Here is a 114,712-nt window from a genome sequence, read left to right on the forward strand (position 1 = left end):
GCGACGGCACGGCGGGCGGCGACGATATTCTCTGCGGTGGTGCTTGTCCCCGCCTGAAGGCGTTCAGTCACGCGAAGTAGCTGCGAGAGGGGGTGAACGTATGGTCGACAGAACACTTCGATAGAGGTGTGTGTCCAGAATTATAATGTGTGTCTATATATTTTGAATTATTGGTATGAGTTTTAAATTTATGTTGTTTCAGGACGGCCCTCGATCGTCGAGTTGCTTCGTGACGCCTACTGATCACGGACGACTGTGTGCATGTCGAGACTCGGCCTCTCCCCGGATCACGACCGCTCGGTGTCGGGTATCCAGTCCGAGATCGTCTCGTGGAACAGTGCAACGCCGGATTCGTCGGTCGTGTGTGCACGCCACCGGATGGAACCGCCCCCGGCCGGCACCGATAGCTCGAAGGTCGCCCACCGACAGCACCGGGACTCCTTCAAGGTGAGCGTCGAGAGCGCCTGATACACCTCCTCCGTCCGGTCGAACACTGCGGTGAACTATGCCGAGTGAGCGTCGAACGCATGTCTGCGGACTACCGCGCCAGACCTATCGCGTGGACACCACCCGCAACATCCCAGGTGCTCTCATTCCGAGTAGCCTTCCTGCAGGAACGTTCCCTCTGTCTCGTACATCGAGAGCAGTTCCTCGATGAGTTCCTCGTACGTTTCCCCCTCGTCGAGGTGTGTCTCCAGTCGTTCCCTGAGATCGTCGCTGATTTCGAGCGTGTGTGTCATGGTATCACTATCCGGGTGGTATACGTGATGGCACAAGAACACAAATACTATCCGGTTGTTCCAGCAGGTAGTTTCGAGTTACTGGGGACTGCGTAGTCGGGGCGACAGTACTACATCGGTCGGATTCGAGATGGCAGTATGGCACGGTCCGAACGCATCGCGATCCTGGGTGGAACGTTCACGCCGATCCACAACGGGCACCGGGCGCTGCTCCACAGCGCGTTCCAGACTGCGAGTCACGACGGGCCCGGGGACGGACACGTCATCGTCGGTCTCACCGGGAGTGACCTGGCGAGGGAGACACGGAGCGATCCAGCCCACGCGGAGATGCTCGGCCGATTCGACGAGCGCCGTGAGGCGCTTGCCGCGGAACTCGAACAGATCGCCAAGGCGTATACGAGTTCCTACGAGATCATCGAACTCGAAACGCCACACGGCCCGGCGGCCACACGTGACGACGTCGACGCGCTGGTCGTCTCCCCCGAAGCGAAGGCCCAGCGCCGTGCGTACGAACTCAACGAACAGCGGATCGAAGACGGACTCGGCCCACTGGAGATACACACACCGCCGTTCATCATCGCCGAAGACGGGACTCGGATCAGTAGTACGCGGGTCCGGAACGGCGAGATCGACGTCCACGGGCGCGTCCTCTCGGAGTGAACGGTCCGCGGTGCACGAACCAGACGTCACCGGGGAGTCCCACGGTCTCGACCAGGGTGGAGGTACCCCAGAACCGGTCGGTTACTCGACGCCGATACCGCCCTTCATCCCGAGCGCGAAGTGTGGTTCACAGTGGTAGAGTGCGATGCCCTCGGTATCCATCGTTCGGGTGTACTGTACCCCTGAGCCGCCCATTGCTTCGCCAGAACTGAACTCGTAGTCGGATTCACCGAGCTGTTCCTCGGGGAGCGCTTCGACGTTGTGTGGATTCCCCTCGCCCGTCCAGTTCCAGCGGATCTCCGTCCCGGTGGAGACGACGACTGCTGACGGACCGTACGCGAAGTTCCCGCCGTTCCCTTCTGACCCGACATCGATCGTGACAGTATCTGTGCCGCGTTCGTCGGCGAACGTTCCGTCGTATGACTCGTCAGCACCACCGAGTTCCGTTTCGGTGAGCCATTCGTCGATGGTGGGGTACTCGTCCGGACCCGGTCCACCGCCCCCGTCACCGCCGGATCCGCCGTCACCGCCACAGCCGGCCAGTGCACCGACGACACCGGTCGTGAGGGCGAGATAACCGCGCCTGGTCTTGGAGAGATGTCCCATACGTCTCCAGAACGGAACGTGAATGGTTAGTTAGCCGCGCCTTTCGGTGAATCGCACACGGGAATTGAGTGGTACGTTCCCCTCATGGCAGTATATAGGCCACATAGCAACGAACAACTCCGCCTCCCGAGGACTGAGAGATAGGATCGTCGACACCAGTCCAGAGTCGTTGGGCTGTCGACAGTATCCACCCCTGCCCCCCCATGCCACGCACAAATCAGCGCCGGACCGAGACTGCGTTAGAGATTCTCGATCGAGAAATCGAGTTTGTCAGTCGAGAGCGAACGGCTTTCCGACGGTTCACATCGCGGATCGAGAACCTGGCACCGGAGCGACCGGCGACTCGCCCGGGCAGTTCCGGCGGTGGGGTGATTGCACTCACTGGAGCGACCGAGGAGTCGACGGGGTCGATCCAGCTCCAGACAGTACGCAAAGCGTACACGGAGACGGTCATGTCGGTGCCACACTACGAGCGCGAGTACGGCGAATCACTCCAGGCCAACATGGCGGCCGAACTCGGTACGGAGGTGGCGAGACAGGTCGTGGACGGCCAGCAGTTGACCCCGATGCTCTACGAGACGCTCGTTGCCGCGAGCGAACGTGGCGTGACCGAACGGAAAGAGTTCGTGGAATTACTCCGCGAGGAGCAGCGCTCGCTGACGACGGTACAGTCCAAGCTCGACGAAGTCGAATCGCAGGCGGCCGAGATCAGGGGGGCTATTGAGGACGGCACACGCGAGGCGTCACTGAGCGACTGCGACGACGAACTGACCGCCCTGGAGGCGACCTGTAGCGACCTCGCCGAGGACCGACAGCAACTCCTCCACCGTCGCTCGGCAGCACGACTGTCGGGTATCGACGGCGAGAGTCTCGTTCGCTTCCTCTATACCGACTGCGAGGCGACCTGTCCCGCGCTGGCGGACATCACCGACTGCATCGAGACCATCCGCGCACACCGCAAACGTTGTCTCCGATGAGCAGCGACTGAGAACACGACTGGGGAGATCGTGCGACCGAAAACCGTCGGGCTGCTCTGTGTGGTACTCGCGGCAGCAGCGGGCTGTACCGGACTCCTGGCACCGAGTCAATCTGCCAGTCCGGTCACCCCTGCGCCGGTCCCACAGACCCCCACGCCCGTCGCACCGGGGATACCAGGGTCGACGAACGGTGAGCTTGCGGGAACCGTCGTCGATGCGGACACCCTTCGTCGTGCGGACACTGCACACCTCGATGGCCGACACTACGCAGTGACACAGACAGCGGTCCTCACCAGCGGGAACGGGTCGTTACGGATCCAGTGGACTCGCTACAGCGCACCCGATGGCCGGGTGCGCCAGACGTTCAACGCGATCGGCACGGGTACGCTTACACCGACGGTGCGGCGGAGCGACCTCTGGACGAACGGCTCACGGTACTGGGTCCGGTCGGAACTGGCAGGCGGGCGGGTCACACTCGGTACGCAACCCAGCCCACCGGCCATCCATCAGTTCAGCGTCCAGCGACCGGGTGCGCTCCTGACGACTGCGGACTACCAGGTTCGGGAACGGACCGATACGGGCGTCCGGCTGGTCTCGAGCGGACAGGTACGCCTGCCCGGTCAGATGGTCCCCGTGGCGACCGGCCCACCGTCGAACGCCACCGTTCGGCTGACCGTCCAGCAGGACGGCCTCGTCCGTCAGTCGGTCGTGTCCTACGATGCTCGAAACGGGGCGGAGACGATCCGTGTCACGATCGAGCAACGCGTCGACAACGTCGGGGTCCCACGTGTCCAGCCCCCGACCTGGCTCGCGAACGCGACGGCAGACGGCGAACGCGGGTTCGTCTGACCCTTCGGTCCGGGCGCTGTGGTCAGTTCTCTGTGAGCAGGCCGACGAGTTTGTCTCGGTTCTGCGCTGCGGTCTCCGTGTTCAATGGGACGTAGCCCACGTCACTGACGAGCTCGGTATCCACCCTGTCGAGGTAGTACTCGACGAACGTCCGAACGGCCGGCCGTTCGAGCGCAGCCGCTGCCACGTAGATGTAGAGCGGGCGTGAGAGTGGCGCATAGGCTCCGCTTTCGGCGGTCGACAGCGATGGTCCCACACAACCGTCGGCAGTCTCGATGGCGAGTGCGTCGACGGTTTGACTGTTCTGGGTGTAGTACGCGAACCCGAGATAGCCGATGGCATCCCGTGACTGCCGGACGTGTTCGACGATAGTACTGTCCTGTTCTGTCCCCCGATAGTCCTCGCGGTGGTCGTCGACGCTCCCGATGATCTCTTCCGCGAAGTAATCGAAGGTCCCTGAATCCGAGGACGGGCCGTACAGTTCGAACGTCCGGTCTGGCCACGCAGGTCTGACGTCGGCCCACGTCGTCGCGCCGTCCGCACGCCACATCGTCGCGAGTTCGGCCGGCGTGATGCAGTCGACCCAGTCCACATCGTTGTTGACGATGACCGTCAACGCGTCTGTCGCGACCTGAAATCTGACGAAGTCGACACCGTTGTCCCGACACGTCGTCCGTTCGCTCGCGGCGATGGGCCTGCTGGCGTCGTTGATATCGGACTCGCCGACACAGAAGAAGTTCTCGAACCCACCGCCAGTCCCGGTCGAGGCTACGGAGACGGAGACAGCCGGATACTCTTGGGCGAACAGTTCGCTGATCCGGAGCGTCAGCGGATAGACGGTGCTGCTACCGGCCACCGAGATGCGTCCCGAGAGTGGCGTCGGCGACGCTGTCGTCGCCGGCGTGGAGTCGCCACTCCCCTCGAGACAGCCCGCAACCGAAGCGGTACCGGCGGCGGTCCCGCGAAGGAACGCACGTCGATCGAGGGTGGGAGGGTCTGCTGGCATCGTTCGTAGTTATCCCACCCTCGGTAAACACGTTGCTAGCAGCCATATATACCGATCACAGCAGTACATAGTGGTCACAATGCATCGGCCCCGTCGGTGGTCGCTTCGATACTCGAATAGTTCGTCTGTGCGACGGTTGGCCTGACGACGAACTCGAACCGAGCACCGTCGTCGTCGCGAGCACGGACGTGCCACTCGTGGGCCGCTGCGATCCGCTTGACGATCGTGAGTCCCAGGCCAATCCCACCAGAGCCATCGGAGACGCCAGGTTTGAACACGCTGTCCGGCTTCTCGACGTTGAATCCTGGTCCATCGTCGGCAACGTAGAACCCGTCCTCTGAGGCGCCGACGGTGACAGCCACGTCCTGGCCACCGTGTTCGATCGCGTTGCGAAAGAGGTTCTCGAACAGCTGGTCCAAGAGGTCGGGATCGGCCTGCACAGTCGCCTCTGCGACACGTAGCGAGGCCTCGAAGGTTTCGACGTGACTCCAGGCGGTCCGCGCACGCTCTGCCAGTTCGACCGTGTCGGTTGCCTCGAGCTGTGTCCCGCGTGCGAGGGTGAGTCCGTCGTCGACGATGCGTTGCATCCGGTCGAGCGCTTCGATCAGCGGGTCGACGTGTTCGGCGGTCGCCGGATCTTCGAGGAGTCGCGCGCGCCCGTAGGCGACGGTCAGCGGGTTCCGGAGGTCGTGAGAGATGATCGAGGTGAACGCCTCGAGTTCCTCGTTTTGCTGTTCGACGTCGTCCATCATCTCGTTGAACGCGATGGCGATCTGCTGCATCGACGGGTTGTCACTCTCTGGGTCGAGTCGGCGGTCGAGTTCCCCGTCGGCACAGGCAGCCATCACCTCACCGAAGGCCTCGGCCTCCCGTTCGAGCGTCTCGGTCAGTTGTTCGGACTCCTGGCGTGCCCGTTCGGCCCGTGCGATCTGTTCGCGGAGGGATCGACGCATCTCCTCGAAGGCCTCGTAGAGTTCACCGAACTCGTCGGTCCGATCGGTCGAGATCGGGTCGTCCAGTGACCCCGCCTGGAGCCCTCTGGCCTCGGTAGCCAGTTCACGGACGGGCTGGATCGTACTCCGTGTGAGCAAGAGGCCGATAGCCCCCAGTCCAGCGATCACGGTCAGGAGCATCCAGCCGAGGCTCTCGACGATCGCCGACCGGAGCGCGAACGCCTGCGTCGTCGGGAGCCACGCAGCGACCACCCAGTCGCGAGCGTCCATGCGAGCGTAGCCGACTGCGGCCTGTTCGCCGTCGTACCGAAGCTGGTCGAACCCGGTATCCCCTGCGGGCCGTCGGGAGAGGCCAGTCGGACCGAGTATCCGGCTGGCGTTCTCGGCCATCACGACGGCACCCTCGCTATCGACGACCTCGAACCGGGCTTGGGCGAGCTGGTGTGCTTGCGAGTCCGATAGCTGGCGGAGGTTGACGACCGTGACGAGTCGCCGATGGGGGCGGTCCGGGACCGCTGCGCTCAACAGGATCACCGGTGCACCACCCTCGTATGGCCTGAACGGTTCCGAGACGGTGACCCGATCATTGCCGCGTGCCCGGGTCGTAAAATCCCGTTGGCCGGCCGGACTGACGACGTCGGCCGCCGAGACGATCCGTGAGCTGCCCACACTGGAGACGACTGTCCCGTTGGCCGTATCGACGAAGTAGGCCGCCTCCGTGTCGTCGTCCCGCTCGACGATAGTCCAGAGATGCTGGACGATGACCGTCTCGTCGTGGCTCTCGAAGGCAGCAGCTTCGCCGGCTGTCCGGGTCTGGATCCGTTTCTGTTCGAACCATTCGTCCAGGGCTCTGGCCTCGATCTGTGCCGCCGATTCGAGCTCGGTCTGTGTCTCCTGTTCGAGCATCCTGTCGGACTGAGAGTAGAGACCGATGCCGGCAACGCCGATGAGAAGCGTCACGACGGCGAACCCAGCGACGAGCTTGGCAGGATAACTACTACTGACCCGTCCTGGAACGAGTGGGAGTCCCATCGCGTTACAAACTGCCCCCCAGTTCCACCGCCCCCTCGAACTGGACCGTGTCCTCGTCATCGGTGACCCCGATCAGTTCGTCGACCGGCCGGTCCACTCGCCCTGCCAGTTCGGCGAAGGCTCGCTGGGCTCGCGAATAGACACGCCGGTCCTCGCGTTCGGCCGGTGTCCAGAAGGACTGTGCCAGCGCGAGTTTCCGGCCGAGCCGGGCACAGCTACGATCGGTCCGGTCGTAGGTCTCGACTGTCAGTAGCCGCTCGACGCTCTCGGCGAACGCCGCCTGTGAGATCGGTTTGACGAGATAGTCGTCGAACGGAAGTGCCAGTGCCTCGGCCCCGGGCGACTTCGCTGTGACCATCGCGACCGGCGTCCGATCACCCTGTCGTCTGAGGGTCTCGAGTACCTCGTCTCCCGAGCGTCCGGGCATCTGCCGGTCGAGCATGACAGCGTCGACTCCGTCTCGAACCGCCGCGAGTGCCGCTACACCGTCTGTCGCCGACCGCACGTCGTACGCACCGTCCAGCCAGGCCACGTACAGCGAGGCCAGGCCAGGCTCGTCGTCGACGACGAGAACAGTCGGCTCAGTCACCCCGCCCACCCTCCCTGCCGCGTGAGATGGTGGTCCCCATTACACGGTTGCCTGGCCACCCCGGAATCTAAGCGGTTTATAATTGTCCCAAATAGAGGTATGTAGGGCTATGTTGCGGAATCACGTGGCTCGATGCAGGGTCAGCGCCACGTGCGGACGGAGGGGGATGGTCTCAGGAGCTCTCGATGGGGGCATCCAGTAGTATTCCCGAGTGTTCGCGCCTCTCGTATCTATAGTTCCAAATTCGGGGGCGATACGGTACGTAATCCTATATATGTGGCAGTTTTAAGGAGAGAGTTTGGAAAGCTGGGGATAGATGGTCAGCGCAGACGACGCCGTGCGACGCCTCGAGATCGCGCGGTACCTTCCGGACGCGGTCCGGCAACAGTTCGTCAGGAAGTTCGGTGTGGCACTCCTGGCAGCGATGCTGGTGGCCGGTGGCATCGGCGCGTTCTTCTACGCCGAGACGACGGCGACACTGGACGAGCAGGTCGAGTCGCGAGTCTTCTCGACCGCTGAGCTACAGGCCGACGGACTCGATAGCTGGGTGGCTGGCTTTCGTCGGCAGACACGAACACTGTCGTCAGTCAAGAAGTTCCAAAACGGGTTGCCTGGACCGATCCGTGACTATCTCCTGCTTGAGGCCAGCGATCTGACGTCGGCGTTCGTCGCCGTCCACTACGTACAGGCCGCCGACGGCACCGTCGAGGCGAGTACGGCCTCGGGCATCAGGGGAGAGAAACTGGGGTCGCTTGGAGTGCCCTGGGCCGAGGACACCGCTCACATCGACAACCAGACGGACAGGCCCGGAACAGTGTACATTCCAGAGCGGCCGTACGAATCGCCAGTCACGAACGATACCGTATTGGCGTTCATCAGTTCGCCGCCACAGAACACGGAGCACGTCGTAGTCGTGGAAGCGAGTCTCTCCGACCGATCCGGTGAATTCCGACAGGCGATGGCCGGCGGCGAGACGACCGTGATGGGCCCCGACGGTGGGGCGGTCCTGGGTGGGTCCCTCGCCGGAACCGGCGCGGCCGCGATTGCGGCGAACGGAACCACCGAGAACGGGAGCGGATTCCAGCAACACGGGGATGCCGTCCTGGGGTACGCCACGCTCCAGCAACTCGACTGGACCGTCGTCACGCAGGTGCCGGCCGCCAGCGCGTACGCCCTGCGAAACCAGATCGGGACGAGTCTCCTCCTGACTCTCCTGTCGGCGCTGCTGGTCCTCGGTGGTGTCTCCCTGGCAGTCGGCCACCGAGCTGCGGGATCGCTCTCTGCACTGTCGAGGAAGGCCGATCGGATGCGTGACGGGGACCTGGCGGTCACGCTCGATTCGGACCGCGTCGACGAGATCGGACAGCTGTACGACGGCTTCGACGAGATGCGCCGGTCGCTCCGACAGCAGATCGACGACGCAGAGCAGGCGAAAGAGCGTGCCGAGACCGCGCGAGAACAGGCCGAATCGGCGCGAGCCGAGGCCGACGACGCCCGGACAGCCGCAGAGGCCCTCACCGAACAGTTGGAGGCCCGGGCCACCGAATACAGCGAGGTCATGGCGGCCTGTGCGGCCGGTGATCTCACTCGGCGGATGGACACCGATACCGAGAACGAGGCGATGCGACAAATCGCGACGGCGTACAACGACGTCATGGCGGAGTGGGAGGAGACGATCCGTGAGGTTCGGGCCTTCGCTGGGGCCGTCGAGCGAGCCAGCGGGGACGTCTCAGAGAACGTCTCGAGCGTCCGCGAGCGGAGTCGGAACGTCGAGCGGTCGGCGACGGCGATGGCAGACGGGGCGACGCGACAGTCCGACCAGCTCCACTCGGTCTCGGGACAGCTCGACGACCTCTCGGCGACGGTCCAGGAGATGTCGGCCGCCGCCGACAGCGTCCGAACGCGCGCGGACGCTGCCCTCGAACGGAGCCAGCAGGGCCGACAGGCAGCGACCGGCGCCGCCGATGCCCTGGAGAACATCGAGGGGTCGACGCGTCGCGCCGTCGACGAGGTCGAGGAACTGGAATCGCTCACCGCCGAGATCGAGGCGGTGACCGACCTCATCTCCGACATCGCCGATCAGACGACGATGCTCGCGCTCAACGCGAACATCGAGGCGGCACGGGCCGACGCGGAGGGCGACGGGTTCGCCGTCGTCGCCGCCGAGGTCAAGCAGCTATCCGAGGAGACCGTCGAGGCCACTGCCGACATCGAATCCACGATCCAGCGGATGCGCCAGCAGGTCGAACAGACAGTCTCGGAGATGCACACCACACAGCGCCGGGTGTCGACTGGTGCAGATACCGTCAACGACGCGCTGGACGCCTTCGACGGGATCGTCACGGAGATCGACGAGGCCACCAGCGGGATGCGGGAGATCGACGCCGCGACGGACGAGCAGGCCGTGGCAACACAGGAGGTCGTCGAGATGGTCCAGACGGTCGGCGACATCAGCGAAGAGACGGCCAGCGAAGCTGGCGGCGTTGCCGACGCGACTGCCGCACAGGTCGCTGCGGTCGAGGATACCCAGTGCGAGGTCACGGAGCTCTCCGAGCGTGCCGCCGAGCTGGGCGACCTGCTGGAGACGTTCACCGTCTCGGGTGCGTCCGGCGACACCGACACGGCCGTCTACGATACCACTGGCGAAGACCAATTCTCGGAGCGCCCGGACGACAACGATGCACTGGTCTCCGCCGACGAACAGGACCCAGCGGAGAGGGAGACCGACGACCCAGAAACCGAGACCGACGACCCAGAGACGGACGGGATGCAGGACGGCGGCGGACTCGAACCGCCGATTGTCGGTGACGGATCGGGCGACGATTGACAGCTGGGAGAATCAGCCGTTCGAGACCTGGATCGAGCCGAGTTCGATGGTGGCGTTCGACAGTTCGGGACCTGCCGCCCCGTCCCGGACTGCGGTGGCCGCGACGGTCTGGGGCTGGTGGCCCTTCGGCAGCACCCAGACACCGGTGACGGTGCCGTCCTCGCCGGGCGAGAGATCGCCGGTCGTCGCCGACCCCTGGACTGTCTCGCCGTCACGGGTCTCGACGGCACCGAGGCGGAGTTCGTAGGCCGTGTCCGTCGGGTTCGAGACGTTCAGCGTCAGGAGGAACTGCCAGCCGTCCTCACCGGTGACGACGGCGGCCCGGTCGATCCGTTCGATCGGGGCCGTCTCCGTCAGTACCTCGTCACCGACGCTGGCCCCCTCGATGGTCTCGGTGGGGGTCGTGGCCGCCGCCTGGGTGTCACCGCCGCCACCAAGCAGCGAGTGTCCGACGAGGCTGCCGAAGGTCGCCACCTCGATGAGGATCGGGATGGCGATAGCCAGCACTATCAGCGTCTTCGCGAGTTGCGTCTGTTCGGGTCCGTCGACGTCGTCGAACATGTTCGGATATGAAGAGGGTGGAACTATCAGACCGGGATCGGCGGGCTCCCTGGCATGGTGATGCCGTCGGCGACCATGCTGGCCAGCGGCGGTCCGTAGGCGATGACGATCAGGACGAGCGCGATAGCGGTCCAGAGCTTGTAGTTATCGAGGATCCGGGGGCTGTGTTCGGGCCCCGAGAGCGGCTCCGGGATGGTGCTGTTGACCGAGAGCGTGCCGCCGCGGTGGGCCAGGAACGTCTCGGCCATCACCACGAGGAACAGCGCGGCGCCGACGAACAGCAGGAACCCGCCGATAGCGATCTGGATGCGCATCTCGCCGACCGTCCCGGCGACGCCCTCGAAGGCGAACTCGTCGTAGGTCGGCTCGGCGGTCCGGCGCGGGATGCCGGCCAGGCCGGCGCGGTGCATCGCGTTGGACATCAGCGTCATGCCGATGAACCAGACGTAGGGCTGTGCGATGGCGAGGGACTTGCGCTGGAGTTGTTTGCCGGTGAGCTGGGGCACCAGCCAGTAGCTGATGGCCATGGCCGTCAGCGCGAACGCGGTGCCGACGGTGAGGTGGAAGTGACCCGGCACCCACAGCGTGTTGTGGATGAGGTAGTTGATGTTCATCCCGGCGTTGATCATCCCGGAGAACCCGCCGGCCGCGAACATCAGCCCGGCCAGCGCACAGCCGGCGAACGCGGGGTTCCCCCACGGCAGGTTCCGGAGCCACGAGAAGTAGCCCGAACCGCCGCGCTGTCTGGCGCCGTGTTCCATCGATGCGACGACGGTGAACGCCGTCAGCAGCGACGGCAACAACAGGAACATCGTGTTCGTCATCGCGATGAACTTGAACCCTTCGGGGATACCTGGGTCGACGTACTGGTGGTGGAAGCCCACCGGCGTCGACAGCAGCAGGAACAGGACGAACACGACGCGTGCGAGCGGGTCACTGAACAGCCGGCCGCCCGCGAGTTTCGGCAGGACGGTGTACCAGACGAGGTACGCCGGCATGAGCCAGAAGTAGACGACCGGGTGGCCGAAGTACCAGAACAGCGTCCGGGTCAGCAGTGGGTCGACAGTCTCGATGAGGCCCAGCGACCACGGGATGAGGAAGACGACGACCTCGACGGCGACGCCGATGGTGGAGATGTACCACATCAGCATCGTCGTCACGACCATGAACGTCCGCAGGGGGATGCGGTCGTCGGGGTTCTCCGAGCGCCAGTCCCACAGCGACTTGAAGTAGGCTGCGCCGGCGATCCACGAGCCCACGATGATGAGCGCGGCCCCCAGGTAGAACGCCGGGTGGGCCTTCATGGGCGCGTAGAACGTGAACAGGACGTCGGCCTTCAGCGCGTGGCCCAGGATGCTCGGCGCACCGATGAGCCCGCCGATGATGGCGACCGCAGCCATCACGGTCCCGACGAGCATGAGCCAGAACGCACCCCACGCGAGCCGTGGTGGGAGTTCGCGGTCGAGGCTGTTCGAGACCGCCCAACCGAACAGCCCGGCGATGAAGAACGTCGTGAACACGAGCGCGAGCAGGACACCGTGGGCCGTCAGGAGCGTGTAGTAGTCGGCCGAACTGACAAATCCGCGGAAGACGCCCGTGCGGTGGAGCGCCTGGACGACGCCGAACAGGGCCCCGATACCAAGAGCCACGAACGCGACGATGAACTCGCTGCGGACGAGTTTCGCGGTCCTGGGGAACTCGTCGACGTAGACCATCAGCCGCTCACCTCCTGGGACTGCTGGCTCTCGTACTCTGCAGGCGGGACCACCTCGATGGAGCCACCCATCGTGTGGTGTGCGGCCCCGCAGTACTCGTGACAGACGAGCCCGTACGTGCCGGTCTCGTCGAACCGCGCCGTGACTTCCGCGACCTGTCCTGGGATGACCATAGTGTTGATGTTCGTCTCCGTAATCGAGAACCCGTGGACCACGTCCGCGCTGGTCACCTTGAACGTGATCCGCGCGTCAGCCGGGACGACGATGGGGTTGTCACCGCTCCCGGGGGCGAACTGGAACTGCCGGGCCACGACCCAGACGACGTACTGATCGTCGCTCTGTTTGACGACGCCGGGGTCGTCGAACCCGGTCCCCGTGTTACCGTTCTGGACTGCCTGTGCACTGATCGTTCCCCCGCTGTCGTCGACCATCGAGATCCCAGCGCCGACCGAGCCGTAGGCGATGGTGGCGATGAAGCCGACGATCAGGAGTATCGCTGCGCCGAGCCAGACTTTCTCGAAGTTGTGGACCTGCATGGTATCACCCGATCACCGAGACGCGGCCGAGGAACTCGACGAAGTACATGAACGCCCACAGCAGGGCGATCAACACGAAGTAGAACGCCACCAGGGCGGCCGTCCCCCAGGGGTCGTACTCCTCGTGGTCCAGTTCTCTGGCCAGTTCCGTCTGTGCTGCCTCCTGTACCACCGCCCGGCCGTCCTGGTCGGTCAGTTCGGGTGGGGCCTGCCGCTTGCGCCGGCGACTCACCGCCGCGTACAGCAGCGGCGTGAAGAAAGCGAGCATGATCGAACTGGTAAAGAGCCACCGAGGCCCGGACAGTTCGACGGTGGGGCCGCCCCCACCGCTGCCGCCGTCGCCCGGCGGCGCGCCGACGACGACGGCGCCTTTCATCCCCAGTGCCTCGTGGGGGACACAGACGTACGTGTAGATGCCCGTCTCCTCGAAGGTGTGACTGTAGGTCGTCCCGGCGTCAGAGACCGGGTCACCGGAGTTCAGCGGGCCGTCGCCGTCCGAGACGACGTTGTGCCCACCGCCCTCGCCGTTCCACGTCCAGACGACCTCCGTCCCCGGTGAGACGCGTACCGCTGGGGGATCGAACGCGTACGCGCCGCCGTTGCCCTGCGCACCGACGGTGATCTCGACGCTGTCTTCCCCCAGTCGGTCGACCGTCTCGCCGTCGAAGTTCGAGACGTCGTCGAAGAAGCCGCCGTAATCGGGGTTGGCTGGCGGTCCCGTCGGCTGGTCGCTGCCGCCGCCCGAGCCACCGGGGCGGACGGCGACGGCGCCTTTCATCCCCAGTGCCTCGTGGGGGACACAGACGTACTTGTAGATGCCCTCGCTCTCGAAGGTGTGGCTGTAGGTCGTCCCGGCGTCCGAGACCGGCGAGCCGGAATCGAGCGGGCCGTCGCCGTCCGAGACGACGTTGTGCCCGCCGCCCTCGCCGTTCCACGTCCAGACGACCTCGGTGCCGGGGCTGACCATCACCGCGGGTGGGTCGAACGCGAACGCCCCGTTGTTCCCCTGCGCACCGACGGTGATCTCGACGGTGTCCTGGCCCCGCTTGTCGACGGTGCCCTCGTAGTTCGAGACATCGTCGAACCAGCCGCCGTAGTCGGGCTCTTCCTGTGCCGTCGCCGTTCCGACTCCAGCCAGTGCAGCCGCCCCAGTGGCGGTCTGGACGAACTGGCGCCGGTTCAGCGACACTGCGACCCCTCCTGCAGTCGCGTGTGTCTCCTGACTCCTGCAATTCCTCGGCCCATACCCGGGTCGAATACGACCAGTATAAAAAAGCTGTTCCCCCCTTTTCACCGGATAGGAACGGGGGTACCGTTTTTATGTCCCCTCATTCATAGGGGCAACCATGTCCGCTTCCAACCCGCGACTCGTCACGGTGCTCGCTCTGCTCGGGCTCGCGCCCGTCGCGTACTATCTCCAGGGGACCGGTCGGACCATCGTCGCGCTCTCGCTCGTCAGCGTCGTCATCATCGCGGCGAGTCTCTTCCTGATGGCGTCGCCACACGAGGGACAGACCGCCTGAGATGGGTCCAGCGACGGCGGGCCTTTCGGCGAGTGAGACAGCCGGCCTGGCTGCGTTCGCCGGGCTCGGTCTCGTCGGCAGCGTCCACTGTCTGGGGATGTGTGGCCCGCTCGTGACGACGTACGCGGAACGACTGGACGACGGCGGGCCGGTCTCGACACACGAGATCAGACAGCAGGTGCTGTTCAACGTCGGCCGCGCGACGAGTTACACGGCCATCGGCGTCGCGCTCGGCGCCGCCGGCGGGCTCCTATTCGACGTCGCCGGGCTCGCGCGACTCGGGACCGCCGTCCGAGGGCTCGTCGGTGTGGCCGTCGGCCTGTTCATCCTCGGGGTCGGGCTGGGCTATTTGACTCGCGGCAGTGCCGTCGACGTCGCCGCGTCGCTCCCTGTCGTCGGCGGTGTCTTCCAGCGCGTCTCGACGACGCTCGTCGCCCGTGTCGACGACTGGGTCGACGGCCCGGGCATGCTCGCGCTGGGTGCGATGCACGGCCTGCTCCCGTGCCCGTTGCTGTACCCGGCGTTCCTCTACGCCTTCGCGACCGGCTCGGCCGTGACCGGCGGCCTCTCGCTCGCGGCGCTGGGCCTGGGAACTATCCCCCTCGTGTTCGCCTACGGGACCGCCTTCGGGTCGCTCTCGCCGTCCCGCAGGGCGGCCCTCCATCGGGTCCTCGGGGCCGTCTTCGTCGTCCTCGCGCTGGTACCACTGTCGAACGGGCTGGGCGTCTTCGGCGTCCCGCTCCCGAAACCACCCCTGCCGATGCCGTGGATGTGAGCGGATGACCGACTGTACCCTCTGTGGACTGCCGGCCGAGTCGCCCGTCACCGACAGCGACGTCGACGGTACGTTCTGCTGTCGGGGCTGTCTGGCGGTCGCTCGGACCCTCGACGAGCCGGCCACACAGGACATCGACGACGTCGAGACCGGCACCGACCCGGACGACGCCGAGGGCGAGACCGCCTTCCTCTCCGTGGACGGGATGCACTGTGCGACCTGCGAGACGTTCCTCGAAGCCCGTGCGACCGACCACGAGGGGGTCGCCGGGGCGGCTGCCAGCTACGCGACGGGGACGATGAAACTCACGTACGACCCGGACCACCTCGACGCCGACGAGCTCCCCGCTGTCGTCGGGGGCGGCGGCTACGAAGCCCGCCAGCCGGAAGCCGGTCGGGAGGACGAGCACGAACTGGCGGGACGGCTCGTCGTCGGCGGGTTCTTCGGGATGATGACGATGCTCTGGTACGCCCTGTTCCTCTACCCCGCGTACCTCGGCGTCGACGCGAGCCTGCTCTTGCTCGACCCGAACGGCCCGGCCGGCGCGTACCTCCTCTGGAACATGGCCGTGATGGCTGCCGTCGTCGTCGGCTACACCGGGTGGCCGATGCTCCGCGGGGCCGTGGTCAGTCTACGGACCGGTCATCCGAACATGGACCTGCTCGTGGCGATGGCGGCGACGACCGCCTTCGGCTACAGCGTCCTCGCGCTCCTGCTCGGGGAGACGGAGGTCTACTTCGACGTCGCGACGGTCATCGTCATGGCCGTCTCCGTCGGGAACTACTACGAGGACCGGATTCGGCGGGCGGCCGCCTCGCGGCTGACAGACCTCACCGCACAGCGCGCAGACAGCGCACAGCGTCGGACCGACGAGGGGACCGAATCCGTCCCCGTCGACGCACTGTCGGCCGGTGACGAGGTCGTCGTCAGGGCCGGCGACCGCGTCCCGGTCGACGGGACGGTGCTGGAGGGGACTGCGGCGGTCGACGAGTCGCTCGTGACGGGCGAGTCGCTTCCGGTCCGCAAGACAGTGGGCGACGACGTCGTCGGGGGCGGGATGGTCACCGAGGGCGGACTCGTCGTGACGGTCGGCCCCGACGCCCGGAGCACGGTCGACCGGCTCACCGACCTGCTCTGGGAGGTCCAGAGCGACCGCGGCGGCATCCAGCGCCTCGTCGACCGCATCGCCGCCGTCTTCGTCCCGCTGGTCGTGGTGCTGTCGGTGGTCGCGACCGGCGCGCACGTCGTGCTGGGTGCCGCGCCGACCGACGCACTCCTGACCGGTCTGGCCGTCCTCGTCGTCTCCTGTCCCTGCGCCCTCGGGCTGGCGACGCCGCTGGCCACCGCTGCGGGAATCCGCGCGGCGCTCGCCGACGGCATCGTCGTCACCGACGGGTCGGTGTTCGAGACGGCCACCGAGGCCGACGTCGTCGCCTTCGACAAGACCGGGACGCTGACGACCGGCGACGTGACCCTGCTGGAGCGAGCGGGGGACGAAGCGATGCGCCGGGCCGCCGCTGTCGAGCAGTTCTCCGACCATCCGATAGCAGCGGCGGTCACGGACGCCGTTACCGCCCCGCCGGCCGAGGTAGACGGCTTCGAGCGCCACCCCGGGCGTGGCGTCAGTGCGACCGTCGACGGCGAGCGGGTCGTCGTCGGCCGGCCGGACCTGCTTGCGAATCTCGGACTGTCGATTCCCGAATCGCTCCGGAGCCAGTACGACGAGGCTCGCAGGTCGGGCCACGTCCCCGCGCTCGTCGGCTGGGACGGGCAGGCCCGGGACATCGTGGTCGGTGGCGACCGACGGCGCGACACCTGGGAGTCGGTGGTGTCGTCGCTCGCCGTGGACCACGAGGTCGTGGTCATCACGGGCGACAGTCACGAGGCCGCCGAACCGTTCCGCCGCCACGACGCTATCGACGAGGTCTTCGCCGGAGTGCCTCCGGAAGCGAAAGCCGAGGTCGTCGAACGCCTCCAGTCCCGTGGAACCGTCGCGATGGTCGGCGACGGCACCAACGATGCCCCGGCGCTCGGGACCGCGGACCTCGGTATCGCGCTGGAATCGGGGACGAAACTCGCCGCCGAGGCCGCCGACGCCGTCGTCACCGACGACACTCTCGCGCGCGTGCCGACGGTGTTCGACCTGACCGCGGCGACCCGGTCGCGCATCCGACAGAATCTCGCGTGGGCGTTCTGTTACAACGCCGTGGCTCTGCCGCTGGCGCTGCTTGGCGTGCTCAACCCGCTGTTTGCGGCGCTGGCGATGACCGCCAGCAGTCTGCTCGTCGTCGGGAACTCGGCGCGCTCGCTCGGCGGGTCGGGTGGCTCCGCCGCGGAGCGACAGTCTCCGTCGACACCGGCACGGGCGACAGAAGCCGATTGACCGTGGAACCCGGGCCCGCTATCTGATCTCCCGCGAGAGCGACGTGGGCGCGGAGATGTAGAGCGAGCGCAACAGCAGCGCGAGTCCCACGAGGACGAACGTGCCCTGAACGAGGAGGATCTCGTCCGTCCGGACCGTGGTCGTGAGGGCGATCAGACCGCTGGCTGCGACGCCGGCGGTGATCACCCCGAAGCCGTAGCTGAACAGCCTGAGCGGTTCGGAACCGGTTCGTCGTGCCGCGCGGTGCGCCATGTACGCGATGCTGCCGCCGACGCAGATCGTCGCGGTCGTCACGACGACGAGCAGCACCGTCGAGGTGGTTGCTGGAATCATTGCCCTCTAGGGTGGATGGATCAGTTCATCGAGTATCGGCCCCGCCCCTCGGGACGTGCGAGCGCGGGGCCGACGGTGACGAGCGTGACATCTAGTACCAACTTTCGTGAGAGACGTCTTCAATCGGTTCCGTCGTTCTCATCCCCTGGGAACAGTCGGGAGCGGTCTTCTACCGCGTTCCCATCGTCTGGGAACTCCGCCCCTGTTATATCTCCCTTCAGGGTCAAGCCGTACATGTGAGGTGACAGGATGTCCTACCAAGCAGCGAACCCACTGGCCGAGGAGTTCCAGATGGAGTTCGATAGACCCTGGACGGCGTACTGGCTCGCGACCCTGCGGGTGCTGACCGGCTGGTGGTTCTTCCACGCCGGCGTGACGAAACTGATCGAGGACGGCCTGAACTTCGGGTACGGGGCAGCGTACATGCAGCAGATGACCGGCACGGCGCTGGGCCCGATCCCGGTCTGGATGGGGAACAACCTTGCGTGGTTGATCAAGCCCGGCGTGCCGCTGTTCGAGACGCTGATCGGGCTGGCGCTGATCGCGGGTGTGTTGACCAGGTTCGCCTCCTTCGGCGGGGTCATCTTCATGACCCTGTTCTGGGTGGGCAACGCCGGCTTCGGCCACGGCCTGGTCAACAGCGACTTCATGGGCCTGCTGCTGTTCATGACCATGATCGTCCTGGCGACCGGGCGCTACTACGGCCTGGACGCCATCATCGAGAAGACCGAATTCGTCCAACAGCGCCCCCGGCTGAAGTACCTACTCGGCTGACCAACACCACGAACACACCACAACCAAGGTGACCAACAATGAACGACATCGTCGACAAGGCGGCAATGGCACTGAGCGGCGGACTGATGCTGCTGGGCGTGGTCGGCCTGGGGATCGTGGAGATCCTCGCCGGCAAACCCTACGGGGCCGCACCACTGACCAACGAAGCGGGCGAAGTGATCGCGACCCCCATGATCGACCCGACGATCCGGACCGGGCTCGTCCTGGCCGGCATCGCCGTCCTGGGCGTCTACGCCCTCTACGCCATGGCGACGCCGTATCGTGAAGGGAGAATCGCCGGCCACGAAGTGACGGCGGATTGATCTCGAAAACACGGTTTTTCCGTACCCCGTGAAGGGGGAGGCGAGCTCGTTGAGGGATGCCGATGATCGCACGGAGCTCTGCGGGGTGAGAGACGCGAGGGAGGACGGCGTCGGAGAGTGACTTCGCTCCGTCCCGACAGGAGCGATACAGAGATCCCCACGTCGGCGATAAAGACTCCTGTCACTTTTATAACCGAGCTATCTGAGGACCATAAACTCCCTACAGGTCTGTAGCTACCTGTTTTGTCCACTCTCAAGAACTTTAGAAATATATTCTCTCGGTATTTGAGAATGCCCCAAACAAATATATGTTATTTCATCCATTATTTGAGTATGAGTACCAAACAGACTCTGCGGTCGGAGATGCTAGGGCGTAACGTCACGTTCGACTATTCGGAGACCTGGGTCGGATACTCCCTGTTCTTCATGCGCATCGTGATGGGCTGGACGCTGTTCCAGGGCGGTGTAACGAAGCTGGTGACCTACCTCGACGGGAACCCAGCCAACAACTGGACTGCAGCGGGCTTCCTGCAGAACGCGGTCCCGGCAGGGAACCCACTGGCTGGGTTCTTCGCTTCGATGGCCGGGATGCCGCTCATCGACTGGCTGAACATGCTGGGGCTGACGCTGACCGGCTTAGGGCTCCTGCTGGGCGCGTTCGTCCGGTTCAACGCCTTCTGGGGCGCAGTGATGATGCTCTTCTACTGGCTCGCGGCGCTCCAGGGCGGACTGCTGGCCGGTCTCCCGGTGGCTCACGGCTGGGTCGTCGACGATCACATCGTCTACGCCGTCCTGCTGTTCGGCCTCGGCGCGTTCGGTTCGGGCCGCATCCTCGGCCTCGACAGCTACATCGAAGACCTGTCGTTCGTGAAGAACAACAAGTGGCTGAAACTCCTCCTGGGCTGATTCCGGGAAGCGAAGCGGTACCGGCCGACGAATACAGCCGATTTTTGTGGACGACAGCCCCGGTTATCGCGTCCCGACCACTCAGGCGTAGATCCCGAGACTGACGAGGATCCCTAGAATGAGACCGTATGCACCCTGGAGGACGGGGATGACGAGCAGCGTGACGGCAGCCAGACGGCGCTCGGACCGGGCCGCGAGATAGTAGCCGCCGGCCAGAACCCCGACGAACCAGCAGAACATCCCCAGATCGTACAGCACCATCTCGGGACCCGTCAGCGGTCGGGGGAGTTCCATCGAGACGGCCTGGAGATAGACCAGCAGGACCGCGGCACCGGAAGCCAGGACCCCCCAGACGAGCGAGAACAGCGTCAGGACGGGTGGTGCGACACCACGGGCGTAGATAGCAACGAGCGTCGCGACGACCGGGCCGGCGACCAGGATCGGAACCGGACCGGCCCGGAAGTAGAGCAGTTGATCGACGCCGTGCGAGACCAGTCCGAGGGCGAACGCGATGGCTGCCGGGGCCAGCGACCGTCGCGGATCGAGTGTCTCGTTCATCGGTGGCTTATCGTGGCGTGATATCGACGGCGATGTCGTCGATATAGTGGGTCGCGTCGGCCTCCCAGACGACGCTGACGCCCGCGGCGACGTAGAGGGTCTCGGTCGAGAGCGGTGGCGTCGACCACTCGAAGCGGTAGGTGCGCCACCCCTCGGTGAGATGCAGCGGTTCCCGGAGGCCGCCGTAGGGCGGTTCCGCCAGCGCCGTCGTGTTCACGCCGGGGTCCGGGAAGTCCGACTCGCTCTCTGGGAGCTCGCGGCCGAGACGGACGACAGCATTGCGCAGCGTGTTGAACGACTCCGACTCGCTCCAGAACGACACCGTGACGGTCGCCCGGTGTCGGCCGTCGCCGGGGACCGGGACCGGGTGGACGACCCAGGCTGTCCCGTCGTCGTAGTCGCCCTCGGTGAATACCTCGAGACTTCGCTGACCGCTGGCGGCCTGGTCTGTGGTGACCGCGACCGACCACTCGAACTCCGAGACCTCGACCTCCGGACCGATGGCAGCCGCTGCCTCCCAGCCGTCGAGGCCGTCCTCGAATCCCTCTTCGAAGGAGGACGCGTTCGACTGACAGCCGGCGGCACCGGCGAGCGTGACAGCTCCAGCGGATCGGAGGAAAGCTCGTCTGTCCATCGGCTACTCCGAGGGATATCTGATCGACATGACGGGGGCCCGCGAGGTGCGGACGAGTTTCTCCGTGACGCTCCCCAGGAGGTAGCGGTCGACACCGCGTCTCCCGTGGGTACCCATCACGACGAGGTCGACCTCGAACTCGTCGACGTACGACAGCAGGGCCCGGTAGGGCGTTCCCTCCTCGACGGCGGTGCGAGTCCGTTCGACACCCGCCTTCGAGGCCGTCCGTGCGACCTCGTCGACGGCATCGTGAGCCTGTGACTTCAGTTCACCGAGCACGATATCCGGGCGGACGGTAGTGCCGACCGCACGCGTGTCGACGACCGAGACGGCGTGGAGGCGCGCTTCACAGAGGCGGGCCAGCCCGACTGCAGGTTCGACCGCGACCGACGCGCCCTCGGTGCCGTCGGTCGGGACGAGAATATCGTCGTAGGGGAACTGCACGCGGGCGTCGTCCCCCGAGCGGACGGTCAGCACTGGCTCCTCCGAGAGGCGGACGACCTTCTCGGTGACACTGCCGAGCACGTACCGCCGCACCCCCGTGCGGCCGTGGGTACCCATCACGACGAGACCGGCGTCGACCTCGTCGACGTAGCCGAGGATCTCCTCGTGTGGTACGCCGGACCTACCGGCTGTCGTCACGTCGACAGGTGTGGCGACCCCGTCGATGGTCGTCTCGATCCACTCGTCGGGCAGTCGGTCACGGTCGTCTCCCGCAGTGGTCTGGCTGTCGGGAGCGGACACAGCGAGGACGTGGACAGCGGCGTCGGCCCGCTCGGCCAACTGGACCGCGTGGGAGAACGCACGACGGGCGCCGGGGCTGCCGTCCGTCGGGACCAGGATGGTCTCGTACATCGTGCTAGTGCTTCGCATCCACACACAATAAATTCGCAGCCATCGATACGTGGGAGTCGGGCAGGGCCGGACCCGGAATCGGTTTCTCAACGGGCGAGAACCAACAGTGCTGCGACGAGCAACTGGCACACTGGCGAGAGTAGCAGCGCGACGACCGCGAGCGGGCCACGCTGTCTGGCGGCGACGGAAGCGGTCCCGACCGGGGCGAGGAGGAACCCGAGATAGAGGAGGACCGGAAAGAGACGCGCCAGCAGCCACGGGCGTGGCCCGGTCGGGGGAAACCCCAGGACCAACACGACAGTTCCCGCGAGGGCGAGGATCGAACTGACGAGCATCCACCCCGCCAGGAGAACCGACTGGAGTGGCGTGGCGTCTGGACGAGCATGTACATAGACCAGTGGGGCGACGAGAGCCGGAGTCCCGGCGTACACCACCGGATACCAGATCCCGTCGTCGAATCCGACACCGCTCTCGAGAGCCACCGCCAGGCCCAGTCCCAGGACCGCGAGTCCTGTCGCCGCACCAGCCAGTCGGCGTTCGTCGGCCATCTCCACCGTGAACTGACGGGCAGCGGAACCAAAAAAGATGACAGCGGTCGGAACGTCGACGGTTTCTGGGAGGCGAATAATTACGGTCCTGTTCGCCGAAGCATCCGGCCATGCTGGACCAGAGGTGCCCGCGGCCACATGAGTAGCGTCGGTCCACCCCCGCGACACCCGTTGACGCACGTCTACGATGCGGCCTACACGGGTGTCCCGAACTGGGACATCGGCCGGCCACAGCGGCCGTTCGTCTACCTCGTCGAGTCCGGATACGTCCAGAGTCCGGTTCTGGACGTGGGGTGTGGCACCGGCGAACTGACGATGTACGTCGCGCGGAAAGGGTACGACGTCCTGGGGATCGACCTCTCACAACTCGCGATCAGCCAGGCCAGAGAGAAAGCCCGCTGGCGCCAGATACCGGCTCGGTTTCTCGTGCTCGACGCACTGGCTCTGGACCGGCTCCGGGCTGCCGGGCTGACGTTCCGAACGGTCCTCGATTCGGCGATGTTCCACGTCCTCGGTGACCGCGAACGCGACCTGTTCGTCGGACAGCTCGAATCCGTCCTCCGGAGCGGGGGGCTCTACTGCGTGCTCGGGGACGTACGCTCGATGGACAGACCGGTCTACGGGCTGACTCCCGATGAGATACGCCGGCGGTTCGAGCGGACCGGCGGCTGGGAGGTCGAGTTCGCGATGGAGACCGCCTTCGAGCGCCGGTGGGGCGCCTCACCTGCGTATTTCGTCGGCGTCCGGCGACTGTAGTCCCGGCGTGCAGGAGACTGGTTCGGATGAATATAAGGTCGGCTTAGTGCGAACTAACGCCTCTATAGCAAAGAGTGCGGGCTCCCCTTTCTTGCGGGAATAGCTATGGGTATCGCACAGAAGTACGGCATCCTAGAGCGGGGCGAGATCGGGTTCGACATGTCGAAGATGACGTGGGCGCACTGGCTCGCGTGCGCACTGGCAGCGATCACAGGCGGCATCCATCTGCTGCTGTATCTGAACCAGGGGTTCCCCGGGTTCCTGTTCGCGACGGTGGTCTTCTTCGGGGCGATCGGCGCGCTCCTGTTGAACCTCTACCGGAGACTCCTGTACGTGCTCGGGATCCCCTTCACCGCCGGACAGATCGTCCTCTGGGCCGCCCAGGGGATGCCAGACATGAGCATCGCACTCGTCGACAAGCCCGTGCAGGTGCTGTTGATACTCCTGCTCGTGTACCTGTTCCTGAACGAGGACGCACTTGCGACCCAGTGACCCGGACTCCAGCGGGAGGAAAGGGGAGCCCTCAGAGGACCGACCGGCGTCAGTTCCTCCGGGCAGTAGGTACGCTGGCCGTGGGCAGCGCAGCGGTACTGGCCGGCTGTCAGGACGACCCCGACGACGACGGCGACGATACCTACGTCCCAAACGAACCGAACTATCAGGGCTGGTTCGAGAACGTCAGTAACTACCGTGGGACCGTGGAGGCCCGGGGTCAGAGCGACTACGAAATCCGGGTCGGCGTCCAGGGGGCCAACGGCTATTACTACTACGGCCCCGCTGCAGTCGCTGTCTCCCCTGGAACGACGGTCACGTGGGTCTGGACCGGTCGCGGTGGCACACACAACTGCGTCTCGACCAGTGGCGCGTTCACGAGCGGGCGACCCGTCGACGAAGCGGACCACACTTTCACGCATGCGTTCGAGAACCCGGGCGTCTACCGATACTTCTGTAGTCCCCACCAGTCACTCGGGATGAAGGCCATCGTTTTCGTGGCGCTCGGGCAACCGGGCGACCCTGCGTGATCTGAAAGTCGTCGTGATCCGTAGACACGCTCTCCCTGCACACTCTTGACACGCGGCGACGAACGGTTCGCCGTGTCATCCCAACCCCCCGAACCGTTCCGCTACGACGGCGAGGTGAGCCCCGGTGAGAAGCGGCATTTCAGATACGAGGTCGGCGAGACGTATCTCGGTGACCCGGTAGAGATACCGATAACCATCGTCAACGGCGAGTACGGCGGCCCGAACGTATTCCTGACCGCCTGTGTCCACGGCGACGAACTGAACGGCGTGAAAGTGCTTCAGGAGGTCTCGGCCCGATACGATCCCGGCGACCTGCATGGCACGCTCGTCTGTCTGCACGTGGTCAACGTGCCCGGCTACCTCTCCCAGCAACGCGACATCCCCATCTACGATCAGGACCTGAACCGCTCGTTCCCGGGGAAAGCGAGCAGTACGACGGCCGAGCGGATGGCCAATCAGGTGTACTCGCGGTTCCTCGGACAGTGTGATCTGGGTATCGACTTCCACACCTCGACCCGTAACCGGACGACGATGTTCCACACCAGGGCCGCGATGGCGGACCCACAGGTCGCTCGACTCGCACGGGCGTTCGGTGCGAACGTCACACTGGTCGGGGACGGTGACCCGGGGTCGATTCGGACGGTCGCAACAGCCGACGGTATCCCGACGATTACCGTCGAGATGGGGAAAGCCCACCGCTTCCAGCGGCCGCTCATCGACAAGGCCATCACTGGCGTCGAGAACGTCCTCGCGGAGTTCGACGTCCTCCCGGAGACCGAGTCAGTCGAACCGAACTGGCACAAGACGCTCGGCGGCGATCAGGAGAAACGCTGGCTTCGTGCCGACACGGGCGGACTCGTCGATATGGAATGGGGGCCGACACCACTCGTCCACGAGGACGAGACCATCTGCCGGATCACTGATCACTTCTCGCGGGAGGAACGGGTCGTCACCGCGCCGTTTACAGGGATTCTGGTGGGTGTCCTTGAGAACCCGATCGCGCTCCCTGGGCATCCACTCTGTCACATCGCCCGTATCGACACAGAGACACACAGCGAAATCGAGGCAGAGATCGAACGTGGCGAATTCGACGGTTATCGACAGCTCGGCTTGCGGTGGATGGGGGACGGTGAAGAAGCGGAGTAGTGTCGCCCCGCCCAGTTGGGGGAGAGACCGTCGAGCTCCGGCGAGTACGGCGGGATTATGTATCATTTGAAGAACCATTATTACGACGGCGGCCCTGTGAGCAGTCGATACACCAATGGGACCTCCAGCAACACTCCGAACGCGCGTGACACTGACACTGGTCGTCGGCATGCTCGTCGTCGGCCCGATTGGAACCGTCGTCGCTGGGTCTGCCGGCGCCGTGACACCGACCGACACGGCCGCGACGCTGCAGTCAAGCGGTGAGACGGTGCCGTACTCCGCGCTCGACGACCGGCTGTTCTGGCAGGGCCAGAACCTAGTCGTCAGCGGTCTGGATCCGAACAGCCGGTACGAACTCCGTGAGGTGACCGGGAGTACGTCGAGTTCGTTCGCGCTCGCGCGCGGCAGCGCCGCGAACGGCTCGCTGGCCGTCCCGACCGACCGGCTGGATGGACGCTACTTCATTCGGGGGCCGGGTATCTCAGACGAGCGTTCGCAGGTCTTCGAGGTCGTAGAGCAGGACCTCGACGCGAGCTGGTCCCGGCGGTCTGTGGGTGTCGGCCGGAGCGCAGAGTTCGAACTCCGCTCGAACCGCGGCGAGTTCGTGGTCGCGGTCTCTGCCGGCGGGCTGGACTTCGACGACCTCGAACGTATCTTCGACCAGCGTGACTTCGCCGACGACTACGACGTTCGCGCGGACGACGACGAGATTCTACTGGACATCCAGAACGACGAACCGCTCCCAGTCAGATTCAACAACGTCGACCCCGGCACATACACGTTCACTGCCGAGGTCGTCGACACGAACGTCACAGCCTCGGCTGCCGTATCGGTCGGCCTCAGCCGTGCCGACGTCGAGTTCGACCCGGCTGTCGTCACCGAGCAACAGGGTGACGTCGCCGTGATGAACGTCACGATCACGAACGCCAGGACCGCCTATCTGGTCGTCGGCGACCACGACAGCAACTTCCTCGACGTTGTCGAGGTGACCGACGGCAATGGCGATGGCCGTGTGAATGTCCGGATGAACACCCGATACATGGGGCTGGATCCACGGGACCCCGGCGTCCCAGACGACGTCCGACCGTACAGGGCCGGTTCGAGCAGGGACAGCGTCGATGCCCTCGAGGGATCGGACGACCTGGACAGCGGGAGCACGCTCGGGGAATTGCGATCCGGTATCGGCGTCAGTGGTGGCCTCTCGGCGCCGCTCGACGCGGCCGACTATCCGGTCGTCGCCGCGTCGTCGACGGACATCAGGCGCTCCGGAAACCGGCTTGACATCCGCGACCAGCGTGCCAGCGCTTCCCTCACGCTCGAAACGCCGCGGCTCAGGGGGATCGAGTCCCTGGCAGCGCCACGCGGGGCTGCGAGTAGCGCCGGGCTCGATACCTTCAGCGAACTACCGCGCGACGAGACCATCGCGCTCGGCGACCGAGTCGTCCTCGAAATCGACGTCTCCGGTGTGTACGGCCATCTGGAAGCCGAACACGACGACGAGATCGACGGTATCGTCGACAACGACGCAGAGGGCATCAATCTCACCGTCGAGCAGACCAGCGGGTCGACCAACAGGGACCCGATCGCACTCGACATGGACGACCGGGGGACGAGCCTGTTCGTCGACCAATCCGAGAACGTCCTCTACGTCGTCGTCGACACCCGGTCGGTCCAGACCACCCGCGAACTCGAACCCGGCCAGGCCTACGAGGCACGGTTCCAGCTAAACGGCATCACGGAATCCCGCGACGAGTACAGCGTCAAACGCACCCAGCCGTCACACACCGGCTACCCGTACTACGATCCTGGCGAAGAGCGTGCAGTCACCACGAGTTTCGAACTTGTCGAACCACGGGCGTCGTTCCGCGGTATCGACGACGGCCGACTGTCGGTGCCGCGGGAATCTGGTGTGGTACTGTCGGGTACGACGAACCTCGCACCGGGCTCGACGTTGCTGGTCCGCACCGAGACCACGACGGGTGAGACGATCAGGCAGACAACCTCGGCCGCGGTGTCGGCCAACGGTACCTGGCGCACCAGACACGACTTCTCCGGTGCGAGCGAGGGCCAGGAATTCACCGTTACGGTTCGAGATACCGACGACGTGCTTGCGACTGCGGACGGACGGGTGGTCGCGGCCGTGACGCCGACACCCACACCGACGCCGACGCCGGCAGAACCGACGGCGACGCCGACCGCCACGCCGACCGCGACGCCGACGCCGGCACCGACGACCGTTCCAACGACGGCGACGCCAACAGACGCGCCGACCACGACCACCGAGGCAGGCGGCCCCGGCTTCGGGGTCTTCGTGGCGGTCGTCGCGTTGCTTGCGACAGCGTTGCTGGTTCGCCGTCGCGGGTAGCGCTCGTCGGCGATCTCTGGGTGCGAAGTGGACAGTTTCCTGCAGGCCAGACTTTACGTGACAGCGGGTCACACGTGGGCGTATGGCACCCGTCCGCCGTCTCGTCCTGGACGTCCTCAAACCGCACGACCCGCCACTGCTCGCGTTCACCGAACACGTGACGGATATCGACGGGGTCGAGGGAGTCAACGCCTCGCTCATCGAACTCGATCAGGAGGTCCAGAACGTCAAGGTCACCTTCGAGGGGGGAGCGCTATCGCTGGGCCGTATCGAGGCTGCCATCGAGGAGTTCGGGGCGACCGTCCACTCGGTCGATCAGGTCGCCACGGGCGAGTACATCGTCGAGAACCGACAGACCCCACAGGACTGACATCCGTGTCGTCTATCGGAGGCCGACTTCGAGCACTGCTCGGGCAGGAGGACGTCCGTTCGATCTCCCGTCGCTACTTCATCTCCAACGGGTTCGACGGGACGCTGACGAGCATCGGCATCGTCGTCGGCGCCGTCCTCTCGGGTGTTCCGGACGGGACGACCGTGATCAAGATCGGCCTCGGCGCGGCCGTCGGGCTGGGGACGTCGGCCGTCTGGAGCGTCTGGGAGATCGAGCGGGCAGAGACGAAAGCGGACATCATCAGGATGGAGCGAGCGATGTTGGTCGACCTCGACGACACGAGGATCCAGCGACAGCACCGCGGGGCACGCGTGCTCCACGCGACGATGAGCGGCCTCGGACCGATACTGGGTATCGTCATCCCACTGCTCCCGTTCCTCTTCGAGGGCGACCTGTTCACGATGGGGGAGTCGGCCGTCGTCGCCGTCGCGCTCGGCGTCGGCGTCCTGGCGTCGTTCGGTGCCTACATGGGCTCGATCTCCAATCAGCGGTGGTACGTCGCGGCCTTCAGGATGGGGCTCGCGGGGCTGGTGGTGGCACTCATCAACCTGCTGTTACCTGGGTGAACGCGTTCCTCGACGCGGCGGCGTCAGCGTTCCCTGTCGGCTTCCGCGCGGCCGGTCTGTCGGTCCGGGACGAGGCGGACGAACTCGAAGTCGACGACCCGGAGTGGCTTCTCGAAGACGTCGACCAGCGGGATGTCGACACGCTCCAGCCCGGCGAGTGAGTCGGTGGCAGTCTCCTCGTCGGCGGTCGACTCCAGGGTGCCCTGCGCGATGACGCTTCTCCATCCCGCCTCGGTCTCGCCGTGGGTGACGAACGTGACCTGCCGCCCGACGAGGTCACCCTTCGAGCTGTCCGGCCCGACCGCGAGCCTGAAGTAGAAGACACCTTCGGCGTCGTCGTAGCCGTACGAGACCGGGACCGAGTGTGGTGGTTCTGATTCGTCGGTGGCGAACGATAGCACGCCGGTCCCACCCGCGCCGAGGAACGCGTCCTGGGCTTCCGGATCCATCTCCACTGGTGTCGTGTCGTCCATGCGACGAGATACGCCCCCACCGAGTATAAACCCGCCTGCGATGGCGCCGCCCGCCGTCAGTCCGGTGATGACGTCGTCCGTCACCGGTCGGGTGACGACAACGCTTTTCTACGGTGCCGACGTACAGTCAGATAACCGACACAAACCGGTGCGGACGTGTTCATCTCGGGGCACACATCGGACTCGGTACCTCGTTCACCCATGTACGATACGATCCTCATTCCGACGGACGGTAGCGATCCAGCCCGACGGGCGGCCGAACACGCGGTAGTCCTCCGCGATGCCTTCGACGCGACAGTCCACGTGGTCTCGGTCGTCGACATCGATGCGGCCGCAGGACCGATCAACGCCGGCGGCGTCGACCAGGCGTACGTCGACCGGCTGAAAGACCACGCCAGAGAAGATCTTACACACGTCGAGGAACTGTTCGACGGGGACGATATGGAAACTGCAGTCGTGGAGGGGGCCCCGTCGGACGCGATTCTCGCCTACGTCGACGACCACGACGTGGATCTGATCACGATGGGGACACACGGCAGAACCGGGGTCCGACGGTACGTGGCGGGAAGCGTCACCGAGGACGTCCTGCGCCGGTCGCCGGTGCCGGTTCTGACCGCGCGCGTGACCGACGCCAGTGTGCCAGACGGTGGGTACGACGACATACTGTTCTCGACCGACGGAAGCCAGCGCGCCAACGCTGCCCTCGATCACTGTCTCGCCGTCGCGGACGCGTTCGACGCGACTGTCCACGTGGTTACGGTGGTGAACATCGGCGCTGTCTCCGGCGATCCGGAGGGAGCAGTCCCGGTAGATGTGCTGGACTCGCTCCGAAAGCGCGGCCAGCAGACCGTCGACGCGGTCGCAGACGAGGTTCGGGCGACAGATCTGGCGGTCGAGACCGAGGTCGTCGACGGCTATCCCGCTCGGGACATTCTCGCGTACGCGGACGAGCATGACATCGACCTGATCACGATGGGGACCGCCGGACAGACGGGCCTCAGTCGGTTCCTGCTCGGGAGTACGACAGAACGGGTAATCCGGCACGCCGATATGCCGGTGCTCGCGGTCAACACCAGAGACCAGAGCGAGGACACCTGAGCGGCCTCTCCCTGCGAGTTCGAGTAGCAGTCTCCGCTCACAGCTCCGGTGCGAACCGCCTCACGCCGGTCGCGACCACCAGATACGCCGGGAGCGTGACGGCCATGACGACACCCAGGATGCCCCAGTCGCCCAGCGCGAGGGGGACCGTCCCGAAGTACTGTGCCAGGGGTGTGTAGAGGACCCCGAGCTGGAGCAGTAGCGAAGCACCGACCGCCAGCAGCAGCCAGCGGTTGGACAGCGTCGGCGTCTCGCGGAGCCACCGGATCGAGAAGAGCTTCGCGAACTCGATGAGGACGAACCCGGTGAACACCATCGTCATCGCGTACGGCGTCATGGCCTGGGCACCATCCAGCGAGTAGAAGAGTAGCCCGAGCATGACCACCGTCGACACTGCGCCAGTACCGCCCATCAACCCGAGCATCCCCCGCCCGACGATGCCACGGTCGGGGTCGCGCGGCGCGCGGTCCATCACGTTCCCGCTCTCGGGGTCCGTCCCCAGCGCGACCGCGGGGAGGCCGTCGGTGAGGAGGTTGATCCAGAGCAACTGGACCGCCGGGAGGACGAGGTAACCCGCCAGCGACGCCAGGAATACCAGCGCCACCTCGGCGACGTTGGCGCTGAGCAGGTAGGCGACGAACTTCCAGACGTTGTCGAAGATGGCGCGACCACGCCGAACCGCAGCCACGATGGTCGCGTAGTTGTCGTCGAGCAGGACGATATCGCTGGCCTGCTTGGCGACGTCCGTCCCTCTGACACCCATCGCGACACCGACGTCGGCGTTCTTCAGCGCTGGCGCGTCGTTGACGCCGTCACCGGTCATCGCGACGACGTGGCCGTTCGCCTTGAGGGCTCTGAGGATTCTGACCTTGTGTTCGGGCGAGGTCCGTGCGAAGACGTCGACGTCCTCGACGTGGTCGCCGAGTTCGTCGTCGCCCATCGCTTCGATCTCGCGTCCTTCGAGCACCGACTCACCCATATTCAGCGACGACGCGATCGCCGCTGCGGTCCTGACGTTGTCGCCGGTGATCATCTTGAGGTCGATCCCGGCTCTGGTCGTCGCTGCGACGGCGTCGGCGACCTCCGCCCGTGCCGGGTCGATCATCCCGACGAGTCCGACGAAGGTCAGCCCACCTTCGAGGTCCTGGCCTGACCTCGCCTCGGGGTCGTACGCGATCGCCAGGACCCGTAACGCGTCGTCGGCGAACGCAGCCACCTGCTCCTCGATCCGGTCGGCGCCCTCGTCCGTGAGCGAGACCGGCCCCTCGTCGGTCAGTATCGACGAGCAGTTCGAGACGACGACTCCCGGGGCGCCCTTGACGTAGCCACCGTCCTCGTGGACGGTCCCCATCCACTTGCGTTCCGAGGAGAACGGGACCTCGTCCGTCCGCGGTCGCTCCGACCGGAGGGCTTCGACGTCGATTCCGGCCTCGACTGCTGCCGTGACCAGGGCCTGTTCGGTCGGATCACCGTCGTCGGTGGTCGCGTCGTTACACAGCGCTGCCGCCTGGAGCAGGAGTTCGTACCTGTCGTCCGGGATCGAGATTCCTGTCTCGCCCGTCGACTCGATGTCGGCGGCCGATATGTCGTCGCTGTCGACCGTCGCGGCGTGGTCGCCGCTATCGACCGCGGCAGCTTCGTCGACGGTGGACGCGTGATCGACGGTGGACGCGTGGTCGATGGTCGTATCGTTCAGCCAGATTCGACTGACCGACATCTCACCTTCTGTCAGCGTTCCGGTCTTGTCCGTACAGATGACGTCGACCCCCCCGAGCGCTTCCACGGCCGGCAGTCGCCGAACGAGCGCGTTCTCGTCGGCCATCCGGCGCACGCCCAGTGCGAGTGTCAGCGTGACGACTGCAGGGAGTCCCTCGGGAACCGCCGCGACGGCCAGCGAGATCGCGGTCAACCCCGCCTGGACGATCGGCGTGCCCTGGAACAGCAGTATCGGGACGATGAGCGCCGTCAATCCCAGGACTCCGAGGCCGAGGAGCCGTCCCAGATGGTCGAGTTCGCCCTGCAAGGGCGTCTCTGTCTGCTCGGTGCCCGCGAGTTCCCGTGCGATGGCGCCGACCTCCGTCTCCATCCCGGTCCCAGTGACGACGGCGACCGCCCGCCCGCGCGTGACGTTCGTCCCCTTGTACACCATCGACCGCCGCTCCGCGAGTGGTGTGTCCTCGGGAACCGCGTCGGGGGCTTTCGAGACCGGCGCACTCTCGCCGGTCAGTGCAGCCTCGTCAACTTCCAGTGACGTCGTCTCGACGAGGCGACAGTCCGCCGGCACGACGTCACCCCCCGTCAACTCGACGATATCGCCGGGGACGAGATCCGTCGCTTCGATCTCGGCGGTCGTTCCGTCGCGGCGGACAGTTGCCGTCGGCGCCGTCAGTTCTCTGAGCGATTCAAGGCTCTGCTCGGCACGGTAATCCTGGACGAACCCGAAGATCCCGTTCGCGATCACGATGATCGCGATGAGGACCGCATCGACCGTGTGGCCGGCCCATATCGAGAGCCCGGCCGCTGCGAGCAGGACCCAGATCAGGACGCTGTCGAACTGCGCGACGAAGATATCGACCGCACTCCGTTCGTCCCCGCCCGCGACTTCGTTCGGGCCATGTTCGGCCAGTCGTCGCTCCGCCGTCGCCGGCGAGAGCCCATCGCTGTCGGTATCCAGGCTATCGAGGACCGCGTCGGGCGGGGTACTGTGGGACGGACCTGACACGTCAGGGATGTCACAGCCCTGGATTAAATGTATTTCCGGCGGTGGGACGACACGGACCGCGCGGGACGTATCGACAGCGACGAACGGCCGTTCCAACCGGCTCGACCAGGCGGTGTGGACACAACCGTTACTACCGATGGCGTCGAACTAGTTACTTGAACTATATGTACGACCACATCCTCGTCGCGACGGACGGCAGCGAACCGGCGGACAGAGCAGTCGACCACGCCGTGAGCCTGGCACGGGAACACGGGGCGACTGTGCATGCGATATCCGTCATCGACACAGGTAGATACGGCGAGCCAGCGCTCAGCAGCAGCGAACTCGTCATCGGCGAACTCGAAGACAGGGCGAACGAAGTGTTGGCCGCCATCCGGGACCGATGCGAAGCTGATGGGATCGAGGTCGTGACCAAATGTATGCACGGAAATCCAAACGACGAGATCGTCGCCTACAGTGACTCTATCGACGCCGATATCCTCGTCCTTGGAGCCCACGGCCTCTCTCATGCCGGACATCACATCGGAAGCGTCGCCGACAGGGTGGCGCGAGGGACCGACCGGCCGATCATGCTCACCTGAAAGTTCACCTGTCGGTCACCGTCGGGGCCGGTATTAACTATCGCCGGACCGAAGGAACGGTATGCGCGTTCTCGTGACTGGGGCGACCGGGTTCGTCGGGAGCCATCTGGTCCCGGCCCTCCTCGACAGTGGCCACGAGGTCGTCGCGATGACACGCGACTCCAGTCGATACGATTCTCCGACGGGAGTGGAGGTCGTCGAAGGGGACGTCCTCGATCCGGATCTCAGTCTGCCGTCGGTCGACGCAGCCTACTATCTCGTCCATTCGATGGCGGGGAGTGGCGACTTCTCTGAACTCGACCGGCGTGCGGCAGCGAACTTCGTGTCCGCTGCAGACGCGGCCGGAATCCCCCGAATTATCTATCTCGGTGGCCTCGGCGACGACGAGGCGGATCTCTCGAAACACCTCCGGTCCCGACGTGAAGTCGAGCGGATCCTCCAGACCGGTGCCGCGTCGGTGACGACACTCCGCGCGGCGATCATCATCGGCGACGGCTCTGCCAGTTTCACCGTCATCAGACAGTTGGCCGAACGACTGCCGGTGATGGTGACCCCGAGCTGGGTCCGGACCGACTGCCAGCCGATCTACATCGACGACGTGATCGCGTATCTGGTCGGCGTGCTCGAGACGCCCGAGACTGCCGGCCAGACCTTCGAGATTGGTGGTCCGGACGTGCTGACCTACCAGGAGATCATCGCCAGGACTGCCGCGCTCCACGTCGGGCGAAGGCCACTCATCATCCCCGTGCCAGTTCTGTCACCAGGTCTCTCTGCCCGGTGGCTTGGTCTCGTCACGGACGTCCCCGTCAGCGTCGCCAAACCGCTCGTCAACGGGCTGAAAAACAGGGTCGTGGTGACCGACGACAGTATCACGGAGTTCGTCGAGATCCCGCTGACGGATTTCGAGACAGCTGTCCGTCTAGCGTTGGGGAAACAGCAGGTCGATCAGACCGCTGTCCCAGCTGTCGAGTCGACGGAACGTCGGTCACGGAAATGATCCGGACTGCCACGAGTTCGGTCTTCTGGATCGATCGTCAGCCTTTCAGGGGCCAGATTCCCACACCGTTCGTACCGAGGATGATCTCTCCTCCCGAAAGTACTCTCCGGACTCTCGGTGGAGCCGAAGATATGAATCTCCGGAATTGACAGAAGCAGTAGGGTGGTGAACGCCCGCCTTAACCAACAGCTCGGGTGTATGGATGACTTTGTTGGTTAACGTCTTGGATAGAGAGACTCGATACCACTCTGACCGACTGGATCTCCCGGATCAAGCACAGTGCCTGATCCTGGGCTTTCGGGGTCGAATACTCCCAGTCGAGTCCGGAGTGGCGGAGACACCATAGTGTGATATCGAGAGAGCAGGTCGAGGTGAACGACGGTCGGACTCGTCGATTGCTCCGTGCGGATAGACACACCCCTCTATCGATGTGTTCCAGAGATATGTTGACCGTTCGGGAGTGGAGGGGGACACACCTCTATCGATGTGTTCCGTCCCAATTTCCAATCGAACCACACTTTCGATGTCGGAATCGGTAATGTGGCACCATAGCCTTTCGCTGATACAGGATCGAGTGTTTCAGCTTGATTTCCAGGCGTTATTTCGTGTGGAGATGTATCGAAATCACTCCGTCCAGGTTCGCTGGAAGTCACGAAAGGAACGAACCTCCGGAAGAGACACACCCCTCTATCGATGTGTTCCGGGGAGTGGTGTGCCGGTACCAAACACAGCCGGAATCGAGAACCGAATTCGGTAGGTACCGGGAACTCTGGGATCCGGAACAGGATCAGAGGGATAGAAGCGGTCTGAATCACGATTTCAGAATTATTGTACGAGAGGGAGCGGTCAGGAGAGCGCCCCTGACGACATCCGTACCGAGAGCTCACCGACGAATCGAGTGAGAAGTGGAGGGCAGAGTAACCGAGCGGCCGAACACATCGAACACTTCGATAGAGGTGGGTGTGTGTTGTGTTCTAGGACTAGAAAGCTAGAAAGAAGGAAGACGGACAAACGGCCGAGAGAGACACTCCTACCGGTACATTGGATCGTTCGATGTAATCTCAGCCCCGGTCGAAATAGGCCTCCAGACTCGCTTGTTCCTACGATTTCGGTCGACTAGCGCGACTCCACACACCACTCTCTCACCCCCCCACCCCTCCTCACCCGCGAACACATCGATAGAGGGGTGTGTGTCTCCCTACCCGTCTGCCGAACACATCGTCGGAACAGACGCCACTCCAGTCGAGTGGATTGGTGAAACGGGGGTAGACGACTATCCCACCGTGTTCAGAACCACGATCTCACATCGATAGGGGTGGGGAAGTTATTTATCGACGGCGTTGTTGGTGACTGACATGGATACGAACGACGCCGACGACTCCGTGGACGACAGTGAGGCGTCGGAGGAGTCCGATCCGGAACAAACAGATCTCTCTGCAGCCGTCTCCGAGTCTTCGGACGGGAGTGGCCCGTCGTCCGGGTCGAGTGACGTGACTCCCTCCGAATCTCCTGTGTCCGGTCCCGAGGATGGCGACCATCACTCGACAGTCGATACCGTCGACGGGGGCTCGCAACCGCTCGCGGACGACAGGGGATCACCGACGGTCGAAGACGACGGCGAATCACCGGCCGTCGAAGACGATGGTGAGTCCCAGTCTATCGAGGAGATGCTTCTGGAGTTCGACGAACAGGACGGATTGATCCGTGACCGGTCGCTGATCGATCCGAACCACGTCGTCGAGGAGGACCGCATCGTCGGCCGGGACCAGCAACTCCAGGAGGTCACGAAGATGCTTCGCGTCGCACTCGGTGACAACCGTCCGCCGAACCTCTTCCTGTATGGGCCCTCGGGAACCGGAAAATCACTCATCACCAAAGCGGTCTGCAAGAACATCAGCAGGATCTGTGAGTCGAGAGATATACGATTCGGGACAGTAGAGGTAAATTGCCAAGATATCGACACACTCGGTGTCGGTGTGTACGAACTTGCAAGCAGAGCTGCCGAAGAAGCTGGAGTCGAAGTAGAAGTCCCGAAACACGGTGTTGCGACGAAAGAGAAGTGGGACGAACTGTTCCGGATCGTCAACGAGAACTTCGATTCGGTGGTATTCGTTCTCGACGAGCTAGATATGCTCGTCGGCCGACGAGACAAACAAGAGCCCGCGTTCTCCCGCCTCCTCTATCAGCTCTCGCGAGCCGGTGCGAACGACGACCTGACCGCGTACCTCTCCGTGGTCGCGATCTCGAACGACACGAAGATGATGGAATCCGTCGGCAGTCGCGCACTGAGTTCGTTCACGCCGGAGGACGTGCATTTCGACGACTACGACGCCAACCAGTTGCAGGCTATCCTGCGCCGTCGTCGCGACGCGTTCCACGACGACGTGCTCGACGACGACGTCATCCCGCTTGCTGCGGCGTTCGCGGCACAGACACACGGTGACGCCAGGAAAGCGATCGATCTGATGCGTGTCGCCGGCGAACTCGCCGAACGGCAAGGTGACGACCGCGTCAGGGAGCAACACGTCCGTGCGGCCCAGGACAAAGTCGAGAAGAACCGTGTCCTGGAAGTCGTCCGCGGTATCAGCCAGCAGAAGAAGCTCTGCCTCTACGCGACTGCTGCTGTCGCCGATCAGACCGACGACGGGACGGCTCGAAGCACGACCGGATACAAGGTGTATCAGTTCCTCACCGACTCCATCGACGCGGACCAGTATCACCAGGAGACGTACGTGAACAAGATGAAAGAGATGACCACGTACTCGCTCGTCGATTTCGAGCGGCGGAGTCACGGTCCGAGTTCGGGGATGTTCCTGGAGTTCCAGTTCGGTGAGCGGCCAGCGACTATCCTGGAGACACTGCGTGAGGACTCCCGGATCGAGGTAGCGGCCTCCGAGGAGGTCCAGAGTGTGGTGACTGCTCAACTCCGCAACGAGACCTGAGGGGCGCTTCTCGAGAACGGTCGAAATCTCCACTGAGCTCTCGAAATTCGGATTGCGCCCCGACGATATCGGTCGCTGACCTGCTGCGGTGACACCCCTCTATCGAAGTGTTCTCTGCCCGTTCCAGTTGTGTGCGTTCCACGAGGTCCTTCTCCGATCACACACCTCTATCGAAGTGTTCCGGACCGGAAGGGGAGCACGGACTGGCGGGATACCCCTCTATCGAAGTGTTCGAATCGTCTGAACGGGTCCGGATTGGCTCCGTCGAGGACGACAATATACCGTCCTGGGGATGACGCCCGTCAGACATTCGGTCCCACGCCTCTATCGAAGTGTTCGATATATAGATCGACCGCAGATAGGATTCGAAATTCAGTAACTATCGATGGTTGTGTGAGTGTGTTCGCTTCTGATTAACCAACATACGTCTCCAGCACGTCCGATTGTTGGTTAATATAGACGATCCGTATCCACCGCTCCGGAATCTCGCGCGCACGTTTCGTGAGACTCGTTCACCTCGGTAGCCGGTCGAATCAGAGCCCTACAGAACATGTACACGGCTGGAAACTAGTGTCCGGGTGAGTCACAGATCGGCGGGCGGATCCGGATCAGGAGGGTGACTGGACCGTCACACGGTCGCCACGGAGTCCTGTTCGTTCGATCAGATACTCGGATATCGCGTAGACCATCCAGGCCTGACACCACCGCATGAGTGTGATTCGCCGCGTACGGAATCGGTTTTTCCGGAAGTAGAACCGACACGCACCGTCGTAGAGGTTGTCCAGGGTCCATTCGAGTATCTTGTTCGCGAACCGGAGATCGCCGGCGTAGCTGAAGACCAGAATCCCCTGTGCACAGGCGTGGATGTCGCGTGGGTAGGCCTGTCGTTCGTCGAAGTTCGGTGCTCCCTCGACAGTGAACAGGTCCGTCCGGTGGAAGTCGAGGGCGTCGGCGATGGCATCGTCGTACCGCGATTCGCCGGTGACCGCTCGGTACTGCAGGAGCGATTCGAGGATGAATCCGTTGTGATGCGTATCCATCGAGAGGTGGGACGCGGACGGGGGATCACGGTATTTCCACCCCCCGACAGGTTGCTGGCAGTCGACGATGTGGTCCAGCAGCTTTCGAGCGCGGTTCCGATACTCCGCCCGTGAATAGTACGCGTAGAGGTCGACGAGTAACCGAGCGCCCAGTGCGCCTGCATTGAGCGTGTAGTACGACCCAGGGTGGTTTTCGCTGTAGGTGATCCGTGCCGTCCCGTCGTCCAGTTCGGTGTAATCGAGCGCTCCATCGAACAGGTCAGCAGCGGTTGCGGCGATCTCGGCGTATCTGGAATCGAGCGTTGCGCCACGGAGTAGCGCTTTCACCGCATACGAGGTGACGACTGAATCCGGGGTGTTCTCCCCCGCGTACCCCTGGAGGTCCTGAACTGGATGTTGATGTCCGAGTCCGAACCCGCTGTAGTTCGGGTTGCTGCTCTGGACGAGCCAATCGAGCAGTCGCCGAGTCTCGCCGAGAAACGCCACGGTGGAGTCGGTAGCCGGATTCCGAACCCGCTGTAACTCGTGGACGTTCTGATTCGCCATCGCGAACAAGGCTGCACCCTTGTAGTTCCGGCGTTGCTCGACGAGACACAACCGACGAAGGAACACCGGCCCCCGCTTGATCACCTCCTGGAACGCGAGGTTTCCCCACTTCGATTCGAACGGGAGCAGGTTCCACAGTCGGCTGCTCATCCCATCACAGTAATCCCACCCAGTGTACTCCCGTTCGCGAGCGTACGCGAGCGCGCTCTGGAGGTGGTCGTACCACGGGTCGAGCGTGTCGGTCACTGGTGACTGGTACGTCTTCGTCACACGTCTCACCGGAGAATCACCCAAGAGACGTCGATACACTGACTCATCGTACTGAACTGAGGTGTTCGTTGGATAGTTGTAATTACGAACTTACCGGCACCGGCGTCGTCGTTGGATTCCGCTTGCTGTCGTCGGCTTGCGAATCCGACTCCGTCCGTAAATACTCGAATCTGTAAGTGTACCTTATCCAACGCCCACGGTTCCAAAGCTCGTAATAACAAAAGAGACTGGCTGTGTTGGGAGGGACAGCCCACTCACCCATGAATCGCGATCCAGTAGCCGACGGCGAAGCGAACGACGACTCGCCCCAGTCTCGCTACCGCCAGTACAGTGACAACCTCCGACGGAGAGATTTCCTCAAGAGTGCCTTTGTGGCTCCGTTTGCCGGTTCGATCTTCGATACTTCCGGAGCTGCCACGTCACAGAGTCCAGTCGATACCTCGGTGATGGAGACACAACCGGTCGACAACCGCGTCGACAACGTGACTGGAGTCCTGAACACCGTCGGCGATGGCGACCTGCTCGTCTTTCCGGAGGGTCGGTTCACCTGGGACGACACGGCGGTCATTACGGCTTCGGACTGGGGCATCCAGTGTCAACCGAATACTGTCTTCGAAGTCCCCGCGGGAATGGGTGATGGGAACAGTGGTCTCTTGCTCCGGACGATCGTCAACAACGATGTCGCGGACAACTTCCTGCTGGAGAACCTCACCTTCGAATCGGACGGTCGCGCAGCCCCTGGGATGCGTCTCGGAGTGGACAGAGCCGCACACGTCAAGGGACTAACCTACGATGTCAACGGACCGCTGTCGACGAACAAACAGGAGAACGGTATCTCTGCGCTCGTCAGAGATCCGAACGGGACACTTCGATTTGACGACTATCGGCAACTCAACAACGGTGATATCGGAGCATACGCCAGCGGGAACAGCCGGATCGGCATCTACGTCGGGCAACGACATCGGGGGACCATGCGTCTCACGAACCCCGTACTCGGTGGCTTCCCGAACAACGCCTGTTACGTCTCGCGCCAGCCTGGTACAGTGATCGTCGAGGGCGGGCTGTTGATGAATAACAACGTCTCGGCGGTCCGTGTCTCCGGTGGCGTCGAGGTCAGGAACTCGACCATATTCATCGACACGTACCGGTACACGAACGGCGACGGACGGATCGACGGCGGCCAACACAACACACGCGGTGTCTGGGGGGACAACCGCGGTGCCGGAACAGACGGTGGGTTGGTCACCGGCACGTCGTTCGTCCTGCACAACTACCGGAGTTCCAGTGGACTCGTCGATATCCTGGAGAACCCGTACATGACGGTCAGGGACTGTCAGTTCCTGCTGAACGACAGTATCATCGGCGTCAACGCCAACAAAGGGTCGGTCAACGTGACTAACAGTTCGTTCGAAGGGATCGCGACTGGTTCGATCGCCGGGGCTGGCACTGTCAACGGGACCGGTAACTACGTCGCCTCTGAGCTGTTCGCCGGCACGATTCCAACCTCGGACCCCTGTTGTAGCCGGTTCGTCTGGTCCCGGACACACCCTGAAACACCCAAGCAACGGTTGAACAACGACACTCGCGAGCACGCTCTCTCGATCCTGGCCTCGAGCAGAATCGATTACACCCTGACGACCACGGATACACTCGTGAAAGGTGCTCCGACCGAGGATAGCGACAGTGTCACCGGAAACGCGGATGGAACTTGGACTGCAAAAGGTGGTCTGGACGACGGTGATTTCGACACCTACCTGTACGATGGTCGGGCCGAGGAGCTGACTATCTCGGGCGCACCGAGCGAGTACATCCTCGTTCTAGACGGGAACGAGGTCACACAGACGTAGTTTCGGAAAGTGCGATTTTCACAAGCGAGACGGTCACCTTGCAAACAACGGGGGCAGACACGTGACCGGTGACATTGCTCCGGTTGTGGCCCTGAACCGGTTGCCACCTACGGTCAGGAACTCCATTACGTTGTACCAGACCGCCGAGAACTGTGTCATGCACACGCAGAGACGGAGACACACACCCTGGACCTGCCGATGGAACTGAAGATGCGACACCTTGCTCCACGTTCGTTCAGCCACAACTCCCGGGAGCGACCGCGATGAAACTGGGTGGCGTCTCCGACGGCCGGATATACGGAACCGAGTACCGGACGGTGGTGGCCGAGACCAGTGTGAGGACATTCGCGCCTGTCGGACGACTTCCAATCCCGAAACGGGGATGGGATGGACTCACCTACCGGCTCAAGACCGCCCGCCCGCTCAAACCGCTCGTCGAGCGGTACGTCGGTCGGTTCGCGACGGTCTCCGTCTGGCCGGTCTCGGAGTCGACGATCGCTGCGAGTGCCGACCGGTATCTGTTCGTCTCGACCGACGGTGGGCGGACCTGGGAACGGCGGCTGACGCTACCGCCGTCTTCGGGGCCGATGGGGATACTGCCGTCGGGGTTCTGTGTGCACGACGGCTCCTGGTACGTCGGGGAGTATCCCTTGGACACCGACGTGACACCCCGAATACGGCGGTCGGACGACGCTGGACAGACGTGGACGACGGTGTGCTCACTCCCGCAAGCCCGGCACGTACACGCTGTCCAGATAGATCCCTACACGGACACGATGTGGCTCACGACCGGGGACGTCGGTGACGGCTGTGCGATCGGTCGGCTCGTCGACGGGCGGTTCGAGCGGCTGGGGAGCGGGGGTCAGCGGTGGCGGGCTGTCGAACTCGCCTTCACTCGGTCCGGTGTTCTCTGGGGGATGGACAGTGTCTACGAGGCGGAGAAACCGATCTTCCGCGTTCGTCGTGAGGAGTTCGGCGCCAGCGAACCGACCCCCGAACGACTCCACCGACTCGATAGCTCGGTGTACTACGCCACGACGTTCGAGACACCGGACGATCAGTGGGTGATCTTCTCGACGGCCATGGAACCGGGCACAGACAGCACCGCACCCGATGGCACCACAGCGTCGTACTCGGAGCGGGCACGAGTGGTCGCATCCAACGCCGAGAGCGGGTTCGGGGAGTGGTACGAACTGGCTTCGTTCAGGAAGCGCTCTGTCCCGGCCGATCGCTTTCGGTTCGGTGGTCGTGTCCCGCCGGCGAACGCCTACGTCTTCCTCGCTGCCGACCCGGACCGCGGGGTGTTCCTCAACCCCTACAACACGGCCACCAACGACGGCTCGCTTCTCCAGTTCCCGCCAGCCTATTTCGAGGCACTCGGCCGTGACGAACCCGGGATCTACAGCGTCGTCCACGAACCGTCAGGGTGAGACCCACCGGGGAGGCGGTCACATGTAGCCGAGATCTTCGAGCTGTGACGTGGTGGATTGGCCGAGTGCTCGGGTCTCGCCGCCGTCGTCCGCTGTCGAGAGACGATCGGTTCGGTCGGCCAGTGCCTCGCGATACGTCGCAAGACGGTCCGCTGTGGGGTCGGCCATGTGGTCGTCACGGCCGTCCCGAACGTCGTAGAGATATTCCTCACCCGAACTGTTCGCGACGTACTTGTGCTGTCCGTCGACGAGGACCCGCCACTGTTCCCGCTCTCCCGGGTCCGTCCGTCCGGTATGTGGGACGACATCCTCGACGAGCGCTCGATCCGACTGGTCGTGTGAGTCACTGGTGACACCGGACACGTCCAGAATCAGATCGGAAACACCGGCTAGTTCGAACGGGCGCTGATCGATGGTTCCAGAGGATTGCTCGGGTGGCTTGATCAGGAGCGGCACGTTGATATTGAGTTGACGGGTGTAGTGTGGCGGCCGTTCGTCACGGTCGAACTCCCCCAGGGTCTTCCCGTGGTCGGCACAGACGACCACCAGTGTGTCGTCGTACACCCCGTTCGCTTCGAGCGTGGACAGGAGGTCACCGACGCGCCGATCCTGGAAGCGGATGCTCGCGTCGTAGTACTCCAGCACCCGCCGGCGCTCCTCGTCGCCCATCTCCCGCTTGCCCATGACGTAGGCGAGCAGTTTGGTGTTCAGGAACCGAGGCTCCAGTATCGAGGGGTGATCGAGCCCGAGCGTTTCGAACGCCGATTTCGGTGGGAAGTACGGACTGTGTGCCTCCATGAGGTTCAGGAAGGTGAACGTCGGCTGGGCCGATCCGGCGCCACGCTCGACGAAACGACTGGCCCGCTCGACGAGCTGGTCGGTGAAGAAGCGCCGCTTCAGGAGGAACACCGGCTGTCGCGCGGCCTGTGCAAGCAGCCTGTGTCCCCTGTCGAGGAGTCGTTCACGGCGGGTGTGGAACCGTTCGTCGGTCGTCCGTGATAGTTCGAGGTCCCATTCGACGAACTCGTCGAACCCGCGGTCCAGTCCCGAGAGCGAACCGACCCACGGATTGTTCGAGAAGCCGGCGGTTCGGTAACCGGCCGTGGAGAGTCGTTCGGTGACCGTGTCCAGACGTTCCGGGAGGGTGTTCGTCGAGTCGGCGAAGCCGCCCGTGACGCCGTGTTCCGACGGCGCCAGTCCGGTGAACATCGAACAGTGTGATGGGAGCGTCCACGGTGCCGGTGCGTAGGCCTCCTCGTAGACGGTTGCGTCCTCGGCCAGTCGATCCAGCGTCGGCGTCGTCGGCCGGTCGTGGCCGTAGGTCGACGTCCGGTCGGCTCGCACCGAGTCGATGACGAGGAAGAGGACGTCCGGCCGGTCTGTCATGGCTCGTCCCTCGCACACCGTCGCTATTGTTAGGCGGCCGCTAGAGCCAGAATCAGCCCGTTGGCTCGCCGTTACGGTGTACTCCCCAGCTCGTGCGACGCGGCCCGAGAATCGGCCTGTGGGGACTGATCGGGGAAGAGCACACGCTCGTGTGCCGGAGCGATCTCCGACCAGTCGTACTGCTGTGCCGCCGCCCTCGCCGCTCGTCGCACCTCGGCGTGCCGATCTACGTCTTCGATGCACCGTTCGAGAGCAGTTCGGAACCCCTCTGACCCGGGCTCGTAGAGGTAGCCGTTCGCTCCGTCGGAGAGCAGCCGTCGGTGTGGTTCGATATCGGTCGCTAGGACCAGACAGCCGGCGGCCAGATACTCCAGGAGTTTCGCGGGGAAGCTGACCCGATAGGACTCGATGTCGGCGAGCGGCGAGACCGCGATATCCGTCGCCGCCAGCAGTTCGGGAACCTCGTCGTGTGGGACCAGGCCCAGGAACTCGACCCGGTCGGCGACACCGACGGTAGCGGCCAGTTCTCGAACTGCCGAGACGTGCTCGTCTGAGCCGTCGCCGGCGATCTGTAACCGCACGTCCAGGTCGGAGGCTGCCATGGCCTCGATCACGTCGTCGAGGCCGCGCGTCCGATGGACCGTGCCGACGTAGGTCAGTTCCCAGGGCGGACTGGAGCGGCGACCGGTCTCTCTGGACCGCTCCGGCGCGAACGTCGCGGTATCGACACCCATCCCGACGACGTGTGCATCCGAGAGATCCACGTCGTAGGTCGCTGCTGTCACCGACCTGATGCCGTCGGTGAGACAGAACACCTCGTCGGCGTTCGCGAGCAACCGTCCGATGACTCTCGCGTAGACACTTCGCAGGACGTTTGCTACTCTCGTCTTGGTGTCGGCGTCGCTTGCTGTGGCCGCTGTGAAGTCCAGCGACTGTCGAACGGGGACGGACTGGAGGTCGACGACGAACCGGGACCCACCACTCACCGCCCCGAGCCATCCCTGGATGATCTCCCCCTTGAAACAGTAGACGGCGTCGTAGTGGTGGCGAAGTCCGAGCACGGCGGCGTAGAGCGTCGAGAGCACGACGTACAGGAGTCCGGAGAGGACCGGGACTTCCCCCGTATCGAGGTCGTGGAAGACCAGGTTGTCGGGGTGGTCCGCCGAACGGTCACCGTTCGGTCGGCGGCGACAGAGGACGTGGACGGTGTACGAGCGTGCGAAGTGCTGGGTCAGGTAGTATCCCCGTGTGGCTCCGAACGGTGCGCTCAGGTCCCGTGAGTGGATCACCAGTATCGACTGATCGGTGTCGGGCATCGATGGCTCGGGCTTGTCCGGAGAGGGAGTTTGTTATTGCCGCCCTATTCGCGGTCATCTGCTGTACGGGACTGGGGCGCGTTGCAGCCAGGTCCGGACGTTCTTGAGCATCCCGTACGCTGATTCCGAGGCCCACATCTGGACGCCGCCGGAGTTGACCACGTAGTACGGCCGCAACTCCGGACCGAACTTCGATTTGAACTTCGAGAGGCGGTATTCGCCCGCTCCGACCATGTCGTAGCTGGTGATGTTCGAGAGCTCCGGGTCGTCGGCGATATCGCGGATGATCGCCCAGTGGAGGAGGCTGTTGATCGAGATGTGCTCGTACTCCTTCCGGACGCCCCCGAGCCAGAAGGAGCCAGTATCGCCAGAGTACAGGACGACGATACCGCTGAGGAATTCGCCGTCCGGGCCGCGAGCGACGTAGGTTCGGCTCTGCTCGTCTAAGGCCTGGACGACGTCTCTGACGAACGACCAGGAGAGACCGTAGTACTCGTCTTGCTCGGCGAACCGCTCTTGGGTCTGTTCGTATACCCGCCGGGTATCTTCCAGGTCGCCCTGTTCGACGACCATGTCGAGGTCCTGGCTCTTCGTGATTTCGCGGCGGCGACTCTTCGAGAACTTCTTGAGCAACTCGTCGGCGGATTCCTCCGCCACCGGGAGTACGTACGTAAACGAGGTGTCGACGGACAGGTCCTCCCATTCGTATGGCCTCGGGTCGGTGTATTCTGGGCTGTTGACGAGGAACACGAGCGATCTGTTGTCGACGCCGAGGTGGTCCAGGACGCCACGTGTAAATCGGTTGTTGACGCGCTCGCATTTCCGGACCTTCGGACTGGTCGGCATGATTACGGTCCCGAGATACGGCACGTGCATTCCAGGGGGTGGCGAGGAGATCGTCTGGAGACCGAGCCGTGTGTTGTTGACGAACACGGGGAGCAGACCGACCAGTTGGTCGCCCTTGTGTCCGGCGTACAGTCTGAGTTCGTCGGTGCCACTGTGTTCCGCCAGGAGTTCGAGTAACTCCGGTCGATGGAAGACCTGATAGCCACGTGCTGGCAGTTCGTCCGCCCAGTCGGATATGGTCAGTTGTTCGATATTCATCTCGGTAGTGTCTCTGCAGATCGGTCGCGTCGCGAAAGCTGTCTCTGCACCGCACCGCCGCTCCCGTGCCCACCACGGAGCACGTCGCGGAGACCGGGACGGGGGATCCAGGTGAACGGCCCCCAACTTTGTCGACCGGCAAGCCATCGCGCGAGACCGCTAGTCGCTGTCTGCTCGCGTTGCTTGCTGTCGGACGGGTCCGGCGTGCCGAGGGGATCCCGGAGGAACGACGAGAGACCGTAGCACATCCACGCCTGACTCCACCGCATGTACGGCGTCGTGTCGTTCAGTATCCGCCCGCGCCGCCGGTAAAAATACCTCGCCTCCTCGTCGTAGAGGCGTTCGATGGACCACGACGCGACGCGTTCGGCGAGGTCCAGGCTGGCTTCTCGACCGTCGAGCGCGAAGGTCCGGATAGCCTGCCCGGCCGCGTGGGCGTCACGAGGGAATCGCTTGTCGTGCTCGAACTTCGGCGCCCCATCGGCCTCGAACAGTTCCGAGCGATAGAACTGCAGCCCGGACTCGTACGCGTCCCTAACCGACGGATCGGCATTCTGAACTTCGAGATACCGGTGGAGCGATTCGAGGATGAACCCAGTGTGGAAGTTGTCGTGAGAGAGGTGCGAGTCCGACCGTGGCACTGCGTAGTACCAGGCACCCGACTCTACTTGCACCGAGACCACGAACGACGCCAGTTCCGCTGCTCTGGCACGGACCTCGTCGTCGTCACACGCCGCCCCGACGCGACTGAACAGCGCTGCAGCGAGGGCGTTCGCGTTCACCACGACGAACGAGTCCGAGGGGGTGTACGTGAACGGTTCGTGATCTGCCACCGCCTTCGTGTTGATAGTCGAGCGGATGAAATCGACCGTTCTGGCGGCAATATCGAGGGATTCCTGTTCGCCGGTCACCTCGTAGTGTCTGAGGAACGACCGCGCACAGAAGATGCTCACGACGATGGACGGCGCGTATCGGGGAAGATAGAACTTCCGGGCGTTCTGCCAGGCGAAGTTGTACCCCCAGCAGGGAGCGTCGTACCCCGACGCCTGGTTCGACCGGAGCCACTCCAGCAACCGTTCCGCCTCCTCGAGTTGCCACGTCGCGCCGTCCCGTTCGTAGAGGTTGAGATACGTCATCGCGAACAGTGCGATACCCTTCGGATTCCGCTGTTTCGGCACGTCGAGGAGTCGACGAAGATTGACAGGTGACTTGCCGACGAGATGTGTCCCCACGAGACGGGAGAGCCAGCCACGTGTCAGCGCGGCGATGTAGGGGCTGTTGAGCCCGTCGTATGGGTCCCACCCGGCGTATTCCTCCTCGCTAGCCCACTCCAGGGCCTCCAGACAGATCTCTCTGTATGGGGAGTCGGAACCGGTGACCGGGTCCGTCCTGTCCATCACCTGCTTCAATTTGTCTGATACACTTTGTTATGCCACGGCATACGGTAGGGCGACCGGGTACGGGATACGTAACAGCACCGCGACTGCGTCCGACAACGCACAGACCCGGGGGACTGAGAAACCGGTAACTGAAACAGGGCCATAACAATGCACTGCAGTGGTCTACGACACAGCCAGATGCCTCAATCAACGACCGCGAGCCACGAGCCGTCGAGTCGAGGGTCCGATGCAGGCCCCATCGAGCTACTCGTCGTCGGCACCTTCGGTGGTGGCGGCATCCATCAGTACATCGACGAACAGGTCGACCGCTTCTCCGATGCCATCTCTGCCTCTACCTTCGATATGGTCGCTGCACCGACCGGTAGCGGAGTCCTGTGGTTCCTGACGTCACTGCTACGGTCCCTTCGAGCGGCGCTTTTCTTTCCGTTCCAGGACCCACCCGACGTCGTCCACGTCCACTCGTCGCACCGATACTCGTTCTATCGGGCCGCCTTCTACGTCCTCTATGCGGCCTACGTGTGGCGGTGCCCGGTCGTCCTGCATATCCACGGCTCGTCGTTCGACGAGTTCGCGCGGACCGAGAACCCACTCGTCAGAGTGGTTCAAGACGTCGTGTTCGGCGCGTCCGACCGAATCATCGTGCTCTCGGAGTACTGGGAGACGGTACTCGCAGACCGTGTCTCGGCGTCGAAACTCCGGGTGTACCCCAACGCCGTCGATCCAAGCGACTACGACCCGGAATACGGAGTCGACCCGCCACGACTCGTGTTCGTCTCGAACCTCTACGAACGGAAGGGAGTCGACACGCTGGTCGACGCACTCGACGCGCTGGCGACGAGCGGGTACCGGTTCCGGGCCGACATCGCGGGTAGCGGCCCGCTGGTCGAGCGTGTCGAGACGCTGGCCGAGCGCCATAACTCGATACGCTACCACGGCTACGTCTCGGAGGAACGGAAACGAGCGCTCCTCGAACGGGGAACTGTCTACGTGCTCCCGACACACGCCGAAGGACTCCCGATTGCGATGCTGGAGGGGATGGCCGGCGGGAACGCCATCGTCTCGACGACGGTGGGGGCGATCCCCGAGGTCATCGACGAGGAGAACGGGATACTGATCGCCCCGGGAGACGTGGACGGATTGGTCGACGCGCTCGAACAGCTGATCACAGAACCCGAGCGGACCGAGCGCATGGGTCGCCGTAATCGGACACTCGTCGAGACCCGTTACTCCTGGGACGGGGTTCTCGACCGACTCGAACGGTTGTACAGAGAGGACCTCCTGGCATAGCACTGATCGGTCCGCCTTCCCGAGTCGCTCGGAGACGGTCGGGAGAACGGATGAATCCGACCGTACTGACTACTTACTGCCGGTAGGCGTCTCGTACTTCCGTGGCCACTACACTTTCTCTCCGTCCCGAGCGAACTTAGTGACGCGTGCACAGGCGAATGCTCGCCCGTCCAGCCGAACGTCGATCGTAGCCATGCGATGACGTCACACGTCTCGGCCAGTGGGTTCGGAGCCCGGTATACGTATCCTAACTGCCCCTGCCTGCCGCGCATTCTACCGAAATCGAGGGTAAGAACGTCCTACGTGGGGTAACAACCCCGTTAATTGTTGTAGGGTCAACATAAACCCGAGGTCGAATCAGTGTGACTCGCCTCAAAATGATAAGTAACGGGTAACCACCGCAATTGGAAGCGGAGCAAATCTGTACATACGGTTAAGTTTTAGGACTTTCCTACCCCAGGTATGTTCCGCATACCAGGAACAGGTGACGACGACTCGGACGACGACGAGCGTGTCGAGACAAATACAACTGGCAGTACCGATTCGACCGACTCGGTGTCGGCCGACGGACTCCCGCGCCGCGGCTTCCTCAAGGGAACCATCGCGGCAACCGCCGTTGGCCTCTACGGGGTCGGATCCGCGGCGGGCGCCACGGACTCTCCAGTCGACGAATCGAGGATGTCCGAACGACAGGTCGACATCTCCTCGGGCGACGAGGTCTCCGGCATCGTCGAGAACGTCAGCAGTGGCGAGATACTCGTCTTCCCGTCGGGGACGTTCACGTGGTCGGACGTCGCGCAGGTGTACGTCAACGACTGGGGGATCCGCTGTCAGAGCGACACCGTCTTCGAAGTCCCTGCCGGAATGGGGGACGGCAGCAAAGGTCTGCTCCTGCGGACCAAGTCGGGGAGTCTCGTCGCGGATAACTTCTTCCTGGAGAACCTGACCTTCGATTCCAGCGGTCGCGCGGCACCCGGTATGCGGCTTGGCTGTGCCAACGCCGCACATATCCGAGGGCTCCATTACAAGATGAACGGGCCCACCTCGATCCAGGAGCACGGCAACGGTATCGCGGCCATGACGCTGAACTCCGGCGGGACGTTCCGCATCGACGACTACCGACAGTTCAACAACGGCGACCTGGGCGGCTACGCGGGCGGGGACAGCCGGGTCGGTATCTTCGTCGGGGGCCAGAACGAGGGGACCATCCATCTCAAGAACCCGGTGCTCCAGGGCTTCCCGAACAACGCCTGTTACGTCTCGCGCCAGCCTGGTACAGTGATCGTCGAGGGCGGGCTGTTGATGAATAACAACGTCTCGGCGGTCCGTGTCTCCGGCGGCGTCGAGGTCCGTGACACGACCATCGTCATCGACATCGACGACTATCTCACCGGCGACGGCAAACTCGATGCGACCACCCACAACACGCGAGGTATCTGGGGTGACAATCGTTCCTCGGGGACCAACGGCGGGCTCGCGAAGAACGTCTCGTTCATCATCCGGAGCTACCGCCGGAGTTCCGGACTGGCCGCGATGCTGGAGAACGAATCGATGTCCGTCGAGGACAGCCAGTTCCGCCTGGAGACCGACATCACCAGCGTCCAGTCCAGCGACTACGAGATACAGGTCACCAACTGTGACTTCACCGGCCCGTCGTCGAACGCCGTGGCTGGCTCGGGCACGACGCCTGGGGACAACAACCGTGCCGTCTCCAACATCAACCCCGGATCGGTCACTGTCGTGGGGACCGATGCTACGTTCGACTGGTCACAGACTCATCCGGAGACACCGAACCGGCAATCCGATTCGACCAACGACTCGACAGACGAGTCGACGGACGACACGACAGACGAGTCGACGGACGAGTCGACAACCGTCAAGACGTTGGAGGTTCGCTCCGCTGCCGACACCGGCTGGTGGAACTACCAGGTGACGACCAGCGGGACACTGGAGAACAAGTACTCGGGCGACCAGGAGGAGATCGCCCAGAACAGCGACGGCTCCTACACGGCAAGCGGGACCGTCGGGAACAGCGGGAGCGACTACTTCGACTTCGAGGGCGACATCACGAACTGGTCTGCGGAGGTCGATTCGAGCGAGTTCACCATCTACGTCGACGGCACCGACGTCACCGACCAGGTGACCGGCGATACCTCGACGGACGATTCAACGGACGATTCGACCGACGACTCGACGACGGTCCAGACACTGGAAGTCCGCTCCGCGAACGGGACCGGCTGGTGGAACTACCAGGTGACGACCAGTGGGACACTGGAGAACAAGTATGCCGGTGACGAGGAGACGATCACCCAGAACAGCGACGGCTCCTACACGGCAAGCGGGACCGTCGGGAACAGCGGGAGCGACTACTTCGACTTCCAGGGTGACATCACGGACTGGTCTGCGGAGGTGGACAAGAGCGAGTTCACCATCTACGTCGACGGTACCGACGTCACAGACCAGGTGGTGAGTGACTCTTCGACGAGTGACTCGACGGACGACTCGACGAGCGATTCGACGACGGTCCAGACACTGGAAGTCCGCTCCGCGAACGGGACCGGCTGGTGGAACTACCAGGTGACGACCAGCGGGACACTGGAGAACAAGTACTCGGGCGACCAGGAGGAGATCACCCAGAACAGCGACGGCTCCTACACGGCCAACGGCGTCGTGGGCAACAGCGGGAGCGACTACTTCGACTTCCAGGGTGACATCACGGACTGGTCTGCGGAGGTCGATTCGAGCGAGTTCACCATCTACGTCGACGGTACCGACGTGACCGACAGCGTCGTCAACTGAGGCTTCGCGACCTCGATTCGAGCCAACCGATCACAGGATCGACCGGATCTGACTGATATCGGTGCGCGTCAGCCCGCCGACGTAGTAGACGACGACGAAGTAGACCGTCGCGCCGACGACGGGGTAGACGACGAGGCGGACGACGGCTCGATCGGGCGTCGTCACGACGAAGACGAGGACCGACGCCATCACGACGGAGCTGAACGTCGCTTTCAGGATCCGCATTCCAGGAATCGGGATGGCGATGTGCTGGCCCACGTAGTAGTAGATGTACGCGAGTCGCACGGCCATGGCGACGAGCATCGCGATGGCGGCGCCGACGAGTCCCACGACCGGGATCAGCGCCACGTTCAGGGCCAGATTCGCGAGAAACGCTATCAACGTCCCTTTTGCCACTTTCTCCGTCTCCTCGGCGGCGTTCAGGATGTAGGTCAGAACGGTTTCGAAACCTCTGAAGATGAACGCGAGGGTGATGACCGGAACCAGCAGCCACCCTTCACTGGCGACAGTCTCTGTCGCGAGCAGGCGGAGAATCGGTGCGGCGAGGAGTGTCAGCCCGAACAGTGTCGGGATCGCCAGCAGGACGTACCCAACCAGGAAGTAATAATAGAACCGCTTGATGTCGGCGGTCTCGTCGTCGTCCCAGGCCGAGGTGATGGCGGGGTAGAGCGTCGAGTTGAAGACGCTCGTGAGGTTCGGGAACATCGCAGCGACGCCGTAGGCGACCGAGTAGATCCCGAGGTCGACGGGAGCCAGGATGAATAGGATGATGAACCGGTCCGATTCGGAGAGCATCTTGTTCGAGAACTCCTTGAACACCATGGGTGAGCAGTACGACAGATACCGTCTGAAGTTCCCGACCTGTGGCACTCGGAGTCGCCGTGGGAGATAGACCGCCACGACGACGACGTAGACAGCGACCATCGCCAGGAGGAGCGAGAGCAACCCGGCGGCGATGTTGCGCGTGATCGTCAGTGTCGCGACGAGCGCCGAGGTCTGCATTGTCAGGCTGACCAGCGTGATCACCTCGTAGCGTTTGACCTGATTTTGCGCGCGCGGGATGTTCTTGATGATCTGGCTGAAGATGTTGGCGACGATCAACAGTGCGGCGATTACCGGAATCGAAAGTCCGAGTGCCGTCTGTGAGAACTCTGCCAGGTCGAGCAGATCCATCGTCACCGGTAACAGGAGGCCGGCGATCGCAGCCGTCACGAGGCCGATGGCGAGCAGGTCCGAGACAGTCTGGCCGTCCCGTTCCTCCGCCGGTGCGTACCGGATCAATGCCCCGTGGAGATGCATCCCGCCGATGCCAGTGTAGATACTGACCAGGGAGAATATCAGTGCCCAGATGCCGTAGGTATCGACGCCGATCAGTTTCGTGATGATCGGGACCACGAGGATCCCCCGTGCCATCGAGACGATCTTCCTGAGCAGTGAGACGCTCGAATCGGTCAGGATCTTTCTGAAATCCATCGTAGTTCACGCGCACGCGGGCGGTGCCCGCAAACACGATCTGCTGCTCGTCGTCACGCGGCCTGACAGCGGACCATGCCCTGGTCGCCCGCTCGCCACATGACCTGCACAGCGTTGTCGTAAATCACGTTCTCGGATGTCGGGTCGATTCCACAGTTCCGGTTCCGGTAGTCCAGGTAGTACGACAGGCGTTGAGAGTATAGCAACAGTCCTGCCTCCGGAGCCGCCATCTCGCCATCGACGATGAATCGTATGTCCGCCGGACGCGAATCCGCACGTGGCCCGACCGGATAGGGGGTGTACGGTGGGACAACTACCGTGTCGGCACCATCGTAGTGGTCGTCGATTGTCTGTCCGGCCTGGGTCTCGTGGAAGCCGACGGTCGTTCCACCGGCAGTCAGCGAGGTGTTGGCGTGATTGTTCGCAAGCAACACCGGTGAGAACAGCGCGAGGACGACCACGAGCGCGATCACCTGTGCCCGGTATCGCCGCAGCCCATAGAAGAACAGCGCGATCGGGAGGAATCCGACCTGCAGGACCCGCGTGGAGTAGGTCGTGTTTATCACCCATCCGGCGGCGAACACGCCGCCGGCGACCAGCAGGATCTCCAGTCGGTACTCGGCCAGGACGGATTCGGCCTGTGACTCCTTTTCGAGGTTGTTGTACAGCAACGAGAACAGCAGGACGCCCAGGAGCCCCACCACGACGAACCGACTGCCCCAGGTGACGGCGGCGTCGACAGACCGAGGGACGAGTTCGTAGAGGAGCTCGCCCTCGGTGTCGCCAGCACTGGACCCTCCCATGGAGAACAGCGCTGCAGCGATGAGCTCCAGTGGATCTCCGGTGGTCTCGACACGCGGCCCAAACAGATAGTCCCACAGTTCCAGCGGCGGCGTCCCGACGAAGTAGATCACCCACAGGCCCGCGATACGGAGATACGTTCCTCGCTCGTCGGGGAGCCACGTCCGGGGCACGACTGCTCGCCGAAGCAACGTTAGCGGATGTAACAGGATCTCGTAGGCACTCGTGTACGCCCTGTCTTCCGTGTAGCGCTCGACGAGGGAGGTGACGGTCGGACGGACCATGAGTACGAGCGGGTAGAACAGCGGGAAGATCGGATGTGCGAGCGCCAGCGTGAGAAAGAGGCCCGCCTCGACGACTCGCCAGCGGCGCCCGGTCTTGTCGATCTGATAGTAGAGGAAGACGAGGAGGACCAGTGCCAGTAGTTGCGGGACGAACTGGTTGTTGAGCGGGACGAGCACGAGCACCAGATACGCCGCCGCCGAGAGGAACGCGAAGAATCCGTTCCCGAGTCTGTAGGCGAACAACCACACCGCGAGCGTCAACAGGAGGAAGTAGATGTGGTAACCGACGTTGATCGTGGCCACGGCGTTCCCGAGGTCGAAGAGCCGCTGTAGCTCCAGTGCGAAGATGTAGTTGACCGAGAGGCTGGGATCGATGGTCGTGAACCGCGAGAGGACCTCGATATCGATGATCTCGCCGGAGGTATCGCCACCGATGACGCTGAAATACAGCAACTGGTTCATGTTCAATGTCAAATAGAAAATAACCGTGGCGAGAAAGCCACTCACCGCAGAGTCCCCGTAGTAGGCGATCAGCGTCGCGGAGATGATGAGCGAACCTAGCAACAGCCAGTAGCCGTACATCCCCAGCAACCCGGTATCGAGGAACGTCACTGGATAGAGGGCGTGATAGAGATACGCCATGGCACCGATCTGGATGCCGATAGCGATGAACAGCAGTTTGTAGACGTGGATCCGGTCGATGTCTACGTTCGGGAGGAAACTCGCGGTTCCGTGATAGATGCCACTCATCGTTCCCCCCTGGCGGAACAGCGCTGCTGCCGACCGGTCGGTGAGTTCCAGTCGAGGACTTGTTCGCCTGTCTCATTCGAGAACTCCAGCTTCGTTCGGTAACCCCGATTCCACCCCTGAAATCGGCGGCTCAGCGGCGAACCAACCGTGAATCCGGTATCTGAGGTTCGACTCATTGTCCCGGAATATAGGTGACTCCTGTATAGTTAATGACCCTGTACACAGCCACGCACAGTTACAAGCCCCGCTGGAACCGGCCCGGAGACGCCGATTTCCGCAGTGTACTCTGATACCGATTCCATTCCCATCGCACCGGAGCGGCTATCGTAGTCATCGAACATCACTGCCCACCCGATCGCACGAGGGCAGTGCGATCGGTATGTAAACCGGTTCAATTGTTACTATCGTTCCCGTCCGAGACGGTAACGTGCAGTTGCAGGCGCCGGTAGGCGTCCTCAGAAGAGGGTGACGTCGGAGCATCGCCTCTGTACAGGGAGAACACGAACCGAATCTGGCCGGACGCTGTCGGCGCGAGCTGGTACGGGCGGCTCCAGGTATCGTTGTGTGCGAGTCGATCCGCCCGGAGTCGGTCGAGTTCCTGCTGGGCGGTGACCGTTGTCGAGCCGTCCGATTCCTCGAGGACTTGCTGTGTTACCACGACGGTGTACCGTTCGGTCTCGAACTCCCTGTTGCGGATCCGAAGGACGACCTCCCGCTGTGTATCCGTCTCCAAGGCGGTCGGATACTCGTCGGTCACCAGTGAGCCGTCTTCAGCTTCGGTCAGCAGATAGAACTCCGTGTACTGCTCGCCCGTCGAGGGCATCCCGATGGCGTACCCCACGCTGCCGACGGCCACGAGGATGCTGACGACGATCAGGACGTTCAGGACCGTATCGACGAGGGACCGTCGCCTGAAGAGTCCCGTCGAGATACGCTCTCTCCAGCGTCCCACTTCGAGCGTGAACCGGTTCTCTCTGGGGAGCTGAACCCGTCGTATCTGTGCGACGATGGCGGTCAGGACGACGACGCCGTTGATCGCTGCCAGGAGTGGTAGTCTGGTCACCCCGAAGGGAGTCAGGTTGAGGACGAATCCAACCAGGAGAACCACCACGATACCGAGCCCGAACGAGAGGCCGATCCGCTCGACCATGTCGATGCCGCGATCGGCGCCCGTTCCACTAACCTCCTCGGCTGTCGTCCCGCTTGCACGCGGGAACAGCGCCGCCACCAGCACGTAGCCGGGTACGAACAGCAGGACCACGAGTTCGAGGACGAGTCGTACGGCGCCAGCCGTCGGGGTCGAGAGGAGCAGTGACAGGTCGGCGACGACGAGCAATCCAAGCACGATTCCGAGGTCCGCAGGGATCCGAACGAGTTGTCCCAGCGACCCCCCGGACAGACGCTCCCGTATCATGTGCTGCCATTTTATACACCGCTGTATAGTTAGGCGCGTTGTACCACCAGGTCGGTGGACCGGGTCGACGCCGCTGCTCTCGGTCGCTTCCAGTCGGATAAGCCGAGCGTACCGGCGAGAAGATGGGTCGTGGACGGGCGGGTGGGACCCAGGTGATCGTACCGGCTGCCGTCCGTCTGTCACGAACGTTATACACGGAGCAGGCGCAATACCACGGCCTTCAGGCCGTGGATACGCGCTGTCACTTAGTGACACAATCCGCAAACAATTGCATAGCCGAGTTTCCAACCCATATGTTCAAGTGGTAAGAAACTCTACACAACGGTAAGGTCAGGTCGGAACAGAGCGGATTCCGAACGACCTTCGGAGGCGGCCACGCCGCCACTAATGAGACAGTATCCGAAACGCCAACACGGTGAACGCGAATCCTCGAAGGGTTCGTCTCGTACCTGTTGGTCGAGCAAGCCTCGACGATATCTCCGACTTCGTTGACGTGTCAGCGACTCTCTGCTGGCAAAAACAACAGATGGGAGGCAACGACGCCGAGAATAGGAGTAACGGCGGTTTGGCACCGCCAGTCAGCCACCGACCACGACGACTGGGTTAAACGGGTTCCCGCGAAGTGGCGGCATCCGTGGTTGCGAACCTGAAACTCCCACCGCTCGGGATTCCTCCGCCTTCAGGCGGAGGAGGATGTCAACATGCCGGGTAGCGTCTATCTGGACGCAGTCACAGTCGGCAGTATCAGTCGAGATAACCCAGCTGTCTGAGGTGTTCTCTGTCGGTCGGTGGCCGGTCACTCGGTGCCGACCGCTCGGTGAACGACGTGACGATGTGTTCCTCGGCGAGCGGTCGCGGCGGCGGGTCGCCGTAGGTGACGTCCCGCTTGAGATAACTCCGCAGCATCGACCGGTACTCCCGGGTCGGCTGTCGTACGATGTTGGCGTAGGGGGATCGATAGAACTGATTCCCGAAGAGATGCGCGAATCGACCGGGAAGCGGGTTCAGGTGACGAACGTATCCGCCGTCGGCCGTCCACACCGACGATGCTCTGTACTCCACACCTCGATAGGTCGTCTCTTTCCACAGTTCCGCCCGAGCCAGGCGCTGGGTAGGGACAGGGTTGTTCCAGAGGTCCAGGCCGTCGACCGAGGGGAGTGTCGCACCCGTAGCGGCCAGTCCTGTCGGTGTGATGTCCGCGGTCGACAGACAGCCGTCGAGTTCCGCGCCGGCCGGAAGCCCGGCCCCGGCAAAGACCAGAGGGACCTCGACGAGTTCCGGGACGATCGGATCGCCGTGGCCGTAGATCCCGCCGTACTCCCCGAGCAACTCCCCGTGGTCGCTCGTGAACACGACGAGCGTCTTCGCCAGGTCGCCACGTGCGGCCAGGGAGTGGTAGATGTCGAGGAACCGCTCGACGGACTCGTCGACACCCTCCTCGTAGAGTCGCTCGATGCGACCGTGGTCGTGCGCGAACTCGTCGAAGAACTCGTCGTGGGAGTTCCACCGGTCGGCCTTCGCTCGGCGACCGTAGAGCATGTGTCCGCCCCGGTCGTGGACGACCAGCGAGAACGGCGGGGAGAGGTCGTCGAGTGTGACGTCCTCGCGCTCGCCGCAGATCCTGAGCGGCGGTTTCTTCGCAGGGTCGTCGACGTTGCTCCAGACGTGGGTCGCGTCGATCCCCGAGTGCTCGAACCGGTCGAGTAACGCGGGCGTGTCTCCGAGAGCGCCGTCGAAGTTCCAGATGCGATGTGTCGACGGATACGTGCCGGTCAGTATCGACGGGAAGCCGGACGCAGTGAAGGTACTCGTCGAGATAGCTCGCCCGGTGACGCCGATCCCTCGTACCGACTCGGGGAGCGAATCGTACCGCAGGCTGTCAGAGACGTAGACGAGGACGTTCTCGACGGGATGTGTTGCCATCGTCGAGAGGCGCTCCCGAACCATACCCGGCCCCACGCCCCAGACGTGGTTAGTTAGGACGCAGATACCGTTGGCTCGCCGCTCGACGGAGCACGAACCCTCGGCAACTCCTGCTGAGAGACACGGTCACCGGGGATCGTCGACCGGTGAAGGTATCAGTCAGCAATGCCCGTCCGTCGACCGGACTATCGACGCTCCCGCCGATGGTCTCATTCTGGACTCCGAGACACGGATACGCCGAATATACTTATTAGCACCCCTCCTGTAGGCCCGGCAATGAGGTTCTGTGCGGTCCTGGGTACCCATCCCACCGATACACCGGGTGGCGCGGAACTCCAGGCACAGTTGATCTGTGCCGAACTGGTCCGCCGGGGCCACGAAGCCGTCTACGTCGCCCACGACGCCGGCGACGACGACGTCCGCGAAGAGGAGGGCGTCCAGGTCCAGCGACTCGACACGGCCGGTAGCATCGACACCGTGCGCTCGGTTCGAGACACCGTTATCGATGTGAATCCGGACGTCGTCTATCTGCGGAACCTCGGTGACCTGCCGCTCGCGCCGGCGCTCAGGTACGGGACAGACACGCACGTTATCTACAACATCTCACACGATGCACAGTGTCTCCCGCGGTTCGCGGGGTGGCCAGGAAAAAACAACCCGACGCCGGCACACACGCTCTATCGACGCACGAAACTGGGGTTCAGACGGAGTTTCCTCCCGGTCCCGAATACGCTCCTGGCACAGACGCCACGGCAGCGACAGTTACTCCGGACACACCGCGGGCTGGACGCGACGGTGACGGGCAACGGCCATCCCGTGCCGGACAGTGAACCGGACAAACACTCGCCGCCGGTCGTCCTCTGGCTCGCGAGCATCAAACCCTGGAAACAGCCAGACGTTTTCGCAGACGTGGCAGCCAGCTGCCAGGAGCTGGACTGTGAGTTCTGGCTCGTCGGGCGGCCGGACTACGGGGGCCTCGCCGACCGACTCCGGAACAGCGCGGAGTCGACACCGAACCTCCGATATCTCGGGGGCTGTACGGTCGCCGAAAGCAACGAGTACATCGAACAGGCGTCGCTGTTCGTCAACACGAGCACACAGGAGGGGTACCCGAACACCTTCATCCAGTCGTGGTTCAGGAAGACGCCGGTGCTCAGTCTCCACGTCGATCCGGCCGGCCAGTCCGGGGCCGAGCGGACCGGCTACTACAACCTCGGTGACCCCGACGTCATGGCCGACCGGATACGCGAGTTGATCCGGTCGCCGGCCCAGCGGCGGTCGCTCGGCGCACAGGCCTACGACTACGCGTGTGAGCACAACGACATCCGGGTCGTCGTCGACAGGATCGAGGCCACACTACCGGATCGGATCGTTTCGAGGTCGCGCCGTGGGCCCCGATCGGCGACGGCCCGCCGGCCCGTCGACGAGTAGGTCGTACGCATCAGCGGTCGGCCCGACCCAGGCTCCCAGCTCCAGCGCACGCTCGACGAGATGGCGATAGACGTCCCTGTAACCGGGGAAATCGACCGGATCGAAGGTCCGCTGGTGCCAGTCGACGGTCACGACCGCCCGATGCCGTCTGGCTTCCCGGAGGAGGTCGTCCATCGCTCGCTTGGCCGTATCGACGGAGTCGGCCGACTCCATCACCGCCTGGTCCATCGCAGTCAGGGGGAAGACGGCGAACTCGTCGTCGAAGGGGTGGATGATGTCGTAGCCGGTGTCGAAGCCGAATTCGGTCGCCGATCCAAGTGTCGTGTCGTAGTCGAGACCGATCGCTCTGTGGTGGTCCCAGGTCCGCGGGAACGTCCCGTTCAGATAGTGCTGGCGCCCACCAGTGACCGGTTGCCGGGTGATGTCCTGGAGGACCGACTTCTCGTAGGCCAACCGGAACCGGTCGTCGTACGATTCGTACGAGCCCTGGAGGCCGACCTCCCAGTCACTGGTCGCCAGGTTTCGGATGAGCGACCTGACGGCGTCGGCCGTGATATCGTAGTAGGAGTACAGCGACCACGAGCGGGGACTGACCCAGTGGGCCGGCCCCTTGTCACGGAACAGGTCCTTCTCGTTGAGGAAGTAGAAGGACGAGCGAACACCGAGCGTGCGCTCCAGTTCTCGGACCGCCTCGAAGCGCCAGTAGGGCTGTCGGTCCCCGACGAGTCTGCGGACCGACGAGAGCGACGGGTCACTGACGAGTCGGCTGAGTGTCGGCAATCTGTGGTCGATCCTGTCGACGTCGTGGGTGAGACAGCAGACGAATTCCCACTCCGATTCGGGAGAGAGCTCCGTTCGGGTCCACTCCGTCGACGGGATGTCCGGACCTGTCCCGTCGTTCGACGACTCGTTCGGTCTCCTCATGGTTTCCCGACCGTGACGACCTCGTGCCTGGAATCGATCGTCAGGGCGTCTCGACCGTCGACGACGAGCATCGGTTCCACGTCGCTCCAGTCGATCCGATGGTAGGTCTCGTGGGGTGTGACGACTACAGCGGCGTCGAGTCCGCTCGTCAGCAGCGTCTCCAGATCCACCAACTCGAACGGCAGTCCCGAGTCGTCTGTCAGGAGCGGATCGGTCCCGACGACGGTCGCACCCGACTCCTGAAGCGCCTCTGCCAGCGGGATGGCCGGCGACTTCCGAGTCTCGGCTACGCCAGGCCGGTAGGTCACTCCGAGTATCCCGACTGTCGGATTCGAGACAGAGAGATGGCTGTCGAGTCGCTCGGCGACGCGGAGTGGCATCTCGTCGTTGACCGCCCTGGCGGTCCGAAGCAGTGGCGCCTCGGTCTCGAACTCCGAGAGGAGGAAGTAGGGGTAGTACGGAATGCAGTGCCCGCCCACGCCGACACCGGGCTCGTGGATGTCACACATCGGGAGCGTGTTCGCGATGTCGATAGCCGCACGGACGTCGACGTTCAGTTCCGTCGCGAAGGTCGCCAGTTGGTTCGCCAGGGCGATGTTGACGTCCCTGTAGACCCCCTCGAACACTTTGACGCATTCGGCGGTTGTCGCGTCGGTGCTGCACACCTCGTTGGCCGTCACCTCGTCGTAGAGCAGCGTCGCTGCACGGGTACTGGGTTCGTCGACGCCGCCGACGACCTTCGGGTACGCACCGCGGATATCACGTAACGCTCGCCCGCTCGCGGTCCGCTCGGGACAGAACGCGACGCCGAAGGCGTCGTCGTCGAGCCCACTGCGCTCGGCGAGTAGCGGGACGACGACGTCGGTACAGGTCCGTGGCGGTACCGTCGACTCGACGATCACGAGATCACCGGGGGAGAGCCCCGCAGCGACGTCGTCGAGTGCCGACGCCATCGCAGTGAGGTCCGCACCTTCGGTCGATTCGACCGTCGTCGGGACGATGAGGACGTGGATGGCACCACGTGCTGCAGCACTGGCCCCGTCCGTCGTCGCTCGGAGCCCACCGTCCTCGACAGTCCGTGCGAGTAGTTCAGCGAGGCCTGGTTCTCCGTCGACTGGGCAGGCGCCGTCGTTCACCGCGTCGACGACGGTCGGATCGAGATCCACGCCGGTCGTGTTCCCGGTGAGGTCGGCGTAGACGGCGGCAAGGGGAAGCCCCATCTTCCCGAGGCCGAAGACGGTGACCGGGAGTTGTCCCGTCCGCAGTGCCGTCCGAAGCCGTCCGGGCGCTATCTCCGGGTCGTACGGCCGTGGTGCGTCGAACTGGCTCATCTGGCGCTCACCACGGTCTCGCTTTCGGCCGCTCGCTCCTCGATCCGCTGTGCGATATCGAGCGCGCGGAGCCCGTCTTCACCCGTCACGACCGGCGAACTCCCGGTCCGGACGGCGTCGACGAACGATTCGAGTTCGGCTTTCAGCGGCTCGCCGTTCTCGACGACCGGCTGTTCGACCACTGTCTCGTTCCGATAGCGGACGTCGCCGTCCGTCTCGACGTACTCGGGGTACGACTGTCGATAGATCTCGATCGAGCGTCTGAGGTAGTCGACCTCGACGAGGAACTCCGGCGTCGTGACGGTCAGTGTCCGGACCCGCCGCTGTGAGATCCGGCTCGCTGTCAGCGTGCCCACGGTCCCGCCGTCGAACCGCAGCGTTGCGTTGACGTGCGGGAACGATTCCGTTCTGGTCGCGGCGACGTCACTGACTTCCTGGTCGAGCATCGACAGGAAGAGATCGATGTCGTGGATCATCAGGTCCAGGACGACGGAGTTGTCGACGGTACGTTCGAGCGGCGGGCCGATCCGCTGGGCGTCGAGGGCGACGATGTCGGTATCCTCGAGGACGGAGCCGAGCACCTGCACGGCGGGGTTGAACCGTTCGACGTGACCGACCTGCAACACCAATCCGCGCTGGTCGGCCCGCTTCTGGAGCCGACGACCCTGCTTCTGGTCCTCGACGAACGGTTTCTCGACGAGGACGTTGACGTCCTCGCCCAGGGCCTTCCAGGCCACCGTGGCGTGATGTGACGTCGGGGTAGCCACGGAGATAGCCTCGGCCGCATCGAGGAGTTCGTCGGCCGACAGCACGGCCGTACCCCGTGTGGTAGCGACTTCTTGGGCCCGGTCCTCGTCGGCGTCGACGATGCCGACGAGCGTAGTGTCCGGACACTCGGCGTAGATCCGAGCGTGGTGGCGTCCCATCGAACCGACGCCGACGACGCCGACGGGCACGGTCACGAGACGGACACCTCCGTCTGTGGATCCAGATCCGCGAGTGCCGCCAGGATCTGCTCCACGTCGGCGGTGTCGAGGTTCTGATGGACCGGCAGCGAGAGGACCTCCTCGGCAACCCGCTCCGCGACGGGTGCCGCCACGTCGACGTGGTCGTACGCACCCAGTTCGTGGATCGGCGTAGGGTAGTACACCGCCGTGTCGATGCCCTGTTCTTCGAGCCGTGCTGCCACGGCGTCCCGGTCACGCTCGACACAGCAGACGGTGTACTGGTGATAGGCGTGTCGACGGTCCGGCGGTTCCACGGGCGCCACGATACCAGGAACATCTCGAACGACGGCGTCGAGTCGTCGTGCGTTCGCGCGTCTCGCCTCGACCCAGTCGGGGAGTCGCTGTAGCTGGACGCGACCGATTGCGGCCGCGAGACTCGTCAGTCTATAGTTGTGTCCGAGCCGTTCGTGGACGTAGCCGCCCGCGTCGGTTCGCCCGTGATTGACGTAACTGGCGACCCTCTCGGCGACGGCCTCGCGGTCCGTCACGACCATGCCGCCCTCGCCCGTCGTCATGTTCTTCGTCGGATAGAAAGAGAACGTCGCCACGTCGGCCACGCTCCCGACCGGCCGTCCACGGAAGCGGGCGCCGTGGGCCTGTGCGGCGTCGGCGAGTAGTGGAATCCCCGCGGCGTCGGCGACCTCGCGGAGGTCGTCCATCGCTGCCGGCAGTCCATAGAGGTGGACGGCAAGCACCGCGTCCGCATCGGCATCGCTGACCGCCCGCCGGGTGGCTTCTGGATCGAGTGCGAACGTCTCCGGGTCGATATCAGCAAAGACTGGTTCTGCGCCCGCCAGTCGGATCGCGTTCGCGCTCGCCACGAACGAGAAGGGTGTCGTGACGACACGGTCTCCGTCGCCGATACCAACTCCTTCGAGGGCGACGTGCAATGCTGCGGTCCCGTTCGCCGTCGCGACGGCGTACTCGGTGTCACAGTAGTCCGCGAACTCCGACTCGAACTGACGGACTTCGGGACCGTCGGCGACCCGACCGGAGTCGAGGACGTCCGTGACGGCCGCCCGCTCGGCAGCTCCGAACTCCGGGTCGGCGATAGGGATCATGCGAGGACGTTCCCTCCAGCCAACGCCTCGGGGAGCGGACGATGTCGGGCGGGGACACCCACTGCCAGTGTCTCCGGCGGGACGTCCTCGGTGACGACGGCCCCGGCCGCGACGAACGATCCCTCGCCGATCGTCACTCCAGGGAGTATCGTCGCGTTCCCGCCGATGGAGACGTCGTCGCGAACCGTCGGCCCGTCGAGGTCGACGTCGACACGCAAGGGGTAGGGATCGTTCGTCAGGACCGCGTGGGGCCCGACGAACACCCTGTCCCCGATGGTCGACTCCGGAGGGACGTAGACGCCGGTCTGGATACTCACGTCGGAGCCGATGGTGACCTCGCCGTCCAGCACGGCCTTCGTCCCGAGGACAACGTCGTCCCCGACGATCGTGTGTTCACGGACGAGTGCGTCGTGGCCGGTCGTGAAACCGTGTCCGATATCGACGTCTGCGTAGATGATTGTCCCGGCGCGGATGGTCGCGCCCGCGCCGATCCGCGCGGGCGAGACGTCGTCGTCGTACTCGTAGCCGACGGTGGCGCCGGGATCAAGCCGGTCGTCTTCCCCCACGTTCGCCGCCGTCATGTCTCCCCCCCGAACGATGTCGTTCTCGCACGCTGCCGCCATCTGGGTGAGTTGCTGTGAAGCATCTGTATTGTCCGGGGGATCTGCTGTACCCCTGATTCGGTTGAAGGTTGGGATACCATCGTTTTGTTATTGGTCGCTTTCACGTTGCCGCGGCCGGAGAAGTGACCACGAAACCGTATCGAGTGGGTCCGAGGGTCAGCCGGACGGTTCAGGAACCGACAGTGGAGGGCAGATCGTCGACCGCGGCGACGATCCGACCGGCGGCGTCGCCATCGCCGTAGAGATCGGGTTTCGACCCCGTGGGTGGGGCTGCCCGCAACGCCGCCCGTATCGCGTCCCGATCCGCGCCGACGAGGACGTTCCACCCGCTCTCGACGGTCTCGATCCATTCGGTCGTCTCACGGAGCGTCACACAGGGGGTATCGAGGTAGAACGCTTCCTTCTGGACGCCGCCGGAGTCGGTGGCGACGCGCGTCGCGCCGTCGAGCAACCTGACGAAGTCGAGGTAGCCGACGGGGTCCACGATGTCGAGCGTCTCGGCGGCCCGCTCGTAGAGTCCGTACTGCCTGAGCGCGTCCACCGTGCGTGGGTGGGCAGGGAAGACGACGGGCTGTCCGCTCTCGCCGAGTCCCGAGACGATTCCGGCCAGGCGCTCGCGGTCGTCGGTATTCGCCGCTCGGTGGACGGTCGCGAGGACGTATCCTCCGGGAGCGAGATCCAGTCTGTCGAGGACAGCAGAGTGGTCTGCGGCGGTCTCGCGGGCGTAGCGGATGGCGTCGTACATCACGTCACCAGTGTTGTAGACACCGTCGTGGATTCCTTCCGCTGCGAGGCGTTCGCTCGCCCGCTCACACGGGGTACAGAGGACGCCGGAGACGTGGTCGGTGACGATCCGGTTGATCTCTTCGGGCATCGACCGGTCGTCGCTGCGGAGCCCAGCCTCTACGTGGACGACCACCGGTCGCCGCTTCGCGGCTGTCAGGGCCCCCGCGAGCGTCGAATTCGTATCTCCGTACACCAACACTACATCGGGGTCGACGCTGTCCAGCAAATCTTCGATACCTGACATCATGGCAGTGGTCTGCTCGACGTGAGTCCCAGAGCCGACGCCCAGGTTGTGATCGGGCACCGGGATCGGGAGTTCCTCGAAGAAGACGCCCGAGAGCGTTTCGTCGTAATGCTGGCCGGTGTGGACCAGCACCTCGTCGTGGCGCCGGCGCAGTTGCTCCGAGACTGGGAATGCCTTGATGAACTGCGGCCGGGCCCCGACCACGGTGAGCACGCGCATCTACGCGGCCTCCTGTCCGGGTTGCTCTCTCCTCGCTGTCGAGCAAGCACAGCGGTCCCCAGGGACCGTCCCTGGGCTATCGGGACACGACCTCGCGGTCAAACGGGAGCTTACTACCATTGGGTCGCCACTCTACCGGTCCGTCCCACAGGGGACGTTTTGTTATTCTGGGCTTTCGAGGCGTCCGAGGACGTCATCACGGCACTGCGAGGGAATACCAAGCTTTCCTTGAACTCCGCTTTCGGAAAGCTCGGTATAACAAACACAGTGGTTCGAGTGGTTACAACCGGAGTAACAAGGTACCCGAACTATGACAGACGAGACTACCGATACTGGCATTTCACGGCGAACGGTCCTCCGGCGCAGCGCGATGGCCGCTGGAGCGGTCACCATCGGCGGTGTAGGCGTCTCAGGATCCGCTGCCGCGACGATCTGTCCACGGACCCCCGGCTTCTGGGCGAACCACGATTGGTGTAAAGTCCCGAACGGGAACGGGTCGTACGTGGGCGTGAGCCTGATCGACGAGGAGAACTGCAGCGGTTCCAACGAGTACACGCTCTCGGGTGTCGTGACCAAGACGTTCTCCGAGTGGCGCGACTTCCTGCTCAAGCCCACGCGGGGAGACAAGGCGGTCAAGCTGGCACAGGTCCTCCTGGCGACCAAGCTGAACTTCGAAGTGCGCAAGAGTAGCCAGTCGGACTGCGTTCGCACCGAATTCGACACATCACCGCACGGCATCGACCTCGACGACTACGCCGGACAGGCGACCGGCGTCGTGAAGGTTGCCGGGCTGGCCGACAGCTGGCTCGAGAACTCGAACTTCCCGGACGGCGAGACACGAGACTGGGTCATCGAGATTGCGCCCGGAAAGTATCTCGACGGCGAGGCGCTGAAGGACATCCTCGACGACTTCAATAACAACAACCTCGGTCTGAACTGTGATTGCAGTGGGGACCTGGAGTACGAGGGCTCGAACGGCTCGAACGGCGGGGGCCCACCGAGCTTCGCTGGTCCCTCCTGAACGCTGGACCGTTATTCGTCCTGGGGGCTCATCGGGTGGCCTTGACCGTGCGTCGGGACAGGGGGCGACCTGTCCGCGACGTCCGTTTTATCGTATCGCGTGAGTTCGGGAATGGTCTCGATAGCGTCCGGATTGCTGGCGACGGAGACGATCACGTCGGTGAGGTTCACCATCCGTGCGAGGAACCCCTCACGGCGCGCCTGCCAGGCGCTCTCGACGTCGTCGTCGGAGAGGAGCGCGCTGGCCCTTTCGAGGACCGAATCGAACGACGTGAGATTGAAGATCAGCCCCGCTCGCTCCAGTTCGACGAAGTTTCCCATATCGTCGTCGCCGACGAAGGAGTTCGAACGGATCGCCGGCGTCCCGAGCAGTGCCGCCTCAGTGACGACGGTCTGTGAATCGGCCACCAACAGGTCGGCCTCGGCAAGCGCGTCGTGGAGTCCGGCCGGGTGGACGCTGAATCGGTCAGCGGGGAGCCCCTCGAGATCCATCGTGCCACCTTCGTCCGAGACGAAGACCGTGGCCGCCGTCGACAGTTCCCTGACCAACGTCTGCCGTTGCTTGGGCGTGAAGCCGCCGGCACCGAGGTCGTGGTGAGAGCCGAACGCGTTGAACCGGAGGATCACGAATGGTTCGTCCGGTCCGACACCGAGTTCGTCCCTGATCTCGGGGTACGGTTCGTGGACTGCGGGATGTAGATACGCCGACTCTTTGAACCCGTCGAAGACGAAGTGTTTCTCGCCGAGGTCCTTCCGGAATGCCGCCGGTGTCAACAGCGCCCGGGCGAACGGGCGGGAGATAGCGTGGTCCAGGCCCGTCGGTTCGGAATCGAGGATGAGGACGACAGGGGTGCGTGAGATGAAGCCTGCGGGGGCAGCGTAGCCCCCCATCCCGAAGATGAGGTCCGGATCGTACCGGAGTGTCGCCGGGAGCAGCCGTGCGTAGTGGCCGGGGAGGTGGCGGAACAGCGAGCCCTTGGAGGTGCCACAGGACCCGTAGACGGAGAACGGGAGATCGTACCACTCGAGCAGGTCGACCGTGCAGCCGTACTTCCGTGCGAGGATGTGGACGTCGTGGCCTTGGTCGTGCAGCCGACTGACGGCGTACTTGTAGAGGTGTGCGTGGGCGGGTGTATTGACGAAGAAGAGGTATCTCATCGGTCCCCCGCTGTGGGTTTCTGGACGAACGCCGTCCGGCACGGAATGGGGGCCTCGGTCTCGCGGTAGCCGAGGTAATGAAATGAGACGTCGCCGTGGTCACACCGGTGTTCGTCGACGAACGTCTCGACTGCATCGTTCCAGTCCGCGTGATTCGAGATGAGGAGCCCACCAGGTTGGAGTGCGCTCCAGGCGAGTTCGAACTCGAAGAGCATACACGACGTGGAGTGTTCGGAGTCGTGGAAGAACACGTCGACAGTACCGAGATCCGCGAGCAGTTTGGGGAGACGGTCGCGACTCCGACCCCGCTGTAGGCGCCACCGATCCTGCAACGCGGGCGGGACGAGCCAACCTGCTTTCTTTCCGGGCGGCAGGACGTGGCTCGTCGGTTCGGCACACGACGGGCGCTCGCGGCTGAAGTGTCGCAGCTCGCGCGGGTCGCGCTGCTCCGTCAGGTCGTCACGTAGTGACTCCGAACAGTCGATGGAGTAGAGCGTTCCCTGTCCGTTCTCGGTGAGTGCGGCCAGGATCGACGTCGTCGAGACGCCGCTGTAAACGCCGGTCTCGACGACCACCTCGGGTCGGCGCTTCCTGAGCAGCGCGTAGTATTTCAGACACTCGTCACGATGGGCGTCGTAGACGTCATACTCGTCGTCGATAGCGTCGATCTGTTCGGTGATGTGGTCGGCGACGCCGGAGTCGAAGAACTCCTGCTGGTAGGTCTGGAACTCCCTCTGGTCGTCGAAGAACCGGTCGACGAACGCTTCGTGTGCCGTGTCGGGTCTGGTCCGCTGGGCCCACGAACGGCGTGGATGAAGTCGGTAGAACCATCGCTGGGCGGTCGATTGCATCTCCGCTGGCATCCGGTCGTAGAGACGATTGATGTCGATTTCCATGGTACTGTGTGGGAGACGGTGCCCGCCAGCTTGCCGGTACGGTCGTCGGTACGCATGCTGGCGGTGACGTGTCATCGAAGCACGCGGACGGGAGGGGTAAAGTTATAGCGAACTTAGTGACTGAGACGGCAGTCGACAGTGTCTGCTACCCCCGTGCGGCGAAGTAGAGCATCGCTTCGAAGTTCTTGAGTGGGCCGTCGCGTTTTCCAATGAGATCCAGTGGTTCGTACCCACACTGCCGGAGTTCTCGGTGCTGTCGAACCGGGTTCGACATGTAGGTGTGCAGGTTAGCTTCACCGGTATCTTTCTTGTAGCGGTCGAACAAGCGGTCGATGTTTGCACGGTTGAGGTAGAACGTCTCCAGAAAGTCACGGTCTTTGAGGAGCGCCGGGAACCGATACCAGGCGTTGTGTGTGCTGAACACGAGGATACCGCCGGGCTCCAGGATGCGACGAATCTCCTGCAGTGCCTGTGTCCGCTTCGAGCGCGGATGGATGTAGTCGAGGCCGTTGTGCGAGAACAGCGCGTACCTGAAACTGTCGTCCTCGAACTGGAGGTCCGTCGCGTCGTCGACAGCGAACTCGAGCTCCGGGGACAAACGTCGAGCAGCCCGGATCATCTCCTCGCTGACGTCGATTCCGACGACATCGAACCCCCATCGAGCGAGGGGTCGCGTCGTCCGGCCGACGCCGCAACCGATATCTAGCAGTCGTGCGTTCTCGTCCACGAAGTACCGGTCGATGGCCTTCCGTTCTTCAGTGAACAATCCTGCCGTGGCCCGATCCGTATACTGTGTGATGAGGTCGTCTGAGGAGAACCGTTCGATGTTCTCGTCGAAGTGGTCCTCCGTGTTCGCTTCCGTTGTCATAGCGTCCGGTCGTCGCTGAGTATCGCGCCGAGCTCGTATAGTAAATTCCGGGATACTGCGGGTGTAGTACGTTCAGCTTCCGGATCGAGTGCACGGGTTGTCAGTCATCGTCGACGCTGGTCTGTCGGCCCGAGTACACACACCTCTATCGAAGTGTTCTCCGCCCACCCCGCTATCGATCCGCGAGGCCGAGGCATCGAGATGCGGACGATCTCACTATATATCCACAAATATCCGAACGAAATAAACAATCGTAGGCTACTCGACCCGCGACCGGAACGCTATCAGGCCGGTCTGACTGGAGTGTGATACTTAAATCGACGAATCGAATAACAATAGTACAACTGTGATTCTAATTTGTTCACGATCACAGATAGTTCAAGACTGTTCACATATGCTCTACTCGGGAGTAAGACCGTGTTATACTGCTATAAGCCCCGATTAATCGGGGTCTTGAAGGGTATCCGAGAGATCTGGAGGACTACCTACATACGTAGCACCGGGATCACGACGGGGCGCTGTCGCTCGCGGTGCCCGAGTGAGACAGGGAGAAACGAGTTCTATTCAGCTGCTGTACTGTGGACTGCGGCACACGCACCGACTGCGACGATAAGAAGCGTCGCCGTGAGGACTACTGTCCACTGTGGGACGCCGAGCAGCACGACTGCGGCCATGATTCCCACTCCAGATAGCGAGAGTCCACCGTAGTACCTGTACCACTCACGCGTGTCTGCATCCTCCGTGAAATCCAGGTATGGTTCGAAATATTCGACCTGGTCGGTCAGGGTCACGTGCCCGCGGTCCTGGTTGAAGTCGACGACACCGACATCGTCCATCTTCGGCAGGTGGCACTGGTAGAGACCGACGTAGACTCGCTTGCGCTGACTGGAGGTCAGTTGCTTCGTCGTCGTGTCGTTCTCGATAGCGGCGATGTGTTCTGCGAGTTCGCCCAGCGACACCTGTTCGTCTTTCTCCCGCAGGTACTGGATCGCCTCGCGGCGGCGACTGTTCTTCAGGACCTCGAAGATGAGGTCGAGAGACGGTGGTTCCACCGCCGTCTCCTGGTCCGCGGGTGCGTCTGGCTCCGTCGTGTCCGCTTTCTCGTTCCTATCCTCCGTTCTTTCCGTGACGGTCTTGTCCGGCATCGGTTCCGATTGTCCGATCTGTGAGTCTTGAGTTTCCATACTGGTGCTCCGTTCCCCTCTGTGTTGATTTGCTATCAACAGGCCGGCCCCCGGCCCGTTGCTCTCCCAGCTACGCAGTCACGCTGACGTAACTATAGTAGTGGACAACCTCTTGATACTTAATTGTTGGCTATGTTTGATGTGTTTCATGTTACCATACTCTTTCTCGGGCGATACGATAGTGATCGGCCGGAATGAACCATCTGCACGGGGAATAATCGCCGTAAGATGCGATTATTCAACCCGTACGGGGCACGTTCTGATACTGCTACAGAAGAACCTGTTACTAATGGCGCTGTGACTCGCTGGAATCCGGCAACCGACCTGTCCTCAGTCGTGAGGATTCTATCAATGCGAAACCGTTAACCGATGACCAATGGAAACGTATAGCAAGGCGGTCCGGTGACAGACTCTGTACGGTGTGCGTAGCGCCGAGAGAACACATCGACCGAATACAGTACAATGGTAGACTTTGACCAATGGGACGAGGTGAGCTTCGTGATCAGTTCGCGATACCGCGTCGAAACGATCCGTCGGCTCTCGGAGGGCCCAGCAACGCCGTCGCTGATAGCTGATGATATGAACCTGAGTATCGCCCACGTCTCACGAGCGCTTCAGGAACTGCGCGAAGCCGATCTCGTCCATCTTCTGGTGTCCGAGGACCGGAAGAAAGGCCGGGTGTACGGTGTCACAGACAAGGGTGTAGAGGTATGGAACACGATCACCCGAAAGAATATGGCGTGACCCTGGTTGACTCAGGCTCGTACGCGCGAGCCACAGCGAGACCGACCGATCGTTGATCGATGTACTAATTCCAACCCAGTAACAGCCTCGACGGCGTCGCCAGCTAGCCGTCCAGCGGTCGTACAGCCAACGTAGCGTTCGAAAACTCGATTTCGTGTCCCGCGTGCGTGAACGAGAGCGATGTCGCGCCGTCGGTTCGCGAGACGAGTTTGTTCAGGGCGTCGGGGTCGATCGAGTCGGCAAGGGGCGGCAGCTCCCTGTGGTCACGGCCGGTCCGTTCCATGAGTCTGTACACGACTGCAGTACTCGGTGTGTCTGCTATCTCCTGCCACACTCGTCTCTGCTCGACGAGGTGATTGCCTCGATCCATATCAGGCCGAACGCGCAAATGGAATAAATATCTGTTGGTCTCTCGGATGAATAATAGACCTCATTACATGATTTGCGGGTGATCTTTCCTGTAGGATTCTCCCTCTATGCGAACTAGTGGCTTACCAATTGAAAGTATGGAATAACAATGCTGTGGTGGCTGGAATCTCGGGTAACGAAATGGGGATCAGAACACCCATAGAGTCCCTGTGTCAGGAAACGTCCCGGGAGGAACGATGGTTCGTTCCCCACTACATGGGCCCTGCAGAGATCGCTCACCCGCGACCGCGCCATCCGGATACCGCTGGGACAGATCCTTGCCAGATATCCCTCGTGAGAGTTCCCAGCGAATGTACTGCTCCAGTGTGGTCGCGTCCACGGATTCGGAGGCCGTAGTAATGTACGGGGATGCGTCCGTCTGTGTCGTGGTTCCAGCACACAACGAAGCGTCGTTCATCGCTAACGTGCTGACAACTATCCCGAAGTTCGTCGATAGGGTCTTCGTGATCGACGACGGTTCGACCGACGGTACCTGGGATATCGTCACAGCCTTGGCTGACGACGAGGAGCGGAAAGCGACCGACGGTGGGGAGATAACTACCGACGGGACTGTCGAACCCGAGACGGCACCACCGGTGCTCTCGTCGATGCTCCCGGACCAGCGGATCGTCCCGGTCCGCCACCAGTCCAACGGTGGACGGGGAGCGGCCATCAAAACAGGCTATCGTTTGGCCCTGGTCGACGACCACGACGTGGTTGCAGTCATGGATGGGGACGGCCAGATGGATCCACAGCACCTCGATCGACTCATCGAACCTGTCGTCTCAGGCGACGTCGAATACGCGAAAGGCAATCGACTCGTGAGTCGGGACCACTGCGAAGAGATGTCCCGGTGGCGTCTGTTCGGTAACATGATGCTGACGCTACTGACGAAGATTGCGAGCGGATACTGGGGACTCCGTGATCCACAGAACGGGTACACTGCGATCTCGGCCGACGCAATCGAACAACTCGACCTGGACTCGATCTACACCGATTACGGGTTCCTCAACGACCTTCTGATCCACCTTGACGCGCAGGGAATGCGTGTCGAAGACGTACCGATCCCGGCCGTCTACGGCGACGAGTCGAGTGGTATCGAGTACTCGACGTTCGTTCCACGCCTCTCCTGGCTGCTACTAAGGGGCTATCTCTGGCGGTTGTGGATCAAGTACGTGAACGGTCGTTCAGGGTTTCGCAGTGACAGAGCGGACTTCTGATCGAGCACGAGAGGCACGCACTCTCAGCTGACTACTGCGGTCCGCAAGCGATAGTCCGGGTGACCTGACAGAGGCTCCAGTTGCTCCCTGCTTAGAAGATAAAAGGACATGATGTTTCGACGATCGATCATCGCGATACCGACCACGGTTCAGGTCACACCGGCTGGTCTGTGCGCTCGGTCTACCACATATATATCAACGGACTGATAGCGCAATTCTCGAAGATAGAGCGACGGAAAAACGCGTTAAGAACAGCTTAACTCGTTCGCCTTTGCTGCTCTCTTTGGGCGATTGGGATCGTGTCGTTCGGAATCGGGCTACGCCTGGATATCAGATCGGAGCCCGGATACTGACAGCAGTTCGTCAGCCTCGTCGACGGACGCGAACTCCCGCCGTGAATGTCGAACCACGTCGGCCAGTTGCCTGACGAGCTGACTGTTGCGCTGGACCGGTGTGTTCGGATCGAAATAGAGATTGTCGCCCATTCCCGTTCTCACGTGCAGGCCCAGCATCGTCGCCATCGTCGTCATCGGGAACTGGTTCGGACCTGTCGCACCGACGAACACTGTCGCGTCGGCCGGCAGCGCGTCGGCTAGTGACAGTAACTGCAGCGGCGTCGCAACGGCACCGTCCGGCGGTCCCAGTCGGATGGTCACCATGGGGGAACTCTCGAGGAGACCGTGTTGCCGGATTCGACTCAGTTCGTTGATGTCGCGTCCAGTCAACACCATGAAGTTCGGTTTGATACAGCGCTCGACGAGCAGTTCGACGAACCGGTGGACGTCACGGCGGCTGATGGCCGCGACCTCGCGACGGCCGTGCTGGATCGGTCCCAGATAGACCTGTGCGATATCGGGTTTCGGCCCCTCGTCGATGATGTCGAAGTAATCACCAAGCTGGGTCGCCGGGCTGGCGGCGTATTCGATCAACATGTCGTCTGTCAGCTCCTGCACCGCACGAGAGATGGCCGGTAATTTCGACGCTGCGGGCTGTCCATCGTCGTGTCGCCCGTGCAGTTGTGCGATGGTTGCACCCAGGAGCTGACACTCTTCGATATCGTCGGCCACGGCCTCTGGTGAGACCGGGACGTTGTTCCCGTGCCCGTCGAGCGGCTGGTACCCTGTCGGGGAGACGCTACAGATAACTGGGTTGCCGCGCATGTACTCTCGGTATGTCATCGTGGTCCAGTGCCCGGGCTAACCGGGCCAGTAAGAGGTCCACTCTTTGAGAGTCCTATTGTTATACAGTTCGTAGCAGCGGTCTGACGGCGAATTACGGTTCGAGGGTGACCAGCGAGCACTCGCTGACGACGATGAACTCTTCGGCTTTGAACTGCGAGTCGTGCTCCGGCAGGAAGATGCGCTGTGAGTCCGCGGAGGATTCGATGACCGTGAGTTCCTCGATCTCGTAGCCCAGGTCCTGGTTCGGATCGGGATCTTCAGGGACTTCCTGCCACTCGGTATCACTCAACATTGGAGTAGCACTGACACTCCGGGGAGGGTGTGGGGTGATTCTGTGTCTGGACCACTCGTCTCGCGCGGCGGCTCTGTAGCTGACCCCCGACACTGACGTCCAGTAAGCGGTCCTTTCGGTTTCTCGCTTCCAACTGTCTGCCCGACCATACGAAGGAAACCTGTATCTACTAAAATAACGCTTGTGGCCACTACGTGGGTAAGATTGGCTTATTATATGTTATCTGGCCACCGATCATATCTATTTACACATCAGATACGTACCAGATTATGTCGTCGATCAATAAGATTCACTTACTCCGCGTTTGGGTCGGATTTCGGGCGGTGGAACCGGACTGGCTCTATAGTAGCCATCGAAAGTCACTGCACACCCGATCGAACGACGGCAGTGCGCTCGGTGTGTACATCGTTTCAATTGTTACGATAGTCTCGTACGATGACCGGCTGAACAGAAGGTGAGCGGCGACCCGCTGTCGATTCACCAGCTGCACCACGACAGCCCGGAGTGGAGTGGCCAAGAACTGCAACGTAGGCGGGGCGGTAAGTTCGAATTAGTGACTCTGGATGTGTTGGCCGTCCGATCAGCCGTCAATCGCATAGCGATATCTCTTTCCAGGGCCACTCCCTACTGAGTGAGTCGGCGCCTAATCTCCATATAACTACACTGGTACGACAACTGGTACCGAACGGAGAGAGCGTCTCCCCCCTCACCACCGAACCGGTTCATCGATTGCCGAACCCCACACGGGGACGCCCCCGTACCGGCATTCACTGACCCGAATGCTCTCTCCACGGTCTGCGGGGTGTTCTGGCTCCCACCCACCCAGCTACCCCGTCTGTACCACTTTTCCGAAGGTTGTGTTCGTGATCGAGATTACTGTTCAAAAACGCCCTCCTACTGTGTGAACGGTCGTACCCTTTTAATCACATCTCGGCAGAGAAGAGAGACAGCTATGGAGGGTCACGACACTACAGACCGTGAGATTCCGCACCAGTATCTACCGAAAACACCGTCGGGAGCACACGCCGACGTCTACGTGCAATCGCTGGCACCGTCGAGTTCCTACTCCTCGCAGGAACGGCTCGTCGAGCGTCTCAAACGTCTCGTCGAGCAGGAACAACTGGCCGACCTCTCGATCACCGTCTGGGGTGAACAGGTCTGTACAGAAGGGGAACTATCCACTGTGGAACAGTGCTCACAGATCATCGAGGCGATCGGAGACTTCTTCGCCCTGGCCGCTGACAGCGACATCGAGATCTCACCGTTCTTTCGCGTCAAGGAGGTCTCGTCCTCGCTCGCGGGAGAGACCTTCAAGTGTATCTCTACGCCCGCACGATGTCTCGCTTTCGTGGACGAAGACAGCCTGTTGTCGGTCTTTCCGTGTCGCATCGACGGTACCGTCTATCGCCCGGAGGATGCAGTAGCCCAACTGGAAGCCGTCGCCGACATCGAGCTCCCGCAACAGCCGACGACCTGAGAGTTCTATCAGATGGCCGGCGCTGTGACCGAGAGGATCAGGGCTGCGTTCACCCCGGTGGCAGCTGCCTGAGGGAGACAGAACCCGAGGAGTGCGGCTGTTTCGAACCGGACCGGGATCAGCCGAACGATCCCCGCAAGCACGGCGAGCGAGACGAGTTTGAGAATAACCAGTCCGAGGGGTCCGAGCCACTGTATCGCCGACCGTGCGACGGGATTGACCTCGCTGAACCCGAGTCCGAGTCCCACGATGGTGAGGAAGGTATCCGCTAGTGCGAACCCGACGACCAGCAGCCAGAGGACCGTTCCCTGCTGAGGGTCATCGACCGAGACGAGCCCCCGCAGGATCGGCGGGTCCGCAAGCCGGCGAGTACTGTCTGACATCTGCCTGGGATATCGGCCAGATGTGTCATGGTAACAAAGTACGTACTCGATACTAACCAGGCATTACCGGCAGTATCGACCTTCGTCGGCAGGAATGGTGTGGCTACTCGACGAAACTGACCACTCAGATCGGTGGAACAACTTCGAGCGTGTTGTCCCCGTAAACTGTTACTTCGAACCCTTCTACGACAAAATTGATCTGTACAAGGGAATCTGTGACAGATTCGACGAGTCGATCCAGTGCGTCGGTATCGACTACTTCGTACAGTGGTTCGATATCGACTGGGTCACAGTGACGGATCTCTGCCAGCATCGACACGACCGCTGTCGTCGCGGCCTGGTCGGCAGGGAACGACGTACGGTACGTATCCGAACTCGGATGATACTGGACCTCGTCGACACGCTCGACTGGCTTGTTACGTTTTGACATTGCTCGGGCCTGGTGGAATTTTACATTCATATCAAATAAACTTTCCCCTCTGATCATTCCTTTAGATTAACGGAATCCACTCTCGTGGGCTCATCGGAATACCGTGTTATCGTCCCCCGCTCGTTCTGAACGACGGGAGACCTGGCGCCCCATCCAGGACCCACAGTGTCAGTGCCGAACCGAGCAACAGCGTCTCGACGAGGAGATACGTCGGCCCTGCAGGTGAGCCCAGTGCGACACGATACGCTGCGAGCAGTTCCCCGGTCTTCGAAAGCACTGAGGTCTGTGTTGAGGCCGGTGCGGAGAGCAGCGGCCAGAGGAGAAACTGGGAGGCTGCCTCTCCCCCGAAGAGGACCGAGTAACAGGCGTCTCCGGGAAGGTGCAACAGATACCCGATCGCGAAGACAGTTCCGAGATCCTCACGACCGGACCGGCGGGCAACAGCGTCGGCGATCACCACGATGGGGATGGCGATCAGCAACGAGTGCGCAAATGAGGTCCCGGAGGGCAGAATTCTGGTCCCCCACCCCAGAGGCTTGTCGATCAGATCGGGGAACTGTGTCGCCAGCACGAGGATAGCTACTTCCTCCCGCGTAGGACGCGGACGGCCCGCCCCGCGTCGCCACAGCGCGTAGATCACGTACCCGACTGCCAGATGCTCCCAGGGCCACATCAGCACGCTCCCGACGCGGTCGACTTCTGGAAGTAGACAGTAGCTGAAACGACCGAAGGGGGTGCCATCTGATAACGTATGTTACCACTACACATGCTATGAACTGTATTACTAACTTGATAGCCGTACACCATCAACCGATGCCCGAACATCTGTCAGAGGAGGAGCTCGAACGGATCGCTGAATTCGCGGCCACACCCGTGTACAAGCGCTCTCCGGAGCAGCTTCTCCCCGAAGAGGCCGACGAGGACGAGTAACAGCGGCCGGGGGGTTCGAAGGAAGCGGTCATGGTTCGCCGAAGCCGGGTGGAGTCGTCTGACCCGATCGCTGCCGGGACAGGTAGTGTACCGTCGTCAACACGAGGAAACTTCCTGCAACGATGATACCTACACCCGTCCCGCCGAGTGCGGAGACGACCGGGAGATCCGCCACGACGGCCAGCACCAGGGCGATGTCGATCGCTGCCAGCACCAGGTAGTAGCGATACCAGGGCCGTTCCGGCTGCTGGTCGATTATATAGGGGTCGATCTCGGAGGACTTGCTCGCGAGCGCGACCTCACCGGAGTCGCTGTCGTATGTGACTAACCCCGCTTCCGCGAGTTTCGGCACGTGTGTCTGGTACAGTGATACGTAGACGCGCTTCCTGTCCTGTGATGAGAGCTCCTCGATGGTCGTCTCGTTTTCCCACGCTGCGACTTCCTCGGCGAGGTCGGTCATCTGTATCGGGCTCTCTTCGGTTCTGAGGTAATGCAGGACGTATCGACGCCGTGGACTACTGAGGATGTCGAAGATCCTGTCACGCGAGAGTTCTGATGTTTTTTCTGCCATTGGAACGGTGTGTCTCGTTGCTGGTTCACCGGTCGCGGTCTGCCCGCCGCGGGTGGCCACTACATAACGGTTCCCTGGGTAACCTTTTGTTACAGTCTCGTTACCGCCCGTTGTACAGTGACTTCTGTCTCAGGACCCTCTGAATCCTCGGAACAAGTGTGTCATCACTTCTCTCTGGCCGACGACGCGTAAACTGGACTCCGTTCAGCGACCATCCTCCGTCACGGCCGCCCGCTGCGCCGTAAATGCTACCGGCAGTGGCCATCTCCGTCGTGAGACGATTTAGAGTGACCGGTCTCACCAGAAGCAACTCGAAAAAATAACAGACAAACTATAAGTGCGGGGCTACCGAACGTGTGAAACGACGAACCGCGCTGGAAACGTCGATACGCGTCGCTTACTCCGCCGGAGGACCCAGGGCATGAACAGACCGACCGACGAACGGAACAACGCCGGACACACCGCCACCGACCTCGATGCCGATTCGGGAGATCCGTCCACCGACACGGTCGAGGAGCGGCCCGCAGACAGTGGCACTGGGATCGATCCAGAGACAGCCTTCGATATCCTCCGCAACGGACGTCGTCGGTCTGCCCTCTCACACCTGCTCGACACCGACGGGTCGTCGATCGCCCTCGGGGAGCTGGCAGAACGGGTCGCCGCGGCGGAGAACGGCGTTCCCCAGTCGGACCTCTCCTCGGCTCAGCGCAAGCGCGTCTACGTCTCGCTGTACCAGAGCCACCTGCCAAAGATGGACGACGTCGGCGTCGTCACCTTCGATCAGGACCGAGGGGTGGTCTCCGCGGGCCCGAACGCGACGGCCGTCGAGCAGTACCTCTCGTCGGACCACGACGCCGCCGGCCACCGCCGCTGTTACGCCGTGCTCTCGCTGGCCGGTGTCTCGCTCCTCGGAATCGGGCTCTTTGCGGGATGGCTGCCGGGCGCCGCGGTCGGCGTGGGTGTCCTCCTGGCGATGGGGACGTGTGCTGTTCTCGGAGCCGTCCAGTAGGGGCGGCCAGTGCGGTCGAGACTGCTCTCAGGGGAACTCTCGCGCCCGTTCGACGACTGCCAGTTGCGCCGCCGACCGGTCCCGCTCACGGTAGAGGGCTGCGAGCTGTTCGGGATCGACGTAGAGGAACGGCCCCTCCTCGACCGCCATCGCGGCCAGTGGATCGGTCCCGCAAGCGTCGGGAGTCAGGCCGACCGCCTCCCGCCACTCGGCGAGACGAGCACGCAGCGAATTCCTGACTTCCGGTCGTTCCGCCGCGAGGTTCTCCGTGAGATAGGGGTCTGCTCGACGGTCGTGCAGGAGTTCGAGGCCGGCAGCGACACCCTCTCGGTCCGGCGCGTTGAACAACGCCGGATGTGAGAACACGCCGGGATGGAGCAACCGGATGTACACCCACCGATCGGTGTAGACGGCGCGACCGAAGGTGAAGATCCCGTGGCCGCTGACGAGCGTCTCGCGACCCTCGAAGGTATCGTTCCGGAGTGCGGCTGTCAACGGCACCGCATCCCAGCCCGTGGGCTGTGAGATACCGAACAGGTCACAGATGGCAGCGGTCGCGTCGAACTGGTAGACGAGATCGTCGACGGTCCGTCCGTCGCCGACCACGGGCGGGCCGGAGACGATCAGCGGGACGCGCTGACATGGCGGGTGGGCCATCGCGTGGTCCGCGTAGATCCCGTGTTCACCGAGCGCTTCCCCGTGGTCGGCGGTGACGACGACCGTCGTCTCCTCGGCCACGCCGAGGTCACCGAGTGTATCGAGCAACCGTGCCACGTGCGCGTCGACGTGTCTGATGCTCGCATCGTAGCCGTCGACCACCTGCCTGACGTCGGACGGCGTCTCGAAGCGGTCCGGAAACGGCCAGTTCGCGAACTCGCGTTCGTAGGCCGCGGTGCCGATGGCATCGGGTGTCGGCCAGAGGTCGGCCGTCCGTGGGCCGGTCATGCCCTGCTGTCGGTTCAGGGCGTCCTGGTCCGGCCAGTCGAGGTCCCAGTCGGCCGTCCCGACCTGCGTCAGCGACTCACCGATCTCCTCGTAGGGGTGGTGGACGCCCCAGTACTGGACGTGGAGCAGCCAGTCGTCGGCCGTCCCGTGCTCGCCCAGCCACCGGGTCGCGGCCCTGGTCACGTCGGCACAGGTCTCCGTCGCGGTGTCGGGGGTCGGCTGGATAGCATCGGTGAAACTACCCGGGAAGTGGTACGCCGAGTGGTGGTCACCGAAACTACTGACGGTCGCGGTCCGGACGCCGTTCCGCGAGAGCAGTCTGAACGCGAGGGGTCGGTCCTCGTCGAACGAGTGGCCCCGGTCCTCGTACTCGAACCACTGGCCCGACCCGAAGTGAGTGACGACGCCGGTCCGGGCCCCGAACCGACAGGTCGCCAGCGCGGTTCGACTCGGCAGACAGGGCGTGTCAGAGGCGAAACACTCCGTGAACCGGACGCCGTCGGCCGCCAGTCGGTCGATCGTCGGCGAGACTGGTCGTTCGTAGCCGTAACACCCCAGATGGTCGGGTCGCAGCGAGTCGATGTCGACGAGGAGGACCCGCATCGTCAGGCCCCGTTCCGACGCTCGGGCCACTCGACGGCAGCCCGGGGAATCGACAGCGCGTCCGCGGCGATGTCGAGGCGGTCCGGACGGGCGGCTGGAACAGCGTAGCGGTCGTCGCCCGGGGCGGGCTCTGCTTCGAACAGGACTCTCGCTAGCGCGAACGGCGTCGCGGCACTCCAGGCCTGCGGTTCACAGGCCGCCGGATACGGCACCGGTGGTTGTTCGTCGCCGAACCCACAGTACAGTTCCGGGACACGCTGGTCGTCGAGGGCTCTGCACGCGTCCAGTACTTCGATGGCGATATCACAGGCGGCATCCCGGAACCCATAGTCCGCACAGCCCAGTGCCAGCAGCGCGTTGTCGTGTGGCCAGACGCTCCCGACGTGGTAGGAGACCGGGCTGAACCCGGCTGCCCGGCTACTCATCGTCCGTACGCCCCAGCCGGCGTCGAGGGCACTGCTGCGGAGTCGGTCGACCACCGCCGGCGCGCGATGCTCCTCGACGAGCCCTGACCAGAGACAGTGGCCGACGTTGGAGGTCACCGAGTCGACGACGCGACCGTCCACGGTGAGCGCGACGCCGAAGAACTCCGTCTCCGGCAGCCAGAAGGCGTCGTCGAACTGCTCGGCGATGGCGGTCGCGTGTTCGCTCCACGTGCGGGCGCGCTCGGTCTCGCCGACGTCCCTGGCGAGGTCGGCGGCTCTGACGAACGCGTCGTAGGCGTACCCCTGAACCTCGACGGCAGCCAGCGGGGGTGTCGCGGGCCGTCCGTCGGCGAACTGCACGCTGGACTCCGTATCCCGCCAGGCCTTGTGCTGGAGCCCTCTGTCCGCACCGCCCTCGTAGTAGAGGAACGGGTCGTCGCCGATCCGGTCGATCTCGTCGGTGAGCCAGCCCATGGCCCGCATCACGTTGTCCCAGAGTTCGTCGCGCAACTCGTCGTCGCCCGTCCAGCGGACCGTCTCGTGCAACAGGACCACCCACAGCGGCGTCGCGTCGACGGTTCCGTAGTAGGGGGTGTGTGGGATCTCGCTCCGCTGGGCCAGTTCGCCGTGGCGCATCTCGTGGAGTATCTTGCCGGGTTGCTCCTCGCTGTAGGTGTCCGTCGTCGTCCCCTGATTCGCCGCGAGATAGCGGAGCGTCCCCACAGCGATACGGGGTGACAGATGGACCGTCTCGAAGGCCGTCACGAGCGCGTCACGGCCGAAGACGGTCGCGAACCAGGGGACGCCGGCCAGGGGCACGGGGCCGTGTTCTGTCTCGGTCACCAGCGCTTCCAGGTCGCGTGCGGCCCACTCGAAGACCGACTCGTACCGACTCTGTCCGCGCGAGAGTGACTCCAGTGTCGCCGCTTTTCGCTCGGTTCGGGCCGCGTCGCGGACCGCCTGCGCGCTCGCGGCCGGATCTACTGCTGTCTCTCCCGGACGGACGACCACGTCGACCGTGGCCGATTCCTGGGGGGCCAGCGTGAGGTCGACGGACGCTGCTGTCGCCGAGAGCTCGTCGGGAGCGGGATCGAAGCCCACGGTCACCTGCCGTCCATCGACGCCGTCCGCGTTCGCTGGCTCGTAGGCCCAGGTGACGGTGGCGTCGTCGACGTCGACGTCGGCCTGCCGGTCGATCTCTGTCCCGATGTCCCGCACTTCGAAGATATCGGCGAAGTCGACATCGAACCCGAGTCCCAGCGAGACCGTCCGTTCGGTCGGCGAATGGTTGAACAACCGGAGCCGTTCGTGGAACCCCGTTCCTTCGGCGACGATCTGGTCGCGATGGAGAACGCTGGTCGGGTGTTTCTGGGCCTCCGAGTCGGTCAGTTCGTTCACGTCCGAGGTGAGGGCTGCGAAGGTCCCGACGCGGTTCTGTGGCCGACCGAGGTGGGTCCCCACGTGGGTCAGCTCCTCGCCCTCGACGGAGACCGACAACTCCGAGAGGTACCGGGTGTCACGATGGAAGAGCCCGCCCGCCGGACCCACCGAGAAGTCCGGCCGGCTGACGAAGAACGTGTAGCCGTCGACGAGTACCTGGTCAGTCATTGTTCGAGTGGTGCTGGCCGGTGACGTTTACGTCCGCCTCGTCGAGTGGGCGGGTATCGACGCGCTCGCCGCTGTCCGGATCGAAAGCGTGGACTGCAGCAGGATCGAACCGGACACTGATCCTGTCGCCGGGGTCGAACTGCTCGGTCGAGTCGACGCGGACGACGATCTCGCCGACTCCCTCCGGTTCGAGGAAGAGGTACTTGTTCGCGCCGTGGAACTCGGTGAACGCGATGGCGTCGGTCAGCCACTCCGATCCCTCGCGGTCCCCACGCTCCATCTGGACGTGCTCCGGGCGACAGCCGATGGTGACGGTCGACTGCCCGTCGGCAACCGTCACGGGGACAGTCGCCGAGAGCTGTTCGCTGGCGATCGTCACCCCGACGCCTGATTCGAACCGGCCGGACAGGAGGTTCATGTCGGGGCTCCCGATGAAGGAGGCGATGAAGCGGTTCGCCGGTTCGTAGAACACTTCCTCGGGCGGGCCGATCTGCTGGATCTCGCCGTCGCGCATCACCGCGATCCGGTCGCCCATCGTCATCGCCTCGCTCTGGTTGTGCGTGACGTGGACCGTCGTGATGCCCAGGCGCTTCTGGAGGCGGACGATCTCGGTCTCCATCTGGTCCCGGAGGTTGGCGTCGAGGTTCGCTAGCGGTTCGTCGAGCATGAACGCAGCCGGGTTCGTGACGATAGCCCGGCCCAGCGAGACACGCTGTTTCTGGCCCCCGCTCAGTTCGTCGATCTCCCGGTCCAGCAGCGTGTGGATGTCCAGCATCTCGGCGGTCTGCTCGACGCGGCGGCCGATCTCGTCGTCGTCGAGGCCGCCCTGCATCCGGAGGTTGAACGAGATATTCTCCCGGACGGTCATGTGCGGGAACAGCGCGAAGTTCTGGAAGACGAGCGCGACGTCGCGCTTGCGTGCCGGGATGTCGGTCACGCGGGTGTCACCCAGATAGACGTCCCCCTCGGTCGGCATCTCCAGGCCGGCGATGGTCCGGAGCAGCGTGGTCTTGCCACAGCCACTCGGGCCGACGAGGACGAGCAGTTCGCCGTCGTCGATCTCGAAGTCCACGTCCTTGACTGCGGTCACGTCGCCGAACTCCTTCGTGATGTGGTCGAGTCTGATCGTGCTCATGAATTTACCCCTTGAACTCCGTTCCTTTCAGGCCCGCAACGAACTGCCGCTGGAAGACCACGAACAGTATCAGGACGGGCAACATCGCGATGAGACTGGCCGCACCGAGCAGCCCCCAGTTGACGACGCCACGCAGCGAGATAAACTCGTACAGCGCCACCGGGAACACCCACTTCCCCTGGCTGGAGAGGAAGGTCAGCGGGATGATGAACTGGTTCCAGGCGCTGACGAACGCGTAGAGTGCGGTCGCGCCGATGGCTGGCTTGGCCAGCGGGAGAATGACCCGGAACGCCTGGAAGCGTGAGGCCCCACCTACCCGCGCCGCCTCCTCCAGCCCGTCGGGGACGGTATCGAAATACCCCTTGATGAGCCACGTGGCGACCGGGACCGTGTTGGCGCCCAGCAGGAGCGTGACGACGAACAGGGTATCCAACAGCCCCAGCACCGAGAAGATGCGATACAGCGGGATGATCATCGCCAGGAACGGGATCATCTGGACGAAGAGGATGGCGACCATCAGGTACTGCTTGTACTTGATGTCGTACCGCGAGAAGGCGTAGCCAGCCGGCACCGACAGCGCGAGGACGATGACCACCGACCCGATGGCGACGGCGAAACTGTTGAGCAGGTAGGTGTCGATGAAGGCCGTCTCGGTGACGATGGTCATGACGTTCTCCACCGAGAGCGTGTCCGGAATGAAATCGGGCGGGTAGCCGACCGAGCGTGGTGGCTTGAACGCGGCGACGAACAGCCAGTACAGCGGGATGACGAAGTAGACCGCTGCCATCGTGAGGATGCCGACGCCGGCGAGTCTGACCAGCGCGCTCTCGGGGTGCTTGCGTGCGAAGCGGACGGCGTTCCGGCCGCGATATCGGAGTTCCACGATGCGTTGTCTCGTACTCATCTCAGACCGCCTGCCTGACGCCGCCGAACAGTTTGAGGTACAGTGCCACCGTCGTCACGTTGAAGCCAAAGAGCAACACCGCCAGTGCGCTGGCCTTCCCGAACTCGCCGAACATGAAGGCGGTCTCGTACATGTACAGCGCGAGGACGTTCGTCGCGTCCAGCGGCCCGCCGCCGGTCATCACGAGGATCATCCCGAAGACGTTGAACGTGAACAGCGTCACGAGGATGAGATTCATCAAGATGAAGGGCCGAAGCAAGGGGAGTGTCACGTACCGGACCGTCTGGATGGCCGAGGCGCCACCGGCCTCGGCGGCCTCGTAGAGCGTCTCCTGGATGCTCTGGAGGCCGCTGGTCTGGAAGATGAGCGAGAACGGCGTCCCCCGCCAGATGTTCATGATGACGACGCCGACCATCGCCCACTCCAGGCTGTTGACCCACGCGGGTGGGTTCGCCCAGCCCAGGAACCGCAGGAACTGGTTGACCAGGCCGACACGCGGGTTCAGCAGGAACAGCCAGGAGTAGCCCACGATGACAGCGGTCGTGGCCCACGGCAGGATGTAGCTGGCCCGGAAGAACCGCGTGAACCGCTCGCCCAGCCACGAACGGTCGAGCAGGACCGCCAGCCCGGTCCCGATGCCGACCTGACCGACGACGCTGGCACCGACGAAGACGACACTGTTCTGCATGATCCGGTAGAAGAACGGGTCGGTGAGGATGTCGACGTAGTTGCCCAGTCCTACCCACGTCTGGGCGTCGAGGTTGACGATCTGTGTCTCGTAGAGGCTGAGCTTGAACGCCCAGATCGCCGGGTAGAGGATGAGTCCGATGACCACGACGAAGACGGGCGCGATCATCAGGTACGGGAGCCGGCTGTCGACGGCCTCGTAGAGCCGTTCGGCTCGGCTCATCCCCTCGGTCATTCGGTGTCCGGCGCCGTCGTCGAGTTCCGACAAATACGCTGGGTCCTCGGCCATCGTTCACCTACAGGTTCCCGCGCACTGCGTCCGCTGCGGCTTGCATGGCCGCCTCGGGTTCCTGGCGGTCGAAGGCGACCTGCTGGAGCGCGGTCGTCACTTCCTCGGAGACGACCGACCAGTTGTTGACCGGTCGGGTGTGGCCGTACTCCAGCATCCCCTTGATCTCCTCGGCCCAGAGGATGTTCTCCCAGACCTCGCTGGCGTCGAGTAGCGACTGGCGCGTCGGAATCCGGCCGGTCTCGCGGGCGATCTTGCGGTTGAACTCCCTGTCGGAGATACCGATGACGAAGTCCTTGACGATATCCGGGCGGTCGCTCGTCTCGAAGGCCGCCCAGCCGAAGCCACCGTTCATGGTCGCTGGCTCGCCGTCCCCGGGATAGGGTGTGATCCCGAAGCCGATCTGGTTCAGCATCTCCTCGTTGGTGAACCCCTCCTGCCGGCCGAAGAAGTCCATCCACGAACCGTAGATAGGTGTCGTCGCGTACTGCCCGTTGAGGAACTCCTGGGGGAAGCCGCTACCGCTGGTGACCGGCTCGGGCGGCCCGACGGCCTCGTCGTTGTAGATGGCATCGAAGAACCCGGCGGCCTGGACGCCCCCCTCGTTCTGGAAGGCTGGCTCCGAGCCGTCGTCGCTGAGGAAGCTCCCGCCCGCGGCGAACAGCGGGATCGAGTAGATCCCGGCTGCGACGATGACGCCCGTCCCGTACTGCTCGGGCGGGTTGTGGAGCTGTGCCGCGGCGTCGTAGAACTCCGACCACGTCTCTGGACCAGAATCGGGGTCGAGGCCGACCTCCTCGAAGGCGCTCTTGTGCCAGTACATCCCCCGAACGTCAGTCGTGATGGGGAAGCCCACGAGGTCACCGCCCTGGACGACGGCCTCCTGGAAGCCGGCGAAGTAGTCGTCGAAGTTGACCTCGTCCTGGACGTCGTTGAACGTCATCAGCTTCCCGCTGTCGTAGAACTCGCCCAGCCAGATCTGGTCGATCGCCGCGACGTCAGGTTCGTCGCCCGCGCCGACGCGTGTCAGCAACTGCTGTTTCATGTTGCTGTACGGGATCTCCCGGAAGTTCAGCGAGATCTGCGCGTCGTACTCGCTGTTTAGCTCGTCGACGACCGGCTGGAAGTGCTCTTTCGTCCGGTCGCCGTCGACGTCGACGTACTCCAGCGTGAACGGCTGGGCCGTCTTGGTATCCGTCGCGGTCCCGCCGTCGCTGTCCCCGTCGCTCCCGTCACCGCCGCTGCCGTCGCCCGGCGTCTCTGTCGGCGTGCCACCGCCGCCGTCGCCGCCACAACCCGCGAGTGCTGTAATTCCCGCCGCCCCGGCTGCCCGTACGAACGTCCGTCGGTCCACGGACGGGCGCTCGGATCGATCCGAGTCTATCATGGTACATGATTATGTTTATGGACAATGTAGAAATAACTATGGGTTTACAACTATGCTCAGTGGTTGTAATCCAAACCATTTTACCGAACGGAGTAAATAATGGGATATGGGAACCTACGCCCGAGCACCGGCGTTAGGACAGGGCCAGGCGACGACGATCGGAGAGCCACCGGACTCGACGGAGGGGAACTGGGTCGGCGCCCCGGCGCTGGCACGACATCGTGGGACGACGCTGCTGGCAGTTCGGGAACGGACACCCGTCGAGCGAGGTCGCAGTGTCACGATCTACGCCGGGACCGGCGACGAACGGGAGCGAGTCACGGAACTGACGGCCGACTCCCTCGACGTTGTCAGCCTCGAACGTGTGTCGATGGTCGTCGACCGGGCCGACCGTCTGCACGTCTACGTCCCCGTCGATCGCGGCGCCAACGACTGGACCATCCAGAAACTCGCGCCGGTCGAGGACCCTGCTGCACTCGACCCGACGACCGCACACACGGTGCTCGCCCCGCGCGCCGGCGGCAGCGACTCGGTGACGGTCAAGGACCCGGTCGTCACCACGGTCGGTGGTCGGTACTACATGTTCTACGCCGGCCACGACGGCCACTCCGAACAAGCTCACCTGGCGACCAGTGTCGACGGCGAGATCTGGGAGCGCCACCCGGACAACCCCGTGCTCGGTCGGCAGTACTGGCACGACCACCACACGCGTATCTCGGCGGTCGTCCCCGCGCCCGACGCCCCCGTCTGGCAGGTGTTCTACGAGGGCAGCGGGACCGTCGACTACGGGGAGACCTGGAACCTGCGGACCGGGATGGCCATCAGCCACGACCTGACCGACGTGTACGACACGACTCCGCATGGACCGCTCTACAGCGCTCCGACCGCGGACTCCGAGACGGGTGTCGACGAGTTCGCCACGTTGCGGTATCTGACGGTCGAGGACCACCCCGAGAGTACCGATCGGCGGGCCTACTACGAGGTCGCCCGCGAGGACGGTGCCTTCGAACTACGACGTGCGCCACTCACCGATGACTGACTCACAGATAATCGAACACCTCCAGGCGCTGGGACTGACCGAGTACGAGTCACGGGCTTACCTCGCGGCCGTCCGTCTGGGCCGGGCGACCCCCGGCGAGCTATCCACGGAGTCCGGGGTCCCACAGGCCCGCATCTACGACGTCATCGACTCGCTGCAGGACGAGGCGCTCATCGAGGTCCACACACAGAGCCGTCGAAAGGAAGTGACTGCGCCGTCGCCCAAGACCGTCCTCACGCAGTTCAAACGCCGCCGCATCGACGAACTCTCCGACCAGGTGTCGACGGCCGTCTCGGATCTCGAACACGTCTACCACCGTCCCGAGGAGAACCCGGATGCGTACGTGACGATGGTCAGCAGGGAGGCGTCGGCACTTCGGCACGTCCGGCGGGCCATCGAGACGGCCGAATGGTGGCTCACTATCTCGATCGAGGAGCGCCTCTACCCGGAGATCCGTGACGAGATCGCAGCGGCCCTCGACAGGGATGTCACCGTCCGACTCCTCCTCAGCGAGGGCGACCCCGACGTCGACAGTGAGGACTTCCCGTCGGACCTCCGAGTCCGGCACCGACGGACGGCCGACACGTTCGTCGCGGCGGACAGGGAGTACGGCGTCTTCAGCAGCAAACACCCCGGACGGACCGGCCAGCCCTACATCATCACACAGGAGCGCAACCTCGTCCTGCTGTTCCAGAACTACAGCAACCAGGTCTGGCCGACCTCGACCGTCGTACAGTCGGGCGAACCCCTCGCACGGCGCTATCTCGACCCGTGGCACCTCATCATCGACCTCGCCGATCACTGGTCGGAGGGGATGGACCTCTACGCGACGGTCCCCGGCATGAGCACGCAGACGTACCGACAGGGGACCTGGGAGGGACGGCTGGTGGATTTCGACCTCCGTGGACCGGTCGAGGGGGCCGACTACACCATCTCGACGCCCGTCGTCGCTTCGGTCACGCTGGCGACCGACGACAGCGAACTGACCGTGGGGGGCTGGAAGGCGACCATCGAGGACGTCGCCGCGGACGGCATCGAACTCACCGACCTCTGAGCGCTACCCGTACCCGCCGCTCCCGCCTACCAGTGGCGGTACGTCGCGGGTTCGATCTCGACGCGAACGTCTTCTACGGTCTCGATCCGGCGCCGGAGACGCTGGCGTAACTCCGTGGCCACCCCCTCGTAGTCGTCGTGGCCGGCCAGGTTCACGCGCTCGTACGGATCTGCTCTGAGGTCGTAGAGGTACCGCTCGCGATAGCTGTCGCTCGCGGCGTCCTCGTGGGGGGCGGCGTCCGGCGAGAACACCCCGTACTTCCAGCGGGCGGTCCGCAGCGCGCGCCCGACCGCGGCCTCGCTCGTCTGGACGAAGACCTCGTCCCGCCAGTCGACCCGTTCGGGCCCAACGAGCCCCTGGAGCGGTTCGCCGGCCATCGGTGCGGGCACCTCGACGTCGGCCGCACGGAGCAGCGTCGGCGGGAAGTCCAGCAGGCTGACCAGTTCCGACCGCCGTTCTCCGTCGGAGAAGCCAGGGCCGCGGACGACGGCGGGCACACGTATCGAGGCCTCGTGGCAGGACCGTTTGTACTCGCCGTTCCGGGTCCTGAAGTGGGAACCGTGGTCGCTCGTGAAGACGACCAGCGTCTCCTCGGCGATCCCCTGGCGGTCCAGTTCGGCAAGCAGGTCGGCCAGACACTCGTCGATCCGCCGACAGATGCCGTAGTAGTCCGGCAGCGACTCGTACCAGTCGCCGGGGACCGCCCGGAGATCGGGCGGGACCGGCGGGTTCGCGTACCGCTCGGCGTAGCCCTCGGGCGCGACGTAGGTCTCCATGTCGTTCTGGTGGTGCGGTTCCAGAAACGAACAGAAACAGAAGAACGGCACGTCGCGGTCCTGTCGGAGGAACTCCAGGGCGTGGTCGGTGATCGCGTCGACGCGGTACTGCTGGAAGGGGACCCGGTCGCCGGCCTCGTCGTAGACGTACCCACTGTCGGGATGGGAGGTAAACTCCAGGACGTCGGCGGCACGCCAGAACTCGTATCCGCCGCGCCGGTCGGGCGGTGTCGGGGAAGTTCCGGTCGTCGAGAGGTGCCACTTCCCGACGTACCCGGTGTCGTAGCCCGCCGCCTGGAACTGCCGTCCGAGCAGGTACTCGACGTCCGGCAGCGCGATACCGTTCTTCCAGACACCGTGGTCGGTCGCGTACTGGCCGGTCTGGAGCGAGGCTCTGGCCGGGGCGCACAGCGGTTGGGGCGAGAACGCCCGTTCGAAGGTCGTCCCCGCCCGGGCCATCTCGTCGAGTCTTGGCGTCAGATCCAGCGGGCACCCGTAGCTACCGACGGTGTCCCAGCGTTGCTGGTCGGTCAGGACGAACAGGACGTTCGGTCGCGTCGTCTGGCTCATCTACGCAGCCGTCCTCTCACTCTCATCTCACACGGTGGAGACATCAAGGTTGGTCTACGCAACTCAGTTGTTCCAGAGCGCCGGAACCAACGGTGTGGCCAACGAGAGTAGCGCCCTGTCGATATCGAACTACTACTTTCAGTGGACGAATACTTAGGGGGAGCGCAGGCGAACGTAGTGGCTATGACAGAGCGCGGCGCCCCTGCCTGCTGTCCGGACACCCGGATATCGGGGAACGCACTCGAAGGGGACCCGGCCACACGACTGGGAACCGCGACAGCGTCCGCCGATGCCGACCGGATGACGACTCTTTCCCGGGGGACCTTCATCATGGGGAGCGACGACGACGTCGGGTTCCCGGAGGACGGCGAGGGACCGCCACGCCAGGTGACCACCGACGCCTACGCCATCGACCAGCACGCGGTTACCGTCGCGGAGTTCGTCCAGTTCGTCCGCGACACGGACTACACTACCGACGCCGAACGGTTCGGCTGGTCGTTCGTCTTCGAGGACTTCCTGGACGACGAGCAGTCCGAGGCCGTCATCGACGCCGTCGACGCGGCGCCGTGGTGGGTCGCTGTCGAGGGTGCAAATTGGTTCCAGCCCGAGGGGCCTGGGTCGGGTGTCGCCGATCGACTCGACCACCCAGTGACACACGTCTCCTGGCGGGACGCGTGTGCCTACGCCGACTGGGCCGGCAAGCGGCTTCCGACCGAAGCCGAGTGGGAGCGGGCCGCTCGCGGTGGTCGCGAGCGCTGTCGCTATCCCTGGGGGGACGAACTCACTCCCGAGGGTGAGCACCGCTGTAACATCTGGCAGGGATCGTTCCCCGACGAGAACACGGCCGCCGATGGCTACAGGAAGACGGCGCCCGTCGACGCCTTCGACCCGACCGGCTACGGACTGTTCAACGCCGTCGGGAACGTCTGGGAGTGGTGTCTCGACTGGTTCGACACCGGCCACGACGAGACGCCACGGGATACCCCGACAGGACCGTCCTCCGGCGACCAGAAGGTCATCCGCGGCGGCTCGTATCTCTGCCACGACTCGTACTGCAACCGGTATCGGGTCGCGGCCCGGACGAGCAACGACCCGCTGAGCACGACGGGCCACACCGGCTTCCGGTGTGTCGTCGATCTGGAGGACCACTGACCGATGCCCGACGCCGACCGACCGAACGTGCTCTGGCTCTGTGCCGACCAGCTACGGTTCGACGCGCTGGGCACCTCCGGCAACGACGTCGTCGCTACTCCGAACATCGACGCCCTCGCGGCCTCGGGGACCCGCTTCGAGCGGGCCTACTGCCAGTCGCCCGTCTGTACGCCGAGCCGTGCGAGTTTCCTGACCGGTCGGTATCCCAGAACCACCGGCTGTCGCCAGAACGGCCAGCCGATGCCGGCCGACGAGACACTCGTACCCGCCAGATTGGCCGATATCGGCTACCGCTGTGGACTGGTCGGGAAGCTCCACCTCGCGCCGACGAACCCGGACGACCCGACGGCCGCCAGGGGACGCGAGCCCGCCCGCCGCATCGACGACGGCTACGGGACGGTCCACTGGTCCGCCGCACCCGGCGACGACCATCCAGCCAACGAGTACCGGCAGTGGCTCCAGTCTCGTCCGGAGACCTACGACCCGACGCCGTACCAGGACTCACCGTACGTCGAGACGTCGGTCCCGCCACCGGCACAGCAGACGACGTGGTGTACCGACCGGGCTCTCGACTACGTCCGGAACGCCGCCGACGAGGAGCATCCGTGGCTGCTCTCGGTCAACTACTACGATCCGCACCATCCGTTCGATCCACCGGAAGCGTATCTGGAGCGGTACCTCGACCGCATCGACACCATCGACTCCCCGAACTATACCGACGGGGAACTGGACGAGAAACCACGCGTCCAGCGCGAAGCCGCATCCACCGGGCGGTTCCCCGGCCGGGAGATGACGGAAGAGGACCACCGGCAGGTCCGGGCAGCCTACTACGCGATGATCGACCTGCTGGACGATCAGATCGGGCGACTCCTGGAGACGCTCGACGAGACAGGCCAACGGAGCCAGACGCTGGTCGTCTTCCAGAGCGATCACGGCGAGATGCTGGGCGACCACGGCATCTACAAGAAAGGTCCCTACTGTTACGAACCGGCAGTCAGGGTCCCACTGGCACTCTCACAGCCCGGCGTCGTCGATGCGGGCGTCGTCGACGACTCGCTCGTCGAACTCGTCGATCTGGCACCGACGCTGCTGGAGGCCGCAGGTCGGTCCGTCCCCGACGCGATGCAGGGCCGGTCGCTCTGGCCCAGGCTCACCGGCGGCGCCGACGGCTCACACAGGGCGGACGTCTACTGTGAATTCTACAATGCCTCTGCCCGCCACCGCGACCCGCCAGCCTACGTGACCATGTTGCGGACCGATCGGTACAAACTCATCGCCCACCACGGCACCGACGACGGGGAACTGTACGATCTGACCGAGACACCGACCGAGCGCCGGAACCACTGGACTGACCCCTCGTTCGCGGATGAGAAGAGACGGCTGCTGGAACGGCTGACCGACCGGATGGCCTGGACCGTCGATCCGCTTCCCGAGCGAACTGGGGACTGGTGACGCTGGGATCGACTACCGCTCTGTCGCCCGGCGGAGCCGTGACAGTGCGATCCGCACTGCGAGGTAGCGGCCGGCGTAGAAGACCAGCACGCTGGCGACGAACGCGAGCAACGAGACCGTACTGACCGCGAGGCCGAACCCGGACGCGGCGAAGGGGTTCCGCCCGACAGTCTCCACGTACGACTGGATCGCTGGTCCCCCGCCGAGTCCGACCGCGAACAGGCTGACCGTGACGAGGATCGCCAGCCCGCCCGTCCCGAGCGCCACGTAGCGGGCGAAGTCCTCGACGTTGAGGACCTTGTGGGCCTGTGACTCGGACAGTGGCGTCATTGTCACGCGGTAGCAGGCGGCGCCGACGAGCAGGACGGCGCTGAGGATCTGGAACAGTCCACCGAACACGCCGAGCAGGAGGACCTTCGGCGAGGCTACGCTCGGCTCCGCCGTGGGGAGGAACGACGTTGCGCTTTCGGGAAAGAGGCCATACATCGGGAGGACGAGCGCGAGCAAGCCCAACAACGCGCTCTGGAGCGCGAGGGTTCGTGGCACGGTCTGTCTGAAATACGAGTGCCGTTCGAACCGGACACGTTCGTACGCCGAGTCAGAGAGCAGCGCGTCGGTGATTCGGTCGTCGGTGTGGTCGGGGGGCATAGTAGCGCCGAGCGTTCGTGAGCGAGGTATGCCTAACCTTCTATATAAATTTTACTCACGCCGTGATTCCGGAGGTCCCCCGCCCGCTCCGTCTCGCCGGTCACAGTGTACAGCCTGATGGCCCATACGCCGACTTCAACAGCACTGTCCCGCCCGGCGCGGTGTCAGGGAGCCGACCGTCTTTCGGCTGTGTGCAGGGCCGCAGACGTGGCGAGCGCTACCGCGCCGAACGCGAGCGCGAGCACAGGCCCACGAAGTGTCCAGAGTGCAGCAGTCGCCCCACCGAAGATAGCGAGTTCGAGCGATAGTCGCGCAGGAGGTGGCAGTCGATACGGCGCGGCGGGTGAGCCGAACAGTCCCCAGAGGACGGCGATACCGCCCGGCAGGCCGACCGCGAGTAGCCACCTGATCAGAGTCGTCGTCCCACTCGCGTACCCCCAGTATCCCAGAATCAAGAGCGCGACCACTTCCAGGACGAACCGGACCCCTGCGACAGACCAGGGGACGTTTGTCTCTGGGTCCGTCATGACTGGTCTGTGGATAGACGGTGTATCATCGTCCAGTACTGTCGGTTAGCTTGGCGTGTTGAAAACGATTTGGTAGGGGTATCGACAGCTTTCTCGTCCAGTACACTGGTATAGCGTGGCTTGCTGTAGGGGGTTTCTTGGGTCGATCGGACCCAAAAAATGTCGAAATATCGATGTAAAAAGAGATATGTATGGCTGACAATAGACCTGGTATGAATTGGAAGCTCCTCTTTGTGGGGGTGATCGTAACGGTCCTTCTGCTCTTTCTCGCGATCGTCGTCGGTGGATACTTCTTTGTGACCGACGACAGCCCGTTACTCTACTACGATGCCCGACCCGCGACCGTAGAGGAGCCGGCGCTGACGGAGACGGGCTACACCTCGCTGAACTCGACGTCGTTCAACGTCAGTTACCGGCCGATTCCGGGATTCGGTCGGAACGTCAGCATGCGTGTCTGGGCGAGTACCTACGTCAGTGGCATCTCCACAGCGGGAGCGCCGACGGAACCGGCAGCCGGGACGGCGACCGAGCAACCGGGGGCCGGGAACGTCTCGCTCGACGTGGCCAACACGTCGGTCGTCACTGCCTTCTCGATGTCGTCGCTCGAACTGGGACCGGTCGCGTTCAATCCGCTCGTCTACGCCTCTGACCCGGGCGTGCTCGACCAGTCCGGCTTCTTCATCGACCAGGGCGAGAGTTACCTCCCGGCGAACGTCACCAACGTCACCGACCTTTCCGTCCAGAGTGACAGACCCGTGACGATGCTGGGCCAGGACACGCAGATGACGCGTCTCAGCGGCTCGCTGGTCGTCTCGCCCGACCTGGAGCCCGTCAACGTCACCGTCTACGTCGCGCGAGTCACCCACGAGGGGAACCTGGTCATGATAGTCGGCATCGCCCCCGTCTCGGGTGACGTGAGCGACGAATTCGCGACGCTCGCTGGGTCGGTCCGCCATTGGGAGCCCGACGAGGGGACACCGCCACAGTTCAACGGCACGGGGGCACAGGCGCGTCTGACTGCAGCCCCAGCGTGAACCTGGCGCTTCCGCTGTAGACGTCGTCGGAGACAGGACACAGCGTCGCCACTCAGTGGTGTGTTGCGGCGTCGAAAAATGAGTTCGTGGACTGCGTGGTCACGCTGCGACGGTCGCCGCTGCGATGAACGACCATTTCGTACCGCTTCGGGTTTCAGTCTGTTTCTGTGCTGCGCTGGTCTGGTTACGGCGGTGCTTCCAGTTCATTGTATTCAACGATACGCCCCACGGGTATAAATACGTTTTGTTATTCTGATATATTCTCACTGAACAACGATGACAGTTGAGGGTGCAGAATTCTGAACTTTGAGGCGAAATTAGTGACGTACTCGAACGTTCATTATAATAATTCCGTCACGATAGGTGTGGTGTCACGTGACACACCTTTGAGGCCCGGAGCAGGACGACTCGATCCGATCTCCGGACCGACACCCGTCAGTCGATCGTCGTGATCTGGAAGCGATACGAGTCGGTGGCGAGGTTCGTCGGACCTTCCATGGCGGCGTGGTCTGCACAGACCCACAGCATCGTCTCCACGACGTCTTCATCCGACGGGTAGCGTTCGAGCACCTCGAAGGCGGCATCCGCCTGACACCCCTCGTACTGACACTGTTGTGGCGGCTCGTGCTCTTCTTCGCGCTCGCGCGCTTCGACGACTTCGCGCCGTCGCTGTCTGTTTTCGGAGTCTCTGGCCTGCCGCTCGCGACCGTCTTTGGTGTCCGGCATGGTCCCATCTATGTCACGACGTACCATAATGGTGCTGTCAGCCCACGGATTCGACAGTAAAGATATGTCTGTCCACGGCCAACGACTATCCATGAGCATCCTCGTTGCCATCGCGGACGACCCGGCACGTGACCGCGTTCTGGAAGTGGCGACGGAACTGGGGCAGGGACTGGACCGGGACCTCCACATCGTCCATCTCGTCGAGGATACGTCGACGAACCCCGATGCACGACGTATCAGAGACGAACTCCGCGAGCGCACCCGTGATGGGGCTGTCGTCTCGACGATCTCCGTCGAGTACATCACGCATCAAGGGAACCGCTCGGCCACGCGGACCGCGAGGGAACTCCTCGACATCGCGGCCGACGTCGATATCTCCCACATCGTGATGGGCCACCTCTCGAAGGGCGTCGTCGAGAACATCACGCAGGGCAACACCGCCTTCGCTGTCGTCGACGAGTCGACGGTCCCCGTCACTATCGTCCCGGTCGAATCGGCCGGCGACTAGTCGGTTCCGGGGACCGACCCGGACCGGAGGTGGCTTCCCAGCGATGTCGCGTCAACGCCCTCGACACGCAAGAACTGCGTCCGCGTGTACAGGGCGAGATCGAACTCCGGATAGGTGTGGTAGGTCTCGTAGCCGTCGTCGTCGACCGTTATCGTCGTCACGGCCGCGTCCCCGAACCAGTAGGCCAGGTCGAATTCGCCGTCCTCCGGGAACGCCGACAGCGGCCGGTGTTCGACCTCTGTCTCACACCGCAGTCGGTCGGTCTCGTGTGACAGCCGACGGGTCCGCCCGCCTTCTTCCAGCGGGATCGTCGTCTTCCCCTCGCAGTCGACGGGGTCACACGTGGAGAGTTCGTGGAAGTCGAGGGCCGGTGCACTCACGTAGTGGGAACTACCGATGACCCGACAGCGGAACTCCGTCCCGAGCAGGTCCACGCTACACTCGTCGAAGACGCGTACCTGCTCGGTCGGCGCGGTCGTACTGTGGACGAACTGGAGGGTATCTCGTGTCATGTGTAGCCGACGATGATGTCGTAGTTCGGATCGAAGACGCTGTTGGGCTCGACGCCGCGGTAGGTCGCCAGTCGCTGCCACTCGAAGGGCCCCAACCGGGCGGCGTTCCGGTCGACGTACTCCCCGCGTGCACGGGACAGGTCCGGTTCGGGCATCGGGCCGTCCGAGAGGACGTAGAACTGCTCGCCGCGCTCGTACTCGCCGTCCCCGTCCAGGTCGTCGACCACCGAGTAGGGCATGTGACGGTCGAACCCGGCCGCATTGACGGTGTTGTGGTAGGCCTTGTTGTGCTGGGGATAACTGTACCTGGAGTACACCCAGGAGACGACCACGCCGCGGTCCGAGAGCCGCTGGCGAACGAGGGTGTAGAACTCCTCGGAGTAGAGTGGCAGCGCATCGTCGCTGCGGGCGCCGGGGATATCCAGCAGTACGAGGTCGTAGGTCTCGTTGGTCTCCCGGAGGTAGGTGTAGGCGTCACCGACGGTCGTATCCAGCCGGTCGTACTCGTAGGCGTCGTCGTGGTACTGCTCGAAGTAGCTCCGGTTCTTGGTGTACTCTAAGAACTCGCCGTCGATGTCGACCTGATCGACCGAGGCGTTGTACTCCCGGAGGTGGTCCACGGCGATGTAGTCGCCACCACCGATGAGGAGGACGTCCACCGACGACTGGTCCTCGTACATCGACATCGGGACGTCGACGAGGCCGCTGTGATAGGAGTCGACCCAGCTATCGCACAACTGGAGGGCGCTGTCCAGTCGGAGACACCGCTCCGGGCCGGTGTGTGTCTCGACCCGACGTTCGTACAGTGTGATCCGCTGATAGGCCGTCGTGTCGTAGGATTCGACCTCGATCTCGACGGTTCCGGGTCTGTACTCGTCGGCGATCCGGTCGCCCATGTAGGCGCCGGTGACCGTCCGGTCGACGGCCTCGCCGTTGGCCACGAGGCCGCCGTAGGTCCCGGTCAGCAGCAACCCGGCCACGAGGACCGCACGCCAGCGGCCGACCGTCGGGCGAGCGAGGGTATCGGTCGCGCCCGAGAGCGTCCACCCGGCGAACGCCAGCGCCGCCACGGCGTTCAGGAGGCCCAGTATCAGGACCGTGACGACGAGTCCGAACCGCGGATACAGCACGAGCGCGTAGACGACGGTACCGACGAGGCTGCCGATGTAATCCGCGCCCAGCACTTCCGAGAGCGAGCCCCCCTCGTCGTCGGAGACGGTGAAGAAGGTCCCGAGGACTCGCTTGACGACCTGCCGTGGGTAGAGTCGCCCGAGCGCGGCGAACAGCGACCGTTCGCGGTCCTCGACGAGTTCGTCCAGCAACGGGATCTCGAACCCCGAGAGGACACCGACGACCACGATCGGGAGGTGCGCGAGCACGAGTGTGACCGTATACTTCCCGGGGAACGCGACGTTTGGGAACGAGTTCAGAGCGATGATGAACGCGGCACCCGCCGGGCCGGCGAACGCGAGGTACACCTCCGTCCGGAGGAGGTTCGACTCGGGGTCGTCGAGTTGCCCCGACAGCAGCGCACCGATCCCCAGCGAGAACATGTACAGTCCGATGGTGATCGAGTACCGGACGACGGTCCCGCCGTAGAAGACGGTCAGGAACTGCGAGTAGACGAGCTCGTACGCGATCGAACAGAAGGCGACGACGACCGTCAGCCCGAGCTTGAACCGGCGGTCCGTCACCAGTGACTGATCGGGAGCGTCGGGACTGTCCATATCGCTCTCACCTGCCCTGTCGTTCGCGGACGGTCCGGACATCCCGGCGTGGACTCACAGGCGCGGTTTGATGTGCCAGGACTTGTCGATCTGCCAGTTCCCCTCGTTGTCGATCTCGAAGTCGGCCGCCTGCCAGCCGAAGTCGGCGTTGCTGTTCTCGCCGACCAGTTTCGTCCCGACACGGTACCACCCCTCCCGTGGCTGGTCGCTCGGCGTCGCCTGCGAGAGCTCTACCGTGTGGGATTTCCCGTCCTGTTGGTTCGTCCACTTCTGGTCCCAGGGAACGGGACCGGCATCGGGCGGGTCGTCCTCGTAGCGCTGGTCCCGGCCGAGATACGCGACGCCAGCAGCCGCGATGGTAGCCGGATACATCTTCACCTCGTCCCGGTGGTCGTCGCGCCAGTCGTCGTAGTCACCGCCATGCCAGACGGCCCAGCCGTGGCGTCCCCTCGGGGCTGTGCGGTACGAGCCCGAGCCACGTGTCGCACCGCGGGCGCCCTTCTGTGCACTCGCGACGCCGACCGGGGACAGCTGGCCGACGGCGAGCGAGCCGTTGACGGCTTCGACACGGGACTCTACTCTCGGGTCCGCGACGAAATTGATCTCCATCGCCTTTCCGTTCAGCGAGACGTCCTCGAACACCCGCGCTTTCCGTGGCGGCGGGGAGCTACTGCCACCACACCCGGCGAGCGCGGTCAGGGCGACACCGCCGACGAGTGCCGAACTGCTGCGGAGGAACGAACGTCGGTCCATGTAGGCAACACGTCGACGCATCGGCATATAATTTCCCCTTATCTCCCGAAGGAATATCCTACCCGGCGTTTGAAGTAGCGTCGTTCGGTAGAGTGAGCTACCATGGGTGGCCACTGGAACGCACCGACAGACGAGTTTTCCGGGGACGTCCGACTGCAACACCGCGACGAGACGGTCGGCCTCCGGGGCGCCGAGGACGTGTTCGTGAGCGGTGGCGCGGTCGACGGCGAACTGGCCTTCCTCGACGCCGAGTACGTCTTCACCGACGTCGGGGTCGCAGGAGCGCCCACAGTCGACGGCAGTGACGTCGAGACCGAAGTCACGGGCGATCTGGCGGACGGCTACGTCGACGACGTCGCCGACGACGTGATCGTCACCGAGATCGAGGACGCGTTCGTCCAGTACGACGGCGCGGACAGCATCACCACCGGCGGTGTCGAGCAGGTGTTCCACGACGACTCGGCGGCACCGACGAAGTCGCCCAGCACCTACGACGTCACGGTCAACGGGTGGAACCACTCGGAGTCGGCGACCGATCCTCGGGACGGCGTCTCCATCGTCGGCGCGAAGAACGAAGTGACGATCAGCGAGGCGACCCACGATCTGACCGTCTACGTCGTCGGCTGGGACAACGAGGTACGCATCGAGGGGCGGGACGCAGACGTCACCGTCTTCTTCGTCGGTCGGGACAACACTGTCAGCGTCGGCCCCTACCTCTCGAAGTCGCTCGCTGCCGAGAGCGGTTTCGACAACGTCCTCGACGCCGACGCCCTCCCGCCCGAGGCGGTCATCCAGACGTCGAAATCCGACGCCCACAGTGACGCGGTCTTCGGTCGGCACAAACTCACCTGGCAGGAGCCAGCCCAGGACAAGGACTGGTGCCCGAACTGTGGCAGCAACGCCGACGCGATCATCGCGCGCCGGCAGCGTGACGCTCTGTTCCTGTTCAAGATCCCGGTCAGGACGTACGACGACGGCGGGGTCTCTTACGAGTGTGAACAGTGTACCAGACATCTGCCCGATCACGTGTCACTCTCCGAAGACGAACGGCAGGACGCACTGGAGTAAGGTCGTCCTACGACCCGCCGGCACGGGGCTCGCCCGGTCACGACTCGATCTGTAATGTATCACTACTCGGCAAACACTTTTGACGGTCAACTGAAACTGTATGGACATGGCCGAGGACGAGGTTTCACGCGCTCGCTCCGTTCTCACGAAGTCACCGGAGCAGCGCCAGGCGGACGGTATCGATCCTGCGGAGGTGCAGGCGGCGCTCGAGACGGTCCTTCGCTCGGGTGTCGAAGACGACAAGATCTTCGAGGGGTGTACGTTCCCGGCGCTGGATCTGGACTACGAGGTCGTCCACGGTGCCGACAACCATCCAGCAGTCTTCGAGAACTGTACCTTCGAGGGCGGTATCAGTGCCGAGAAGGCGGACATCGACATGCCGCTGCAGTTCCACGACTGTACTATCGACGACCTGTTCCTCTATCACGCCCGGTTCGAGTACGACGTCGAGTTCGACGGTTCGACGTTCGCCGGCACAGTTGCCGCAGAGGAGACGCGCTTCGAACAGGACGCCGAGTTCGACGACGCGGTCTTCGAGGACACTGTCGAACTCGTCGAGACGGAGTTCCGTGACGACACAAGCTTTGCCGGGGCGCGGTTCGAGGCAATGGCGTCCTTCCGTGGCTCTACCTTCGAGGGCGAGTCGAACGAACTCGACGACAACGTCTCGTTCGCAGATGCCGTCTTCGAGGCAGCGGCGACGTTCGACCAGGCGTACTTCGAGGCCAACAGGTTCGACGGCGCGACCTTCGAGGCGGCGGCGAGTTTCAGGGAGGTCCTGTTCGACCACGACACGGAGTTCGAACGGGTCACGTTCGAGGCCGAAGCCGTCTTCGACGAGATGGAGTGTACCGAGGACGCCGACTTCAGTGGCACCCACTGGGGCGGTGAGGCGACGTTCAGGGGCGCTGTGTTCAAAGGCGGCGCGCGGACGATGGAGGACGACGCGACCTTCGAGAACGCCACCTTCGAGCGCCCGGTCCAGTTCGACACGGCAGAGTTCCGATACAGCAACTTCACGGGGGCAACGTTCCAGGCGGACGTGGGGTTCAGGGAGTCGCGGTTCCTGGGCGATGCGGACTTCGCGAACGCCCGGTTCGCCGCGTCGGCGGACTTCGACGAGACGCGGTTCCTGCAGGAGGCGGACTTCTCCGACGCCGTGTTTGTCGGGGGTGCGCAGTTCCGGGGCGCCGAGTTCGAGGGCCACGCCAACCAGCTCGAACGGAACGTCTCGTTCGATCGGACCCGGTTCGAGTCGACGGTCGCGTTCACCGGCGCGAAGTTCCGCTCGGTGTCGTTCGCCGAGACCGAGTTCTCCGAGACCATGGACTTCACGGGGACGGAGTTCACCGACGTGGCAGAGATTCACCTCCGGTCCATCGGTGCGGATTCGTACGTGGACTTCACCGATGCGTCTCTGGAGGGCGGGTCGATCACGCAACCCGCCGAGGGATGGGTCAGGTACGACCTGACGCGCGTGAGCCTCGGCGATATCGACCTCTCGGCCGAACGGGACGCCGACCACCGTGAGCTGTTCGATTACTTCCGGTTCTGTGAGACCGTCTTCGACGAGTTCGACGGCAACGAGTTCAACTTCGAGGCCCACACGGACTATCTGGACCGCAACGAGTGGAACATCCACACCTTCGCCGACCCGACAGACCGGTCCTACGCCGTCACGCTGACTCCCGAGGCCATCGAGGCGACCTATCTCAGGGCGAAAAACAGCGCCTCGGCGGCCGGCGACATGAAAGCCGCCGGCGAGTTCCGGGTCAAACGTCAGCAGTACGCTCGGCAGAAACACCTCAACATCGCCCTCGACGGTGCCGAAGACGGTGGCGCACGCGCGAAAAACGGCGTCAGAGCGATCGAGAACGCGTTCCTGGGCATCTCCTGTGGATACGGGATGCGGATATTCCGTATCTTCGGTGTCTTCGCCGCCGTCCCGTTCCTGTTCTCCCTGTTCTACGCGTTCGGCGGGAAGGCGTTCGCGACGAGTGCGACCCAGCCGGCATCTGTCGTCGCTGCGTTGACGACTCCAGAGGGCCAGGCCGCGTTCTACAAACTCGTCTCGTTCAGCTACATCACGTTCCTCACCATCGGGTACGGGAACATCGGGCCCGTCGGCTGGGGCGCCCGGATTCTGGTCGCTGCGGAGGTCTACCTGAGTGTCATCCTCAGCGGCCTCGTCCTCTACGCGCTGATCAAGCGCTCCGAGATGTAGCCCACTCGGCGCCGGCTGGACCTCTCCAATCGCTATCCGAACGGTCCTGTCGAAGTCCCACGGGAAGTCCGTGGGAGTGGAGTACACACACGCTGACAGACCGGAAGTCCGTCAGTGCATTTCTTACTACAGAGATAGTAAAATATAGTTCTACCGGTCCAACTCGGGAAACCAACCCAGGCGAGCGGACCAATCATCAGCAGATACTAGCAATTTAGTCATCAATTGAAGATATTTGCATTGCAACCTCGCACTCGTCTCACGGAAGTAGATTGATAGCTGCCGATCGCAAAATCTCGAATCATTCACGTTAATACGATGTGAGGGGTGCCGATTCGAACCTCGATTGGTTCCGCGGATCCAATGAACCGAGAACTCCACCGACAGATACGTCCGCCCGCTTCGACCTGGAGCGGACAGCGTCGATGACTGTCCGTCGACCAGTGGGTGGTCAGGAACTCTCGGCGTTCATGGCGGCGATCACCTTCATAATATCTTTCGGTGACAGCTTCCCGTGGCCCGGCAGTTTTTTGCCCTCATTGTACTTCACTATGGCGTCCAACGCTTCGTCCGTGGTGACCTTGTTGTCGTCACTGCGGTAGACCGAGTCAGCGCTCTGCTGTGCTTCGACGGTGATCTCTTGTGAGGCGTTACCGATCGTCAGCGTCCTCGTGCCGGACCGATACAGATTGATTTCGAAACTCACTCGCTTGGAGCTACCGGCGGCGATGCTCACTGACTTCGTTCCGACGGGTTCGCCGTCGATAGCCAGCGATGCGTCGTAGGTACCGTCCGCCTGGCCGGTGTTCTCGACGGTGACCGTGATCGATTTAGCCGCGTTGCGCTGGATCGTCTCCGGTGCATCGATATTCGTCACGGCGAACGAGGGGTTCGCTGGCGTCGGTGACGAGGTACCCTCGACGGTGACAGTCGTCGTGCTCCAGTCCGTGTTCCCGTTCGTGTCGGTCACGCGGAGTCTGACCACGTGGGTTCCGGTACTGCTGAAGGTGTAGCTCGCGGTCTTACCTGCGACCTCGAAGACACCGTCGTCGTCGACATCCCACGCGTACTGCGTGACTCCAGTGTTGTCGCTGGAGCCCGACCCGTCGAACGTGACACTGTCGCCGACGGTGACCGTCTGGTCTGACCCGGCGTTGGCCGTCGGACTGGTGGCGTCTGCGACAGTGATCGTAACCGTGTCCGTGTCGGTGTTTCCGGCGTTGTCGGTCACTTTCAGCGTCACCGTGTTCGTGCCGACGCTACTGTAGGTGGTGGTCACCTCCGTCCCAGTCTGCTCGTAGGTGCCGTCGTCGTCGATGTCCCACTCGTAGGAGCTGATCTGCTTGTTGTCGCTGGAGTCGGTGCCGTTGAGCGTGACCGTTGCGCCCTGGTCGACGGTCTGGTCCGGTCCAGCCGCCGCCGTGGGCGCCGCAGTCTCTTCGACCGTCACCGTCACACTGTCGGTATCGGTGTTCCCGTGCTCGTCGGTGACTTTCAGCGTCGCCTTCTTGCTACCAGCCGTGTTGTAGGTGTGCGAGATGCTCTTGCCGCTCGTCTCGTAGGTTCCGTCGTCGTCGACGTCCCACTCGTAGGTACTGATCTGGCCGTTATCGCTGGAACTCGATCCGTCCAGCGTGACGGCCGTCCCCTGGTCGACAGTCTTGTCCGAGCCAGCGTTCGCGGTTGGATCGGTGACGTCGTTGACCGTGATAGTCACGCTGTCCGTATTGGTCTTTTGCGCGTCGTCGGTAACGCGCAGCGTGACCGTCTTCTTCCCGATCGAGCTGTAGGTGTGTGAGATGCTCTTGCCGGTCTGCTCGTAGGTGCCGTCGTCGTCGACGTCCCATTCGTACGTGGTTATCGAGCCGTCGGGGTCAGCAGAGGCCGACCCGTCGAGCGTCACGGACGAACCCTGAGCGACCGAGGTATCGGACCCTGCGTCGGCGATCGGTTTCCCCTGATCGCCGGAGATCTGTACTTTCCCCGAGGAGTAGTGGATCCCGGTGTCGACTTTGATTGCACCGGATTCGAGCACCTCGACGTTCGAATTGACCGACTCTCCCTGGTAGGTCGTGGTCAACTGCTTGGCTTTGATACCCCACGCTTGAGTAATCCCAGACGGGACGATCGCGGTGTAGTAGCCCTGGCTCACGGTCGACCCGTCGGTCTCGAAGTGAGGCGAAGCGACAGTAATGTTGAGCTGTCCGGGATTACCGTTCTTTCCGGGCGTATACCGGGGCGGGGCAAAGGCCTGTGCGTCGGAGGCGACGAGCCCGCCGTTCAGTTCTGTTCCGGCCGAGCCCGGCAGCGAGATCGTCGTCATCTCGACGATCGCCTCGTAGTTCTTGTTCGCCGACGCGTTCTGGAGGGGCCACTCCCGTGGGTCCCGGTTCGTGACGTTCGTATTCCAGTGGGCATCCGCCGGCCGGAGGTAGTACGTGATCCGCGTATCTCCGGAGCCGAGATCGGTCGTCTCCCAGTTACTCGCGTTCGAACTGCCCATCACGAACGTCGGATCGAAATCCGAGACCGTCATATTGACCATCAGATCGGTGTCGCTGTCGACTCCGGAGACACCGTCGATCTCTTTCGTATCGGGCTGGCCACTGGGGTGGAGGTACCAGTTGATTCCACCGAGGAGACCGCTCCACTCGGTCGCGACCTCGACACCGGAGATCGAGGTACCGTTGCTGGCGTACATCACGTCCGTCGATTGGACGCTCGGACACTTCGAGGTCTGCGTACTGACACAGACGGTACTGATCGAGGACTGGACCTGCCGGTTGCGCGCGGTGTCCCTGATGAATAGCTGTGCAGTGAAGTTCCGTTTCACGTCGCTGGCTTTCACGTCGAACGTGACCGTCCCGGACTCCTTAGCGAGGCTCTTGGTCTTGCTCTTGAACCCCGAGTTGAGGGTCGTGGAACTGATCTCCAACTCCGCGTTCGCGGGGTCGATGTTTCCGGTGTCGTAGCTGACCGTGATCCCGGAGTCGGCGGTGTCGTCGAGCGTGGTCCGGCTCGCCTGCGTGTTCACGTTGTTGTACACCTGAAGCTTCTTGGAGCTGGTCGTGAGGACCGTCGGCGAAGCTCCGCTCGTGTCGACGAGTTCGACGGTGGCGGTGAATGAACTGGACGGGACCTTCTCTTCGGGGTAGATCAAGAAGGTGATCCCGCGGATGCCTTCGACGTCGGTCTTCGTCTTCACGAGGTTCGACTGCTTGATCGGTCCCTCGTACACCCGCAGGGCGAGATCACTCGCTGACTGGACCTGTCCGGTGGCGTTGTACTCCATGAGCAGGGCAGTCGAGCGGTCTTTCGAGAGCTCGCCGCTGGAGATCTTGACGTGTGGCGCTGCACCCAGCCCTGGCTCCTCTCCGCCGGGAGTGTTGGAGCCGCCCCCGATCGTCGCCGAATCGCTCTTGCTCCCGCCGTAACTGTTCCCCGCCAAGTCCTTCGCCGTGTCGAGTGACGCGGTGTACTCGCCGTCGTTGTCCTGCTTGTAGGTCGTCAGATAGAGGTAGCCACCTCCTTTTGCAGGACTCTCACTGAACTCAGACATCGAGAAACCGGCCGATTCCGGGCCGCTGAGACTCACGGACACCGTTCCGAGTTTCTCGTCGGACTGGATCGCGATCTGAACGTTGCCGTCCTGGTTCTCCGCGAGCGTGAAGTCGGAGATGGTCGGCGGCGTCGTGTCGGGACCGGTGTCGTACGAATCGCTGTGGCTCTGCCCGCCGCCGTCGTTGCCGGCAGGATCGATTGCGCTCCTGACGGTCGCAGTGTAGATTCCGCCACCGTCGTCGAACGCTTGCGAGGCCGTGAGGGTGTAGGTGTACGGCGGCCCACTGGTGCTCTCGTCGAACTCCGGCCGGGCGAACGTGTAGGTACTCGGTCCGCTGTTAGGTCCGGCGACAGTGACGATGATATCGCTCTGACCACTCCCGAGTCGTTCGTCGGTCGTGAACGAAATATCCATCTCGCCGTTGTTCTCGCCGAAGTTCACGTTCGTGATCGTCGGTGGCGTCGTGTCGCCGCCGGCACTGTACGTGTAAGTACTCGTTAGTCCCGAGCCGTCGCCGTTGAGCCCGCCGTTGTTGCCCGATGAGTCCTCAGCGTCCGCGACGACCATGGTGTAGTCGCCACTCCCGTCGTCGTAGGGCTGTGACCCCGTGTACGTGTAGCTGTAGGTCCCGCCGCTCTCGCTCTCGGTGAAGTGAGACCTGTCGAAATTGTACTCGGTGCTGGGGCCCGAGACTTTCACGGTAATATCATCGGTGGCAGTCCCCAGTTGCGTGTCCGAGGTGAACGACATCGTCATGACGCCGCTGCTCTCGCCCAGAGTGACGCTGGAAATCTGGGGTGCGCTCCCGAGTGTCAACGTCTTCGATGCCGACTTGCGAGGTCTGGTCCCGTCGTTGTAGGACGCCGAGATCAGGTCACCGTCGCTGGCCTGCAAGATACCGACGCTGTCGGTTTGCTCGATCTGCTGGGTCCCTCTGAAGGTTTCGGTGTTGGTACCGGTTTCTACAACGGTCACCGTCTCGCTTTCGAGGTACGTGAATTGCTCTCCGGTGCTATCCGAGTCACCGTTCGTATCCTCGATCCGGAGCGTCACGCTCCCGTCCGGGTTCACGAAGAACCCGTTGATCTGCTCGTCGTCTGCTTTGTTCACCCACGTGACGTCCGCGAGGGTGATCTGTCCGTCACCGTTCCGGTCTCCCACTGGGTTCGTGATACGGAACTCCGTGACGCCTTCGGCCGCGTCGACGTCCGATCGACCGGTCTGTGAGAGTTTCTGGAAGGTGACGACCTCGGCGTTCCCGTCACTGGTCCCGCTTCCGTCGGTGATCTCGACCTCGTAGAAGCCGCTCTGCTGTCGAACGCCGGTGATACGCTCGTCGGACGCGCTGGCCGACAGCGAGAAGTCGGCTGCCGTTATCGACCCGTCGTTGTTGCGGTCACCGACGAGGAACGTTTTCTCGACGGGGTACCAGTCACTGTTCCCGTCGGGGGTATCGCCGACGCTCCTGCTTGTCGATGCTGATTCCGTCGTCGATTCGATGTTGACGACGTGACTCTGCACCGAGTTTTCGTCGGTGTCCAGGTCCGGGTCCGAGACCGTGACGGTCGCCGTGTTCCCGGCGCTGTTGAGGGAGAGGCTGACACTCCCCTCCGTGTTTCCGGCCGCGGCGGCACCCCCCGAGAAGGAGATCCCCGCTCCCATCACCGACAGCACCATCACCGCCGTGAGAGCGATGGCGCGTAGCTTGTCGTTCGTCATTTCGTCACACCTCTGCCAGCCGTGCAGGTCTCGAAGTCGAGTAGTTGTCCCCGCCGTTGCACCGCCTCGTTGTGTTCTGAGCGACGACGCCCGGTCGAATCCCCCCACGTGGTCCGACACTGGCGAACGCGTTGCTTGGTCTGCCCCGTGCGCATGTTTTACACTGTAAAATTGTATGATAAATAGGTACCTTCCTGATATTCAACAGTGATAACTTGACACAGGAGTTTATCGAAACCGGGAGTCTGTTTCTCCGAGTAGAAGCCCCGAAGAGGTATTTCACACGATTCCGAGCACTCGAAGTACAGCGGACGGAACGCCTTCAGCATCGATTTTGATTATGAAATAATACTTATATATCTACCTGTCGAATAGCAACACGATTTCGGTCTCGGGCGATTCGTGTACCAGTCTGCGATCTGTCATACCGACCGGGCCGACCCCGTGTGGCACGGCACGTCGGCGATAACGCACTGTGAACGCGAGTCAGTTCGAGGCGACCTGCTTGCTCCAGTCCTCGCGCCAGGTGTCGAGGTTCTCGGCCAGTTTGTCGTAGCCGAACTGGACCGGGGTCTCGGGTTCGTGGGCGTACTGGGCGAACTCCTCTGGCAACGACGCGTTCGAGACGGTCGGGAGGCCGACGTTCTTGACGGCGACCTCCTGCTGGACCGCGGGGTCGAGCATGAACGATGTGAACCGGTCGACGAGTTCGCCCCGGTCGGTCGCGGCGAACTTCGCGGTGCCGTCGACGTAGGCGTACCCCTGGTCGTTGGGGAAGCCGACCTGGTGGCGAGTCATGTCCTGATCCTGGTTGGCGGCGTAGACTTGGTCGGTCGAGTAGGAGACGACCATCGGTTTCTCTTCCTCGGAGTAGGCGGCGTAGGCGTCGCCCCACGACCCCAGGATGGTGACGCCGTTGTCCATCAGCTTGCGCCAGTAGTCGAGATAGCCGTCGCTCCCCTTGTTGTGGATTGTCCACAGCAGGAACAACAGGCCGGTCGTCGTGCTCTGGGGGTTCGCCAGCAGGAGCGTATCGGCGTACTCCTCGGTCGTCAGCTCGTCGAAGGTCTCGGGTTCGTCGACGACGCTCTCGTCGTAGACCAGGCTGACGTAGGAGGCGCCGGTCGGGATGACCCGCTCCTGTGGGTCGAACTCGTAGGCGTCGACGACGTTGTCGCTGTTCTCGACGGCGCTCGTGTCGTAGGAGGTAAAGAGCGGGTCGTCGAGTTGCTCGTCGGCGTTGACCAGATCCGGTGCGGTGACGCCGACGAAGGCGTCGGCGCCGAGGTCGGCCCCCTGTTGCTGGCGCTGGAAGAAGTGCTGGAGGCCGCCGTCCGGGACGACCCACTCCAGTGTCAGGTCCTCGTTCCGTGACTCGAACTCCTCTTTGACCCAGTCGCCGGCGCTCGTCGACGGCGCGTCGATGAAGGAGTTGTAGGTCGCGACCCGGACGGTGTCGTAGGAACTCGACTGCGAGGCGCCGCTCATACAGCCAGCGAGGCCGAGGGCGCCGGCACCGCCGAGCGCGCGGAGGAAGGCCCGTCGACGCGTCATCGGTCACTCCGTGCGGCGTGGCCCAGGTGCGTCTCGACGCGGTCGACCTTCTCGCCGACCGACAGCGATTCCTCCCGGAAGTGGTCGACCTTCAGGCTCGTCAGCGTCCGCGAGGCATCGACGGCCTCGGTCGCGGCCTGTGCTGCGTCGAACACTTCGCTCAGGCTTGCTGCCTCGATGGTGGTCTCCATCGGGTGTGTCTCGTACTCGACGTCGAACTCGTCGAGCGCCTCGATAGCAGCGGCGATCTCTGCGTCGAAGTCGGCGTCCGCGTCGTCCAGCGGCGCGACTGTCAGCATCGCGGTGACGGTCATCACCGGAGCTAGCGGCCACTCGGTGATATAAGCCGGTGGTTCGGATCAAGTCGCTGGACTGGTGGCCTCAGTCAGGCGGACCGGGCGCGATGACCTCGACGGGGTGTGTCGCGGGTCGGGTCAACAGCGCGTCCAGTTGCTCCAGACATGACGTGCCGCTGGCGACGACGGTCCGGTCGTCCATTCCCGGTTCGGTGAACTGTGCCGCGAGGTCGCTCCCGACGTCCATCGCCAGGTCGTAGTACTCGCGTTTGTACCCGAAACTGCCGGCCATCCCGCAACACTCGACCTCGGATGTCTCGACCTGGTGGCCGACGGCTTCGAGGACGGACACCGTGTGTGGCTCCAGCCCCAGCGTTCGCTGTTGACAGTGGGCGTGGTAGGCGAGGGCGTCGTCACCGGTCGCCAGCGCAGTCGGGTCGCCTCCGTTCTCCAGCAGGCCGTAGACGTACTCCATGACCTCGTAACTGTCCTCGCGGAGGCGGTCCGCGGTCTCCTCGGGGAGCAGTCGCTCGTACTCGCGCTGGAACATGGCGTAGTCGCTGGGTTCGACGACGACGACGTCACGGCCGGCGTCGAGGTGGTCGTCGAGGGTGTCCGCGACTGCACGTGCGTGGTCCTCGGCGGTCGATACCATCCCCTGTGAGAGCGGGGCCCGGCCGGACTCGCCGGCATCGGGGACGCGCACGTGGACGTCCAGTGCTTCGAGCGCCCTGACGGCGGCCTTCCCCCGCTCCGTGGTCACGTAGTTGGTGTAGACGTCGGGGTAGACGACTGCCTCACGGTCGGCCGCCGACGCGGGGACCTGTGGCCCCCTGTCGGCGAACCACGCTACGAAGGATTCCCGCTCGAAGGTGGGGAGGTCACGGCGACGGTCCACGCCGACGGCCCGTTCGAGCGCCCATCGGACGGGCCGCGTGTCCGCTATCCAGTTCGACACCGGCGCGGTCGCGCTCCCCAACCGCGCGGCGGTCTCGAAGTTCCCGAAGAACCGTTTCTGGATGTCCAGCCCGGTCGGCTCCTCGTCCGGCGTGAGCCCGTCGACGAGGAAGTCGTAGCTGTCGGGCTCGTCGTCGTGGTTACGCCGGTCACGGACGACGGTGTTGATCCACGGGATGTCTATCTCGACCGGGCACTGGTTGACACAGCGGCTACAGCCGGTACAGAGGTCGTTGAACTCCGCGGCGCTGTCGGCGCCGTGGGTCGCGTACTCCCAGCCGGTCCCGATGCCGCCGGAGTACGTCTCGCCGCCGAAGGCGTGGCCGCCGACGTGCTGGAAGTTCGCACAGGAGTTCAGACAGGCCGAACAGCGGATACAGTACAGCGTCTCCCGTAGCTGGTCGTCGTCGCGCAAGTCACGGCGTCCGTTGTCCACGAGCACGAGGTGGAAGTCACGCTCGGTGTCGATGTCCGCCAACGGTGTCTCGGCGTCGTCGAACGCCGGAACCGGGGTGTCGACCGGCGGCGTCAGCAGCGAGACGTACGCGGTGATGTCCTGGCCGGTTCCGGACCGACCGATGAGTTCGACGAACGGCTGTAACTGTTCGACCGACGGGACGAGTTTCTCGACGCCGGCCACGGCGATGTGGGTGTCGGTCGTCGCGACGCACTTCCGGGCGTTGCCCTCGCTCGTGACCAGCGCCATGGTCCCGGAGTCTGCGGCGACGAAGTTCGCGCCGGTCATCCCGATGTCGGCCTCCCTGATACGGTCGGCCAGGTACTCGCGGGCGAACGCGGTCAGGTCGGCGGCGCTCTCCAGTTCCTCGTCGGGGTCGAAGTACTCCGTGAACAGTTCCGCGATGGACTCCCGCGACCGGTGGATGGCCGGCGCGACGATGTGAGAGGGTGCCTCGTCGGCCACCTGCAGCACGAACTCGCCGAGGTCGGTCTCCCAGACGTCACAGCCACGCTCCTGGAGGTGGTCGTTGATCTCCAGTTCCTCGCTGGTCATGGACTTGCTCTTGACGAGGCTCTCGGCGTCGTTCTCGGCGACGATCCCACCGATGTACTCACGCGCGTCAGCGTCGTCGTCCGCGACGTAGACGGTTCCGCCGTTCTCCTCGACGGTCTCGCGGACCTGCTCGATCAGCGCCGGCAGGTCCGCGATGGCGTCCTCCTTGATCGAGCGGGCGGTCCGCTTGAGTGCCTCGTAGTCGTCCAGGCCGGCCACGGAGTCGTACCGGCCCTGATTGAACGTCTTTGTGTTCTCGGCGACGGCCTCACCATCGGCGTCGAGGACAGCGCGGATGTGTGACGCCTTCTGGTCGCGCGAGTCGCTCATCGGTCCGTGACGACGACCACGTGGACGTCGTGGGGCCCGTGGACGCCGGTGACGACGGCACCCATGTCGGCGGTCGCGCTGGGGCCAGTCGCGATGATCTCGTCCGCTCGACCGGCGGTCAGCGGTTCGTCCAGTTCCTCGAAGGCGCGTTCCATATCCGGGACGACGTCGCTGGCCCGGACGACCACGACGTGCAGCGCCGGGTACAACCCGAGCAGTTCCTCACCCGCGCCCGACTCCTCGAGGACCACCGATCCGTAGTCGGCGATCGCGAGTCGGCCGGCCGTCACGCCCGTCTCGGCGTCCAGCAGGTCGGCACTCGTCGGGTCGGGATCGACCGGCGTCCCCTCGTAGGAGAGCCCGTCGATGGCCAGCGGCGTCCCGATAGCCGGGGCCGTTACCACTGACGAGAGTGTCTCGGCGAACGCCGCCGCCGAGGTCTCGGTCACCGCCGCCTCGACCGCGCGGGCCGACGCAGCGAACTCGTCCACGTGTGTCGTTCCCATGTTGCTAGGTACACACGAGTGTACAATGGTAAAGCTATCGGTGGGACAGGCTGTCGAGATGCCTTACTGACGAAACGATCTCTCTGGCCTCTCTACGTCCTCAATGAGGCGAACTATCGAATCTCTTGTTCCCGTCGCTACCGTTTTCGGCGGAACAGTTTTGATGCTCGTCTAATTACACGGGACCACGAGGTGTGTTGGCTCCCCGGTCACGGGCCGGTGGTGCCAGCGCCCATGGAGCGCACACACGATGGCAACCGATTCCGGAGACAGAGACGACCCCTCGACCGACGAGGCATCGAACTACGACTATCGCGGTACGGCGGTGGCCCGACCAGATCTGGTCGCCGATCTCGAATCGCTCGTCGACGGGGACGTCCGGTTCGACGAGTACTCACGCCAGTTGTACGCGACGGACGCGAGTATCTACGAGGTGACGCCCATCGGCGTCGTCTTCCCGCGGTCGACAGCGGACGTCGCCGCCGTCGTCGAGTACTGCGCCGACAACGACGTCCCGGTCCTCCCGCGCGGCGGCGGCACCAGTCTCGCCGGCCAGGCGGTCAACGAGGCCGTCGTGTTGGATTTCACACGCCACATGGACGATCTACGGTCGGTCGAGCCGGCCGCTCGCGAGGCGCGCGCTCAGCCCGGCATCACCCTCGGCGACCTCGACGCGGCACTTGCTGAACACGACCTGAAGTTCGCGCCCGATCCGGCCTGGGGGGACAAGAGCGTGCTCGGCGGGGCCATCGGCAACAACTCGACCGGCGCACATTCACTCCAGTACGGCAAGACCGATGCCTACGTCGAGGAGTGCGAGGTCGTCCTCGCCGA

Annotated in this window: 102 protein-coding genes (2 of these 102 only partly in view); 41 read left to right on the forward strand and 61 right to left on the reverse strand. The window is 63.6% G+C overall.

What is annotated here, in order from left to right; genetic code table 11:
• Positions 1-71: the beginning of a hypothetical protein gene (locus tag Hhyl2_RS17625; protein ID WP_483552100.1), read on the reverse strand. It extends 82 nt beyond the left edge of the window; only the first 71 of its 153 coding nucleotides appear in the window; the start codon lies at positions 69-71; the stop codon falls past the left edge of the window.
• 190 nt (positions 72-261) lie between these two features.
• Between Hhyl2_RS17625 and Hhyl2_RS17630 the strand changes: the two genes are divergently transcribed.
• Positions 262-468, forward strand: coding sequence for a hypothetical protein (locus Hhyl2_RS17630; RefSeq protein ID WP_483552101.1), 207 nt, complete (start codon positions 262-264; stop codon positions 466-468).
• A gap of 122 nt (positions 469-590) precedes the next feature.
• Here Hhyl2_RS17630 and Hhyl2_RS17635 read toward each other — a convergent pair whose 3' ends face one another.
• Positions 591-740 (reverse strand): DUF7557 family protein, encoded by a 150-nt coding sequence (locus Hhyl2_RS17635; RefSeq protein WP_483552102.1) that lies wholly within the window; start codon positions 738-740, stop codon positions 591-593.
• 138 nt (positions 741-878) lie between these two features.
• Between Hhyl2_RS17635 and Hhyl2_RS17640 the strand changes: the two genes are divergently transcribed.
• Complete coding sequence (locus Hhyl2_RS17640; RefSeq protein ID WP_483552103.1) at positions 879-1,400, forward strand: phosphopantetheine adenylyltransferase; 522 nt, start codon at positions 879-881, stop codon at positions 1,398-1,400.
• An 81-nt stretch (positions 1,401-1,481) separates the two neighbouring features.
• Here Hhyl2_RS17640 and Hhyl2_RS17645 read toward each other — a convergent pair whose 3' ends face one another.
• Entirely contained in the window at positions 1,482-2,006 is a 525-nt protein-coding gene (locus Hhyl2_RS17645) for a halocyanin domain-containing protein (RefSeq protein WP_483552104.1), read from the reverse strand.
• A gap of 203 nt (positions 2,007-2,209) precedes the next feature.
• On the opposite strand from Hhyl2_RS17645, the gene Hhyl2_RS17650 reads away from it, so the two are divergent.
• Both Hhyl2_RS17650 and Hhyl2_RS17655 read left to right on the forward strand, forming a co-directional pair.
• Complete coding sequence (locus Hhyl2_RS17650; RefSeq protein WP_483552105.1) at positions 2,210-2,983, forward strand: DUF7260 family protein; 774 nt, start codon at positions 2,210-2,212, stop codon at positions 2,981-2,983.
• A gap of 30 nt (positions 2,984-3,013) precedes the next feature.
• Complete coding sequence (locus tag Hhyl2_RS17655) at positions 3,014-3,832, forward strand: hypothetical protein (RefSeq protein ID WP_483552106.1); 819 nt, start codon at positions 3,014-3,016, stop codon at positions 3,830-3,832.
• A 22-nt stretch (positions 3,833-3,854) separates the two neighbouring features.
• Here the strand turns inward: Hhyl2_RS17655 and Hhyl2_RS17660 are convergent, their stop codons facing one another.
• From Hhyl2_RS17660 to Hhyl2_RS17670, 3 genes are all read right to left on the reverse strand, one after another.
• Positions 3,855-4,838, reverse strand: coding sequence for a PstS family phosphate ABC transporter substrate-binding protein (locus Hhyl2_RS17660; protein WP_483552107.1), 984 nt, complete (start codon positions 4,836-4,838; stop codon positions 3,855-3,857).
• A 74-nt stretch (positions 4,839-4,912) separates the two neighbouring features.
• Positions 4,913-6,823, reverse strand: a complete 1,911-nt coding sequence (locus Hhyl2_RS17665) for a HAMP domain-containing sensor histidine kinase (protein WP_483552108.1) — start codon at positions 6,821-6,823, stop codon at positions 4,913-4,915.
• A gap of 4 nt (positions 6,824-6,827) precedes the next feature.
• Entirely contained in the window at positions 6,828-7,412 is a 585-nt protein-coding gene (locus Hhyl2_RS17670) for a response regulator transcription factor (protein ID WP_483552109.1), read from the reverse strand.
• Between the two features lie 316 nt (positions 7,413-7,728).
• On the opposite strand from Hhyl2_RS17670, the gene Hhyl2_RS17675 reads away from it, so the two are divergent.
• Positions 7,729-10,239 carry a methyl-accepting chemotaxis protein gene (locus Hhyl2_RS17675; RefSeq protein ID WP_483552110.1) on the forward strand — a complete coding sequence of 837 codons (2,511 nt, stop codon included), beginning with the start codon at positions 7,729-7,731 and terminating at the stop codon, positions 10,237-10,239.
• A gap of 12 nt (positions 10,240-10,251) precedes the next feature.
• Here the strand turns inward: Hhyl2_RS17675 and Hhyl2_RS17680 are convergent, their stop codons facing one another.
• From Hhyl2_RS17680 to Hhyl2_RS17695, 4 genes are read right to left on the reverse strand one after another with little or no spacing between them, the layout of a single operon-like run.
• On the reverse strand, positions 10,252-10,800 hold the full coding sequence (locus Hhyl2_RS17680) for a hypothetical protein (protein ID WP_483552111.1): 549 nt from the start codon (positions 10,798-10,800) through the stop codon (positions 10,252-10,254).
• Between the two features lie 26 nt (positions 10,801-10,826).
• Positions 10,827-12,515, reverse strand: a complete 1,689-nt coding sequence (locus Hhyl2_RS17685; RefSeq protein ID WP_483552112.1) for a b(o/a)3-type cytochrome-c oxidase subunit 1 — start codon at positions 12,513-12,515, stop codon at positions 10,827-10,829.
• On the reverse strand, positions 12,515-13,051 hold the full coding sequence (locus Hhyl2_RS17690) for a cytochrome c oxidase subunit II (RefSeq protein WP_483552113.1): 537 nt from the start codon (positions 13,049-13,051) through the stop codon (positions 12,515-12,517). The genes Hhyl2_RS17685 and Hhyl2_RS17690 overlap by 1 nt, the downstream gene beginning before the upstream one ends.
• 4 nt (positions 13,052-13,055) lie before the next feature.
• Positions 13,056-14,240 (reverse strand): halocyanin domain-containing protein, encoded by a 1,185-nt coding sequence (locus Hhyl2_RS17695; RefSeq protein ID WP_483552114.1) that lies wholly within the window; start codon positions 14,238-14,240, stop codon positions 13,056-13,058.
• A 157-nt stretch (positions 14,241-14,397) separates the two neighbouring features.
• Between Hhyl2_RS17695 and Hhyl2_RS17700 the strand changes: the two genes are divergently transcribed.
• Genes Hhyl2_RS17700 through Hhyl2_RS17710 form a run of 3 tightly spaced genes read left to right on the forward strand, consistent with a single transcriptional unit; the run spans position 14,398 to position 17,732 of the window.
• A complete protein-coding gene (locus Hhyl2_RS17700; protein WP_483552115.1) occupies positions 14,398-14,574 on the forward strand; it encodes a DUF8131 family protein in 177 nt (58 codons plus the stop codon).
• A gap of 1 nt (position 14,575) precedes the next feature.
• Positions 14,576-15,349 (forward strand): sulfite exporter TauE/SafE family protein, encoded by a 774-nt coding sequence (locus Hhyl2_RS17705; protein ID WP_483552116.1) that lies wholly within the window; start codon positions 14,576-14,578, stop codon positions 15,347-15,349.
• Positions 15,350-15,353: 4 nt separating this feature from the next.
• Entirely contained in the window at positions 15,354-17,732 is a 2,379-nt protein-coding gene (locus tag Hhyl2_RS17710; protein WP_483552117.1) for a heavy metal translocating P-type ATPase, read from the forward strand.
• Between the two features lie 18 nt (positions 17,733-17,750).
• Here the strand turns inward: Hhyl2_RS17710 and Hhyl2_RS17715 are convergent, their stop codons facing one another.
• Complete coding sequence (locus Hhyl2_RS17715) at positions 17,751-18,065, reverse strand: DUF7521 family protein (protein WP_483552118.1); 315 nt, start codon at positions 18,063-18,065, stop codon at positions 17,751-17,753.
• A 249-nt stretch (positions 18,066-18,314) separates the two neighbouring features.
• On the opposite strand from Hhyl2_RS17715, the gene Hhyl2_RS17720 reads away from it, so the two are divergent.
• The 3 genes from Hhyl2_RS17720 (at position 18,315) to Hhyl2_RS17730 (ending at position 20,068) form a co-directional block, all read left to right on the forward strand.
• Positions 18,315-18,839, forward strand: a complete 525-nt coding sequence (locus tag Hhyl2_RS17720) for a DoxX family protein (RefSeq protein WP_483552119.1) — start codon at positions 18,315-18,317, stop codon at positions 18,837-18,839.
• 38 nt (positions 18,840-18,877) lie between these two features.
• Complete coding sequence (locus tag Hhyl2_RS17725; RefSeq protein WP_483552120.1) at positions 18,878-19,162, forward strand: hypothetical protein; 285 nt, start codon at positions 18,878-18,880, stop codon at positions 19,160-19,162.
• A gap of 333 nt (positions 19,163-19,495) precedes the next feature.
• Positions 19,496-20,068: a DoxX family membrane protein gene (locus Hhyl2_RS17730; protein ID WP_483552121.1), complete on the forward strand. Its 573-nt coding sequence runs from the start codon at positions 19,496-19,498 to the stop codon at positions 20,066-20,068.
• A gap of 81 nt (positions 20,069-20,149) precedes the next feature.
• Here the strand turns inward: Hhyl2_RS17730 and Hhyl2_RS17735 are convergent, their stop codons facing one another.
• The 4 genes from Hhyl2_RS17735 to Hhyl2_RS17750 form a co-directional block, all read right to left on the reverse strand.
• Complete coding sequence (locus tag Hhyl2_RS17735; RefSeq protein ID WP_483552122.1) at positions 20,150-20,626, reverse strand: hypothetical protein; 477 nt, start codon at positions 20,624-20,626, stop codon at positions 20,150-20,152.
• A 7-nt stretch (positions 20,627-20,633) separates the two neighbouring features.
• On the reverse strand, positions 20,634-21,260 hold the full coding sequence (locus Hhyl2_RS17740) for a hypothetical protein (protein WP_483552123.1): 627 nt from the start codon (positions 21,258-21,260) through the stop codon (positions 20,634-20,636).
• Positions 21,261-21,263: 3 nt separating this feature from the next.
• Positions 21,264-22,115 (reverse strand): universal stress protein, encoded by an 852-nt coding sequence (locus tag Hhyl2_RS17745; protein WP_483552124.1) that lies wholly within the window; start codon positions 22,113-22,115, stop codon positions 21,264-21,266.
• Positions 22,116-22,201: 86 nt separating this feature from the next.
• Positions 22,202-22,663, reverse strand: a complete 462-nt coding sequence (locus tag Hhyl2_RS17750; RefSeq protein ID WP_483552125.1) for a hypothetical protein — start codon at positions 22,661-22,663, stop codon at positions 22,202-22,204.
• Positions 22,664-22,801: 138 nt separating this feature from the next.
• Here Hhyl2_RS17750 and Hhyl2_RS17755 point away from each other — a divergent pair, with 138 nt between their 5' ends.
• From Hhyl2_RS17755 to Hhyl2_RS17785, 7 genes are all read left to right on the forward strand, one after another.
• Positions 22,802-23,419 (forward strand): class I SAM-dependent methyltransferase, encoded by a 618-nt coding sequence (locus Hhyl2_RS17755; RefSeq protein WP_483552126.1) that lies wholly within the window; start codon positions 22,802-22,804, stop codon positions 23,417-23,419.
• Positions 23,420-23,524: 105 nt separating this feature from the next.
• Positions 23,525-23,911, forward strand: coding sequence for a hypothetical protein (locus Hhyl2_RS17760; RefSeq protein WP_483552127.1), 387 nt, complete (start codon positions 23,525-23,527; stop codon positions 23,909-23,911).
• Positions 23,912-23,991: 80 nt separating this feature from the next.
• The gene (locus Hhyl2_RS17765) at positions 23,992-24,441 is read left to right on the forward strand and encodes a halocyanin domain-containing protein (protein WP_483552128.1); all 450 of its coding nucleotides are present in this window, start codon (positions 23,992-23,994) and stop codon (positions 24,439-24,441) included.
• A gap of 72 nt (positions 24,442-24,513) precedes the next feature.
• Positions 24,514-25,587 (forward strand): succinylglutamate desuccinylase/aspartoacylase family protein, encoded by a 1,074-nt coding sequence (locus Hhyl2_RS17770; protein ID WP_483552129.1) that lies wholly within the window; start codon positions 24,514-24,516, stop codon positions 25,585-25,587.
• Between the two features lie 115 nt (positions 25,588-25,702).
• A complete protein-coding gene (locus Hhyl2_RS17775; RefSeq protein ID WP_483552130.1) occupies positions 25,703-27,952 on the forward strand; it encodes a DUF7827 domain-containing protein in 2,250 nt (749 codons plus the stop codon).
• Between the two features lie 82 nt (positions 27,953-28,034).
• The gene (locus Hhyl2_RS17780; protein ID WP_483552131.1) at positions 28,035-28,322 is read left to right on the forward strand and encodes a DUF211 domain-containing protein; all 288 of its coding nucleotides are present in this window, start codon (positions 28,035-28,037) and stop codon (positions 28,320-28,322) included.
• Positions 28,319-28,909: a VIT1/CCC1 transporter family protein gene (locus Hhyl2_RS17785; protein WP_483552425.1), complete on the forward strand. Its 591-nt coding sequence runs from the start codon at positions 28,319-28,321 to the stop codon at positions 28,907-28,909. The genes Hhyl2_RS17780 and Hhyl2_RS17785 overlap by 4 nt, the downstream gene beginning before the upstream one ends.
• A gap of 23 nt (positions 28,910-28,932) precedes the next feature.
• Here the strand turns inward: Hhyl2_RS17785 and Hhyl2_RS17790 are convergent, their stop codons facing one another.
• Complete coding sequence (locus Hhyl2_RS17790; RefSeq protein WP_483552132.1) at positions 28,933-29,382, reverse strand: pyridoxamine 5'-phosphate oxidase family protein; 450 nt, start codon at positions 29,380-29,382, stop codon at positions 28,933-28,935.
• Between the two features lie 201 nt (positions 29,383-29,583).
• On the opposite strand from Hhyl2_RS17790, the gene Hhyl2_RS17795 reads away from it, so the two are divergent.
• The gene (locus tag Hhyl2_RS17795) at positions 29,584-30,480 is read left to right on the forward strand and encodes a universal stress protein (RefSeq protein ID WP_483552133.1); all 897 of its coding nucleotides are present in this window, start codon (positions 29,584-29,586) and stop codon (positions 30,478-30,480) included.
• A gap of 37 nt (positions 30,481-30,517) precedes the next feature.
• Here Hhyl2_RS17795 and Hhyl2_RS17800 read toward each other — a convergent pair whose 3' ends face one another.
• Positions 30,518-33,202, reverse strand: coding sequence for a cation-translocating P-type ATPase (locus Hhyl2_RS17800; protein ID WP_483552134.1), 2,685 nt, complete (start codon positions 33,200-33,202; stop codon positions 30,518-30,520).
• 164 nt (positions 33,203-33,366) lie between these two features.
• Between Hhyl2_RS17800 and Hhyl2_RS17805 the strand changes: the two genes are divergently transcribed.
• From Hhyl2_RS17805 to Hhyl2_RS17815, 3 genes are all read left to right on the forward strand, one after another.
• Positions 33,367-33,783, forward strand: a complete 417-nt coding sequence (locus Hhyl2_RS17805) for a universal stress protein (RefSeq protein WP_483552135.1) — start codon at positions 33,367-33,369, stop codon at positions 33,781-33,783.
• 61 nt (positions 33,784-33,844) lie between these two features.
• Entirely contained in the window at positions 33,845-34,780 is a 936-nt protein-coding gene (locus Hhyl2_RS17810) for an NAD(P)H-binding protein (RefSeq protein WP_483552136.1), read from the forward strand.
• Positions 34,781-36,447: 1,667 nt separating this feature from the next.
• A complete protein-coding gene (locus Hhyl2_RS17815; protein ID WP_483552426.1) occupies positions 36,448-37,722 on the forward strand; it encodes an orc1/cdc6 family replication initiation protein in 1,275 nt (424 codons plus the stop codon).
• Positions 37,723-38,330: 608 nt separating this feature from the next.
• On the opposite strand, the gene Hhyl2_RS17820 is transcribed toward Hhyl2_RS17815, so the two are convergent.
• Positions 38,331-39,587, reverse strand: coding sequence for an antibiotic ABC transporter permease (locus Hhyl2_RS17820; protein WP_483552137.1), 1,257 nt, complete (start codon positions 39,585-39,587; stop codon positions 38,331-38,333).
• A gap of 437 nt (positions 39,588-40,024) precedes the next feature.
• Here Hhyl2_RS17820 and Hhyl2_RS17825 point away from each other — a divergent pair, with 437 nt between their 5' ends.
• Entirely contained in the window at positions 40,025-41,425 is a 1,401-nt protein-coding gene (locus Hhyl2_RS17825; RefSeq protein WP_483552138.1) for a hypothetical protein, read from the forward strand.
• A 263-nt stretch (positions 41,426-41,688) separates the two neighbouring features.
• On the forward strand, positions 41,689-42,855 hold the full coding sequence (locus tag Hhyl2_RS17830) for a WD40/YVTN/BNR-like repeat-containing protein (RefSeq protein ID WP_483552139.1): 1,167 nt from the start codon (positions 41,689-41,691) through the stop codon (positions 42,853-42,855).
• 18 nt (positions 42,856-42,873) lie between these two features.
• Here Hhyl2_RS17830 and Hhyl2_RS17835 read toward each other — a convergent pair whose 3' ends face one another.
• The 4 genes from Hhyl2_RS17835 to Hhyl2_RS17850 all read right to left on the reverse strand — a co-directional run bounded on the left by Hhyl2_RS17835 (position 42,874) and on the right by Hhyl2_RS17850 (position 48,058).
• The gene (locus tag Hhyl2_RS17835) at positions 42,874-44,241 is read right to left on the reverse strand and encodes a sulfatase (protein WP_483552140.1); all 1,368 of its coding nucleotides are present in this window, start codon (positions 44,239-44,241) and stop codon (positions 42,874-42,876) included.
• A 71-nt stretch (positions 44,242-44,312) separates the two neighbouring features.
• Entirely contained in the window at positions 44,313-45,557 is a 1,245-nt protein-coding gene (locus Hhyl2_RS17840) for a glycosyltransferase family 4 protein (protein WP_483552141.1), read from the reverse strand.
• A gap of 54 nt (positions 45,558-45,611) precedes the next feature.
• Positions 45,612-46,661, reverse strand: a complete 1,050-nt coding sequence (locus Hhyl2_RS17845; RefSeq protein WP_483552142.1) for a GNAT family N-acetyltransferase — start codon at positions 46,659-46,661, stop codon at positions 45,612-45,614.
• A complete protein-coding gene (locus Hhyl2_RS17850) occupies positions 46,658-48,058 on the reverse strand; it encodes a prenyltransferase/squalene oxidase repeat-containing protein (protein WP_483552143.1) in 1,401 nt (466 codons plus the stop codon). Before Hhyl2_RS17850 ends, Hhyl2_RS17845 begins: the two co-directional genes overlap by 4 nt.
• A 180-nt stretch (positions 48,059-48,238) precedes the next feature.
• Between Hhyl2_RS17850 and Hhyl2_RS17855 the strand changes: the two genes are divergently transcribed.
• Both Hhyl2_RS17855 and Hhyl2_RS17860 read left to right on the forward strand, forming a co-directional pair.
• Positions 48,239-49,348 (forward strand): glycosyltransferase family 4 protein, encoded by a 1,110-nt coding sequence (locus tag Hhyl2_RS17855; protein ID WP_483552144.1) that lies wholly within the window; start codon positions 48,239-48,241, stop codon positions 49,346-49,348.
• 462 nt (positions 49,349-49,810) lie between these two features.
• Positions 49,811-52,147 carry a hypothetical protein gene (locus Hhyl2_RS17860; protein WP_483552145.1) on the forward strand — a complete coding sequence of 779 codons (2,337 nt, stop codon included), beginning with the start codon at positions 49,811-49,813 and terminating at the stop codon, positions 52,145-52,147.
• A gap of 30 nt (positions 52,148-52,177) precedes the next feature.
• Here the strand turns inward: Hhyl2_RS17860 and Hhyl2_RS17865 are convergent, their stop codons facing one another.
• From Hhyl2_RS17865 to Hhyl2_RS17880, 4 genes are all read right to left on the reverse strand, one after another.
• Positions 52,178-53,620, reverse strand: a complete 1,443-nt coding sequence (locus Hhyl2_RS17865; protein WP_483552146.1) for a lipopolysaccharide biosynthesis protein — start codon at positions 53,618-53,620, stop codon at positions 52,178-52,180.
• Between the two features lie 53 nt (positions 53,621-53,673).
• Positions 53,674-55,455, reverse strand: a complete 1,782-nt coding sequence (locus tag Hhyl2_RS17870) for a hypothetical protein (protein ID WP_483552147.1) — start codon at positions 55,453-55,455, stop codon at positions 53,674-53,676.
• Between the two features lie 391 nt (positions 55,456-55,846).
• Positions 55,847-56,869: a DUF1616 domain-containing protein gene (locus tag Hhyl2_RS17875; RefSeq protein WP_483552148.1), complete on the reverse strand. Its 1,023-nt coding sequence runs from the start codon at positions 56,867-56,869 to the stop codon at positions 55,847-55,849.
• A gap of 744 nt (positions 56,870-57,613) precedes the next feature.
• Entirely contained in the window at positions 57,614-58,816 is a 1,203-nt protein-coding gene (locus Hhyl2_RS17880; RefSeq protein ID WP_483552149.1) for a sulfatase-like hydrolase/transferase, read from the reverse strand.
• 252 nt (positions 58,817-59,068) lie between these two features.
• On the opposite strand from Hhyl2_RS17880, the gene Hhyl2_RS17885 reads away from it, so the two are divergent.
• Positions 59,069-60,223 carry a glycosyltransferase family 4 protein gene (locus Hhyl2_RS17885; protein ID WP_483552150.1) on the forward strand — a complete coding sequence of 385 codons (1,155 nt, stop codon included), beginning with the start codon at positions 59,069-59,071 and terminating at the stop codon, positions 60,221-60,223.
• Here the strand turns inward: Hhyl2_RS17885 and Hhyl2_RS17890 are convergent.
• The 6 genes from Hhyl2_RS17890 to wecB all read right to left on the reverse strand — a co-directional run bounded on the left by Hhyl2_RS17890 (position 60,149) and on the right by wecB (position 66,418).
• Entirely contained in the window at positions 60,149-61,147 is a 999-nt protein-coding gene (locus Hhyl2_RS17890) for a polysaccharide deacetylase family protein (protein WP_483552151.1), read from the reverse strand. The two genes, Hhyl2_RS17885 and Hhyl2_RS17890, sit on opposite strands and share 75 nt — an antisense overlap.
• Positions 61,144-62,478 carry a nucleotide sugar dehydrogenase gene (locus Hhyl2_RS17895; protein ID WP_483552152.1) on the reverse strand — a complete coding sequence of 445 codons (1,335 nt, stop codon included), beginning with the start codon at positions 62,476-62,478 and terminating at the stop codon, positions 61,144-61,146. The genes Hhyl2_RS17890 and Hhyl2_RS17895 overlap by 4 nt, the downstream gene beginning before the upstream one ends.
• Positions 62,475-63,440 (reverse strand): Gfo/Idh/MocA family oxidoreductase, encoded by a 966-nt coding sequence (locus Hhyl2_RS17900; protein ID WP_483552153.1) that lies wholly within the window; start codon positions 63,438-63,440, stop codon positions 62,475-62,477. The genes Hhyl2_RS17895 and Hhyl2_RS17900 overlap by 4 nt, the downstream gene beginning before the upstream one ends.
• Positions 63,437-64,546 carry a DegT/DnrJ/EryC1/StrS family aminotransferase gene (locus tag Hhyl2_RS17905; RefSeq protein ID WP_483552154.1) on the reverse strand — a complete coding sequence of 370 codons (1,110 nt, stop codon included), beginning with the start codon at positions 64,544-64,546 and terminating at the stop codon, positions 63,437-63,439. The genes Hhyl2_RS17900 and Hhyl2_RS17905 overlap by 4 nt, the downstream gene beginning before the upstream one ends.
• A complete protein-coding gene (locus tag Hhyl2_RS17910; protein ID WP_483552155.1) occupies positions 64,543-65,127 on the reverse strand; it encodes an acyltransferase in 585 nt (194 codons plus the stop codon). Before Hhyl2_RS17910 ends, Hhyl2_RS17905 begins: the two co-directional genes overlap by 4 nt.
• A gap of 211 nt (positions 65,128-65,338) precedes the next feature.
• Complete coding sequence (wecB, locus tag Hhyl2_RS17915; protein WP_483552156.1) at positions 65,339-66,418, reverse strand: non-hydrolyzing UDP-N-acetylglucosamine 2-epimerase; 1,080 nt, start codon at positions 66,416-66,418, stop codon at positions 65,339-65,341.
• Positions 66,419-66,728: 310 nt separating this feature from the next.
• On the opposite strand from wecB, the gene Hhyl2_RS17920 reads away from it, so the two are divergent.
• Complete coding sequence (locus tag Hhyl2_RS17920; RefSeq protein ID WP_483552157.1) at positions 66,729-67,439, forward strand: Tat pathway signal protein; 711 nt, start codon at positions 66,729-66,731, stop codon at positions 67,437-67,439.
• Between the two features lie 11 nt (positions 67,440-67,450).
• On the opposite strand, the gene Hhyl2_RS17925 is transcribed toward Hhyl2_RS17920, so the two are convergent.
• The 4 genes from Hhyl2_RS17925 to Hhyl2_RS17940 all read right to left on the reverse strand — a co-directional run bounded on the left by Hhyl2_RS17925 (position 67,451) and on the right by Hhyl2_RS17940 (position 71,544).
• Complete coding sequence (locus Hhyl2_RS17925; protein ID WP_483552158.1) at positions 67,451-68,596, reverse strand: hypothetical protein; 1,146 nt, start codon at positions 68,594-68,596, stop codon at positions 67,451-67,453.
• Entirely contained in the window at positions 68,593-69,492 is a 900-nt protein-coding gene (locus Hhyl2_RS17930) for a class I SAM-dependent methyltransferase (protein ID WP_483552159.1), read from the reverse strand. The genes Hhyl2_RS17925 and Hhyl2_RS17930 overlap by 4 nt, the downstream gene beginning before the upstream one ends.
• A gap of 145 nt (positions 69,493-69,637) precedes the next feature.
• Positions 69,638-70,360, reverse strand: a complete 723-nt coding sequence (locus Hhyl2_RS17935; protein WP_483552160.1) for a class I SAM-dependent methyltransferase — start codon at positions 70,358-70,360, stop codon at positions 69,638-69,640.
• Positions 70,361-70,920: 560 nt separating this feature from the next.
• Entirely contained in the window at positions 70,921-71,544 is a 624-nt protein-coding gene (locus tag Hhyl2_RS17940) for a DUF7344 domain-containing protein (protein ID WP_483552161.1), read from the reverse strand.
• Positions 71,545-72,006: 462 nt separating this feature from the next.
• Here Hhyl2_RS17940 and Hhyl2_RS17945 point away from each other — a divergent pair, with 462 nt between their 5' ends.
• The gene (locus Hhyl2_RS17945; RefSeq protein ID WP_483552162.1) at positions 72,007-72,288 is read left to right on the forward strand and encodes a winged helix-turn-helix domain-containing protein; all 282 of its coding nucleotides are present in this window, start codon (positions 72,007-72,009) and stop codon (positions 72,286-72,288) included.
• Between the two features lie 103 nt (positions 72,289-72,391).
• On the opposite strand, the gene Hhyl2_RS17950 is transcribed toward Hhyl2_RS17945, so the two are convergent.
• Complete coding sequence (locus Hhyl2_RS17950) at positions 72,392-72,658, reverse strand: HalOD1 output domain-containing protein (RefSeq protein WP_483552163.1); 267 nt, start codon at positions 72,656-72,658, stop codon at positions 72,392-72,394.
• 397 nt (positions 72,659-73,055) lie between these two features.
• Between Hhyl2_RS17950 and Hhyl2_RS17955 the strand changes: the two genes are divergently transcribed.
• Positions 73,056-73,916 (forward strand): glycosyltransferase family 2 protein, encoded by an 861-nt coding sequence (locus Hhyl2_RS17955; RefSeq protein WP_483552164.1) that lies wholly within the window; start codon positions 73,056-73,058, stop codon positions 73,914-73,916.
• A 317-nt stretch (positions 73,917-74,233) separates the two neighbouring features.
• Here the strand turns inward: Hhyl2_RS17955 and Hhyl2_RS17960 are convergent, their stop codons facing one another.
• Both Hhyl2_RS17960 and Hhyl2_RS17965 read right to left on the reverse strand, forming a co-directional pair.
• On the reverse strand, positions 74,234-75,094 hold the full coding sequence (locus tag Hhyl2_RS17960) for a 3-keto-5-aminohexanoate cleavage protein (RefSeq protein WP_483552165.1): 861 nt from the start codon (positions 75,092-75,094) through the stop codon (positions 74,234-74,236).
• A 94-nt stretch (positions 75,095-75,188) separates the two neighbouring features.
• On the reverse strand, positions 75,189-75,389 hold the full coding sequence (locus Hhyl2_RS17965; RefSeq protein WP_483552166.1) for a hypothetical protein: 201 nt from the start codon (positions 75,387-75,389) through the stop codon (positions 75,189-75,191).
• A 952-nt stretch (positions 75,390-76,341) separates the two neighbouring features.
• Here Hhyl2_RS17965 and Hhyl2_RS17970 point away from each other — a divergent pair.
• Positions 76,342-76,866, forward strand: coding sequence for an HTH domain-containing protein (locus Hhyl2_RS17970; protein ID WP_483552167.1), 525 nt, complete (start codon positions 76,342-76,344; stop codon positions 76,864-76,866).
• 8 nt (positions 76,867-76,874) lie between these two features.
• Here Hhyl2_RS17970 and Hhyl2_RS17975 read toward each other — a convergent pair whose 3' ends face one another.
• The 4 genes from Hhyl2_RS17975 to Hhyl2_RS17990 all read right to left on the reverse strand — a co-directional run bounded on the left by Hhyl2_RS17975 (position 76,875) and on the right by Hhyl2_RS17990 (position 79,180).
• A complete protein-coding gene (locus Hhyl2_RS17975; protein WP_483552168.1) occupies positions 76,875-77,249 on the reverse strand; it encodes a DUF5658 family protein in 375 nt (124 codons plus the stop codon).
• A 124-nt stretch (positions 77,250-77,373) separates the two neighbouring features.
• Positions 77,374-77,679, reverse strand: coding sequence for a HalOD1 output domain-containing protein (locus tag Hhyl2_RS17980; protein ID WP_483552169.1), 306 nt, complete (start codon positions 77,677-77,679; stop codon positions 77,374-77,376).
• A 106-nt stretch (positions 77,680-77,785) separates the two neighbouring features.
• On the reverse strand, positions 77,786-78,352 hold the full coding sequence (locus tag Hhyl2_RS17985; protein ID WP_483552170.1) for a metal-dependent hydrolase: 567 nt from the start codon (positions 78,350-78,352) through the stop codon (positions 77,786-77,788).
• A 285-nt stretch (positions 78,353-78,637) separates the two neighbouring features.
• Positions 78,638-79,180 (reverse strand): DUF7344 domain-containing protein, encoded by a 543-nt coding sequence (locus tag Hhyl2_RS17990; protein ID WP_483552171.1) that lies wholly within the window; start codon positions 79,178-79,180, stop codon positions 78,638-78,640.
• A 421-nt stretch (positions 79,181-79,601) separates the two neighbouring features.
• Here Hhyl2_RS17990 and Hhyl2_RS17995 point away from each other — a divergent pair, with 421 nt between their 5' ends.
• Positions 79,602-80,189 carry a DUF7344 domain-containing protein gene (locus Hhyl2_RS17995; RefSeq protein ID WP_483552172.1) on the forward strand — a complete coding sequence of 196 codons (588 nt, stop codon included), beginning with the start codon at positions 79,602-79,604 and terminating at the stop codon, positions 80,187-80,189.
• Between the two features lie 27 nt (positions 80,190-80,216).
• On the opposite strand, the gene Hhyl2_RS18000 is transcribed toward Hhyl2_RS17995, so the two are convergent.
• From Hhyl2_RS18000 to Hhyl2_RS18025, 6 genes are read right to left on the reverse strand one after another with little or no spacing between them, the layout of a single operon-like run.
• A complete protein-coding gene (locus Hhyl2_RS18000) occupies positions 80,217-81,737 on the reverse strand; it encodes a sulfatase family protein (RefSeq protein ID WP_483552173.1) in 1,521 nt (506 codons plus the stop codon).
• A 2-nt stretch (positions 81,738-81,739) separates the two neighbouring features.
• Positions 81,740-83,770: an amylo-alpha-1,6-glucosidase gene (locus tag Hhyl2_RS18005; protein ID WP_483552174.1), complete on the reverse strand. Its 2,031-nt coding sequence runs from the start codon at positions 83,768-83,770 to the stop codon at positions 81,740-81,742.
• Entirely contained in the window at positions 83,763-84,905 is a 1,143-nt protein-coding gene (locus tag Hhyl2_RS18010; RefSeq protein ID WP_483552175.1) for an ABC transporter ATP-binding protein, read from the reverse strand. The genes Hhyl2_RS18005 and Hhyl2_RS18010 overlap by 8 nt, the downstream gene beginning before the upstream one ends.
• 4 nt (positions 84,906-84,909) lie before the next feature.
• Positions 84,910-85,809 carry a carbohydrate ABC transporter permease gene (locus Hhyl2_RS18015; RefSeq protein ID WP_483552176.1) on the reverse strand — a complete coding sequence of 300 codons (900 nt, stop codon included), beginning with the start codon at positions 85,807-85,809 and terminating at the stop codon, positions 84,910-84,912.
• A 1-nt stretch (position 85,810) separates the two neighbouring features.
• A complete protein-coding gene (locus tag Hhyl2_RS18020; RefSeq protein WP_483552177.1) occupies positions 85,811-86,785 on the reverse strand; it encodes a carbohydrate ABC transporter permease in 975 nt (324 codons plus the stop codon).
• Between the two features lie 7 nt (positions 86,786-86,792).
• On the reverse strand, positions 86,793-88,172 hold the full coding sequence (locus Hhyl2_RS18025; RefSeq protein WP_483552178.1) for an extracellular solute-binding protein: 1,380 nt from the start codon (positions 88,170-88,172) through the stop codon (positions 86,793-86,795).
• A 106-nt stretch (positions 88,173-88,278) separates the two neighbouring features.
• Here Hhyl2_RS18025 and Hhyl2_RS18030 point away from each other — a divergent pair, with 106 nt between their 5' ends.
• Together Hhyl2_RS18030 and Hhyl2_RS18035 are read left to right on the forward strand one after the other, a co-directional pair.
• On the forward strand, positions 88,279-89,211 hold the full coding sequence (locus Hhyl2_RS18030) for a hypothetical protein (protein ID WP_483552179.1): 933 nt from the start codon (positions 88,279-88,281) through the stop codon (positions 89,209-89,211).
• On the forward strand, positions 89,204-90,265 hold the full coding sequence (locus Hhyl2_RS18035; RefSeq protein WP_483552180.1) for a TrmB family transcriptional regulator: 1,062 nt from the start codon (positions 89,204-89,206) through the stop codon (positions 90,263-90,265). The genes Hhyl2_RS18030 and Hhyl2_RS18035 overlap by 8 nt, the downstream gene beginning before the upstream one ends.
• A 26-nt stretch (positions 90,266-90,291) precedes the next feature.
• Here Hhyl2_RS18035 and Hhyl2_RS18040 read toward each other — a convergent pair whose 3' ends face one another.
• Positions 90,292-91,611, reverse strand: coding sequence for a sulfatase family protein (locus Hhyl2_RS18040; protein ID WP_483552181.1), 1,320 nt, complete (start codon positions 91,609-91,611; stop codon positions 90,292-90,294).
• A 183-nt stretch (positions 91,612-91,794) separates the two neighbouring features.
• On the opposite strand from Hhyl2_RS18040, the gene Hhyl2_RS18045 reads away from it, so the two are divergent.
• Positions 91,795-92,763 carry a formylglycine-generating enzyme family protein gene (locus Hhyl2_RS18045; protein WP_483552182.1) on the forward strand — a complete coding sequence of 323 codons (969 nt, stop codon included), beginning with the start codon at positions 91,795-91,797 and terminating at the stop codon, positions 92,761-92,763.
• Positions 92,764-92,766: 3 nt separating this feature from the next.
• On the forward strand, positions 92,767-94,215 hold the full coding sequence (locus tag Hhyl2_RS18050; RefSeq protein ID WP_483552183.1) for a sulfatase family protein: 1,449 nt from the start codon (positions 92,767-92,769) through the stop codon (positions 94,213-94,215).
• A gap of 12 nt (positions 94,216-94,227) precedes the next feature.
• Here the strand turns inward: Hhyl2_RS18050 and Hhyl2_RS18055 are convergent, their stop codons facing one another.
• Both Hhyl2_RS18055 and Hhyl2_RS18060 read right to left on the reverse strand, forming a co-directional pair.
• Positions 94,228-94,863 carry a hypothetical protein gene (locus Hhyl2_RS18055; protein WP_483552184.1) on the reverse strand — a complete coding sequence of 212 codons (636 nt, stop codon included), beginning with the start codon at positions 94,861-94,863 and terminating at the stop codon, positions 94,228-94,230.
• Positions 94,864-95,027: 164 nt separating this feature from the next.
• Positions 95,028-95,390 carry a YrdB family protein gene (locus Hhyl2_RS18060; protein WP_483552185.1) on the reverse strand — a complete coding sequence of 121 codons (363 nt, stop codon included), beginning with the start codon at positions 95,388-95,390 and terminating at the stop codon, positions 95,028-95,030.
• Between the two features lie 212 nt (positions 95,391-95,602).
• Between Hhyl2_RS18060 and Hhyl2_RS18065 the strand changes: the two genes are divergently transcribed.
• Positions 95,603-96,424, forward strand: a complete 822-nt coding sequence (locus Hhyl2_RS18065; protein ID WP_483552186.1) for a DUF6517 family protein — start codon at positions 95,603-95,605, stop codon at positions 96,422-96,424.
• Between the two features lie 435 nt (positions 96,425-96,859).
• Here Hhyl2_RS18065 and Hhyl2_RS18070 read toward each other — a convergent pair whose 3' ends face one another.
• Positions 96,860-97,150, reverse strand: coding sequence for a hypothetical protein (locus tag Hhyl2_RS18070; protein WP_483552187.1), 291 nt, complete (start codon positions 97,148-97,150; stop codon positions 96,860-96,862).
• Positions 97,151-97,241: 91 nt separating this feature from the next.
• Here Hhyl2_RS18070 and Hhyl2_RS18075 point away from each other — a divergent pair, with 91 nt between their 5' ends.
• Positions 97,242-97,658: a universal stress protein gene (locus Hhyl2_RS18075; RefSeq protein WP_483552188.1), complete on the forward strand. Its 417-nt coding sequence runs from the start codon at positions 97,242-97,244 to the stop codon at positions 97,656-97,658.
• Here the strand turns inward: Hhyl2_RS18075 and Hhyl2_RS18080 are convergent.
• From Hhyl2_RS18080 to Hhyl2_RS18090, 3 genes are read right to left on the reverse strand one after another with little or no spacing between them, the layout of a single operon-like run.
• Entirely contained in the window at positions 97,655-98,170 is a 516-nt protein-coding gene (locus tag Hhyl2_RS18080; protein ID WP_483552189.1) for a hypothetical protein, read from the reverse strand. The two genes, Hhyl2_RS18075 and Hhyl2_RS18080, sit on opposite strands and share 4 nt — an antisense overlap.
• Positions 98,167-99,897 (reverse strand): spermidine synthase, encoded by a 1,731-nt coding sequence (locus Hhyl2_RS18085; RefSeq protein ID WP_483552190.1) that lies wholly within the window; start codon positions 99,895-99,897, stop codon positions 98,167-98,169. The genes Hhyl2_RS18080 and Hhyl2_RS18085 overlap by 4 nt, the downstream gene beginning before the upstream one ends.
• Positions 99,898-99,951: 54 nt before the next feature.
• Positions 99,952-100,650: a hypothetical protein gene (locus Hhyl2_RS18090; RefSeq protein WP_483552191.1), complete on the reverse strand. Its 699-nt coding sequence runs from the start codon at positions 100,648-100,650 to the stop codon at positions 99,952-99,954.
• A gap of 102 nt (positions 100,651-100,752) precedes the next feature.
• Between Hhyl2_RS18090 and Hhyl2_RS18095 the strand changes: the two genes are divergently transcribed.
• Entirely contained in the window at positions 100,753-101,718 is a 966-nt protein-coding gene (locus Hhyl2_RS18095; RefSeq protein ID WP_483552192.1) for a DUF8108 domain-containing protein, read from the forward strand.
• 106 nt (positions 101,719-101,824) lie between these two features.
• Positions 101,825-103,942 carry a pentapeptide repeat-containing protein gene (locus tag Hhyl2_RS18100; protein ID WP_483552193.1) on the forward strand — a complete coding sequence of 706 codons (2,118 nt, stop codon included), beginning with the start codon at positions 101,825-101,827 and terminating at the stop codon, positions 103,940-103,942.
• Between the two features lie 451 nt (positions 103,943-104,393).
• Here the strand turns inward: Hhyl2_RS18100 and Hhyl2_RS18105 are convergent, their stop codons facing one another.
• The 5 genes from Hhyl2_RS18105 to Hhyl2_RS18125 all read right to left on the reverse strand — a co-directional run bounded on the left by Hhyl2_RS18105 (position 104,394) and on the right by Hhyl2_RS18125 (position 113,878).
• Positions 104,394-109,223 (reverse strand): PKD domain-containing protein, encoded by a 4,830-nt coding sequence (locus tag Hhyl2_RS18105; protein ID WP_483552194.1) that lies wholly within the window; start codon positions 109,221-109,223, stop codon positions 104,394-104,396.
• A gap of 486 nt (positions 109,224-109,709) precedes the next feature.
• Positions 109,710-110,777, reverse strand: coding sequence for a thiamine ABC transporter substrate-binding protein (locus Hhyl2_RS18110; RefSeq protein ID WP_483552195.1), 1,068 nt, complete (start codon positions 110,775-110,777; stop codon positions 109,710-109,712).
• Complete coding sequence (locus tag Hhyl2_RS18115; protein ID WP_483552197.1) at positions 110,774-111,091, reverse strand: thiamine-binding protein; 318 nt, start codon at positions 111,089-111,091, stop codon at positions 110,774-110,776. Before Hhyl2_RS18115 ends, Hhyl2_RS18110 begins: the two co-directional genes overlap by 4 nt.
• Positions 111,092-111,158: 67 nt before the next feature.
• The gene (locus tag Hhyl2_RS18120; RefSeq protein WP_483552198.1) at positions 111,159-113,372 is read right to left on the reverse strand and encodes an LUD domain-containing protein; all 2,214 of its coding nucleotides are present in this window, start codon (positions 113,370-113,372) and stop codon (positions 111,159-111,161) included.
• Positions 113,369-113,878 (reverse strand): LUD domain-containing protein, encoded by a 510-nt coding sequence (locus Hhyl2_RS18125; protein ID WP_483552199.1) that lies wholly within the window; start codon positions 113,876-113,878, stop codon positions 113,369-113,371. Before Hhyl2_RS18125 ends, Hhyl2_RS18120 begins: the two co-directional genes overlap by 4 nt.
• Positions 113,879-114,128: 250 nt before the next feature.
• Here Hhyl2_RS18125 and Hhyl2_RS18130 point away from each other — a divergent pair, with 250 nt between their 5' ends.
• A protein-coding gene (locus Hhyl2_RS18130) for an FAD-binding and (Fe-S)-binding domain-containing protein (RefSeq protein WP_483552200.1) crosses the window boundary here: on the forward strand, positions 114,129-114,712 show its 5' end (the start). 2,488 nt of this gene lie beyond the right edge of the window; the window shows 584 of its 3,072 coding nt (coding positions 1-584); its start codon is at positions 114,129-114,131; its stop codon lies beyond the right edge, outside the window.

The sequence above is a fragment of the Haloarcula sp. H-hyl2 genome (assembly GCF_056934385.1).

Coding starts and splice junctions, on each gene's coding strand:
- Hhyl2_RS17630 (WP_483552101.1), top strand. CDS start 262: ATGTCGAGACTCGGCCTCTCCCCGGATCACGACCGCTCGGTGTCGGGT.
- Hhyl2_RS17635 (WP_483552102.1), bottom strand. CDS start 740: ATGACACACACGCTCGAAATCAGCGACGATCTCAGGGAACGACTGGAG.
- Hhyl2_RS17640 (WP_483552103.1), top strand. CDS start 879: ATGGCACGGTCCGAACGCATCGCGATCCTGGGTGGAACGTTCACGCCG.
- Hhyl2_RS17645 (WP_483552104.1), bottom strand. CDS start 2,006: ATGGGACATCTCTCCAAGACCAGGCGCGGTTATCTCGCCCTCACGACC.
- Hhyl2_RS17650 (WP_483552105.1), top strand. CDS start 2,210: ATGCCACGCACAAATCAGCGCCGGACCGAGACTGCGTTAGAGATTCTC.
- Hhyl2_RS17660 (WP_483552107.1), bottom strand. CDS start 4,838: ATGCCAGCAGACCCTCCCACCCTCGATCGACGTGCGTTCCTTCGCGGG.
- Hhyl2_RS17665 (WP_483552108.1), bottom strand. CDS start 6,823: ATGGGACTCCCACTCGTTCCAGGACGGGTCAGTAGTAGTTATCCTGCC.
- Hhyl2_RS17675 (WP_483552110.1), top strand. CDS start 7,729: ATGGTCAGCGCAGACGACGCCGTGCGACGCCTCGAGATCGCGCGGTAC.
- Hhyl2_RS17680 (WP_483552111.1), bottom strand. CDS start 10,800: ATGTTCGACGACGTCGACGGACCCGAACAGACGCAACTCGCGAAGACG.
- Hhyl2_RS17685 (WP_483552112.1), bottom strand. CDS start 12,515: ATGGTCTACGTCGACGAGTTCCCCAGGACCGCGAAACTCGTCCGCAGC.
- Hhyl2_RS17690 (WP_483552113.1), bottom strand. CDS start 13,051: ATGCAGGTCCACAACTTCGAGAAAGTCTGGCTCGGCGCAGCGATACTC.
- Hhyl2_RS17700 (WP_483552115.1), top strand. CDS start 14,398: ATGTCCGCTTCCAACCCGCGACTCGTCACGGTGCTCGCTCTGCTCGGG.
- Hhyl2_RS17705 (WP_483552116.1), top strand. CDS start 14,576: ATGGGTCCAGCGACGGCGGGCCTTTCGGCGAGTGAGACAGCCGGCCTG.
- Hhyl2_RS17710 (WP_483552117.1), top strand. CDS start 15,354: ATGACCGACTGTACCCTCTGTGGACTGCCGGCCGAGTCGCCCGTCACC.
- Hhyl2_RS17715 (WP_483552118.1), bottom strand. CDS start 18,065: ATGATTCCAGCAACCACCTCGACGGTGCTGCTCGTCGTCGTGACGACC.
- Hhyl2_RS17720 (WP_483552119.1), top strand. CDS start 18,315: ATGTCCTACCAAGCAGCGAACCCACTGGCCGAGGAGTTCCAGATGGAG.
- Hhyl2_RS17725 (WP_483552120.1), top strand. CDS start 18,878: ATGAACGACATCGTCGACAAGGCGGCAATGGCACTGAGCGGCGGACTG.
- Hhyl2_RS17730 (WP_483552121.1), top strand. CDS start 19,496: ATGAGTACCAAACAGACTCTGCGGTCGGAGATGCTAGGGCGTAACGTC.
- Hhyl2_RS17735 (WP_483552122.1), bottom strand. CDS start 20,626: ATGAACGAGACACTCGATCCGCGACGGTCGCTGGCCCCGGCAGCCATC.
- Hhyl2_RS17740 (WP_483552123.1), bottom strand. CDS start 21,260: ATGGACAGACGAGCTTTCCTCCGATCCGCTGGAGCTGTCACGCTCGCC.
- Hhyl2_RS17745 (WP_483552124.1), bottom strand. CDS start 22,115: ATGTACGAGACCATCCTGGTCCCGACGGACGGCAGCCCCGGCGCCCGT.
- Hhyl2_RS17750 (WP_483552125.1), bottom strand. CDS start 22,663: ATGGCCGACGAACGCCGACTGGCTGGTGCGGCGACAGGACTCGCGGTC.
- Hhyl2_RS17755 (WP_483552126.1), top strand. CDS start 22,802: ATGAGTAGCGTCGGTCCACCCCCGCGACACCCGTTGACGCACGTCTAC.
- Hhyl2_RS17760 (WP_483552127.1), top strand. CDS start 23,525: ATGGGTATCGCACAGAAGTACGGCATCCTAGAGCGGGGCGAGATCGGG.
- Hhyl2_RS17775 (WP_483552130.1), top strand. CDS start 25,703: ATGGGACCTCCAGCAACACTCCGAACGCGCGTGACACTGACACTGGTC.
- Hhyl2_RS17780 (WP_483552131.1), top strand. CDS start 28,035: ATGGCACCCGTCCGCCGTCTCGTCCTGGACGTCCTCAAACCGCACGAC.
- Hhyl2_RS17790 (WP_483552132.1), bottom strand. CDS start 29,382: ATGGACGACACGACACCAGTGGAGATGGATCCGGAAGCCCAGGACGCG.
- Hhyl2_RS17795 (WP_483552133.1), top strand. CDS start 29,584: ATGTACGATACGATCCTCATTCCGACGGACGGTAGCGATCCAGCCCGA.
- Hhyl2_RS17805 (WP_483552135.1), top strand. CDS start 33,367: ATGTACGACCACATCCTCGTCGCGACGGACGGCAGCGAACCGGCGGAC.
- Hhyl2_RS17810 (WP_483552136.1), top strand. CDS start 33,845: ATGCGCGTTCTCGTGACTGGGGCGACCGGGTTCGTCGGGAGCCATCTG.
- Hhyl2_RS17815 (WP_483552426.1), top strand. CDS start 36,448: ATGCTTCTGGAGTTCGACGAACAGGACGGATTGATCCGTGACCGGTCG.
- Hhyl2_RS17825 (WP_483552138.1), top strand. CDS start 40,025: ATGGAGACACAACCGGTCGACAACCGCGTCGACAACGTGACTGGAGTC.
- Hhyl2_RS17830 (WP_483552139.1), top strand. CDS start 41,689: ATGAAACTGGGTGGCGTCTCCGACGGCCGGATATACGGAACCGAGTAC.
- Hhyl2_RS17835 (WP_483552140.1), bottom strand. CDS start 44,241: ATGACAGACCGGCCGGACGTCCTCTTCCTCGTCATCGACTCGGTGCGA.
- Hhyl2_RS17840 (WP_483552141.1), bottom strand. CDS start 45,557: ATGCCCGACACCGATCAGTCGATACTGGTGATCCACTCACGGGACCTG.
- Hhyl2_RS17845 (WP_483552142.1), bottom strand. CDS start 46,661: ATGAATATCGAACAACTGACCATATCCGACTGGGCGGACGAACTGCCA.
- Hhyl2_RS17850 (WP_483552143.1), bottom strand. CDS start 48,058: ATGGACAGGACGGACCCGGTCACCGGTTCCGACTCCCCATACAGAGAG.
- Hhyl2_RS17855 (WP_483552144.1), top strand. CDS start 48,239: ATGCCTCAATCAACGACCGCGAGCCACGAGCCGTCGAGTCGAGGGTCC.
- Hhyl2_RS17860 (WP_483552145.1), top strand. CDS start 49,811: ATGTTCCGCATACCAGGAACAGGTGACGACGACTCGGACGACGACGAG.
- Hhyl2_RS17865 (WP_483552146.1), bottom strand. CDS start 53,620: ATGGATTTCAGAAAGATCCTGACCGATTCGAGCGTCTCACTGCTCAGG.
- Hhyl2_RS17870 (WP_483552147.1), bottom strand. CDS start 55,455: ATGAGTGGCATCTATCACGGAACCGCGAGTTTCCTCCCGAACGTAGAC.
- Hhyl2_RS17875 (WP_483552148.1), bottom strand. CDS start 56,869: ATGATACGGGAGCGTCTGTCCGGGGGGTCGCTGGGACAACTCGTTCGG.
- Hhyl2_RS17880 (WP_483552149.1), bottom strand. CDS start 58,816: ATGGTTCGGGAGCGCCTCTCGACGATGGCAACACATCCCGTCGAGAAC.
- Hhyl2_RS17885 (WP_483552150.1), top strand. CDS start 59,069: ATGAGGTTCTGTGCGGTCCTGGGTACCCATCCCACCGATACACCGGGT.
- Hhyl2_RS17890 (WP_483552151.1), bottom strand. CDS start 61,147: ATGAGGAGACCGAACGAGTCGTCGAACGACGGGACAGGTCCGGACATC.
- Hhyl2_RS17895 (WP_483552152.1), bottom strand. CDS start 62,478: ATGAGCCAGTTCGACGCACCACGGCCGTACGACCCGGAGATAGCGCCC.
- Hhyl2_RS17905 (WP_483552154.1), bottom strand. CDS start 64,546: ATGATCCCTATCGCCGACCCGGAGTTCGGAGCTGCCGAGCGGGCGGCC.
- Hhyl2_RS17910 (WP_483552155.1), bottom strand. CDS start 65,127: ATGACGGCGGCGAACGTGGGGGAAGACGACCGGCTTGATCCCGGCGCC.
- wecB (WP_483552156.1), bottom strand. CDS start 66,418: ATGCGCGTGCTCACCGTGGTCGGGGCCCGGCCGCAGTTCATCAAGGCA.
- Hhyl2_RS17920 (WP_483552157.1), top strand. CDS start 66,729: ATGACAGACGAGACTACCGATACTGGCATTTCACGGCGAACGGTCCTC.
- Hhyl2_RS17925 (WP_483552158.1), bottom strand. CDS start 68,596: ATGAGATACCTCTTCTTCGTCAATACACCCGCCCACGCACACCTCTAC.
- Hhyl2_RS17930 (WP_483552159.1), bottom strand. CDS start 69,492: ATGGAAATCGACATCAATCGTCTCTACGACCGGATGCCAGCGGAGATG.
- Hhyl2_RS17935 (WP_483552160.1), bottom strand. CDS start 70,360: ATGACAACGGAAGCGAACACGGAGGACCACTTCGACGAGAACATCGAA.
- Hhyl2_RS17940 (WP_483552161.1), bottom strand. CDS start 71,544: ATGGAAACTCAAGACTCACAGATCGGACAATCGGAACCGATGCCGGAC.
- Hhyl2_RS17945 (WP_483552162.1), top strand. CDS start 72,007: ATGGTAGACTTTGACCAATGGGACGAGGTGAGCTTCGTGATCAGTTCG.
- Hhyl2_RS17950 (WP_483552163.1), bottom strand. CDS start 72,658: ATGGATCGAGGCAATCACCTCGTCGAGCAGAGACGAGTGTGGCAGGAG.
- Hhyl2_RS17955 (WP_483552164.1), top strand. CDS start 73,056: ATGTACGGGGATGCGTCCGTCTGTGTCGTGGTTCCAGCACACAACGAA.
- Hhyl2_RS17960 (WP_483552165.1), bottom strand. CDS start 75,094: ATGACATACCGAGAGTACATGCGCGGCAACCCAGTTATCTGTAGCGTC.
- Hhyl2_RS17965 (WP_483552166.1), bottom strand. CDS start 75,389: ATGTTGAGTGATACCGAGTGGCAGGAAGTCCCTGAAGATCCCGATCCG.
- Hhyl2_RS17970 (WP_483552167.1), top strand. CDS start 76,342: ATGGAGGGTCACGACACTACAGACCGTGAGATTCCGCACCAGTATCTA.
- Hhyl2_RS17975 (WP_483552168.1), bottom strand. CDS start 77,249: ATGTCAGACAGTACTCGCCGGCTTGCGGACCCGCCGATCCTGCGGGGG.
- Hhyl2_RS17980 (WP_483552169.1), bottom strand. CDS start 77,679: ATGTCAAAACGTAACAAGCCAGTCGAGCGTGTCGACGAGGTCCAGTAT.
- Hhyl2_RS17985 (WP_483552170.1), bottom strand. CDS start 78,352: ATGTGGCCCTGGGAGCATCTGGCAGTCGGGTACGTGATCTACGCGCTG.
- Hhyl2_RS17990 (WP_483552171.1), bottom strand. CDS start 79,180: ATGGCAGAAAAAACATCAGAACTCTCGCGTGACAGGATCTTCGACATC.
- Hhyl2_RS17995 (WP_483552172.1), top strand. CDS start 79,602: ATGAACAGACCGACCGACGAACGGAACAACGCCGGACACACCGCCACC.
- Hhyl2_RS18000 (WP_483552173.1), bottom strand. CDS start 81,737: ATGCGGGTCCTCCTCGTCGACATCGACTCGCTGCGACCCGACCATCTG.
- Hhyl2_RS18005 (WP_483552174.1), bottom strand. CDS start 83,770: ATGACTGACCAGGTACTCGTCGACGGCTACACGTTCTTCGTCAGCCGG.
- Hhyl2_RS18010 (WP_483552175.1), bottom strand. CDS start 84,905: ATGAGCACGATCAGACTCGACCACATCACGAAGGAGTTCGGCGACGTG.
- Hhyl2_RS18015 (WP_483552176.1), bottom strand. CDS start 85,809: ATGAGTACGAGACAACGCATCGTGGAACTCCGATATCGCGGCCGGAAC.
- Hhyl2_RS18020 (WP_483552177.1), bottom strand. CDS start 86,785: ATGGCCGAGGACCCAGCGTATTTGTCGGAACTCGACGACGGCGCCGGA.
- Hhyl2_RS18025 (WP_483552178.1), bottom strand. CDS start 88,172: ATGATAGACTCGGATCGATCCGAGCGCCCGTCCGTGGACCGACGGACG.
- Hhyl2_RS18030 (WP_483552179.1), top strand. CDS start 88,279: ATGGGAACCTACGCCCGAGCACCGGCGTTAGGACAGGGCCAGGCGACG.
- Hhyl2_RS18035 (WP_483552180.1), top strand. CDS start 89,204: ATGACTGACTCACAGATAATCGAACACCTCCAGGCGCTGGGACTGACC.
- Hhyl2_RS18040 (WP_483552181.1), bottom strand. CDS start 91,611: ATGAGCCAGACGACGCGACCGAACGTCCTGTTCGTCCTGACCGACCAG.
- Hhyl2_RS18045 (WP_483552182.1), top strand. CDS start 91,795: ATGACAGAGCGCGGCGCCCCTGCCTGCTGTCCGGACACCCGGATATCG.
- Hhyl2_RS18050 (WP_483552183.1), top strand. CDS start 92,767: ATGCCCGACGCCGACCGACCGAACGTGCTCTGGCTCTGTGCCGACCAG.
- Hhyl2_RS18055 (WP_483552184.1), bottom strand. CDS start 94,863: ATGCCCCCCGACCACACCGACGACCGAATCACCGACGCGCTGCTCTCT.
- Hhyl2_RS18060 (WP_483552185.1), bottom strand. CDS start 95,390: ATGACGGACCCAGAGACAAACGTCCCCTGGTCTGTCGCAGGGGTCCGG.
- Hhyl2_RS18065 (WP_483552186.1), top strand. CDS start 95,603: ATGAATTGGAAGCTCCTCTTTGTGGGGGTGATCGTAACGGTCCTTCTG.
- Hhyl2_RS18070 (WP_483552187.1), bottom strand. CDS start 97,150: ATGCCGGACACCAAAGACGGTCGCGAGCGGCAGGCCAGAGACTCCGAA.
- Hhyl2_RS18075 (WP_483552188.1), top strand. CDS start 97,242: ATGAGCATCCTCGTTGCCATCGCGGACGACCCGGCACGTGACCGCGTT.
- Hhyl2_RS18080 (WP_483552189.1), bottom strand. CDS start 98,170: ATGACACGAGATACCCTCCAGTTCGTCCACAGTACGACCGCGCCGACC.
- Hhyl2_RS18085 (WP_483552190.1), bottom strand. CDS start 99,897: ATGGACAGTCCCGACGCTCCCGATCAGTCACTGGTGACGGACCGCCGG.
- Hhyl2_RS18090 (WP_483552191.1), bottom strand. CDS start 100,650: ATGGACCGACGTTCGTTCCTCCGCAGCAGTTCGGCACTCGTCGGCGGT.
- Hhyl2_RS18095 (WP_483552192.1), top strand. CDS start 100,753: ATGGGTGGCCACTGGAACGCACCGACAGACGAGTTTTCCGGGGACGTC.
- Hhyl2_RS18100 (WP_483552193.1), top strand. CDS start 101,825: ATGGCCGAGGACGAGGTTTCACGCGCTCGCTCCGTTCTCACGAAGTCA.
- Hhyl2_RS18105 (WP_483552194.1), bottom strand. CDS start 109,223: ATGACGAACGACAAGCTACGCGCCATCGCTCTCACGGCGGTGATGGTG.
- Hhyl2_RS18110 (WP_483552195.1), bottom strand. CDS start 110,777: ATGACGCGTCGACGGGCCTTCCTCCGCGCGCTCGGCGGTGCCGGCGCC.
- Hhyl2_RS18115 (WP_483552197.1), bottom strand. CDS start 111,091: ATGACCGTCACCGCGATGCTGACAGTCGCGCCGCTGGACGACGCGGAC.
- Hhyl2_RS18120 (WP_483552198.1), bottom strand. CDS start 113,372: ATGAGCGACTCGCGCGACCAGAAGGCGTCACACATCCGCGCTGTCCTC.
- Hhyl2_RS18125 (WP_483552199.1), bottom strand. CDS start 113,878: ATGGGAACGACACACGTGGACGAGTTCGCTGCGTCGGCCCGCGCGGTC.